This is a genomic window from Corynebacterium sp. HMSC073H12, assembly GCF_001837775.1.
GTDB classification, from domain to species: domain Bacteria; phylum Actinomycetota; class Actinomycetes; order Mycobacteriales; family Mycobacteriaceae; genus Corynebacterium; species Corynebacterium amycolatum.
Window position 1 is genome coordinate 1 of the sequence record NZ_KV834024.1, and the last position, 115,343, is coordinate 115,343.

Consider the following 115,343-nt stretch of genomic DNA (forward strand, 5'->3'; position numbering starts at 1 on the left):
ATGATGCAATGACCGCCTGACCCTACCGGCAGAAAAGTGACATAAACCTAGACACTTTCTCGTCTTCTAACCTTGCAGTGGCCCGAGCTATTCTTCTGGGCTACTTCCTCGAGCCGTCGCCGTCCTTAAACTCCAGCCCGCGATGCGTCTGCTGAGTGATGCGCACATCGGAGTTGCCGTCGCCGTAGGTCACGGAGGTCACAAAGTCGATGTTGCCCTTCACCGGAAGGGGCTTGGTCAGGTCGATGGTGACGCGGTCGGCAAGCATGTCAGTCGTGGCCTCGACAACCTTCAGTGCACCCTCGCCGCCAGTGTCCAACTCCGTAATGGTCGGCACCTGCTTGACATCGACCTTCAAATTAACAATGTCGCCCGCACGGCTGAGCAGGGTATAGGTCACCTTCTGCGTCATCTTGGTCTGGCCTTCGACCTCGCTTTCGACCGTCCAGGTCGCATCCTTTCCGATGTCCTCGGAGGGGAAGACGATAGGTACGGAATGCAGCTGCTGCAGCGCCATCTCCACACCAGCGCGAGCGGTGTCGGTGGCCTTCTCCGGCGCTCCCAGCTTGAGTTCCTTGACCTCACCTGTGGCCGTTGTTGACGAATCAGAGATAAATCCCTGCGCGGTAGCGATATCCTCATTCAGCTCATCGTTGGAGCCGTGGGGTTTACCCACCTCTGACGTCACCGCACGAGTATCGTTATCGCTGGTAACAGTGCTGGTCAGGGGGATTTCCAGGCGGGTGTCTGGGAAAGTCTGGTCGCTATCGGCGTTTCCGCCCCGCTGCGCGAAGCCCTGTGTCACCGCCACGGTCGACTCCTGCTCTGCACCGTCGTCCTTCCAGCGCACACTCGCCAGCTCACCGCTGCCAGCGCTGGTCAATTCGACCTTGGGTTGTGCAACGTCCACGGGTTGTGTTTCCACCGAGCTTTCCGACGAGCACGCGGCCAGTGACACCACAGTAGTAGCGGCAACAACTGCGGTGCCGACCCTCGCCAGCAGGCCACGCTTGGTGTGACCAGCTCGGTCGCTGTGGCTAGGTCCACGGAACCACGAGGAGGTGGTGTCTCCTACACGTCGTAAAGCGGAAGGGGCCGGAACAAACTGAGATTGGAAACGTCGAGTCACACCGGTTAGCGTACCGGTTTCTTGGTGGATCGGAACCACCCGGGCGGTGTCAGTTGGCTGAATATGGGTTTGTTAGGCCATTATGGGACAGTGACTAAGAAGGAAACGAGGACATATTTCCCGCGGCGGGGGATTCTCGCCGCGGTTATTGCGTCAGTTGCGATTATTGATCAGCTGACCAAGATTATCGCTTTGAAGACTCTCGATGGCCGACCTGCGGTGCAGGTGCTTGGCGATCTCTTCGAGTTGCAGCTCGTTTTTAACCCCGGTGCAGCCTTCTCCTTTGGCACGAACGCCACCTGGGTTTTTACCACGTTGCAGCTGGTTTACATCCTGGCTGTGATGTGCTTTTCCCATTGGCTGCGCAGTCCTATATCGGCGACTGCCGCGGGACTTATTGCTGGTGGAGCGCTGGGCAACCTCATCGATAGGCTATTTCGGGAGCCCAGTTTCTATGTCGGCCACGTTGTCGATTTCCTGTCGGTGAAGGGTTTTGCCGTATTTAATATCGCGGACTCCGCGATTACTGTGGGCGTTATTATCCTCGTTATCTGGATGGTTTTTTCCAAGGAACCGGATCTCTTCGCTAATCAGATTGCAGCGGAGAAGAAATCTGCTCAGAAGAATCAGAAGCAGTCGGCGGAGGGAGGACAGCAGTGAACGACAATGCATTAAATCGCGGTGCAGCACTCGGGGGAGCGCACCAGCCCGACCGAGAAACCCGGCAGATGCCCGTTCCACCGGGCTTGGCCGGAATGCGGGTAGATGCCGGTGTGGCTAAGTTGCTGGGGCTCTCGCGCACAGCGGTGGCTGATTTGGCAGCGGCTGGGGACATCACGGTTGATGGTGTGAGCGTTGGCAAGTCTGACCGCCTGGAAGAAAACGCTTTCCTCTCCGTGTTGTTACCGCCGGTGGAAAAGCCATTGGTTCCCAAAGAGGAACTCGTCGAGGGCATGGACGTGCTCTACCACGACTCCGATTTGGTGGCTGTTCACAAGCCTGTTGGCGTGGCTGCGCATCCGTCGGTCGGTTGGGAAGGTCCAACGGTTATCGGTGGGCTGGCGGCTGCTGGTTTCCGCATTTCTACCTCCGGTCCGCCCGAGCGAAAAGGCATCGTGCATCGTCTGGATGTTGGCACCTCTGGCGTGATGGTTGTCGCCTGCTCAGAGCGGGGCTACTCCGTGCTCAAGCGGGCGTTCAAAAACCGTGAGGTGTCGAAGACCTATCACGCTCTGGTTCAGGGGCATCCGGATCCGCTGTCGGGGACAATTGATGCTCCGATTGGCCGTCATCCTTCGGCGGGGTGGCGCTTTGCCGTCCGTCAGGATGGCAAACATGCTGTGACGCACTACGAAACGCTTGAGGCCTTCGCCCCAGCGACGCTGTTGAAGGTGAATCTAGAGACTGGGCGCACGCACCAGATTCGTGTGCACTTCTCTGCGCTGAATCACCCATGTTGTGGCGATCCCATGTACGGTTCCGATCCGGCATTGGCCCAGCGGCTTGGGCTCAACCGCCAGTGGCTTCATGCTGTTTCGCTTGGTTTCCACCATCCGGCAGATGGTCGCTGGATGGAAATCGAATGTCCATACCCAGATGATTTGAACCACGCATTGGAAGTTTTGAGGCAGGGCGCATGACGCAGACTCCATCGGGATCCAAGAATCGAGCGCGCCCCGAAAATCGTGCGAAAAGCACCGGTGACGGCAGTATTTCGCCAGTGATGGCACTAATCTCAGGTTTCTGTGTTGTCGTATTGGTGATTGTTTTAGCAGTCGCTTCGACATCCGATCGCGTGAGCAAGCCGCAGAATATCAACGGCGATGCGCTCGGCCCAGACTCGTGGGAAGCAACCGAGCAGTACGTAGAGCGTGCCGACGAGTCCCTCGAGAATATGAAGAAGGAAGACTACCAGCTAAAGAACGGCCAGCCAGTTGTGGAGGACCCGAAGTTTTGGGCGATGGTGACTTTTGACCGGCTGCTCGATGCGCAAGAAGCGGCACAGGTCTATGAAAAAGAGCCCTCTCTGCGAGTATCGACTGCAATCATCGGTGGCGTGAGTACCCGGTATTTGCCGCAGCCGAGCAAAACGGCGAGTGAAGAAAAGCTGCTGAAAGATCAACTGGAGTTAGCGGCTGCCTACGCAGACGTCGCGATTGACGACGAACGGCTCGGCTTCAACGGTTTACTGGTCTATGGAGACGCTGCGGCGTTGATGAATGTCAAGAAACTGCCTGCTGTTAAAGCAGTCGAGGCGCTGCCATCAGATGCGGCACGCGGCCGTTTTGGTATCCGACCGGTGCTGAGTTCCGGTTTCACGGATAAAGATCCGCTTTTTGCGCCGGGGCTGAGCCAGAACTAATAGAAGCCAGAACTAAGTGCCCAAATCCAAACGACTAGGATGAAGCGGCTAGAACTCTGCCATCAGTAAGCCGCCAGTACGCAGTCAGTTTCAACGAGAACGAAAAGGAGTCAGTCAACAGTGATTCAGGCATTCGGTGCGTACCTTTTGTGGGCGCTGTTTCCGCTCTACTTTCCGCTGCTGGAGCCGGCGGGGGCCGTGGAGATTTTGGCGCATCGATTCGTCTGGACGCTTGTCTTTATGGTCATTGCCCTCAGCTTCATGCGCGCATGGCCAGAGCTGAAGGCCGCGAGCGCCAAGACCTGGGGCACTATTTTTATTGCTGCACTGTTGATCTCCGTCAACTGGGGTGTGTACGTCTACCTGGTCAACAATGGGCAGGTGGCGGAGGCCGCACTCGGTTACTTCATTAATCCGCTGGTCAGCGTTTTGTTGGCGATGATTTTCTTCCGTGAAAGCATCTCGCGGTTGCAGCTCGGCAGTGTCATCCTGGCAACCATTGCGGTCATTGTTCTCACTATCGGTGTGGGACATCCGCCGTTGGGTGCGCTGGCACTGGCATTCAGTTTCGGTTTTTACGGACTAATGAAGAAGCGAGTATCGCTTTCCTCCGCAGCGTCGCTGACAGCCGAGTCCGCCGTAATCACACCGATTGCGCTGGCCTACATCCTCTGGTTGACCTACAACGGGCAGAGCACCTTTACCTCCGAAGGAACTGGTCACACGCTGCTCATGATGAGCGCCGGCGTCGCTACCGCCATTCCGTTGCTGCTCTTCGGCGAAGGTGCCAAACGCCTGCCGTTGGCCACCTTGGGTCTGATGCAGTACCTCACTCCGGTTCTCCAAATCACTTTGGCAGTCACCGTGCTCGGCGAGGAGCTCGAACCGGAGCGTTGGATCGGGTTCTTCATCATCTGGGGTGCCGTCGCGCTGTTCATCTGTGACCTCATCCTGAAGATGCTCCGGCAGCGTCGGGTGCGCCGGGAACTCCACAAGGCCGGCATTGAACCGGCCACGGTTTCCGACGATGCCGCCGACCAGACGGATGGGACGGTTCCCCGGGACGTCGTAAAGCCGGCAGATAGTTAGCAGAAAAGATCGCGCAGGTGCTCGTTGAGGAAGATTCCCTGCGGGTCGACCTTTTCCCGTAGTGCCTGGACCTCACCGAACAGTGGATAGCGTTCTGCGAAATCCTCCGCGCGGAGCGTGTGCAATTTCCCCCAGTGCGGGCGTCCTCCATGGGCCTTGAAGATCGGCTCGATGAGGTTGAAGTACTCCCGGTAATCCTCTTTCCAATAGCGGTGGATGGCGATGTAGGCGCTGTCGCGACCGTACGCCGTGGACAGGGCGACATCGTCGGCTTTTGCGGAGCGCACCTCGATGGGGAAGGAGATTTTCATCCGCTTGCGGGCAATTGCGTCGCGGATTTCCCCGAGGACATCGGAAGCGGCTTCGAGCGGGACGGAGTACTCCATCTCGGAAAAACGCACTCGGCGCGGCGAGACAAAGACCTTGTGCGCCTCGTTGGAGTAGCGGCGCTCTGGCACGGTGTTGGTGGCAATGCGGTTGATCGTATTCGTCGTGGCGGGAATGGCCTTGGCAATTTCGCAGCACGCCAAAAGCCCCATGTTGTTGACGACTTCGTCATTGAGATACGTGCGCGCGCTGCCCAGGCGCTGCTTCAGGCTATTGCGACTCGGGCGGCGGTGGCGCTGCGGTTCGATGCGAGTATTGTGCTTGACCAGCGTCTCGCGCTGTCCCGGGAACCAGAAAAACTCCAGGTGGTCAGCTTCTTTGCAGCGCTCAGCGAAACTCTTGCGCAGGGAATCAAACTCTTCGCGGTGTTCGTCGGCGTGCAGATCAAACGCTGGTACGACGGACATCGTGACCTCCGTAAGCACGCCGAAGACACCCAGCCCCAGCCGTCCGAGGCGGTAGAGCTCGCCGTCGATTCCCTCGGCGTCCGGATGGCAGTGCCTGACGACGCCATCCGCGGTGACAATCTTGAATCCCTTAACGGTGCCTGCAAAGCCGGTGAACCCAAGCCCGGTGCCGTGCGTGCCAGTAGAGATAGCGCCGGCCAGCGACTGCGGATCGACATCGCCCTGGTTGGGAAGTGCCCAACCGAGCGGGCGCAGAATACCTGGAGTATCGCGCAGACGAGTGCCGGCACGCAGCGTGGCGGTCTGGTTGGCCGCATCCAGCTCGACCAGACCAGAGCAGCGGTCGAGTTGAATGCGGTGCCCATCGGTGGTGGCCACGGAAGTAAAAGAATGACCGGCCCCCAGCGGGCGCACCGTAGTTCCTTCGGTCTTCGCCGCTTTAATTACCGAGATGACGCCCTCATCATCGTGTGGCTGATGAGTATAGGACGGGGTGCACGATTGCGTGTGAGCCCAATTGTTCCAATGAGAGTTGGCGATGGCTTTCGCCTGTGCACGCCGACGTACGCGTGGTACGCGGGACTCAACTGTAGAGACTGTGAAGCGGGCGTTGTTCCGTGAATTGCTCATGTGAAGATCAATCCCTTTCCTCGGTACGTGGGCCAGTGGGCGATGATGGCGCCATCTTGAACTGCAATGACTTCTTGTGTGTGCTCGGCTATTTCGCCGGCCTTGGCGTGGCGGAACCACACGGGATCTCCCAGCGAAATTGCATCGGCGCTCTTGCCGAGCAACGGAGTTTGCACCTCACCTGGGCCTTCCTCTGCCGCGTAGCGCAAGCCAGTGGGGTACCAGGGGGTTGGCAGCCGGTCATCTCCCGCCGGCCCAGAGGCAATTCGGCCACCGCCGGACACCGTGACCACGCCCTTCTTAGGGCGTCGCGTCGCCGGCAACACAAACCAGGACGCCGGGCGCAGATTGAATGCGCGATAGTTATCGAACAGTGTTGGTGCCAGGAATCCCGACCCCGCCGCTGCCTCGGTTACTGCGGCTTCGGCGCACGTCGACTCCAACGACCCCGTGCCACCGCCGTTGACAAACTCCAGTGGTCCCGCCACTTTCTCGACTGCAGCGACAACCTTTGCGCGGCGCTTCGCCAACTCCTTCTTTGAGACGGCCTGCATCACTCGAATTGCGCGCGCACGCGGGGAGTTTCCGGCATCGCCTACCCCGGCAATGTGCCCTTCATACATCATGATTCCCGCCAGCTGCAGCTCCGGGCGGGCAATAATCTGCTTGGCAAACACCGCTGCCTGCTTCGGCGAGAACAGGCTGGAGCGCAGCGTACCGATATGCACGCCGGGCAGAGGGCGAAAGGACGCATCGACGTCCATACACACGCGGATTGGCGCATTTTCGCTTGCCGACGACGCCAGCGCCTCCAGATGCTCGGGACGGTCAACCATTACACAGATGGCGGCGCGCGCTGCATCATCGTCGGCAAGCTCTGAGATAGCGCGGGCGTCAAGTGTTGGGTAGGCGACGACTATGTCGTCGCTAATGCCTTCTCGGAATAGGTACAGCGCCTCTACCAGCGAATATGCAAGCACGCCCTGGAAACCGGGGAAGGCCAGGACGTGCGAAATAAGCTGTGGAATGCGGATGGACTTCGAGGCCACGCGAATAGGCATACCGTTTGCACGGCGGAGCATGTCGCGGGCATTGGATTCGACCGCCGCGAGGTCGACGACGACTGCAGGAAGGGAAGTGCAGTTAAGCAGCGTGTCGGTAGCTAGTGGCGGGCGGGCTGTCTGGGGCATCTGCGGCGGCAGCGCCTCAGGCAGGTGAGACATCGATGTCGGAGCCGGGCGGGATGTGCCCGAGGACTCCGGGGCAGAAGCTCGAGAAAGTTTCATGCCCTAAAACGTAATCATTGGAAACCTGTACTGTCTTTGATTTTGAAAAGAAAGTCAGAATTTCCCAGGTCTGTGCCTTATTAGACCAGCCAGCTGTAGCGGGCGGCATCCATGTTGGAGGTGATGACATCGCCATCGACGAGGTAGCCGGCAGCAACGGGGCGGCGGTCAATGGTTGCAAGAACCTCGTCAAGCTCGGGCTTGGGGAAGTAGGTGAAGTGGCCATCGGAAAGTGGTGCGAACACTGTATTGCTCCTTTGGTTCTTTGCTCGAGGGCAGTGCGTTTCTCTATGGCCGCGAGGAAATATGAGGACTTCCTCACGAACCGTGGTGTTGAGTATTGTCAACTGGTTTTGAAAAGTAAAGGATAGGAAGGGGTGATGTTAAACACATCTTTAGCCATAACTGTGCAGACATAAGGGGCTGCTTCATTTTGAGTGTTCGAAGGAATCGTGTTCAGTCCGGGCGATTGTCTACAATCTGGACTCATGGCTAACTCCTCCTTCGTGCACCTCCACAATCACACCGAGTACTCCATGCTCGACGGTATGGCGAAGATTGATTTGCTTGCCGACGAGGTTGCGCGACAGGGAATGCCTGCGGTCGGTGTCACCGACCACGGCAATATGTTTGGCTCAAATGCTTTCTATCGGCAGATGAAGTCCAAGGGTGTCAAACCGATTATCGGTATTGAGGCCTATATGGCGCCGGAGAGTCGTTTTAATAAAAAGCGCATTCAGTGGGGTGAACCGCATCAGCGTCGAGATGACGTCTCGGGTCGCGGTTCCTACTTGCACCAGACCATGTTGGCCGCGAATGCGCAGGGTCTGCGGAACCTGTTCTACCTGTCGTCGATGGCGTCGTATGAGGGGCAAATTAGTAAGTACCCGCGTATGGATGCCGAGTTAGTGGCGGAACGCGCCGAGGGCATTATCGCAACCACTGGTTGCCCGTCGGGTGATGTGCAGACTCGTCTGCGCCTGGGGCAGTTCGACGAGGCTCTGCAGGCCGCCGGTATGTGGCAGGACATCTACGGCAAGGAAAACTACTTCCTTGAGCTGATGGATCACGGGCTGGATATTGAGACCCGTGTGCGCAGTGAGCTGCTGGAGATTGGGCGGAAGCTGAACCTGCCGCCGTTGGTTACGAATGACTGCCACTATGTCACCCGTGACCAGGCCAAGGCTCACGAGGCTATGCTCTGCGTGCAGACGGGTAAGACGCTCAATGACCCGGACCGTTTTAAGTTCGACGGTGATGGCTACTTTATTAAGTCCGCTGAAGAAATGCGCGCGACCTGGGATCATCTAGTCCCGGGTGCCTGTGATAACACGCTGCTTATCGCGGAGCGCGTCGAGGATTACGACGAGCTGTGGGAGGAACACCCGCACGACCGTATGCCGAAAGCTGATGTGCCGGAGGGTGAGACTCCGACGACATGGCTGCATCACAACGTGATGGAGGGTCTGCGCAAGCGCTTTGAGGGGCGCGAGGTACCGGAGGAGTACATCCGGCGCGCGGAGTATGAAATTGAGGTTATTGACGGTAAGGGCTACCCGTCGTACTTCCTTATCGTGGCGGAGCTTATTCGCCATGCCCGCGAGGTGGGCATCAAGGTCGGTCCGGGGCGTGGTTCCGCTGCCGGTTCCCTGGTTGCATACGCGACGTGGATTACCAATATCGACCCGATTGAGCACGGTCTTCTCTTCGAGCGATTCCTGAACCCAGAGCGTCCGTCCGCACCGGATATTGATATCGACTTCGACGACCGCCGCCGCGATGAAATGATTCGCTACGCCGCTGACCGCTGGGGCGAAGACAAGGTGGCACAGGTGGTCACCTTCGGTACGGTGAAAACCAAGCAGGCTCTGAAGGACTCGGCTCGTGTGCAGTTCGGTCAGCCGGGCTACCAGATCGCAGACCGTATTACTAAGGCTCTGCCACCTGCGATTATGGCTAAAGATATTCCGCTGGGCGGCATCGTCGACCCGGAGCACCCACGCTACGGCGAGGCCGCTGAGGTTCGCCAGCTCATTGAGACCGACCCCGATGTGGCCCGTATTTACGAAACCGCTCGCGGCCTCGAGGGCGTGGTCAGGCAGACTGGCGTGCACGCCTGTGCCGTGGTGATGGCGTCGGTGCCGCTCATGGACCACATTCCGATGTGGAAGCGCCAGGCTGACGGTGCGATCATCACCGGCTGGGACTACCCGGCATGTGAGGCCATTGGTCTATTGAAGATGGACTTCCTGGGCCTTCGAAACCTGACGGTGATTGGTGACTGCATCGAGCACATCAAGTCCAACCGAAGCGAGACAGTTCTGCTCGATGATCTTCAGACCGATGATCCGAAGGTCTATGAGCTGCTGTCGCGCGGTGACACTCTCGGTGTGTTCCAGCTCGATGGTGGCGGCATGCGTGAGCTGCTTAAACGAATGCAGCCAACGGGCTTCGACGACATCGTGGCATCGCTGGCGCTGTACCGTCCGGGTCCGATGGGTGTTAACGCGCACTTTGACTACGCAGATATTAAGAATGGTCGCAAGCCTTATAACGCCATCCATCCGGAGCTGGATGAGCAGCTGAAGGAAATCCTGGAAGAAACGCACGGCCTGATCGTGTACCAGGAGCAGATTATGAAGATCTCGCAAAAGCTGGCTAACTACACCGCAGGTCAAGCAGATGGTTTCCGTAAAGCCATGGGTAAGAAGAAGCCCGAGGTGCTGGCTAAGGAGTTCGTGAACTTCGAAGGCGGCATGCTGGAAAACGGCTACTCCAAGGACGCTGTCCAAAAACTGTGGGACATTATTCTGCCGTTCGCCTCCTATGCGTTTAACAAGTCTCATGCGGCGGGCTACGGTCTGGTGTCCTATTGGACCGCGTATCTGAAGGCTAACTACACCGCTGAGTACATGGCGGCGCTGTTGACCTCGGTGGCGGATGATAAGAACAAGCTGGCTATTTATCTGTCGGACTGTCGCCACCTTGGCATTAAGGTGCTGCCGCCGGATGTCAATGAGTCGGGTATGGATTTCGAGCCGGTCGGTGAAGATATTCGCTTCGGCCTCGGCGCTATCCGTAACGTCGGCCATGATGTGGTCGCGTCGATTGTGAAGACGCGCGAGGAGAAGGGCAAGTTCACGTCGTTCTCGGACTACCTGGACAAGATTGAAACGCTGCCATGTAACAAGCGCATCACCGAGTCGCTGATTAAGGCTGGCGCTTTCGACTCGCTTGGGCACCCACGAAAGGGCCTTGCGCTCATTCACGAAGAAGCCATTGACTCGGTGCTGTCGACCAAGAAGGCTGCAGATAAGGGACAGTTCGACCTGTTTGCGGGCTTCGGTGGGGAAGAGGACACCGGTTCGGAGAGTATCTTTGAAATCCGTGTGCCGGATGAAAAGTGGGATCGCAAGCACGAGCTGACCCTGGAACGAGAAATGCTGGGCCTCTATGTCTCCGGCCATCCACTCGATGGGTTCGAAGAATCGCTGGCCGCGCAGACCGATACCGCTTTGACCACGGTCGTTGGTGGGGAGGTCGCTAACAACACCGAAATCACTATTGGTGGCATTGTCTCCAGTGTTGACCGTCGCGTGAATAAGAACGGTCAGCCCTGGGCGATTATCGGTATTGAGGACCACAACGGCGCGCGCGTGGAGGTTATGGCTTTTGCGAGAACCTACGCGATGATTGCCACCAGCATTGCTGAAGATGCCATCGTGCTTATTCGTGCTCGCGTTCAGTACCGCGATGACCGCATGAGTGTGGTCTGTGATGACCTGAAGCTGCCGGATCTTGGCCGAAATGGCTCCACTTCGGCGCCGCTGCGTCTGACCATGCGCACTGATCAGTGCACACCGGAGATGATTGCCAAGCTGAAGTCAGTCCTGTTGGATAACCCCGGCGACTCGGACGTTTACCTCAAACTCGTCGACGGTGATTCCCACACCACTTTGGTTCTCGGCGAGCACTTGCGGGTCGACCGTGATGCCAGCCTAATCGGTGACTTGAAAGCGACAATCGGTGCCAGCATTTTGGGGTAGCTCATCGCGGCCCTGATTGTCGCAACCGATTGTATGACCGAGTAGAGTCATAGCTCATGAGTGAGAATTCTGTGCCTGCTTCCCAGCCCGAACGCCGACTTGTCCACGCGGCCGATATTCAGATTGCGCAGGCACGAATTTCTTCGGTTATTGCGGCCACTCCGCTGCAGTTCAGCCCACGTCTTTCCGAAATCACCGGCGCTAAGGTATTCCTCAAGCGGGAAGACCTCCAGGACGTGCGCTCGTACAAGATTCGCGGTGCCTACAACGCGATGGTTCAGCTCACTGATGAAGAGCGAGCCGCAGGCGTCGTTGCGGCATCTGCAGGAAACCACGCTCAAGGCGTGGCCTACGCATGCCGTCAGCTGGGTATTAAGGGGCGCATCTATGTGCCCAATGCCACGCCGAAGCAGAAGCGCGACCGTATCGCATACCACGGCCGCGATGCCGTTGAGATTGTCGTTGTCGGAGACTCCTTCGATGAGGCCGCCGCTGCTGCTCGTGCCGATGCACAGCGCACTGGTGCCACCATGGTGGAGCCATTCGACTCCTTCAACACCATCGTTGGACAAGGCACTGTCGCAGCTGAAATCATTGCGCAGCTCTCCGGTCAGGGGTTGACTCTGGATACCATCTGCGTACCGGTCGGTGGCGGTGGCCTGCTCAGCGGTGTCACCTCCTACCTGTCGGATATGTCGCCGAACACCCAGGTCATGGGCGTGGAACCTGCGGGTGCGGCCTGCATGCGCGCAGCCTTGGAGAACAACGGCCCGATTACGTTGGGGCACACCGACCCGTTCGTCGACGGCGCCGCGGTGGCCCGCTTTGGTGACCTGCCATGGCACATCCTGGAGGCCAACCGCAACCGCGTTCATCCGATGATTGCGCCAGAGGGCGCGGTCTGTGAGGCGCAGCTGGATCTCTACCAGAACGAAGGTATTATCGCTGAGCCGGCCGGTGCGCTGTCTGTGGCAGCTCTGGAGCAGATGCAGTTTGAGCCGGACGAGGTTGTTGTCTGCATCATCTCGGGTGGTAATAACGACGTGCTGCGCTATGCCGAGATCATGGAGCGCTCGCTGGTCTACCGCGGCCTCAAGCACTACTTCCTGGTGAACTTCCCGCAGAAGCCCGGCCAGCTGCGTATGTTCCTCAGCGATGTTCTCGGCCCGGATGACGACATCTCGCAGTTCGAGTACCTCAAGCGTAACAACCGCGAAACTGGTGCGGCCCTCGTCGGTATTGAGCTGCGTCATGCTTCTGACCTCGAGGAATTGCTGGCACGCATGGATGCCTCGCCGCTGAAGTGCCGCCGACTGGTGCCCGGCACACCAGAGTATGACTTTTTGACCTAGACTTGCTGGGTCCAGCTGGGAAACTTCCGAGGGAGTCCTCCCAGGTCCATTAATTAAATGAATCTTTTCGAACAAGCTTTGTAGCGAAGGGGAGCGTCCACCCACTATGACTGGGGCAAGCAGTGTCGACCAGGGTGTCCGAGTGGAAAATACCGTGATTGTCGAAATGTGGCTGGCTGCCGCAGAGCAGGATTTGGCCACCCGGATTCCGGGACTGCTGGAATCTGCCGCACAGGCCAAAGTTGAGCCATTGTTTGTCTGGTCAGGGCTGTCGATGGACGAGGTTGAGCGTATCGACCGCTTCCTGGGAACGCTCCTGGCCCATCATCTGGCTGGTGGTACCGCTGCCGATATTGATGCTGCGAAGAGCGTCGTTGACAATCACCCGTTGGTCACCCTTGCCTCGCTGGTAGGGCGCGCCGCGCGTGTTGCGTCGGCAAGCGAAATGTGGCTGGACTGGCCGGCCGCTTTGCAGCTGAATCCAGACGCTGACACTACCGGCGCGCTTATTGCCCACCTCGCCGCCGCAGTGCCGACAATGCTAGCCAATGCCGGTTTGCCTAACGACGTCGACAGCAACCAGGCCGACACGGATGAGCTGCAGCGAGCAGCGCAGGTGCTTTTGCTGCACGCGGGAGTTCAGCTGTCAGTGATGCCACTGATTATCGAGCGTTGTGAGGAGCTTGCGGGCGTATCGGAGCTATCCAACCCTTCGGCCAATGACCTGGTGCAGGCGCTGTCGAAGGTTCATCCGTTGCTCGAGGGGCTGCTGACCGAAATTGCGGAGGCGGAAGACGGTGTCTACCCGCTGGCTCTGCGGCAGTTGGCTAGGACGGCACCTCGCCAGGCACACAAGTTGTTTAAGGCAACCCTCGGTTACGCCATTGCCACCGCCGCTGATCCGGCCAACTGGGAGGCTCGGGAAGAACTCGGTCAGCTCGACGCGGGGCTGCCGCCCATTCTGGTGGCCGCTGCGCGTGAAGAGCTGCGTATGCGTCCGGCGGGTACTGCGAACCGTCGTGAAGCCGTGGGCGTGGTGGCAACGACCGGTCGCCCACAGCTGTACTTCGATGAGCTGACACAGACCGTTGGCGTACAGCTACCGACGCCGCTGGATCCGGCGGGACGGACCTGGCGCGTCACCTTCGGCGGCACGGTAGCAACGACGCCGGTGGTGGGCCTGCAGGATTCGCTGCCACGTCCAGTGGTGACCATTGATGAGCCGGTGCGCGATGTGCTGGTGGAAATCGGTGATGAGAAGCACTGGCGAGTCCCGGCGATTAGCACTGAGGACCCGATTCTCATTTTCGGTGCCGACGGTCAGTCGGTCACGGATAAGGTATCGCTGCACTCGACTTCTGCCACGGTGGTCTACCCGGTTGATGCCACACTCGTTGACCCCGTCACGGGTGCTGAGGTGCCATTGCTATCGGACCCTCGCCCATTCAACTGGGAGCTGTGGCAAGTCGCTGAGATCGATCTTCGCGATGTTCATGCAGTTCAGGTGCGTCGCTCCGGGGCGGCTGGCGAGGTTCGGTCGGCATCACCTCAGCGTCAACCGCGAATGACCATGCCTCACGCGCGTCTCGACGGCGCGGTGTCTTCCTACGGCACCCCGGTTTACGCTGGCGGTCCGGTCGCTGTTTTCCCGCCGACGCTGTCCGGAAAGGACGAGTCCTGGCGTGCCATCGTCACCGAGTTTGGCGGCTATGGTGCGTTTACCACGGATTCCGTCATGGTCTATGACCTCGAGGTACCCGCCGCGGGTGGCGAGGTTGAGATCCTTACCGATGATGATTACCCGTGGGTCGGCGAGTTCGTGGTTCGCCTGGTCAATCCGCGTGGCCGCAGCTTCCAGAAGCACTTCGCCATTGCAGAGCAGGCTGACCTCACTATCACTTACAGCGGTGGTGGTGACGGCTTCCGCATCCCGACCATCGATGGTCTGAGCCCCGCTGACATTCGCGTTGTCTCCGGTGACAAGCCGCTTGACGCCGAGCCCGCTATCGTGCGCCTTGGGGCGGACGAAGTTACAGGTACCGTCGAGCTTTCCACCGAGGAGGGCGCATGGCTGCAGTTGCAGGTCACGCCAGGCACGCTGCAGTTTGAGGTTCCGCTTGCCGACGAGTCCGTCGCCCGCCGCACCACTACATTGGTCACCCGCCCGAAGCGTGTCGATTCCTTCGGCAAGATTGTCGTCAATGCCCCGGGCGAGCTGCGCCATGCGCATGTTGCAGTTTCCAGCGGTGAGCGCGACATCTGTCGCGTCCCCATTAAGCGTTTCGGCGATACTGGCTACGCGGAGTTCGGCAAGTTTGCCGACCGTATCTCTCTGCTGAAGGCCTTGCGTATCAGCTTGGACTGGACTCGTGTGACGGGACGTAAGCGCCTGTCTGTACCGCTGGTGGAGGCTTCCTCCCGCGATGCCATCCGCCAGATTGCCTTCAACGATGAAGCCACTGACATCATCGAGGTTGATGTCGCTGACGATGTTTCGCACTTGCCGATGACCCTATGGCTCTGGGCCGCCGGTCAGCCGTGGCGCGAACCCGTCGCCCTGGAAGTCGTGGAGGGCGAATGCGAGCTTCCCGACGAGCTCCGCGGCCTTGGCCCATTCGTCGCGCAGGTGACTTTCGGTGTGGAGAAGGAACGCCACCCGCAGTGGCCGGCGGCCGGGTCGACCATTTTGCATCATGTTGATGATGCCGAGGCTGTCGACCTTGATGGCGAGGACACCGATTCCGTTGCTCGCGCGCAGGAACTGTGGGGCGAGCTAAATCAGGATCAGCTCGCACGTTTGTGGACGCTACTGGCGACCTTGCGCGCCGGTCGTGCAACCGACATGGCGCAGGCGAATCCGCTGCTGGCCGCACCTAGGTTGGGTGCGATTTTGTGTGCTGAACCACGCGCCGGTCTGGCAGCGTTGAACCGCTCAGTCATCGCGTTGGACGATCAGCCGGGTATGTTTATCGCCTCCGGACTCGTGCTGGGAGACTTCAGCGCTACTAAGCCAGTGCCGGGGCGTCGCCGTGTGCCGTGGCTCGGTGCCTTGGCAGCATTGGCGGATCTCACTGATGAGAGCGTGGACCGTTCTCGTCAGCTGGATTACCTACGTACAACTGGTGGCCAGGGACTGCTGGACATTGCCGCCAGCGGCCAGGACACCACTCTGGAGTCCGCCACTATCGACCAGAGCTCGGTGCAGATTACCTCGCTGCCGGAAGCGCAGGCCAGCGCTATTTTGTCGCAGGTCTTTGATTCCTACCGCATGGTCCCGGGTCCGCTGACCGACGATGACGCTCGCTTCACCGCAATCTACGAAGTGGTACGCAATCGCGCTGAGATTGTGGAATCCGGTGTAATGACCCAGCTTGCCGCTGCCTCTCGGGTGTTGTTTAAGACGGTGTCTAAGGCGTCTCCACGACTGCGCAAGGCGGTCAATGTGCGCTTCCACAAGCTCGATGGCATCGATGCGGATGATCCTTCGCTGCACTGGACTCTGGTGCCGGGAACGTCACTGCTTATTGCAGTGGCTGCCCGCGTATTGGCCCGCACTCAGGCTGAGAACTCTGATGCCAGTGTCGCCGCTGTCCGCCAGCTGATTCCGATGTGGGCCCAGCTGGCGGACCTGGTGCCGACGTTGGTGATGAGCGATATTCTCATCGCAGACGCGTTGGTGGCTCACGCCCTCCACGGCGATGTCACCGAGCTGCCGTGGCCAGCACCCGAGTCGGGTGCTGATGTCAAAGCTGATGCTGACGCTGCGGCCGACGCGGATCCTGAAGGCACGGCTGACGCGGAGGACTAGCCTGTCTGACTAGCTGAGCGAGACGACAGCGTAGCCCCACGCTGGAAGCGAGATTTCGGGACCAGCAGCTTCGTCATTGACGATGCTGGCTGCTGCGTCTTCAAAAGTGTGCAGCAGGTGGGCGGAACCGAACTCGGAATCCAGGCTGACGCTGGTTTCGGCGTCGGAGAAATTCGCCACCAAAGCGACAGTTTCAAAGGCATCCGAGCCTCGAGCGCCTATTTCGCGCTCATCCTGGCTGCGCACAACGACAAGGCACCGATTGTCCTCGTCATACTCAGTCACTACAGATGCTGACCACGGAGTGCGAAGCGACGGGTGAGACTTCCGCAGCGCGAAGAGATCGCGGTAGGCCGACAGAATAGTGGCGTGCGAGCCCTCCGAGGTCTCCTGCCAATTGAGCTTCGAGCGATTAAAGGTCTCTGGATCCGATGGGTCGGATACCTCCTTCGGATCCCACCCGGCACGGGCAAACTCACGTAGGCGTCCCTCGCGCGTGAGCCGTTGCAGCTCCGGATCTTCATGGGAGCAGAAGAAAGCAAATGGGGTAGAGGCACCCCACTCCTCACCTTGGAAGAGCATCGGGGTGAAAGGACTGCATGCGATAACTGCTGCCTTTAAAACCTGCTGCGCTGGGGTGAGGTTCATCGACGGACGGTCACCGACAGCGCGGTTACCCGTTTGATCATGTGTGGTCGTGTACGTCACAAAAGCATGCATAGGCTGGACAGACAGGTCAAAGGGGCGGCCGTGAGTACGACCGCGGAATGTCGACATTGTGCCCGTATGCCAGAAGCCGGTTTCCAAAGCGCTAGCTAGCGCTTCCACCGAACCAAAGTCCGAGTAGTAGGCGTGGTCCTCGCCAGAGACCAGCGTGTGCAGTGCATGGTGGACGTCATCATCCCACTGAGCGTTGAGGCCAAAGCCACCGGCAGCGCGCGGGCGGACCAAACGCGGATCATTCTGGTCGGACTCTGCAATCAAGGAACGCGGAATACCAGTCTCGGCTGCGACAGTGTCTGCGACAACCTGCATCTGCTCCAGAATGTGGAATGCCCCCTCGTCATGCAGGGCATGGACTGCATCCAGACGAAGACCGTCGACATGGTAATCCACCAACCATTGGCGCACTGCATCCAAAATGTAGGCACGCACCTCATCAGAGTTGTCGCCGGTGAGATTGACAACCTCACCCCACCCCGTCGAACCACCAGAGGTGTAGGGGCCGAAAAATCCCACATAGTTGCCGTCCGGACCGAAGTGGTTATAGACCACATCAAGAATGACGGCCAAACCCTTGCGGTGGCAGGCATCAATCAGCTTCTGCAGACCGTGCGGGCCACCGTAGCCCTCGTGCACGCTGTGCCAGGACACACCGTCATAGCCCCAATTACGGTCACCGCCGAAAGGCTGCACTGGCATCAGCTCAATGTGTGTTACCCCCAGCTCAATCAGGTGGTCTAGATGTTCCACCAAACCTTCGAAATCGCCAGAATCGCTGAAGGTACCCACATGCAACTCATAAATCAGACCTCCTGGCAGAATCCGTCCTGACCAGGCCGAGTCCTTCCACTTATAGGCACCCAGGTTAACGACCTCGGAGAAACCATGCGGACCATCCGGCTGGGACTGGGAACGCGGATCTGGCAGCGGTATTGTCCAGTCACCGACAGCGGGGGAGGAGCCATCCCCCGATTCGCCGTCAGGCGCGCCGTATCCCGCATGTGCCCGCAGCGAAAAGGCGTAGCGATCCCCCGGTGTGCGAGCCACATCTGCTTCGAACCAACCAGAGTTGGCGCCGTAGCCATGGGTGGCGTCGGAGATTGGACGCATATCAAAAATCGCTGGTGCGTCAGGATTGCCCAACAGCAGACGGACTTCGGAAGCGTACGGGGCCCAGACTCGGTAGTTGCTCATGGGCACCATGGTAGGTCAGTCGGCGGATTGGCACAGTGAAACTTTTTCGAACACCGCGGATTTGAGGTGAGCCCAAGGTGAGGTCGAGATAGTAGCGAGCGACGGTGATTGGGTGTGCACGAAGCCCATACGCAACAATGGACACTATGACCACCGAGCCATCCACTTCGACAGCGGCGACGCAGAATCAGCGTGACATCGAGCTGATTGTCCCCGCCGACGGTGACATCGTCACGAATGAAATCGAGATTAAGAAATCGCGCTTCATTACGTGGATCGCGCGTGCCGACGACGAAGACAGCGCCCGAGCGGTGATTAATTTGGCTAAGGCGGAGTACCCGGACGCTCGCCACCACTGCAGCGCATACATTCATGAGGTGGTCGGCGGGAATCGTGTGGAGCGATCCTCAGATGACGGTGAACCTAGTGGCACGGCAGGTCGCCCTATGCTCGATGTACTGCAGGGCTCTGGAATGACAAATGTCACCGCCGTAGTAATCCGCTATTTTGGCGGCATCAAGTTGGGTACGGGTGGGCTTGTGAGGGCCTATTCGGATTCGGTCTCAGAGTGTCTAGAAAAAGTCACGCGCATGCGGCGCGTGCAAAGAGCTTTGAGAGTAGTCAGTGTTTCCGCCGCAGATGCCGGTCGCATCGAGGCGGAATTGCGTGCCCGTGGCTATGACATTGTGGAAACGCGGTGGGGGCAGAGCGTGGAGTTTTCCATTGCGGTGACCGCCGATGGGGTTGCCCAGCTTGACGGTGAAATGCAGGCGTTGACCAAGGGCGCTAGTGAGCCGTCTAAGGACGGCGGCGAAATCTGGTGGGAGCTGCGCGCCTAACAGCCACTAACCCTGGTTCGGGGACTCCTCGCCATTGTGTGCGCCGCGATGGCGTTTGAGGATTTCCACCAGTTCGTCCTTGTTTTCCGCAATCTTTTCCGGCCGACCGAAAACGCAGACTGCCGCGACAGTAGCACCGTCTTCCTCCACTGCGATAGAGACACCATCGACGCCACCGCCTTCGGCAATACCCGGGGCAGCACAGACGCCCGTCTCTGCGATTTCCCCAGCCTGGCGGAGGAAATCATCCACATAAACCTGGTCTTCCGGTCGCGCGGAGTTCAGGTAGGACCACAGTTCGCGCTTTTCAAACCGACTCATCAAAACCCAACCTGCAGAGGTGCGCAGCAGCGAGCGTGGCAGGAAGTTCTCCGTCAGGTACTGGTAGCGCATGGATTCACCGACGGTTTTGAGGTAGAAAAGCTTGCCACCAACCGGCAGTGCCAGCACGGTAATCAAGCCAGTTTCGTTGTGAATCGCCTCAAGCTCGGCCGTCGGAACGTGGACCATGCGACGACCAGCCATGACATTGAGCAGAAACGGCGCCATGCCGAGCGTGTAACGCTTGTGGGACTCGTCAAGGTAACCTGTCACAGTCAGACCGTTGACAAGGCCCTGCGTGGTACTGAGCGGATAGTTCAGCGTGTGGGCGATGTCTGTAAGGGTTAGACCTTCGTTAGAGCGCGCAACGAGTTCGAGAATCGCCGCAACGCGGTCGACCATACGGTGGCGGGGGCGGACAGTTTCTGTCATAGCGCTAACTCTAGCAACCTAGCTACGCCATTGTATTAATTACCTACCCAAATAGGAATATTTAGCAGGCTTGCTATATCTGTCGGGATTTTTCCCGAATTGTACGTCCTATCGACCTATGCGATGCGTCAGGGCGACCAGAACGCTCTAATATGTACTCCATGAGCTATCTTCAGCCCCAACCTCAGAACCCCATTGAGCTCCGCAAGAACGCGGTGCGAAAGTACTCTCGCAATGCCGTTGTATGGGCAGGCAGCGGTGTCGTCGGCGGTGCAGTGCTCGGACTTCTAGCCGGAAGCATGTCGCTATTCCTCATCCTGGCAGTAGTCGGCCTGGTCGGTGGTTTTCTCAATTGGCAAAAGGTTCAGCGGATCGTCAACTACAAGGATCCACAGTAAATGCCTGCTCAGCAGCAATTGTCTACCGAACCAGTGCGTATCGATGCCTGGATTTGGGCGGTCAGGTTGCTGAAAACTCGCTCATTGGCCGCAGATGCGTGCCGTGGCGGCCACGTCAAAGTCAACGGCGAGGCCGTGAAACCCTCAGTTCTAGTCGTCCCAGGGGACAGAGTGCGATTGTGGGCAAACCACCGCGAACACATTGTTGAGGTCACCAAGACTGTGAAGAAGCGGGTCGGAGCTCCGGTGGCCAGGCAGTGCTATATCGACCACTCTCCGCCACCGCCTCCGAGGGAGATTCTCGCATCGATGCCGATGCGCGACCGCGGTGCCGGGCGGCCTACGAAGCGCGATCGCCGTCAGCTCGATCGTCTTCGGGGACGTCGCTCATAGGCATCCCGGCCTCAGCTAGTTGCTGCAATCGTGCGCGCAAACGAGCTGGTCGGCGCTTCGGGTTATGGCTGGTATCCGCAGTGGCCTTGATGTGCTCGTCGCCGCGAGCCGCTAGTAGTAGGTCATCGATAACACGCACATGGCCTGGGTTAAAGCGGTACTTCATGGCCTTGCTTACCGCGCTGAGACGCTGCGGATTAAGTAGCTCCCGCAGCTGCCCGACAGTGCGAATGCCATTGCGCTCCAGCAGCTCTTCCGCCCAGCCGTAATGCTCTGATTTCGAGCGGGGTGCATCGGGAAGCAACATCGTCAGCACTCCGGGTAGGGTTTCCTCAGTCACCACAATGTCATCGGCTGCGGTCTTTGCCGGAACTGAGGGCTGTTCGCCCTCTCCTTGCGCGGAATCGTCTGGCGTAGATTCCTCAAGCACGGCAACGACTTGATCGAACTGCTGATCCGCGAGCTCAATAAGGCCAGCGGCCAGCGCAAAAGCTCTATCAATCCGCGGGTCTGTCGCTCCCTCAGGGGCCTTGTAACGAATATCGTGCTCAAACTCCGCCCACGCATGCTGCAGCACAGTGCGCAGTTGCACCTCAAACTGCATATCCGCATATGGAGCTAGCTCTGACGGCGCCGCCGTCGACACCTTGCAGATCAAGTGCTGGGAGCCGTATCCCAACCGGCCGCTGATTCGTGTCTCCGCGGTCTTGTCAATCGTGCGCAGCACAGTCAGCGAATCTCCCAGCGCATCCATAATCGCGGGAATCTCCGTTGAATGGTACGTGGTTACACGCACACCGATGATGTCGTGGATACCGTGCCACGGGTCAGGGTAGACGTAGCTGCCGTCCGCTTCACGACGCAGGGCCTTCTGCCGCAATGAGCGGAAAGACTTCACCCGCGCCGTGACATTGTCAAAGGCCAAACCGGCATCGGAGAGAATCTCTTTAATCGCATCGACAAAGTCCTGCGCGGCGGTGGGGTGTCGAGTTACCCACGAGTCGTACTTCGACTGCAGCGCACGGGTAACCTCTCGATCCTCCGCCAACTGAGCCTTGCGGGTCTGCTCGCGGGAATCGTCGGTAAGCGAATTCTTCATCCGATTAGTCGTCATCGTCCTCGCGTACCAGCAGTGCTACTGGGAAGGAGCTGAACAGAGAAGCGACGGCGATGGTGCCCGACCAGGTATGGCCGGTGAAACGGTCGGTCCAGAATCCCTTGGGAAGTGTCACTGTAGTGTCGCCCCAACCGCCTTCGCGCTGCAGCCCCAGCGGACGGCGCGTCACCAGCGCGATAACATCTTCCGGCTCGCCCTTCGGTCCACGCGCTGCACCGACCAAATGGCGCTCACCCACACCGACGGAGAATACTGGCTGGTAGGCACCGCCGACGAAGGACTCCGGGCGCTCCGCACGCAGCTTCACGCCGTGGTGAGTCACCATCAGCTTTGCGACGTCCGCATCGGCATCCGTAAAGTCCTCCGGCAGCTCAGCTGGGTGCTCCGGACTCTTAGTCACCGACGTGACCTCATCGCGGGCAACCTTATCCAGCGCCGCGACGCGCGCATCGTAGTCGACGAAGCGGCGGTTGTCGGGATCAACCAGGGAGTCCTCTGTGAACTCCGTCCCCTGGTAAGTATCGGGGATGCCGGGGCCGACAAGCTGGAGGAGCTTGCGCGACAGAGACGTGGTCAGGGCAGCTGGCGCAATGGAGCGGACGAATTCTGTGATGGAGTCGGTCAGAGGGCCGTCGAGAAGCGCGTCGATCCAGCTGCGGATGCCGAGTTCGAACTCCTCGACCGGCTCCGTCCAGGAGGTGTGAACATCTGCCTCGCGGATGGCCTTAATGGCGTAATTGTGGAGGCGTTCGCGCAGTTCACCGGTAATTACGCCGTCAGTCGGCCAGACTCCGATGATGTTCTGCAGCAGGAAGTAGCCGGTGGCATCGTCCGGGGCGGGGGTGATGGCCATCCAGTTGCGGACATTTTCGGCCCAGTCTCCGGAGACATCGGAGAGCTGGAGAATGCGGGCTCGGACATCTTCGCCGCGCTTGGTGTCATGAGTAGACAGCGTGGTCATCGTTCGTGGCCAGAGGCGAGCACGTTCCGACTGCAACAGGTGGAATTCCGCTGCCGACATGCCGTAGCGACCGAGATCACCGCCGACTTCGTTTAGGCTGATCAGGCGGCAGGCGCGGTAGAAGGTGGTGTCTTCGACCCCCTTTGCCATGACCGCACCACAGACCTGCGCGAACCGCGTGGCGGCCTCACCACCGGCTACCAAACCTGCCGAAATGAGGTCGAGAGCAAAGACGCGCGAGGGGAAACGCGCTGCCATTTCACCAATGACCGTGGAAGCCACTCGCGACAGGGAGACATAGTCCGAACGGTAGACAGGCATGGCCGCGACCAGCTTGCAGATGGTGTCGATAAGCACTTCATCGCTGACGCTGGTGCCGCTGATAGACCAGTTGTCCTGGCGTAGAGCCCGCGCTAGACGACGGACCTCCGCAGCCAGCTCGTGAGCCGCGACATCGTGCTTGAGGGCCTGCGCAGTCGCCTGCACTGCGGTCTTGTCCCAGGTTGAGCCGGACTGCTGCAGAGCCAACATGCTCATGGCGTCTCGGGAGTCGCGGTTGACGAAGACATTGTCGAACTCACGCAGGGCGTCGTAACCCGTGGTGCCGTCAACCTGGAGCCTCGGATCCAGTGGCTCTTCCGCGCCCAGAATCTTCTCGATGACCAGCCACTTGTCATCGCCGAGTAGACGGCGCAGCTCACTGAGGTAGCCGAACGGGTCACTGAGACCATCCGGGTGGTCAATGCGGACACCGTCAATGATGTCTGCAGCCAGCAGCTCGCGGATGATGCGGTGTGTGTGCTCGAATACCACCGGGTTTTCCTGGCGGATGCCGGCCAGACCGTTGACGCTGAAGAATCGACGGTAGCCAATGACCCCGTCCTTCCAGTACATCAGGCGATAGGCCTGGCGATCATGTACTTCCTGCGGGGTGCCGTCCTCGGTGCCAGGGCGCACCGGGAATGCATTGTCGTAGTAGCGCAGAAGTGGCTCGTCGCCAGAGGTGTCGAGCTCCAGCTTGTCGATATCCTCCGGGGAGCCCAGAATCGGCAACCCCATCTTGCCGTTGGCACCGTTGTCCTCGTGCCAGTCGATGTCGAAGTATGGCTCGAACTGAGAATCCTTGCCATAGGTCAGAACGTCCCACCACCAGGCATTGAGCTTGGGCTCCTCAACACCGAGGTGGTTCGGTACCAGGTCGATAATGATGCCCAGACCGGCCTTGTGCGCCACCTGCGCGAGCTTCTGCAGCTCTTCCATGCCGCCGAGCTCCGGGTTCACCGTCGTCGGATCGATGACATCGTAGCCATGGTTCGACTCCGGTACGGAAGTGAGGATAGGCGACAGATACAGGTGTGAAATTCCGAGGTCTGCCAAGTAGCCGACCTGTTCAGCCGCGTCAGCGAACGTGAAAGCGCGTCCGTTTGGGTCGGCCTTGGGGCCACGGAGTTGGAGACGGTAGGTGGACGTAATTGGTCGGCGACTCATGTTCCCCTTTATACCGCCCACCAGGAAAAGCTGCTGCCTGACCGCTGTGGCAGCAGCTAGACCCAGAGCCTGCGCCCGCCGTCCGAATGCGAATTTCTTTCCGTGAACGTGGCCTAGAAAGGTGGCATTCCGTCATCGCCGGGCAGGGAAGTGGAACCAAACAACGGAACGGACTCACTGGAGTTTTTTCCGTCGCTGGCGCTTGGTGTCCCTTCCGCAGTGTCTCCTGCTTCGGACGCGCCATCCTCTTCCGGATTCAGCCCGAGTGCAGTGAAGAGCTCCTTCTCGCTCCAAATCTGGATTTCCTGGCCTTCGGCCTGCAGCTGTCGAGCCCTCTTCTCCTTCGACGTCACCGAATCCCACGGACCGGCGACCAATATGGTCGTCTTTTTCGTGACGCCCTTATTGATATTCGCGCCTGCAAAGGCGATTTTGTCCCACAAAAAGCCCTTATCATACGGCGTAAAATCCCCAGTCAACGTCACGCGCTGTTGGTACAAAAGGCCGCTGGGATCCGCGTCCGGATTCGGTTCGGGAATAGTATCCGGCGTCTTGGCCGCATCCCATTTCGCATTGCGACGTGGACGACGCGCCGGAGCCGAACCACCAGTCTTTGCACCAGCACTGGCGCCAGTTCCGGCGTTAGTCCCTGCGCCTGTGCTGGCGACACCAGACGGATCGTAGCGCACCATCCGCACTCGTCCACTGCCAATCTGGCCCAAGCTCAGCGAGACCTTCTGACTCAAATCCTTAACAGAGGTCGCACGCTGCTGCTCCATCAACCACAGCGCCACCTCAGCACACGCGACCGCATCCGCCGTCGCATCATGATGATTCTCCAGCGACGTTCCCGCGGCCTCCGCCAATGTTGGCAGCTTCAAATTGGACAGGCCCAACTGCATCTGACGAGCCCACATGTAGGTACACGCAAAATTCAACCTCGGTGCCGCGACGCCCTCAGCCCGGCACGCCCGCGACAGAGCCGTGAAATCAAACCGCGCATTGTGAGCAACTACGTCCAAATCCCCGACGACGTCAGCAAACTTCGCCAGCTGCTCCGGAAATGACGGCTCACCGGCCACATTTGCCGCCGTGATGCCATGAATCGCGACATTGGCTTCATCAAAATACTCCAACCCCTTTGGCGGACGGCACATCCAGGAATAACGCTCCGTCACCTTCCCGCCACGCACGACCGCAACGCCAAGCTGAATAATCGAACCGGTGTCTTCGTTCGCTGTCTCTACATCGAACGCCGCAAACGGTGCGATGTCCGACACCGCAACCTCATCCCCCGAAGGAAGCGGCGCAAAAGGCACAGAGTGCTTTACGACGTCGCCCGCGCCCTCGACCACACTCACGCCTTCGGTGACCGCCGCGCGCTGTGCGACCCACGGCATCAACGTGGAAGTAAAAGCATCAGCTGAGCTGTAGAACTCCGGATTCTTGGCCATCTCCGCCATGAGGTCTGCCAGCAACTGCGCTGCTGCTTGGCGATGAGACATTACACGAGCTTTTGGCAAAGCTGCTCCGAGGTCTACCGTGCCGGGGAAGAAGCGGTTGGCCGGAGTGTAGACACCGTTTTTACTCGCTGATGCGACCTCGGCAACGTCGGCAAGCGGGAGGGGCTTCGCGGGGGCGGTGCTAGCCGTGTTGATGGTGTGGGTAAGGCGGAGCCCATCTGCGGTAATAGTCACCGTGTCGCCGGTGAGCTCGAAGACGACAGCGGGCTCGGAGGATGGCGTGGTCGTAGTCATGCACTAGATGGTAGCGCCGATGGCGGATTGAGCCCCATAGACGCTGCGGTACCTGCGGTTCTCGCCGAGTACATGTGGCTTCCGGCAATGTGGAAATGTCCACAGAAATAGGAATATTTATGGAGCGTTCGGACAGTGGGGGGTGTCTGTACCCCTGAAAACCACATGTTTTGGGAGGTTAAATGTCCGGATGCATTTTGAGCGGGCGCTCCTTATACTTTTCGACGAACGGCGGTAACTGGTCGTTCGAGCTTTCGAGCTCAAGCGAAGGGCAAAGCGGAAACAACGTATGCCAGTGAAGCGATGAAATAAGGAGTAAACATTTTGAGCACGCATCCTGTGCACCCTGGTTCTATCTTGAACGATAATTTCCTCGAGCCGCGACACCTCTCTATCTACCGACTGGCTCTTGCCATCGGCGTGCCAAGCTCAACTCTGGAGCGCTTTCGCACCGGCCGCACTGCGGTCACCACTGACCTCGCAAATCGACTGTCCGACTACTTTGACACCGAGCCGGAGTACTGGTTGAACTCTCAGGCGGAGTTCAATATGCGCGCATCTGCGTAAGAAGACTTCACGCCAGCTCGGCTTCCGCGGTGCTGTGTTGACCCAAACCCTGTTTTGAGTTGAACTCAGAGCCGAAAATCCCCTGTCAGTGGAAGAAAAGTCTTCCGCCGACAGGGGATTTTTGTGTAGGACCCAACGCGGACGCGGCTAGTGCCGCTCGATCAGCACGATGGTCGAACGGGCTGGTACGCGGAGTTCGCCTTCTGGCTCAACGATGCGCTCGCGAGTCGGTCGACCCGTGATCTCTGCGGTGTCGATGATGACTTCCCAGCTGTGTGCGTATTCGGTGCCCGGAATTTGGAACATGATGTCCTCGTGGTGGGCGTTGAAACACAGCAGGAAGGAGTCATCTTCAATCCGGTGGCCTCGGCGATCAGGCTCGGTGATGGCATCGCCGTTGAGCCAGACCATCAACGACTTGCCGAAGTCGAAGTTCCAGTCATCGGTAGTCATGACACGACCCTCATAGGTCAGCCAGGCAATGTCACGATCATCGGTTTCCGCACCGAGCGGGCCACCGCGCAGGAAGCGGCGGCGCCGGAAGACTGGGTGTTCCGCACGCAGTTCAGTCAGGAATTGGGTGTATTCGACCAGTTCAGAGTTGGTACGAGTCTGATTCCAGTCCACCCATGACAAACGGTTGTCCTGACAGTAGACGTTGTTGTTGCCCTTCTGGCCACGTCCCATTTCGTCGCCATGGCTAATCATCGGAGTGCCCTGGGACAGTAGGAGAGTGGTCAGGAAGTTACGATGCTGACGGGAGCGCAGAGAAAGAATGCGCTCGTCGTCGGTCGGGCCTTCCACACCGCAGTTCCACGAACGGTTGTGGGACTCGCCATCGCGGTTGTCCTCGCCGTTGGCCATATTGTGCTTTTCGTTGTAGCTGACCAAGTCATTGAGGGTAAAACCGTCGTGCGCGGTCACGAAGTTAATCGATGCAGTTGGGCGGCGGTCATTGTTTGCATACAGGTCCGAGGAACCGGTGATACGCGAAGCGAACTCGCCGAGCGTGGATGGCTCGCCGCGCCAGAAGTCACGGATAGTGTCGCGGTACTTACCGTTCCATTCAGTCCACTGTGGTGGGAAGTTACCGACCTGGTAACCGCCCTCACCGACATCCCACGGCTCTGCGATGAGCTTGACCTGGCTGACAATCGGATCCTGCTGCACCAAGTCAAAGAAGGCGGAGAGGCGATCCACATCGTGGAATTCTCGAGCCAGGGTGGAGGCCAAATCGAAGCGGAAGCCGTCGACATGCATCTCGGAGACCCAGTAGCGAAGTGAATCCATAATCAGCTGCAGGGAGTGTGGGTGGCGCACGTTCAGGGAGTTACCGGTTCCGGTGTAGTCCATGTAGTGCTGGCGATCGCCTTCGACCAAGCGGTAGTAGGCCTCGTTGTCGATGCCTCGGAAACAGATGGTCGGGCCCATGTGGTTACCCTCTGCGGTGTGGTTGTAGACCACGTCGAGGATGACCTCAATGCCCGCATCGTGGAACGCACGCACCATGCCCTTGAACTCGCTGACTGCGCCGCCTGGCTTTTGGGAAGCCGAGTAGTCCTGGTGTGGTGCCAGGAAGCCAAAGGTGTTGTAGCCCCAGTAGTTGCTCAGCCCCTTTTCACGCAGGTGGTCGTCCTGGAGGAACTGGTGGACAGGCATCAGTTCGATAGCCGTGACACCAAGGTCCTTGAGGTAGTCAATAATCGCCGGATGAGCGAGACCGGCATAGGTACCGCGTAGCTCCTCCGGAATATCCGGGTGAGTCATGGTCATGCCCTTGACGTGGGCCTCGTAAATCACGGTCTCGTTGTACGGCGTGCGCGGTGCGCGGTCAGCGCCCCAGTCGAAAAACGGGTTGATGACCACCGAGGTCATGGTGTGTCCCAGGCTGTCCTCGGTGTTGCGCTTCGAGTGGTCATGAATGTCATAGTTGAACAGCGAAGGATGACCGTCGAATTCGCCGTCGAAGGCCTTGGCGTATGGGTCGACCAGCAGCTTGTTGGGGTCACAACGCTTACCGTTTGCCGGATCGAATGGGCCGTGTACACGGTAGGCGTAGCGCTGGCCCGGCATGATGGACGGGATGTAGCAGTGCCAGATATGCGCATCGACTTCTTCCAGCGCAATGCGTGTTTCTTCGCCTTCGGCGCTAATCAGACAAAGCTCCACCTTTTCCGCGACATCGGAAAAGAGCGCAAAGTTGGTGCCAGCGCCGTCGTAGGTAGATCCGAGCGGGTAAGGCTCACCCGGCCATACTTGATAATCGCCGACTGTATTTGCTTGGTTCATGTGACTACCTTAACCGTTTTGTAAAAAACATGAGCCATTTTCAGTCCCGTGTGGGCTCGCAAACCGCCCCATTCGTCGAGCGCACTTCGCAAAAACGACCCCCAGACAAAAAGTCGAGTTGAACGGTTAAGCGCGTAAACTTCGCGCGAAAATAAGTATTTAACCCTGCAAGTGGGCAATTTGACACTCTAAGCGCACCTTGGTGGGCGCCGAATCCCCAATATTCGCGGTCACCAACGCGCGAAGATTCCCAAAGGCCTTTACTTTTGGAATTATGAGTCCACGAACCATTGGTGTAACGGAAGTAGCGTTCCGAGACGCTCATCAGAGCCTCATGGCAACGCGAATGGCTATGGAAGACATGGTCGATGTCTGTGAAGAAATGGACAAGGCCGGTTTTTGGAGTGTGGAGTGCTGGGGTGGCGCAACCTTTGATGCCTGCATCCGCTTCCTTAATGAAGACCCCTGGGAGCGACTGCGGACATTCCGCAAACTGATGCCGAACAGCCGCCTGCAGATGCTGCTGCGCGGTCAGAATCTCCTCGGCTACCGCCACTACGAGGACATGGTGGTTGACAAGTTCGTCGAAAAGTCCGCTGAAAACGGCATGGACGTATTCCGTGTTTTCGACGCCCTCAACGATCCACGCAATCTCGAGCACGCCATGCGCGCGGTCAAGAACGTCGACAAGCACGCGCAGGGCACGATCTGCTACACGACGTCTCCGCTTCACGACGTCGACGGGTACGTTAAACTCGCTGGTCGTCTACTGGATATGGGGGCGGACTCCATTGCGTTGAAGGACATGGCAGCGCTGCTGAAACCCCAGCCGGCTTACGACATCATCCGCGGCATCAAGGAAACTTATGGCGAGGACACCCAGATTAATGTCCACTGTCACTCGACTACCGGTGTCACCATGGTGACTTTGATGAAGGCCATCGAAGCTGGTGCGGATGTCGTGGACACGGCAATTTCGTCGATGTCGCTGGGACCGGGGCACAACCCGACCGAGTCGCTGGTGGAAATGTTGGAGGGAACCGACTGCACCACCGACCTGAACATGGATAATCTGATCACCATTCGTGACCACTTCCGCAAGGTGCGTCCGAAGTACGCAGAGTTCGAGTCGAAAACCCTGGTCAATACCGACATTTTCATGTCGCAGATTCCTGGCGGCATGTTGTCGAACATGGAAAACCAGCTCAAGGCCCAGGGTGCGGGCGACCGCGTCGAAGAGGTCATGCGTGAAGTACCGATTGTCCGAAAGGACGCCGGTTACCCGCCGCTGGTGACTCCGAGCTCGCAGATCGTCGGCACGCAAGCTGTGTTTAACGTGCTGATGGGACGCTACAAGGTTATGACGGCTGAGTTCGCCGACCTCATGCTCGGCTATTACGGGCAGTGCCCGGGTGAGCGCAACCCAGAGCTGATTAAGCAGGCAGCGGAGCAGACCAAGAAGGAAGAAATCACGGTTCGTCCGGCTGATCTCCTCGAGCCAGAGTGGGACGACCTGGTCGAGCAGGCCAAGGAGCTCGACGGTTACAACGGCACCGCGGAAGATGTCCTGACCAACGCACTGTTCCCATCTGTCGCACCGGGATTCTTCACCGCGCGCGGCGAAGGGCCGAAGAACGTCGGTAAGACTGTCGAACAGCTCAAGCGCGAGGCAGAGCAGGCCTCTGGTGCTGCCAATGCCATCCGCGAGCCAATTCGCTACAAGGTCACCGTCGGCGGTCGCTCGCAGACCGTCCAGGTGGAACCCGCCTAGGAACATCGGGAGAAGAGATAGCAATGTCGCAAAGTTCAGCAAACCAGCCGACTTCGGCGGATGCCGTCGCGCCGGGCGCCGATGCCTCGATGGCGGAGCGCCTGGATTATTTGGATGCTCAGCGTCGCCGTGTTGAGGCCGGTGGCGGTGAAGCCCGCCAGGCCAAGCAGCACGAACGTGGGAAGATGACTGCCCGCGAGCGTATCGACACCTTCGTCGACGAGGGCACTTTCCGTGAAACCGGCATGTTCATGACTCACCGCACCACCGACTTCGGCATGGATACCGCCGATGCGCCTGCCGACGGTGTGGTCACCGGCACTGCCGCGGTTCTCGGCCGGGCAGTGCACGTGGCCTCCCAGGACTTCACAGTCATGGGTGGCTCCGCTGGTGAAACGCAGTCCCGCAAGGTTGCAGCCACTATGCGTGCCGCTGCCGACAACGGCACTCCGTTCGTGTTTATCAACGACTCCGGTGGTGCTCGCATTCAAGAGGGGATTGACTCTCTGTCGGGCTACGGCCAGGTCTTTTACAACAACGTGTGGCTCTCCGGTCTGGTGCCGCAGATTTCCATCATTGCAGGTCCATGTGCTGGTGGCGCTGCCTACTCGCCAGCGCTGACCGACTTCATCATTCAGACTCGCAAGGCACAGATGTTCATCACCGGTCCGGGCGTTATTAAGTCTGTGACCGGCGAGGAAGTCACCTCCGAGCAGCTCGGTGGCGCTGATGCACACATGGCTAAGGCCGGTAATATCGACTTCGTTGCCGACGATGACGAGCAAGCCATCCTGATTGCGCAGAAGCTCTTAAGCTTCCTGCCACAGAACAACACAGAAGAGCCGCCAATCGTCGATCCGGTATTCGAGGCCGAGCCGGATCCAGAGCTCCGCGACATCGTCCCCGTGGACGGCAAAAAGGGCTACGACGTTCGCGAGGTCATCATCCGTATCGCCGACAATGGCGACTTCCTCGAGTGCCAGGCGGGTTTCGCCACCAACCTGGTCGTCGGCTTTGGTCGAGTTCTGGGCCGTACCGTGGGCTTTGTCGCCAACCAGCCGAACGTGATGTCCGGTGTGCTGGACATCAATTCCTCGGACAAGGGCGCAAAGTTCATCCGCTTCTGCAACGCCTTTAATATCCCGCTGGTCACCCTGGTTGACGTTCCTGGCTTCATGCCGGGCGTCACCCAGGAACACGGCGGCATCATCCGCCACGGCGCAAAGATGCTCTACGCATACTCCGCAGCGTCTGTGCCCAAGGTGACCGTCGTCATGCGTAAGGCCTACGGCGGTGCGTACCTGGCGATGTGCTCGAAGGACCTCGGCGCGGACTACGTATTCGCATGGCCGACCGCAGAAATTGCGGTGATGGGCGCAGAAGGCGCGGTCAACGTGGTCTTCCGCAAGGAAATTGCGGCCGCGGGCGACGAGGAAGAGCAGGCGCGCGTGCGCGACGAGCGTATCGCCGATTACAAGACACGCTTCTCGACGCCGTATGTCGCTGCCTCGCGAGGACTGGTCGACGACGTGATTGACCCGGCGGAAACTCGCCTGCGTGTGGCTGACGCACTGTCGGTTCTGCGTAACAAGCGCGAGGTTCGCCCGGCCAAGAAGCACGGATTGGGGCCACAGTAATGTCGGACAGCATCGGTGAGATTAAGGAGCTGCGAGCGCTCGTCGCTGAACTGACCGACCGGTTGGATGCGACCTCGACAAGCTTGCAGAAGGCCACGGCACGCCTGAATCAGGCAGAAAGCGAGTTGGTTGAGCTGCGCAAACGCGTGGACGCAGATATCCCCGAGGACACTGTCATCGCCATTTCGGCAGCGGTGTCTGCCTACCTAGGCAATCGCGGCAAGGTGAAGGCAATTCGTTACAACCGCCACAAGACCTGGGCTGCGCAGGGCCGACAGATCCAGCAGCAGCGCAACCTGCGTTAGTTGGAAATTTTCGATAACCGACTTATTTGAGCCTGACTCATTGACTTTTGCTACGTGAGGATTGTTGAGCCATGAAATTGAAAGTGACTGTCGGCGGCATTGCCTACGATGTCGACGTTGAAGTAGTTGAGGAGCCCAAGCGTCTTTCGCCCATCGTTTTGGGTGGGTCGTCTAGCGCTTCCGTTGAGCCGGCCACCGCTAGTGTCTCGGGTGTCTCCGCCAATTCGGTGGTGGCGCCACTGGCAGGTTCGGTCAGCAAGATTTTGGTCGAGGAGGGCCAGAAGATTGAGGCCGGGGAGGTGCTGCTCATTCTCGAGGCAATGAAGATGGAAACCGAGATTACGGCCCCAGCTGCAGGCACCGTCGGCTCTATTCATGTCGAGGTCGGCGACGCAGTGCAGGGCGGCCAGGGACTCGTCTCGATTGATTAGCCGCATTAGCCGGGGTGTAAAGATTTTGGGGTGAAATCTTTCTAGCCCCGGTTGCTGGAAATACTTAAGGTTGCCTTAATATTTTCCTTATGAATGCCGTTCTTCTCGCCGTTTTGGTGATGCTAATCCTGGCGGTCTGCCGGGTACACGTTGTGCTAGCGCTGTTTATTGGCGCCTTGGTCGGTGGTCTTTCCGCCGGTATGGGGCTCGATGCCACAATGGTTGCCTTCCAGGAAGGCCTCTCTGGTGGTGCGAAGATTGCCCTGAGTTACGCCATGCTGGGTGCCTTTGCCATGGCAGTGGCGTCCTCTGGGCTGCCCAAATTGCTAGCCGATTGGCTGATTGCCAAGATTGGCACCGAGAATGAGGGCACCAAATCTAAAGCGGAGGCATGGACTAAGTGGGGTATGGTCGCCGGTATTTTGGCCATGGCGATTATGTCGCAGAATCTCATCCCAGTTCACATCGCGTTTATCCCGCTGATTATTCCGCCGCTGTTGCCGGTGTTTAACCGGCTCAACATCGACCGCCGAATGATCACCAGTGTGATGACCTTCGGTTTGATCACCACCTACATGTGGGTTCCGGTCGGATTCGGTTCTATCTTCCTGAACGACATTCTGCTGGGGAATATCGAGAATGCTGGTCTTGATGTTTCCAATATCAACATCATGACGACGATGGGCATCCCGGCTCTCGGTATGTTGTCGGGTCTGGCCATTGCTGTGTTTTTCTCCTACCGGAAGCCACGCCATTACGAAGATCTGCCAATCACCGAGTCCTCGCGCGCGGAATCCCAGTCTGACGAACCGGTGTCGAAGTACCGAGTCATCGTTGCTCTCGTTGCGATTGTGGTGACCTTCGTCGTCCAGATTGTAATGAACTCTATGGAGACCGATGCCGATCCATTGTTGATTGGTGCGCTCACTGGTCTGGCAATCTTCATGCTTACCGGTGCCGTGCGCTGGCGTGAGGCGGACGACGTATTCACTGCCGGTATGAAGATGATGGCCCTGATTGGTTTCATCATGATCTCCGCACAGGGCTTCGCCTCGGTGATGTCGGAGTCCGGCCAGGTCGAGCCGCTGGTGACCGCCACTGCAGACCTGTTTGCGGGCAACAAGCCTGCCGCTGCATTCGCCATGCTGGTCGTTGGTCTGGTGGTCACGATGGGTATTGGTTCATCCTTCTCGACGCTGCCGATTATCTCCATCATCTACGTGCCGTTGTGTTTGTCGCTGGGCTTCTCGCCGATGGCTACCGTCGCCATCATTGGTACTGCAGGTGCTCTGGGTGACGCTGGTTCGCCAGCATCGGACTCGACGCTCGGCCCGACGATGGGTCTCAATGCCGATGGGCAGCACGACCACATTCGCGATTCGGTTATTCCGACCTTCCTGCACTTCAACCTGCCGCTGCTGGCAGCTGGTTGGGTAGCAGCTCTGGTGCTCTAATGCCAGGGTTTGGCTATGACCGCGAATGCTTCAGTGGGGCTTACTGACCTGCGGTTCCCTTAATCCCGGCAACCCCCGCAATTCCGGCGATAAAGAGCTCGGTTCCCAGTGCAATGCGCTGGCGACCGAGCTCTTTTGCCTGTTCAGCGGCATCTTCAGAGGAAGCCTCGGCCGCAGCGCCCGTACTAACGTTGTTCTCGCCATTAGTGTCACCCTTGTCAGATGCAGACTTGGCGCCGTTCAGATTAAGCGCGATGGCTGTCTGCTGGTCGACTGTCGCGCCGAGAATGAAATACACGAGGACGGACGCGGTATCAGTCGCTGATGGGGTGCTGATGGAGGTTTCGGGTGCGTTCTCCAGAACGTCGGCAAGCAATTGCTCGGGGCGAATCGTGGCGGTGCCCGTAGCCAGCGCGGCCGAGACGACCTCGGCGCCATCCCGATGAGCGGTGAGGCAGGAGTAGAGCAGCTCGGCGATGGCTTCGGTGTCGGCGCGCCAATCGCCTGTGGCGGAAAAATCTGTGCAGGGAGTCAAGATGCGGTCAGCGACGGCGCCCAGCAGAGCCTGCTTGGAAGGGTAGTGCCAGTACATTGCGCCAGCGGCGGTACCCAAGTGGCGAGTCAGGCGGCGGATTGTGAGATCGCCGAGTCCGTACTCGTTGAGAATGGTAAGAGCTGCGTCGACAATGATGTCCTTGGTCAATTGCACACTGCCTACCGTAGACGAAAGAAGAATTATCTGGAAGATGTCTCAAGGCTGAAATGCGGAGCGTAAAACCGCGACACGACGGGAATTGAACCCTGTTCGACATTCTGTAGGTGCGGTATTAAGTTTGATAACTGAACAACTTCTGAAACAGTGTTCAAGTTTTATCCCCAGCCTCAAGGAGTGTCGCCCCCATGACTCAACAGCAGCAGGACATTTTGGAACTCGCCCGCGAAAAGGTGCTCGTCCGCGGAGAGGGGCTGAACTACGAGGAGACCCTGGCGGTTCTCAACCTGGACGACGACAGTATCGAGGATCTGCTGGCGCTGGCTCATGAGGTGCGCTTGAAGTGGTGCGGCGAAGAGGTCGAGGTTGAAGGCATTATCTCGTTGAAGACTGGCGGCTGCCCAGAGGATTGCCACTTCTGTTCGCAGTCGGGTCTGTTCGAGTCTCCGGTGCGTTCGGCATGGCTGGATATCCCGGCTCTGGTGGACGCCGCCAAGCAGACCGCAAAGTCGGGTGCGACTGAGTTCTGCATCGTTGCTGCAGTAAAGGGGCCGGATGAGCGACTGCTCAGCCAGATGGAACAGGCCGTCGCCGCCATTCAGGCAGAGGTTGACATTAATGTGGCCGCATCGATGGGCATTCTGACGCAGGAACAGGTGGATCGCCTGGCCAAGGCTGGTATTCACCGCTACAACCACAACCTTGAGACCGCCAAGAGCTACTTCCCGCAGGTCGTGACCACCCACACTTGGGAAGAGCGCCATGACACCCTGCGCATGGTCGGCGAAGCTGGCATGGAAGTCTGCTGTGGCGGCATCCTGGGTATGGGCGAGACCCTTGAGCAGCGTGCTGAGTTTGCTCAGGACCTGGCGGCGCTTAACCCGACCGAGGTGCCGATGAACTTCCTCGACCCGCGCCCGGGCACTCCGTTCGCCGGTCGCGAGCCGATGCCGGCCAAGGATGCACTGCGTGCCATCGGTGCCTTCCGTTTGGCGCTGCCGAAGACCATCCTGCGTTTTGCTGGTGGTCGTGAGCTCACCCTGGGAGACCTGGGTGCAGAAAAGGGTCTGCTCGGCGGTATCAACGCTGTCATTGTCGGTAATTACCTGACCACGCTGGGTCGTCCGGCGGAGCAGGACCTGGACATGCTTGGCAAGGTACGACTTCCAATTAAGGCCCTCAATGCAACTGTCTAAGCCTCGGACATCTAGCCCGCGCGGGACGCGGAGTAGGAAAGTCGACTCCACAGAGCTGCTCCAGGCCATGGTGCTGGGAGACGAGCCCAAGTTCGATCCTTTTACCGGCGCCGACCTCGAAGCTGGTGAAGTGCGCGAACGCTCTTATGGTGCAAAAGCTGGATTGGAGGCACCTCGGTTCTGCCAACTCTGTGGACGTCGGATGGTGGTGCAGGTGCGTCCGGACGGCTGGACTGCAAAGTGCTCGCGCCACGGCGAAGTAGACTCCGTTATGTTGGAGCAGCGATAAAAGGTGCTGGTTGTGCAAGTGCGCCGTTCAGGCGCGCTAGTACTGGATGCGCGCCGTGAGGTAAGTTTGTCAACTATGACTATGAAAAATACCCGAGTCCCACACGTTGAAAAGCAGAGCGTGGCAATGGCCTCGGGTATTGTTCTCTTCTCCGTTGTAACGGGAGCGGTAACGGGAGTGGCCTGGGCATTCCTGCGACCCAAGCAGCAAGTGCAAATGCTCCCAGATAACCAACTAGCGATTATTCAGGAAACCGTTGACGCTGGTTTTATCGGGCTGCTCTGGTTTGTTGCTGTCACTGCTATCAGCGGGCTGGTGCTGGGAATTACTACCTTCCGAAACCGTGCCATCACGACCCCTGTACAGATGCTCACGGCAATTGGGTGGGCAGGTTTCTCCGCTTTGATGAGTGCAGCAGTGACGTACCTCGTCGGTCAGTCGGTTGCGGCATTGCTCCAGCCGGATCTGGCGGGAATGCAGCCGGGCGATAAGTTCTCGGTGATTCCGGACTTCAAAACCTATGTAGCACTGCTGGTCGCGCCACTGGTTGCCATGCTCGCACTGTGGTCCCGGGTGTTGTTCCAAACGGACTTCACGGAAGGCAACGAGAGCGCTGCGGACAATGCTACGGACGCAGATTCGGTCACTAAGTGAGACAGTGAGGTTCTGCGCGGGGCCGTCGTAAAGCACTATTTCCTACTGAACAGGGGTAGTTATTGGGAAATAGGCTTATACAAGCCTTACAATTTTGGGAAATAGGTTCGTCCTCGATGCCGGTATCCGCCCCGATTTAGGGGCTTTTTCGATATTGTGTGGCGAGCTTAGGTCTCTTGCACTTGCCCGTTTGAGTCCGCTGCGAATGCCTCCGGGAACCGTTGCCGGTAACGGTGACGGCGTTTTCTCCGGTCGTAGCCACAGCCCATTGAAGTAAGGACGTAGTTTTCCGTGAATACCAGCCTTGCGGCCAATGCTTCCAGCCTGCCGCGCCTTGAATCGGATCTGTACGAATCGGTAGTCGATAAAGATGGCCGCTATGGTGGCCTAGTTGCAGATGAGCGCTGGGTTCAGGAGATTAAGCGCCTCGCCCGCGAACGCAATGCCGTAATTCTTGCGCACAACTACCAGCTGCCGGAGATTCAGGATATTGCCGATTACACCGGCGATTCCCTCGGGCTTTCCCGCATCGCTGCGGAAACCGATGCCGATGTCATCGTTTTCTGTGGTGTCCACTTCATGGCGGAAACCGCCAAAATTCTGAGCCCTGAGAAGACTGTCCTTATTCCGGACGAGCGCGCCGGCTGCTCCCTGGCGGACTCCATCACTGCAGACGAACTGGCCGAGTGGAAGGCTGAGAATCCCGGCGCGCTGGTGGTCAGCTACGTCAACACCACGGCAGACGTAAAGGCTCTGACCGACATCTGCTGTACTTCCTCCAACGCCGTCGACGTGGTCAAGTCCATCCCGGAAGACCAGGAGATCCTGTTCAACCCGGATCAGTTCCTCGGCGCACACGTCCGCCGTGAGACCGGCCGCGACAACATCAAGGTATGGGCTGGTGAGTGCCACGTCCACGCCAACATCAACGGTGAGGAACTCGCACACCGCGCGGAAGAGAACGCCGATTCGCAGCTGTTCATTCACCCGGAGTGCGGTTGCGCGAACTCTGCGATTTACCTCGCGGGTGAAGGCACCATTGAGCCGGAGCGCGTGCAGATGCTCTCCACCGGCGAGATGCTGACCGAGGCGCAGAAGTTGAAGGAGAACAAGCCCAACGGCAAGGTGCTCGTGGCCACTGAGGTGGGCATGCTCCACCAGCTGCGCAAGGCCGCACCGGATGTCGACTTTGAACCGGTCAACGACCGCGCTTCCTGCTCGTATATGAAGCTCATCACTCCGGCGGCTCTGCTGCGCTGCCTCGTTGAGGGCGCCGATGAGGTCGACGTCGACCCTGAGGTCGCCGACAAGGCGCGCGCCTCGGTCGAGCGCATGATCGCCATCGGTAATCCAGGCGGGGGCGAGTAACACGTTTGGTCTGCGCCCATCATTCGACAGTTGGACACTGACGTGTGACTTCCTCGTCATCGGCGGGGGAGTCGCAGGGCTCAGTGCTGCGCGTAGGGCCCTTGAGCTCGGCCTCGACGTGCTGGTTATCGACAGCGTCGAGTGGCGCGTCGGTGCCCGCAAACAGCTGCGTTTCGCCGATGCCGCCACGAATCTCGCACAGGGCGGGCTCGCGGTCGTCGGGCTTGACGACGACCCCAGCGGCCATGTGGCCAATGGGTTCGACGACACCACTGATTCCCACATCGCGGACACCCTCGATGCCGGTGCCGGCCACTGCGATGAAGGGGCCGTGGCTTCTATCATCCGTGCCGGTGCCGCTACGACCGAGTGGCTGATTGGGCTAGGCGCCACTTTCGACCCGGCGCCGGATAACCCGGCCGTCTATTCCCGTACCAAAGAGGGCGGACACCACGCGCGACGCATCATTCATGCCGGTGGTGACGCCACTGGTGCTGAAATTGAGCGCGCCCTAGAAGCCTCAGTTACCGGCGTGCGAGTACTGCAAAACGCCACAGCGCGCCAGCTCATCGTTGGCAAAGACGGCCGCGTGCTGGGGGCGCTGGTAGCAGATCCCCGCGGCGGCGGTGCTATTCGCGCAGGTGCAACTCTGCTGGCTACCGGTGGCGTGGGGCATATTTACCGCGCGACTACGGCGCCCTCGGGCGCCCGCGGCGAAGCTATTGGCATGGCCTCCGATGCCGGTGCGGAGATTCGGGACATGGAGTTTATCCAGTTCCACCCGACAGTGCTCTATGACGAGCGCTCGGCATCAGACGGCACCGGTCGACGGCATCTCATCAGCGAGGCTGTCCGTGGTGAAGGAGCCATTCTCGTCGATTCCCGGGGAAACAGTGTGACCGCCGGCATTGACCCTCGCGGAGACCTGGCTCCGCGCGATATCGTCTCGCGCGCTATCGCGACTCGCATGCGCGAGCTCGGCGACGACCACGTCTTCCTCGACGCACGTCACATCGACAACTTCGCCGCCCGCTTTCCGACGATCACAGCGGGCCTGACCGCAGCGGAGATTGATCCGACCAAGGACCTCATTCCCGTGGCCCCGGCGGTCCACTACACCTGTGGTGGCATTGCCGTCGACCCATTCGGTGTAACTAGCGTGCCGGGTCTCTTTGCGGCCGGCGAATGCTCCGCGACGGGGCTGCACGGTGCCAACAGGTTGGCTTCCAATTCGTTGCTGGAGGGACTGGTCGTCGGCAAGCGGGTGGCCGAAAAAGTCGCTGAAACACACGCTGTGCCGGTCGGGGACGAGGAATTCGCAGCGGCGGTTGAAGGCCTGCCGCAGCCACGGCCGGAACTGGAACCGCGCCAGCTTTTCCGGTTACAGACTGCGATGCAGGAAGGCGCTGGTGTAACGCGCAATGAGCAGAGTTTGCGGCAGGCGTTGGCGGTTATCGATCGGCTCCCGCAATCGGTTCAGGTCGTAGCCGCAAGGAAAGTCGTCGAAGCGGCATTGGCACGACCATATACTTTGGGGTGCCACACTTGGTTTGAAAAGGACGGGGATTAGCTAGCCATGACTCTTGAGAAGGACACTCTGCGCGGGGTGCTGAACGAAAGCACCACCCGCGGACTCATTCGGACGGCGCTGCAGGAAGACATGAGCTTCGGGCCGGATGTGACCTCGCTGTCGACAGTCTCGGCAGCTGCGCAGGCACGCGCTCGTCTGGTGGCCCGGCAAGAGGGCGTTATCGCGGCTATCGATGCGGTGGAGTGGACGCTGCAGGAGGTCATCTCGGGGGAGTTCACCGTCGAAAAGCACGTTGAAGATGGCACCCTGGTGCGTCCTGGCACAGTGCTGGCAACAATTTCTGCGCCGACTCGGGGGTTGCTGACTGCTGAGCGAACAATGCTGAATATCCTCACGCACGCCAGTGGGGTAGCTACTGTGACGCGCCAGTGGGCTGACGCAATTGTTGGCACCGGTGCGCGGGTGCGCGATTCCCGAAAGACACTGCCGGGTCTGCGCAATCTGGAAAAGTATGCGGTGACCTGCGGTGGTGGAATTAACCACCGCTACGCATTGGGCGATGAGGCACTGATTAAGGACAACCACGTGGTGGCCGTCGGTTCCGTGTCCGGTGCGTTGAAGAGGGTGCGGGCTCAGTATCCGGAGCTGCCGTGCGAGGTGGAAGTCGATACCCTCGCACAGCTCGATGAAATCCTGCCGATGAAGCCGGACATCGTCATGTTGGACAACTTCGAAGTTTGGGAGACTCAGATTGCGGTACAGCGCCGCTCGCAGGTTTCGCCGGCCACGCAGTTGGAGTCTTCCGGTGGACTGACCATCGATGTGGCTCGTGAGTACGCGTCCTGTGGTGTCGATTACCTGGCTGTGGGCGCGCTAACCCACTCGGCCAAGGTGTTCGATGTCGGACTCGACTTCGACGAGCAGTAGCTGAATCAGCCCCCGGTATCGCTTCGCAGCTTCGCCTACAGGCGACGGGCGATCTCTGCCCCAATCTCGCTTAGTGCCGACCCCCAGCGCTCCCGCGATTGCTCATCACAGGTTTCCTGTGCGCGGTAAAGCGCCTTCTCCGCAGCACCGACATCGCCCAAATGCAGGTGGCACTGTGCAATTTGTGCAAGCAGAGGCACGGCCTGGATATTGAGCTTGTCGGACTGGAAAAGTCCCGCCGCCAACTCCAGGTGATCAATGGCGCGCCCCTGATGTCCTCGACGAATCTCTGCTTGGCCGTTCAAAGTGTGCCACATCGCCCAGCGCAAGTGGCGCGGTGGGGTGTCCGCGGTCGGCTCGAAGCCGTCTTTCTCCAGGTTATCCAGCAGATCCAACCAGTCTGCGGCCTTGTCCATCAGCTTTGGTGCAGAGCCACGGATGGGGCGCCCCAGACTGTCGGTCTGCGGGGCATCAGCCTTGTCGCCGAGCTCCTCGAACCCCTGCATCAGAGTTAGGGCTGCTTCCCAGAGGTTGTTTTCCTCAGCCAATGCCGTGGCGGCATCGAAAAGCTGCTGCGGGCTAGAAGTCGCGGAATCACCAGAAGTAGTCATGACCTAACACTCTACTTTGTGCCACCGCCAGCACTGAAGTGGGCGGGGCGCTAGTATTCGTCGTCAAGCGACTGAATGATGATGACGTCAAGGGCATCGAGAACAGGATGGCCTTCCCACACGTCGCGGGGCAGAAGCTCTTCGACGCGCCGCGCATAGGCGGCGGCACCGTCGGAATCGCCCGCGTCGAGACGGTAGCGAACCCCCGCCAGCAGCGCGCGGGCGGCTTCCTCGCCATCGCCGGACTGCAGGTAGCCCTTCGCGGCGGCTTCCACATGGTTGATGGCCAAAGTGTCGCGGCCAGCGGAGTAGAAGACGTAAGCGGCATCGTCATGCCAGTCGGCGAGTGACCAGTCGTCGGAGATGAGCTTCTGAGAACGCAGCAGAAGGTCCTCAGCCTCGTTGAGCGTGTGGTCAATGGCGGCGGAAGCGTCCTCAGAGACGATCTCGGCGGTGAATTCGGAGCCCTCTTCGGAAATGACCAGGTCAATGACATGAATGATGGAACGCGCAGCCTGGCGGTAGGCCTTGGCAGCGCCCTTGGTATCGCCGTTGCGTTCAAGGTGCTCGCCGTGTTCGATGAGCAGCTTTGCCGCCTGGCGGGGATTATTGCCGAGCCCCGCGGCTGTGGAGGCAATAGAAAACGCCGCGTCGGTGCGTTCTTCATCGGCGGTAAATGCTGACCAGTGCGCAACTGGTTCGGCAAAGCGCAGCGCCTCGTCAACCTCGTCGGCGTCGAGGAGACTGCGGGCCAAAACGAGCTGGATATCCATGGTGATGGGGTTGACCGGCATGCCCTCGGCGCTGGCGAGCGCGCGGCGGGCAAATTCGGCGGATTCCGCGAAATCGCCGTGGGCGTTGAGAAGCGCACAGAGCAGACGCACGCTGCGAAGCACCGCGACCGTGAGTCCTGCATCGAGACCAGCCTGCACGATTGGACGTAGCTGGCGGATTGCCTCCGCTTCCTCACCAGCTTCCAGAGAAAGAAAAGCCAGAAATTGGCGCGCTTCAATCGTCGTGGTGACGGGTTCCGACTGAGGAGCCGCTGCGACGCTGGCAGCGATGCGGGCGGCCCTGCGCAGCTCACCACGGCTGTGCGCGAGCTGCGCCTCCAACAGCTTGCGGTCGTCGAAACTGCTTCGCTTTGGTGCCCAGCGTGCGGACCATTCAGAGAGCTGACCGGCGATTTCCGCCCGGCGCGCCAGCGATGCTGCGGCGCCGGCAACAGCCGCGCTGACCAGGTAGTAATAGGCCTCGCCGGGCTGTGGAGTGGTGGCGACGATGTCCTTAGTAAGACTGATTAGCTCGGGGATTTCGGAGTCTTCGGGGCGTCGGCCGGTGATGGCATCACCTGGGTTGGCGTCGATGAAGGCCTCAGCCTCGGCGAATGCTCCGTAGGAGCGTGCGTGCAAGATCGCGGGACGGATGTTGGCCTCAGTTGCCCAGCGCAGCCACTCGGCGCGTGCAGCAGCGGCTTCTTCTACTAATTCCAGTTGGTCGGCAACTGCATGCCTGAGTGCGTGGAATTCGCCAATGACATCGGGGGAGTTGGTTGGCGCGTCGGCCAACCAGTGCGTGTGGGCAAACTTGGTGACAGCGCGCCAACTGGTGACGTGGTCGAGCGTGGCACCGGCCTTGCGGGAAATAACCAGCAGCTCCGGGAGGGAGTCCGGCAATGCCTTTAGCGGATTGGGCAGGGGAGGAAAGTCCAAGGGGTCGGACGAGTTCTCCGTTGCTGATGCGTTTTCCGAATTCACTGACACGTGGTCGGCAACGATGCCGGCATCCCAATCGCCAACTTGAATTTCAGACTCAGAGTTATCTTCTTCCCACCAGACCATTGGACTATCTTCGCCCGTGGCATCGGGAAGATGCAAAACTGCTTTGCTTTTCAGACCTGTGCAGCCGGATGCGCTGTTAATCGGGGGTTGAAAAGCTACGCATTAGTTCACGAACTTCATCGCGCACCGGGTGACCCGGGCCAACTAGGTCGTCGATGCGCGTCGCGAACCGGCGGGCGCGATCCTCATTGTTATCACTTACAGCAGCGCGCACTGCGATAGTCAGAGTGCGGGCGGCGTCGGCTGGGGCATGGGCTTCTAAGAAAAGCTCGGCAGCTTCATCGGCGTACTTGTACACGCCGTCGTTGTCCCAGACCGACCAGCACAGCAGCGCCTGGGCTTCGTGCCACTTGGCCGATTCCCAGGATCCTACGACGTAACCGCGCGAGCGATCCATCAGGTGGTCAGTCAATTCGCTCTCTGCGCCGACGTTACTGAGGGATAGCGCGGCATCCATCAGAGTTTCCGCAGGCGAAATCGGTGAAGAATATCCGGCGCGAATATCGGCCAGGGCATCGAAGAGCACTGCTGCATGCTCAACATTTCCCTCTTGGACTGCTGATTCCGCCGCAATGGCGCAGGAAAAATCAGTGCGTGCGGAATCCTCGGTAGGCTCAGACCACTTTGCGACCGACTCCGCCTCCTGACCAGCATTACGGAAATCGCCAAGCTCGTACAGGGCCGTTGCCTTCAGCAGCGCGATCTCCATGGTGACTTCACAGTCTGGGTAGTCCGCTGACACCTCTTGTGCGCGCTGAGTCAGCTTCAGCATTTCATCGGCGTCGGGCTTGTTGTGTGCCACCTCGAAATTGATATCGGCCATCTCACGAACGGCGAGAATATGGTCAGTGTCCAGTCGGTGCTGGTCGGCGACTGCGATATTGTTCGACAGCATTCGGAACGCGGTATCGCTATTGCCGGTCTCTATCGAGTACCGTGCCAAATTCTGACGCAGCTCAAGGCCTGCGATTACGGAGCGGCTACCGATTACATTGAGCTGTGAGGCGCAAAGTCGCGCTGCATCGACAACTTTCCCGGCCCGATGCAGCAGTGATGCCTCCGTCAGAGTCTTCGCCAGCGCAATCGACTCAAACTTATCCTCATTCGGCAGTGCACGAATCATCTCGTGCAGCTCCCGTGCCAAGTCCTCGCGGTTGACCTTTCGCAAGGCGCTCGCAATCCGAATCAGCGCGTCAGTCAGTGCCGCCCGCTTCTTCCACTGGCGGGGGCTAAATTCGCTTGCCGACGTTTCCTGCGGCCGCAGCCCATCCGCATCCGGGGTCACCGCGCTGTGACTGCTGGTTGGGGCATCCAGATCGTCGGCAAGCACGAGTGCCCGGTATGAGGTGATTTCCCTGCTCATGCGTGCGATGAGGGGGATTTCGGTCTCTGCGGCAGCAGAGGTTGGGCCATCGGCGATAAAGGTGGTGTAGCGGCGGGCTTCGTCTGCTGCCAGCCGTGCCCGGGCGCGCCAGTACTCCGGCACGTTGTCGTTATCGGATGCCCATACCATCCAGTTCAGGGCGGCATCGTGCGCAGCTGTCATCATGCCGAGCGATTCGGTGACCTCGCGGACTATGCGGTAAAACGCGCCGACGTGTTCGGTAACGCCGTGGGCTTCCGGGGCAGAAAAGAGTTGTGGGTTGTAGAAATGATGCGCGAAAACTGATTCCAGTTGGCGCGTGGCCAGGGAATTGTCGGCTGCGGTCGCGTCTGCGTAGGCTGCGACGAGCTCCGGCAAATCCGGACTGTTTCCTTCCTGGTTCAACAGCTGACCTTTCTACGACTGGTTACTACTTTCCTTAACACTGTAATGGGTCACTGTGGCGGAGCTAACTTGCGCCACAGTATGAGGGGTTAAATGGGGCAATCGGTATGAACCGGGCGTGAGAAAGATATGCTTAGTTCATACTCAAGGGTGCCTTTAAGGGCGAATAGTAGCGAAAACCGTGGATAAAGTCTTTGGCTTTGACCCAGATTTTCAATACTTTGTTGTCATTTCTTTGTCACTCTGAAGTGCTCACGTATGAATCCATCGTGCGAATAGGCGGTTACTAATTAATTATGTTGTCCACTATTGATCTTCGCGGTCAGACTCCCACCACCGCCACTCTGCGTCGAGTGTTGCCGCGCGGTGCGGCAGACGTTGATTCCATGATTCCCACGGTCAAGCCCGTTGTCGATGACGTGGCAGCCCGTGGTGTGGAAGCGGCGATGGAGTACTCCGAGAAGTTCGACCGTATTCGTCCGGCATCCATGCGCGTTCCAGCGGAGGTTATCGATGCCGCGGAAGCCGCGCTGGAAGACGACGTCCGCTCTGCTCTGCAGGAGTCCATCGGGCGCGTGCGCGCGTTCCACGCTGCTCAGAAGCCGAATGACAAGACTGTTGAAATTCTTCCCGGCGGCATTGTGCGCGAGAAGTGGATTCCGGTTTCGCGCGTCGGTCTTTACGTCCCCGGGGGCAACGCCGTCTACCCGTCGTCTGTATTGATGAACGTCATCCCAGCTCAGGAAGCTGGTGTGGAGTCCCTCGTCGTCGCCTCTCCGCCACAGGCCGACAACGACGGCTGGCCGCACCCGACCATCCTGGCTGCCTGCAAGCTGCTTGGCGTGACCGAGGTGTGGGCCGTCGGCGGTGCACAGGCCGTCGCACTGCTCGCATACGGTGATGAAAATGAGAGCCTCGAGCCGGTCGACATGGTCACCGGTCCGGGCAACATCTTCGTTACCGCCGCTAAACGCCTGTGCCGCTCGGTCGTCGGTATCGACGCCGAAGCTGGCCCGACCGAAATCGCCATTCTTGCAGATAACGCCGCTGATCCTGTCTCCGTCGCCTACGACCTGATTTCCCAGGCAGAGCACGACGTCATGGCCGCCAGCGTACTTATCACCGACGACGCCGATTTCGCCGCCGCTGTCGACCGAGAGGTCGAAAACCGCTACGAGGTCACCATGAACGCCGACCGCGTGCGCGAGGCGCTCACCGGCAAGCAGTCTGGCATCGTGCTTGTCGACGACATGAATATCGGCATCCAGGTTGCAGATGCCTACGCCGCTGAGCACCTGGAGATCCACACCGAAAACGCGCAGGCCGTTGCCGAACGCATTACGAACGCTGGCGCAATCTTCATCGGTCGCTTTTCGCCGGTGCCGCTGGGCGATTACTCGGCTGGCTCCAACCACGTGTTGCCGACCTCCGGTACCGCCCGTCACGCCTCGGGTCTGTCAACGCATACCTTCCTCAAGTCGGTCCACATGATTGACTACAGCGAGGCCGCGTTGAAGGAAGTTGCCGACAGTGTAGTAGTCCTGGCCAACGAAGAACGACTGCCAGCGCACGGCGAGGCCATCCGAGCCCGCTTTGAGACGCTTCTCGGCGCTGAGGGCAATGGCGCAGACAAGGGGAACGACTAATGAGCAACCAGCCTGAGAACCAGTCACAGCCGGCGGTAGCCAAGTTGGCGCTGGCAGATTTGCCACTGCGCGACGAACTGCGCGGCGAGGAAGCCTACGGTGCTCCGCAGCTCGACGTCGATGTTCGCCTGAACACCAACGAAAACCCGTACCCGCCATCCGATGACCTCATCGCCGACCTGGTGGCGCAAGTGGAGAAGGTCGCCTCTGACCTCAACCGCTACCCGGACCGTGACGCAGTAGCACTGCGCAGCGCACTCGCCGACTATGTCACCCGCCAGACCGGCGTGGACATCACCGTTGACCAGGTATGGGCTGCCAACGGCTCCAACGAGATTCTCCAGCAGCTGCTGCAGGCATTCGGCGGGCCAGGGCGCAGCGCAATGGGGTTTGTGCCCAGTTACTCGATGCACCCAATCCTCTCGTCCGGCACGCAGACGGAGTTTATCGGCGTCGACCGTGACCCGGAGACCTTCGACATCGACATGGATAGTGCGCTCGCGGCAATTGCCGAGCACCGTCCTGACGTCATCTTCATCACGACGCCGAACAACCCGACTGGCAACCTGACTACGCTCGCTGACTTGCGCCGCATTATTGAAGCCGCGCCGGGCATCGTCATTGTCGATGAGGCCTACGCCGAGTTCACTGAGGAGCCGTCGGCGACAACGCTGCTGGCTGAGTTCCCGTCGAAGCTGGTTGTCTCCCGCACGATGAGCAAGGCTTTCGACTTCGCAGGAGGCCGCCTCGGCTACTTCGTTGCTAACCCGGCATTTATTGATGCTGTGATGCTCGTACGTCTGCCATACCACCTGTCGACGTTGACGCAGGCCGCAGCCACAGTTGCACTTCGCCACTCGGATGCGACGCTGTCGACCGTCGCAAAGCTTGCCGACGAGCGTGACCGCGTCGTAGCCGCCCTGAACAGCTATGGCTACGACGTGATTGACTCGTACTCGAACTTCGTCTTCTTCGGTCGTTTCGCAGATGCCTCGACGGCATGGCAGAGCTTCTTGGGCGAGGGAGTACTCATCCGCGATGTTGGCGTGCCCGGTCGTTTGCGTGCCACTATTGGTCTGCCCAGCGAAAATGATGCGCTGCTGGCGGCGGCCAAGAAATTGGCAGCGACCGCGCTGGCTTAAGCGAAATGCTGCTGGTACATCCCACTATAAGGAGAAATCTGACTTATGCACGCCAGTGATAAGGACCATCTGAAGGCAGAGCGCACTGAGCGCGTTGGCCGTATCGAGCGCGCCACCCGCGAATCGAGCATCGTCTGCTCGGTGAATCTCGATGGCACCGGCAAGGCCGATATTTCGACCGGTCTGCCGTTCTTCGACCACATGTTGACCGCTTTCGGCTCCCACGGCAGCTTCGACCTGACTGTGCACGCCAACGGCGACACCGAGGTCGATGCGCATCACACGGTGGAGGACACCGGCATCGTAATGGGGCAGGCCTTCGCTCAGGCGCTGGGGGATAAGTCCGGTATTCGCCGCTTTGGCGACTGCTATATTCCGATGGATGAAACCCTGGCACACGCAGTGGTTGACGTGTCAGGTCGTCCGTATTTTGTTGGCACCGGCGAGCCGGAGCAGATGTTGACGGCCGTCATCGGCGGGCACTACGCGACTGTTATCAACGAGCACTTTTTCGAGTCCTTCGCCCTAAATGCCCGTATTGCGCTGCATGTTCGCTGCCTCTACGGGCGCGATCCGCACCACATCACCGAGGCTGAGTACAAGGCCGTGGCTCGTGCCCTGCGGGCTGCCGTCGAGGACGACCCGCGCGTCCACGGTGTGCCGTCGACCAAGGGCACTCTGTAGGGCGCAGCTGTAGTAAACAGCCGCCGTAGGCAACAGGAAAATCCGCCTTAGCTGGCATTTTAGGGGAATCGATGGTAACAACGTCTGTAGACGTGCTTTTAGCTCAGGTGTCTACCACATCGACGCTAAGCACTTATTTTTTGTTCATTGTCGCTGGCCTGCTGGTGGGCGGAACATGGTCACTCTATAAGTCCGGATCGAGGGTCGGAACAATTGTCCTTGGTCTCTTATCTGTGATCGCGCTCGCCGGCGCAATTTTGTGGTTGATAGGAGTGATGGAGTAAATGGCGTCCCGGGTGATGGACCGCAGGCAGTTAGACGAACTGGACAGCATGTGGAAAGCGCCCGGACTAGTACCTACGCTAGTCGCCGTGATGGCCGCCTTCGGTGGCTGGTCACTCCTCATGCCTGTCATTCCGCAGGCAATTCTTGACGATGGCGGTGGAACCTCGCTCGCCGGTGCCTACACCGGTGTTTTTATGGCCGCCACAGTTCTCACGCAGACGCAGACTCCACGTATGTGTCGCCGTCTTGGCTACGGCATGACCATGCTGATTTCAGGTCTGTTTCTGGGCTTGCCGACGATTTTGCACATCTTCGGCACCGATGCTGCTTTGGTGCTCATCATTGCGGTTCTCCGCGGTATGGGCTTCGGTGCGTTGACTGTCGCTGAGTCCGCATTGATTGCAGAGCTTGTGCCACTGAAGTTCCTGGGGAAGGCCTCCGGTGCGCTTGGTGTGGCCGTTGGTTTGTCCGAGCTCATTTTCCTGCCACTTGGTCTCATCATTGCAGATAAGACTGGCTCCTACACTCCGGTTTATATTCTGGGTGCCGTCATTTCGCTCGTTGGCTCGGTGATGTCCCTATTCATTCCGAAGATTAAGCCAGCGCCGAAGGAGGGCAAGGGAGGCAAGGAAGATGTCGGTGAGCCCGTTCCTGGCACTGCGGCCACCCAGCCGAGCCCAGTTGAGCATGTTGCTACCTGGAAGCTGGTGGCCATTCCTGCCCTTGCAATCAGCACAATCGCCATGGGCTTCGGTGGTATTTCCGCTTTCCTTGCACCGGCAGCTCGAGAGGTTGATGCTGTTTCTGGTGCAATTGTCGCTGGTCTGGCGCTATCGGTTCTCGGTGGCGCGCAAATGGTGTTCCGCTACTTCGCAGGCATCTATGCGGATCGTAAGTCCGAGGCTGGAATTCTGCTGATTCCGGCATTGATTAGCGGTTTTATTGGCCTGCTGATGATGTCCGGCGTTGTCTTTTTCGATTTGTCGGCCTGGCTGCTGCTGATCGCGGCAATCTTCTACGGCGCGGGCTTCGGCATCGTGCAAAATGAGGCCCTACTGCTGATGTTCGCCCGCCTGCCGCGTGACCGTACGGCCGAGGCCAGCGCCTTCTGGAACATGTCGTTCGACTCGGGTACAGGTATTGGTTCGTTCGTGTTGGGCGCAGTTGCCGCGGCCGCACTCCGTCCGTACCCTGCCGTGTTCGCCTTTGCCGCAGCACTGCTGGCGGTGGGCCTCATTGGTGCGGTGCTCGATCGAGTCATCGGAAAGCACCGCGTTGCGGAGTACCAGAACACCCGCGCTACGTTGCGTCGTCTGGGAGATGCCGTGAAGCGTCATACGCCGGAGGCAGCCGTGCGTGTTGCCCGCCCGGCAAAGAACGCAGTGACGCGCTTGACGGTTCGGGACCGCAAGAAGAAGTAACTACATAAAAAGAGACGTTAGAAAAAGAGTGGCTGCGCTAGTCCTAGCGCAGCCACTCTTTTTTGCAGCCACTCTTTTTGGTTAATAAATGCAACCCCCGGTGTGTAATCAGCCGTGCCTGTTTACGCGACGGCGACGTCCATCTCGGTGAAGAGAGACCGCAGGCGGGTTTCGATATCGTCGATAAGCGACTGGAGCTCGTCGTTTGTGAGATGGTCCGGATCCGCGATATCCCATTCCACGTAGCGGTCGCCGGGGACTGCTGGTGTCTCGTCGATGCCCATGAGTACGACAACATCAGCGCGGTGGGAAACACGGGGAGTAATCGCCTTTTGGGTAAGGCGTGAGGTGTCCACGCCGCGGTCGCGAAGTGCCGTGACGACGCGCGGGTTCAGGCCATCCTCTGGGGTGAGGCCGATAGTGCGGATAAAGACTTCGTCACCAACCAGGTGGTAGGCCAGGGCAGTGGCAATCTGGCTGCGGCCGGAACCATGGCTATCGGCAAAGAGAATCTCTTGGCGCGGGGCGAAGTCCTTGCATCCGCTCTCGGCCTTGATGCGCTCGGTGGCCTCGCGTTCGGCGAGGACGGGGAGGAAGTTAGTCACCTTCGCAGAGCCGGACAGCTCTGCAATGACATCGTCGAGGATGGAATCGATGGTCGCGGCATCGCAGGCTGCATCATAGCGACGGTGAAGGTCCTCGCGGACAATGGCAAATGATTTACTGAGAACGGATGCGGCAGTCATAGCGTCTGAGCCTCTCTGTGAAAAGTAATCAGGGGTATTAGGGATAATTCAATAACTTAGTTAACCTGTTGTTAACCTAAAGTTTACCAAAGTATTTTGCGGTTGTATACCAGCACTTTTTCCTGTCCGTCCAGCTTTCTTGGGGTAAATAGCAAAGGCCGCCCCTTAGCGCCTTAAAATGACCAACTATGGAACAAGTCTCACCATCGACAAAGACCCCGACCGTTGCCATTCTCGATTACGGCTCCGGTAATTTGCGTTCGGCTGAGCGCGCTGTGGCCACCACGGGCGCCGAGGTTATTGTGACCGCTGACCCGAAGATCGTGATGGAGGCCGATGGTCTCCTCGTACCCGGCGTCGGTGCCTATGCCGCATGCATGGAGGGTCTGCATCGAGTTCAGGGGCCGCGTTTGATTGGCTCTCGACTCGCAGGTGGTCGGCCGGTGATGGGAATCTGTGTTGGTATGCAGGTGCTCTTTGACCGTGGCGTCGAGTACGCCGACGGCATCCATGCAGCGGAGACCGGCGCATCCGCAGCTGTCACCGGCACCCCAGGTTGTGGTGAATGGCCGGGTACTGTCGAGCGTCTCGAAGCATCAATCCTGCCGCACATGGGCTGGAACACGGTCGATGTGCCGGAAGGCTCGAAGATGTTTAAGGGGCTGGAAGATCAGCGTTTTTACTTCGTCCACTCCTACGGTGTGCGCAAGTGGGACCTTGATACGGATTCTCGCATCGCTCCGCCATTGGTGACCTGGTCTGCCCACGAATCCGATCGGTTCATCGCGGCAATCGAAAATGGCCCGCTGTGGGCTACACAGTTCCACCCGGAGAAGTCCGGCGAAGCAGGGCTGAAGCTGCTGCAGAACTGGGTGGACACGCTGTAGTTGCCCAATCGGTAGTATCTGCCCTAACCGCACTACCTGGTAGGTGACGGAATTTCGCCACCTAGACCACCTATACTGAGATAACTAGCAACAAGCGTCGTGGCGACTATGGCCACAACGCCCAAAAGTCGAAGAGAGTAGAGCCCCCATGAGTTTGACCCTGCTGCCCGCTGTAGACCTAGCCGATGGCCAGGCTGTGCGCCTTGTTCAGGGTGCTGCTGGAACCGAGACTTCCTACGGTGCACCGCTGGAAGCTGCCATGAATTGGCAGAATGCAGGCGCTGAGTGGATCCATCTGGTCGACCTCGACGCCGCGTTCGGTCGCGGTTCGAACTACGACCTGCTTGCCGACGTTGTGGGCAAGCTCGACGTGAAGGTGGAGCTCTCCGGCGGTATCCGTGACAACGCTTCGCTCGAGGCTGCGCTGGCCACCGGCTGTGCCCGCGTCAATATTGGCACCGCCGCACTGGAGAACCCGGAGTGGTGCCGCGAGGTTATCGCCAACTACGGCGACCGTGTGGCCATTGGACTGGACGTTCTCAACGAAGAGGGGCAGTGGCGCCTGCGCGGTCGCGGCTGGGTCTCCGACGGTGGTGACCTCTGGGAGGTGCTGGAGCGCCTGGATGCCCAGGGTGCATCCCGTTTCGTGGTGACTGACGTCTCCAAGGACGGCACCCTGCAGGGGCCGAATGTGGAACTGCTGCGCGAGGTCGCCGCTGCCACCGATGCTCCAATCGTCGCTTCCGGCGGTGTCAGTAGCCTGGACGACATTGCAGCTATCGCCAAGCTCGTCGATGAGGGCGTTGACTCCGCAATTGTGGGTAAGGCGCTCTACGCAGGGCGTTTCACCCTTGAAGAGGCCCTGGCAGTAGCCCGCGGCTAAAGAGAACACTTTCGTGGCCGGGCCGGGGAGACGTCGTCAAGCGAAAGCGTTAACGAGCGAACGGCACCCCGGCTGTGACGGCGGATGAAGGACTTAGAAAGTATGGATGCCCTGGAACCGCGGGCGATGCTCGCTATTGCTGAAGCGGCGCTCGATGAGGTTGAAGGCCTGTTCACACAGCAGGTGGGCGCGGACCCGGTTGTCATGAAGCCGCGCGGAGATTTCGCGACGGAGACCGACCTGGAAATTGAGCGTCGTCTGCGCCAGCTCCTCACGCAGTATTCCGGACTGCCCGTCTACGGCGAGGAATTCGGTGGCAAAGTTCCCGAGGAACATACCGCCTGGGTCATCGATCCGATTGACGGCACCACGAACTATTCCAACGGCTTTCCGCTGTGTGCCATGCTGCTCACACTCATGCACGAGGGGGAGCCGGTGGTCGGCATCACCTCCATGCCTCTGCTGCGCCGTCGTATCACCGCAGCTAGAGGCAGCGGCACGTTTGTCAACGGCCGTCGCGTCAACATCGATGCCGAGGCCGGTCGCCCGGTTTCGATTGCCTTCGGGTCCGTCATCGCGAGTACCGACGGCACACTCCCGCGCAAGTGGCGCCAACTGCTGCTGTCAAAGGTGGGCGAGCGCTATCCGACGATCCGAATTACCGGCTCTGTCGGGGTGGACTTAGGCTCCACCGCGATGGGGGCATTCGGCGGCACCGTGACTTTCTCACCGCATGTGTGGGATAACGCAGCTGGTGTACTGCAGATTTCCGAAGCTGGTGGCGTGGTCACAGACTTGGCCGGCAATCCCTGGCGACATGATTCGGTAGGCGTGCTGGCGGGAACTCGAGATGTTCATGCCACGCTGCGGTCGATTATTGACCAACTGGGTCGTCCGGAGGCTTTCCGGAGCTAAAACGTGGGCAATGCCCCGAGCTGGGTGGTTGCGCAAACCGTCGAGCCACAATTTTGAGCTAACACGAGGAGAACTTAAAAACTATGTCTCTGGCAGTACGCGTGATTCCTTGCCTGGATGTCAACAATGGGCGGGTCGTCAAGGGGGTTAACTTTGAGAATCTCCGCGATGCCGGCGATCCGGTGGAGCTGGCCCGCCGCTATGGCGAGGAGGGTGCTGATGAGCTGACCTTCCTGGACGTCACGGCTTCCAAGGATGGCCGTGGCACCATGCTCGACGTGGTGCGCCGCACCGCGAGTGAGGTCTTCATTCCGCTGACGGTCGGCGGTGGCGTGCGCAGCGTTGAGGATGTCGATCAGCTGCTCCGCGCCGGAGCTGACAAGGTCAGTGTCAATACCGCTGCGATTGCACGCCCGGAACTGCTCAGCGAGCTGTCGCGTCGTTTCGGCGCGCAGTGCGTCGTCCTGTCGGTGGATGCCCGCCGTGTTCCCGAGGGAGGCACGCCCCAGCCGTCGGGCTTCGAGGTCACCACGCATGGTGGTTCACGCTCGGCCGGGATTGACGCCGTCGAGTGGGCACGCCGCGGCGAGGAACTCGGTGTCGGCGAGATTCTTCTGAACTCCATGGACGGTGACGGCACCAAGGACGGCTTCGACCTGGAGCTGCTGGAGAAAGTCCGTGCTGCCGTCGACGTCCCGGTGATCGCCTCTGGCGGTGCGGGTAAGGCCGAGCACTTTCCGCCAGCAGTGCGCGCCGGTGCCAACGCGGTTTTGGCCGCGTCCATTTTCCACTTCGGCGAGGTCAGCATTGCTGAGGTTAAGGAAGAGATGGCCCGCGAGGGAATCGAGGTGCGCCAGTGACTGGTCTAGCCCCGGGCGCGGCAGCTCACGGCGCCGGAGACGATCCGCGGGAGTACACGCTCCCGGCGGACATCGCGAACATCGCCAAGTTCAACGCTGACGGCTTGATTCCCGCCATCGTGCAGGAAGAATCCACTGGCCGCGTGCTCATGATGGCCTGGATGGATTCCCACGCGCTGGCATACACCATCGCTACCAAACGCGGCACCTACTGGTCGCGCTCCCGATCGGAGTACTGGATTAAGGGTCTGACCAGTGGTCATTTCCAGACGGTGACATCGCTGGCGTTGGACTGCGATGGCGATACCGTACTGATGCAGGTAGTGCAGGACGGCGCGGCATGCCACACTGGCTCGCACAGCTGCTTTGACGTGCATCCCGTGTTCGAGGACTAGGCGGTTAACCTTGGCCGCCGAGGTGGGGATTTCGTCGTCAAGCGCGCCCACCTCCGGTGAAGTCCGGGGTTAAATGATGTGCAATCCGGGGTGCGTGGCACAATAGCGGCTATGACTCGTATCACCATGACCACGCGTGAGCGCTTCCGCGAACTGGCTGCACATCATCGGGTCGTACCCGTGGTTCGCAAGGTTTTGGCGGACGGCGAAACGGCGCTGTCGGCCTACCGCAAGCTCGCGGCCGATCGTCCCGGCACCTTCTTGCTGGAGTCCTCCGATGTGGGGCAGTCGTGGTCGCGCTGGTCGTTTATCGGTTGCGGCAGTCGCGCCGCGCTGACGGTGGATGACGCGGGGGAGGCAACTTGGATTGGCAATGCGCCGTCGGGTGCGCCAGAGGGCGGAAATCCGTTGGATGCTCTGCGTCGCACACTGGAGCTGCTGCACACGGAACTCCCGCTTGCCGACGATGCCTCGGTGCCCAAGCTCACCTCTGGTCTCGTCGGCTACTTCGGGCATGACATTGTCCGCTACATCGAGCCACAGCTGCCGGATACCACTGACAATGATTTGCAGATTCCGGAGCTCATGCAGCTGCTGGTGGAGGACCTGGCTGCTTTTGACCACCACGAGGGTGTGCTGTGGCTGATTTCCAATGCAGTCAACTGGGATGGCTCGGACGAGCGGATTGATCAGGCGTATGACACCGCCTGTAATCGTGTCAATGCGATGGTGGAGCGGTTGTCGGAGCCCTCGGATCTGCGTCCGGCGGAAGTTAGCTTCCCAGAGCCAGTGATTCGTCGCCAGCGCGCCGCCGAGGACCACATGGATCGTATTGAGCGTTGCAAGGATCACATCCGCGCCGGTGATGCTTTCCAGATTGTGCTCTCGCAGCGGTTCGAGATGGACACGCAGGCATCGGCCTTTGATATCTACCGCATTCTGCGAGTTTCCAATCCGTCGCCCTACATGTTCCTGGTCAACGTTCCAACCAAGGACTTCTCCGATACTGCTTTCCAAATTGTCGGTTCCTCTCCGGAATCACTCGTGGCAGTCCAGGGCAGTGAGGTCATCACCAACCCCATCGCGGGTACACGCCCGCGCGGTGCCACGGTGGAGCAGGACAATGCGCTGGAAGCTGATTTGCTGGCAGACGAGAAGGAAAATAGTGAGCATTTGATGCTCGTCGACCTTGGTCGCAATGACCTCGGACGTGTCTGCCGCCCGGGCAGTGTTGTTGTGCACGACTTCCGTCATATTGAGCGCTACAGTCACGTTATGCATCTGGTCTCTACGGTCACTGGCGAGCTTTCCAGCGACGCCACGGCTGTCGACGCATTCGCGGCCACCTTCCCAGCGGGAACGCTCTCAGGTGCGCCGAAGCCTTCCGCGCTAAGCATTATCGACAAGTTCGAGGACACGCGCCGGGGTGTTTACGGCGGCACCGTTGGATACTTTGACTTCCGGGGCAATACCGATCAGGCAATTGCCATCCGCACAGGTGTGAAGAAGGGCGATACGGTCTACGTTCAGGCTGGCGGCGGAATTGTCAGTGACTCTGACCCAGTGGCAGAGGATGAAGAGACCCGCAACAAGGCTGCGGCCGTGCTGCGAGCTGTCGCAGCAGCTGAGACACTAGTCCCAGCGGAAAGGAGCTAGGTTTTCGATGAAGTCGACAACGATGCTCTCCGGTGGCCTCATTGGTGCGGCCGCGGCGGGAATGTGGTTGTGCAGCCGAAGTGCGTGGCTGACCGTCGATACTGTTGATGACAAGTCTGGTCCGGCGACCACTGATTTGGTGGGCGCTGTCTGGGCTCCAGAGTTGACGTCGATTGCACTGGCAATGGTGGCTGCGCTGTTTGCCACCACCATTTTGGGCGCACTCGGCCGCCGTATCGTCGGTGGTCTCGCGGCGTTGCTCGCAATTGCGGCGTCGTGGACTCCGATGACTTTGCTTGCCACCGGAGAAGACGGTGTGGACTCCCAACGGGCACTGGATTTGTTGACATCGGGAAGCGCCTCACAGCGCGCCAGTGATGCGGTGACTGTGGCAGACTGGGCGCAGGTCGATAACATTCAGGTACACGCGATGGGGCCAGCTCTAGCCTTGCTGTGCTGCGCATTGGCGCTGGTCGGGGCGGTGTTGCTGGTACGCCGACCGGGTGCTGTGAAGAAACAGAAGTCCAGCGCGTATGAGACCCCGGAGGTACGCCGTCAGCGTATCGCCGAGGATCTGGAGGAAGACCCGCAGTCGGGTCGAGTTCTGTGGGATGCTTTGGATGCCGGTGTAGATCCTACGGATCTGGATAAGGAGTAAGGCCGTGGCTAACGTTCTGGACAAGATTATTGAGGGCGTGCGGGAAGATCTCGCTGCTCGGGAAGCCAAGATTTCCTACCGTGAAATCAAGGAGCTCTCGCTGAAGGCACCGTCGCCGATTGATGCCGTGGCGGCACTGGCAAAGCCTGGGGTGCAGGTGATTGCAGAGGTCAAGCGTGCCTCTCCGTCAAAGGGAGAGCTGGCTGACATCCCCTCGCCGGAAGTTTTGGCGGCAGAGTACGAGCAGGGTGGCGCGGCTGTCATTTCCTGTCTGACTGAGGAGCGCCGCTTCCGCGGTTCGCTCGCTGACCTCGATGCCGTGCGCCGCTCGGTGAACATTCCGGTGCTCCGCAAGGATTTCATCGTCACTCCGTACCAGGTCCATGAGGCCCGCGCGCATGGTGCTGACTTGGTGCTGCTGATGTGCTCCGCTTTGGATCAGCCGACGCTGGAGTCGCTGTTGGATCGCACCGAGTCGCTCGGTATGAACGCTCTGGTTGAGGCGCACACCGCCGAAGAGGTTGAGCGTGCCGAGGCCGCTGGTGCCAAGATTCTCGGCATCAACGCCCGCAATCTGAAGACCCTCGACGTGGACCTCTCCGTGTACGAACGCCTTGCACCGATGCTGCCGGATCACGTTGTGAAGGTGGCAGAGTCCGGGGTCAAGGGGCCGGAGGAACTGCGCTACTACGCCTCCCACGGCGCCGACGCGGTGCTGGTGGGAGAGGGGCTGGTCACCGCGGGCAAGCCGGGTGAGGCTTGCCGACGTCTCGTTGCCGCCGGTGTCCACCCGACACTCCGCAGCGAGTAGTGATAGTCCACGGTTGCGATAATCAGCTGCATCGCACCGCGAATTCCGCCTCATTTGGTTGCGTGTCATACCTGTTGTGGTGGCACACCACAGTTTCTTAGGCCTTATGTCCCCGCAATGGGTGGAGATAGTCCACAATAGATAACTGTGAGTGACCAAGATTTCAAGAATCATGATGCCCGCGGTGACCGCTTGCCTACGATGGGTGAGGTTATCGCGGAGACAACGAACCACGAGTCAGATGCCATTGGGCACTGGGGTAAGTGGGGCGGCCAGTTCGTGCCAGAGGCGCTGATGGCCGTCATCGGTGAGGTCACCGATGGCTACGCGAAGGCCCGCGTTGACCAGGATTTTCTCGATGAGCTCGACCGGCTACAGCGTACGTATGTCGGCCGTCCCTCGCCGCTGTACTACGCGGAGAAGTTCTCCGCTGACATCGGCGCTGACGTCTGGCTCAAGCGCGAGGATCTGAACCATACTGGCAGCCACAAGATTAATAACGTCTTGGGCCAAGTCCTGCTTGCCAAGCGCATGGGTAAGAAGAACATCATTGCCGAGACCGGTGCCGGACAGCACGGTGTTGCAACCGCCACCGCTTGTGCGCTGCTCGGCCTTAACTGCCGTATTTACATGGGTAAGGTCGACGCGATTCGCCAGCGTCTCAATATCGCCCGCATGCGCCTGCTTGGCGCCGAGGTTATCGAGGTCGAGATTGGCTCGAAGACTCTCAAGGACGCAATCAATGAGGCCATGCGTTTTTGGGTTTCACACGCCGATGACACCTACTACTGCTTCGGCACTGCAGCCGGTCCGCACCCGTTCCCAACAATGGTGCGCGACTTCCAGCGCATCATCAGCGCCGAGGCACGCCAGCAGATTCTCGCGGAGACCGGCTCGCTTCCCGACGCTGTCGTGGCCTGTGTTGGCGGCGGTTCTAATGCAATCGGCGCGTTCCACCACTTCATCGATGATGAATCGGTTCGCTTGATTGGCGCTGAAGCTGGCGGCGATGGTGTTGAGACCGGTCGCCACGCAGCCCCTATTTCGGCCGCCGGTAATCCGGGTGTGTTCCAGGGCTCGTTCGCCGCCCTGATGCAGAACGAGGACGGCCAGATTACAGAGTCGCATTCGATCTCTGCGGGGCTGGATTACCCGGGTGTGGGCCCGGAGCACTCTTATCTGGCTGATATTGATCGCGCGTCCTACCTGCCGGTGACCGATACCCAGGCGATGCAGGCATTCCAGGACCTGACTCGGATGGAGGGCATCCTGCCCGCTATCGAGTCCGCACACGCGGTGGCTGCCGCCCGACTCATCAGCGGTGATCTGAATGAAGAGCTGGGCCGTAAGCCGCTGATCATTGTCAATGTTTCCGGTCGCGGTGACAAGGATGTCGACACCGCTGCTAAGTGGTTTGATCTGATGGAGGAGTCCTAAATGAGTCTGAGTGACGTCTTTGACAAAGTCCGTGAGGAAAACCGCGCAGCATTTATCGGCTACTACCCAGCGGGTTTCCCGACCACCGATAAGTCGATTGAGAACATCAAGGCGATTGTCGACGCTGGCGCCGACATCATCGAGGTTGGTCTGCCTTTCTCCGACCCGATGATGGATGGTCCAACCATTCAGGATGCCGCCAACGTGGCTCTGGATGCGGGCTTCCGCACCCGTGAGATTATGCGTGTGGTCCGCGAAGTCACCGAGCACGGCGGTACCTGTGTGGTCATGAGCTACTGGAATCCGATTCTTCAGTATGGTCCGGAGCGTTTCGCTGAGGACTTGGCCGCCGCTGGTGGTCGTGGCACCATCATCCCGGATCTCATCCCCGAGGAGGCCGGCCAATGGCAGCGTGCAACTGAGGCCAATGGTCTGTCCAACATCATGTTGGTTGCTCCGTCATCGACCAACGAGCGTCTGCAGCTAACTGCCACTGCGTCGACCGGCTTCGTCTACGCCACTAGCCACATGGGTGTCACAGGGGCTCAGGCCAGCGTCGACTCGGCTGCCGGCAAGTTGGTTGCCCGCACACGTGAGGTTACCGATACACCGGTGTGCGTCGGTTTGGGTGTCTCCAATGGGGAACAGGCCGCGGAGATTGCCGAGTTTGCAGATGGCGTAATCGTTGGCTCGGCATTGATCAAGGCCGCGATGAAGAGCACCGATGACCTGGTAACGCTCGCCCGTGAACTCGCCGCGGGCGTACGAGGAGAGAGCTAGCGCATTTATGAGTTCCACCCTTGTTCTCGCTGAGACTGCAACCACGTATCTGGCCAACATTCCCTCTCCGCCGCAGGGGGTGTGGCAGTTAGGGCCGCTACCACTGCGCGGTTACGCGATTTCCATCTTGGTTGGCGTACTCGTCGGCATTTACTGGATGCAGCGCCGCTACGCGGCCAGGGGCGGAGACCCGGAGTTGGTCCTCGACATTGCCATTGCGGTTATTCCTGCGGGCATTATCGGCGGCCGTCTCTATCACGTCGCCACCGACTGGGAGAAGTACTTTGGCCCCGGCGCCAATCCCGCTGATGCACTGAAAATCACCAATGGCGGTCTCGGTATCTGGGGAGCTGTGGCGCTGGGGGTGCTGGCCGCGTGGGCGGTCGCTAAGTGGCGGAAGGTGCCGTTTGCGCCAGTTCTTGACGCGGCCGCACCCGCAATCATCCTTGGTCAGGCCATTGGGCGTCTGGGCAATTGGTTCAACCAGGAACTCTACGGTGGCCCAACGTCGCTTCCGTGGGGTCTGGAAATTTACCAACGAGTTGATGAGTTTGGCCGGGTTGCCCCTGTTACCGGAACGTCGACAGGCGAAGTGCTGGCCGTGGTGCATCCGACGTTCCTCTACGAGATGGTCTGGAACGTCCTCGCCTGTCTGGTCATTGTTTGGGCGGACCGAAAGTTCAAGATGGGCGGCGGCCGGGTCTTTGCTCTGTATGTCGCAGCCTACACTTTGGGGCGTTTCTTCATTGAACTCATGCGCGTCGATGACGCAACGCTGATATTCGGTGTGCGTATCAATAACATCACGTCGCTCGTGGTTTTTTTCTGCGCTGTAATTGGAATGTGGATTCTGCGAGCGAAGAGCCGCGAAACCGCAGCTGAAGTCAGGGGAGAGCGCGAGGCTGCCGAAGCTCACAGTGTTTCCAACTGACGCATAGGCCGTTAAGGGACTAGGCTGGAGGCCGTGCTTAGACGAACGAAGATTGTATGTACCCTCGGTCCAGCAGTTGCTTCGCTGGAGGGGATTACCGGGCTGGTCAACGCCGGCATGGATGTTGCCCGGCTGAATTTCTCTCACGGTGAGCATGAGGATCACGCTCAGAACTACCGCTGGGTGCGTGAAGCATCCGATGCTACGGGACGTGCGGTTGGTATTCTCGCCGATTTGCAGGGGCCAAAGATTCGCCTCGGTCGTTTTAAGGAAGGCTCGACGTATTGGGCTGACGGCGAGATTGTGCGCATCACCGTCGACGATGTCGAAGGCACGCACGACCGCGTTTCCACCACGTACAAGAACCTCGCTGATGATGCCCGTCCGGGCGATCGCCTGCTTGTCGACGACGGTAAGGTGGGCCTGGAGTGCATCGAGGTAGATGGCAATGATGTGGTGTGCCGTGTCATCGAGGGCGGTCCGGTCTCTAACAACAAGGGTGTTTCCCTGCCGGGGATGAACATCTCGGTGCCGGCACTGTCGGAGAAGGATATCGCTGACCTGCGCTTTGCCCTCAAGCTAGGGGTGGACTTCATTGCGCTGTCCTTCGTCCGTTCGCCTTCCGACGTCGAACTGGTCCATGCAGTCATGGATGAGGTTGGCCGTCGTGTCCCGATTATCGCCAAGCTGGAGAAGCCAGAGGCAGTCGAGTCTCTTGAGGCCATTATCCTGGCCTTCGATGCCGTGATGGTTGCCCGTGGCGACCTCGGTGTTGAGGTGCCGCTGGAAGATGTTCCGCTGGTTCAAAAGCGCGCTATTCAGATTGCCCGCGAGAACGCTAAGCCGGTCATCGTGGCCACCCAGATGCTTGATTCCATGATTGCGAACTCGCGCCCGACTCGTGCGGAGGCCTCCGACGTGGCCAATGCTGTGCTCGATGGCGCAGATGCCGTGATGCTTTCGGGTGAGACCTCGATTGGTAAGTACCCGCAGGCCACGGTGAAGACCATGGCTCGCATCGTTACCGCCGCTGAGCGCGAGGGCGAAGTTCCTGCGCTGACTCACATGCCGCGCACGAAGCGTGGTGTTATTTCCTACGCAGCTCGCGATATCGGTGAGCGCTTGAATGCCCGCGCTATGGTTGCTTTCACCACCTCGGGTGATACCGCTCGCCGTGTGGCACGTTTGCACTCTCGCCTGCCGCTGCTGGTATTCACTCCGAATCAGCAGGTTCGTTCGCAGCTTGCGCTGACGTGGGGCGCGGAGACCTTCTTGGTGCGCGAGGTTAACAGCACGGATGAGATCATGCAGGTCATCGATGAGCAGCTCTTGACCATGGAAAACTACAACGCTGGTGACACGCTGGTCGTTGTTGCTGGTACCCCTCCAGGAAATGAGGGCAATACCAACATGATTCACGTCCACGTTATTGGCGAGGACGCACGCTAGCTCTTTGGCACGTTTGAAAAGCCGGTAAGCCCTTTTGGGGCTTACCGGCTTTTTGCTAGAGCCTTTCGACCTGGGCTGTCTTTTTTGGCCCGGTGCGCGGTGGCAAGTGGCCGGCAAACAACCTTTATTTTGCCAGGTAGGACAGCACGGCGGCAGCGGCGGCAGAAGTTGCGGAGGTAGCCGTTGGCTTGAAGTCCGGCAGGAAGGTCGGCATGTGGTTTGACGGCACGTCTTCGACCACGCGATCGGCAGCAACGGCGGCTTCCCACGTATCTCGAGGTGTGGCGCCAACTGTCCAGTAGACATACGGGCAGTTCAGGCCACGGGGAAGGTCTGAGAAGTCCTCCGACGCCGTCCACGGCACAGCATCGGCGGAATCTTCGCCGAGAACAGCGTCCATGACCGGGCGAATCGTGGCAAACGCCTCCGAATCATTGTCAGTGACTTCGCCGTGATCCGAGTAGTCAATCACAGGTTCAACCTCAGTGCCGGAAGCCAGGCACTCGCCACGAACAACGCGCTCAATGCCCGCAATGAGCTTGGCGCGGACCTCGTTGGAGTAGTAGCGAATGTTCAGCACAATCTTGGCCTGACCTGGGATTGTGTTATTCGAATTGCCAGACTGCAGCGTGCCGACGGACAAAACACCAAACTCGTGGGGAGGAATCTCGCGCCCCACAATTCCTTGCAAGCGCAAAACGATTGCGGCCGCCAAGTACGTCGGGTCAATGGCGTTGTGCGGCATAGACCCATGTGCGGAGCGACCGGTCAGCATGATGCTGATGGTGTCACAGCCAGCAAGTGCCGGGCCGGGCATGGTCATAACCTGACCTGCGGGGCCGGGAACAATGTGCTGGCCGAAGCACACATCTGGCGTCGGGATGAGGTCTGCCAGGCCGTCGTCAATCATGGCCTGTGCACCGCAGGCCAGCTCCTCGGCGGGCTGGAACAGGGCAATGAAAGTACCCGACCACTCAGACTTAGTTGCTGCCATCAGGCTAGCCAGACCAAGACCGGCCGTCATGTGCATGTCATGGCCACAGGCGTGCATGACGGCGGTGGCGGAACCATCGCGGGCGGTACCGGTGGCAGAGGAAGCGAAGTCCACACCTGTTTCCTCGAAAACTGGAAGCGCATCGATATCAGCGCGGAATAGCACGGTGGGGCCGGGGCCATTTTCCATGACGCCAACGAGGCCGTGGCCACCGATTCCCTCGTGCACTGTGTAAGTGCCCAGGTCACGAAGAGCTCCGGCGAGATAAGCGGCAGTTTTCTCCTCTGCTTGAGACAGCTCCGGGTGCTGGTGCAGGTAGCGGTAGATTTCCCACTGCCTGTCCAACGGCACCCGGTGGGTAGAGATGAGGTCGCGAATGCGGCTCAGTCGTGCTTCATTGTTGCTCACCTGGATTAAGACTCCTAACTTCTATCTCTACTCCGTGCCAGAGACCTACAGCCGCGACCCGTCTTCGACGAGAGGGTTGTATTTCAGCGAATTGGGCTGGCACTGGCACTCGGTCGCAATGTGAATGCTGTCCGAGATCTTTCCGGTCTCCCGTAAACGGTACATCTCTGGGACGACGCGGTCGCGCAGATCCCATGGGGAGATCGTGTTCAGGTAAATCTTGGTGCCACCTTCAAAACCGGCCAAGTTTGAGGTGCGCCACTTAATCATTACGCGCCACGGCATGCGGGCATCCAAATCCACAGGACGGTGATGCCATTCCTCATTGCATGGAATGGTGGGGCCGGCAGCGGCATGACAGGCGTGAATCAGGTCCGACATCGCGTCAATCTCAGCCCGGGTTTGCAGCCACGGTTCACAGACATCCGACTTCGAGAAAATCTCGAGTGTGGGGTAGCGGTGTCCGAATCCTGCGAAAGCCACCGCGTGCTCGTTTTCCGCGATAACCAGGTTGTGGCGGGCCGCATAGTCCACTGCGTATTCGTTGTAGATATTCGGGTTCTTGCGCACCGCCTGCACTTCGCGCTTGAGCTGCTCGCCGTGCTCATCGATGGCCACAAGCTGCTTGTGCAAGTGATCGAAGCTCGCGCCTGCCGGCTTCAGCCAGTTTTGGAAAGCGGCCACATAACGCACGTAGCGGTTACGTCGGTACAGGTCAGCAATCGACTCGACGGTAAACGCAATGAGTGCGCGGTGCTCGGCAACGCTCAACGTGCCAGAAGAAGCCAGCTGGTTATCGTGAGTAGCGCCGTCGACAAAGTGGCGACGGGCAACAATCACATCGTGGCCGCCGGCGAAATAGCTTGGGGCGCGGCGCAGCAATTCCTCGTCGGAAAGCGCGCTGATTTCCTCTTCGCTGCGTCCAGCGGCGCGGTAGCGCGTGCGAATGATGTTGAGCACGTGCTCGCGGCCCTTCGGGTCGTCGAGGTAGGCCTCCATACGCTGCTGAGTCTCGCGGTCGGGCTCGAATCCGTAGTTTTCCGCCCAATAGTCATAGGAGACGATCTCGAACAGGTTGGGCACGCGGCGGAACTCCGCAGTGGTGTCGAAGAGCTGGTCGGGCAGTACCCCGGTTACCGTGCTGTAGCCGCCGAATACCGATTCGTCGAGAACGACACGGGCCTTCTCCGGTGGGGTTTGCAGCAGGTTGTTCCAGCCGAAGGCGTCGCGGGAGCCAAAATCCTCCTCACTCAGTGGCTGTGGATCCGTGTGCTTAATTCCCAATGGTCGATTGCCACGACCTGGGACTGTCCACACCTGAGTACCGGAAAAAGGATTGACTTGCTTCACCGTGCCGTCGGCAAGCGTGATGAGAGGATCGCTGAAAGCCTGCATAAGTTCAACACTACGTCGTTGCTGGCGGTCGGCGCGTCAACGTAGGGGGGGATAGGAGCTTGACGACGGTTAGCTATTGTCTGGCCGTCTCGCGTGACTTAGCCTGTGAAGTTATGTCGAAGATTGTTTTTCACTGCCTGGTGAAGCCGGCCGAATCGGAGGCGCTGGCCGAGGCATTTCGTACCAAGTTGAGTGAGTTTGACCGCGCCGGGCGAGTCAGTGATGTGGCTGTGTCGGTGGCGTCGGCGGACACTGACGCACAGTTGGTGGAGCAGTGGGAGCGCGAGAACCCGAAGGAGCCGCTCGGAGAGAGGAAGGTATTCCGTTATCTCTTGAGCTTCGATCAGCACGGTGGTTCTCTCAATGAACTCGCTATGGACCTCTCGGAGCTACTGACTCCGCGTGCAGAATTGCCCCCGGACCCGGTGCTGCGTGAGTTCGACGAATTACTCGAATCTGTTGCGACGTATCCCTGGAATGTTGCCGTATTTAGGTAATTTCCTACCTAATCGGTGAAAAGTGTAACCGGTCACAGTGGCGGTGCTTGGCTCGGAGAGCGGGTGTAGTGCGAAACACTACGAGTTTTCCCAGCAATATGCCGTTGTATAATTATGTCCGCTTCAATATCAACAGTTGCCCAGTCCTTGTGCACATAACCTGTGCCACCGAGATACGGCAACCGAGAAGTGGTTTACAACCGCGGACTGGTTGTTCTTCGTGGGCGCCATAATGGTTACGCAGAGAGGTTTATTTTGAATATCGAGCAGAAGGTTTCGGGACTCTATGACCAGATTCTTACCCGAAACGCCGGTGAGCCGGAGTTCCACCAGGCAGTGGCAGAAGTTCTGGAGTCCCTGAAGGTCGTCCTGGAAAAGGATCCACACTACGGTGACTTCGGCTTGGTTCAGCGTCTGTGTGAACCGGAGCGCCAGATTATTTTCCGCGTGCCGTGGGTCGATGACCAGGGCCAGGTCCAGGTCAACCGTGGCTTCCGCGTTCAGTTCAACTCTGTGCTGGGCCCGTACAAGGGCGGTCTGCGCTTCCACCCGAGTGTGAACCTCGGCATCATCAAGTTCCTGGGCTTCGAGCAGATTTTCAAGAACTCCCTGACCGGCCTGCCAATCGGCGGAGGCAAGGGCGGCTCCGACTTTGATCCGAAGGGCAAGTCTGAGCTGGAGATTATGCGCTTCTGCCAGTCGTTCATGACTGAGCTGCACCGCCACATCGGTGAGTACCGTGACGTCCCGGCCGGTGACATCGGCGTCGGCGGCCGCGAGATCGGCTACCTGTTCGGTCAGTACCGCCGTATGGCCAACCAGCACGAGTCCGGCGTTCTTACCGGTAAGGGGCTTACTTGGGGCGGTTCCCTGGTTCGTACCGAGGCCACCGGTTACGGCTGCGTCTACTTCACTGAAGAGATGATGAAGGCCAACGGTGCTGACATCAACGGTGCCAAGGTCATCGTTTCCGGTTCCGGTAACGTCGCCATCTACGCCATTAAGAAGGCTCAGGAGCTCGGCGCTACCGTCATCGGTTTCTCTGACTCCTCCGGTTACGTCTCCACTCCGAACGGTGTCGACGTCGAGCTGCTGAAGGAGATCAAGGAAGTTCGTCGTGCTCGCGTCTCCGAGTACGTGGCCGAGGCTGAGGGCGCTGAGTTCCACGAGGGTGGCAACATCTGGGAGCTCAAGGCCGATGTTGCACTGCCGTGTGCAACTCAGAATGAGCTGAGTGGCGAGTCCGCCAAGCTGCTGGTCGAAAACGGCTGCCGCTTCGTTGCCGAGGGCGCAAACATGCCGTCCACCCCGGAGGCCATCGAGGTCTTTAAGTCCAACGGTGTCCACTTCGCACCGGGCAAGGCTGCCAACGCTGGCGGTGTTGCTACCTCCGCTCTGGAGATGCAGCAGAACGCGACCCGCGATTCCTGGTCCTTCTCCTACACCGATGAGCGCCTGAAGCGCATCATGACCAACATCTTTAAAAACTGCGAGACCACCGCAGCTGAGTACGATCACGAGGGTAACTACGTGCTCGGTGCCAATATCGCAGGTTTTAAGAAGGTCGCTAACGCAATGCTGGCTCAGGGCGTCATCTAGTTCGCATCGAGTCCGCTAACGTCTCCGCTTTACGACGGGTTCCCGGAGACCCCGCCCGTGGAGTAGCCAAAAAGCCCACGCTGTAAACTCCCTCCCATGGAGTTATCAGTGTGGGCTTTTGTCTTTATCGTGGCAACGATTTTCATCGGGGCACTGATGCAGCGAGTAGCTGGCATGGGACTCGGCCTGCTGGGAGGGCCAGTCCTCTCACTGATTGCAGGCCCAGTAGCAGGTATTTTGATTATCAACGTGCTCGCCACCGTCAATGCGGTCATGCAGACTATCTCGGTGCGAGAAAACGTCGACTGGAAGAAGTTCTGGCTAATTGGTCCGGTGATGGCTTTTGGGGCGTTGCCAGGCGCCTGGGTGGTTCACAACACACCCAGCGGGCCACTCCAGGTTCTGGTCGGTGGGCTAGTGCTGCTTGCGCTGCTGGTGACATCCTTTATGCCTCACCGCATGCGTGTTGACGGCCCACAGTACGCCGTTGCCTCTGGCGTTGCCGGCGGCTTTATGAATACCTTGGCCGGCATCGCGGGCCCGGCCATTACCGTTTACGCACAGGCTTCCCGTTGGCCGGCGCAGACTTTTGCAGCCACGCTGCAGCCGCTTTTCTTTGTCTCCGGTGCGCTGTCTTTGGCATTCAAGGAGCTCAGCGCTGACGTCTCTGTCTTCGCCACCACGCCGGCATTGCTCTGGCCGCTGTGCTTGGCCGCCCTGGTGGTAGGTATATTTTTGGGCACTCGCATTTCTCGGCGAGTGCCCATTATGCAAGCCCGAAAGCTCGCGGTCATTCTGGCGACTACCGGCGCGGCAGTAACCCTGATTCGCGGTATTTCCGCAACTTTTGGCGCTTAGGTTTGCTGTTCCGCCTGCCAGCCTCCCCTGGCTGTTACTTTAACGGCTGTTACTTTAACAGCGAAGACAGGAAGTTGCGGGTGCGTTCGTGCTGTGGATTACCCAGCACCTCATCCGGGGTGCCCTTTTCTACGACCACGCCGTCAGCCATGAACACGACCTGGTCGGCGACTTCGCGGGCAAAGCCCATCTCGTGCGTCACGACGACCATGGTCATGCCCTTATCGGCCAAACCACGCATGACATTGAGAACCTCACCGACGAGCTCCGGGTCCAGAGCGGAAGTCGGCTCGTCGAAGAGCATGAGCTTCGGCTCCATGGCCAGAGCTCGAGCAATGGCAACACGCTGCTGCTGACCACCCGAGAGCTGAACAGGGTAAGCATCGGCCTTGTGCGCTAGACCAACAATGTCCAGCAGCTCCATGGCGCGCTTTTCAGCCTTCTCATGGGAGACACCCTTTACCAGCACTGGTGCCTCGGTGATATTCCCCAGCACGGTGCGGTGCGGGAACAGGTTGAAGTTCTGGAACACCATGCCGATATCGCGGCGCTGACGCGCAGCTTCGGCCGCAGAAATCTCGTAGAGGCGGCCGTTCTTCTCGCGGTAGCCAATCAGTGAACCGTCGACGTAGAGACGCCCAGCGTTGACCTTTTCCAGGTGGTTGATGCAGCGCAGCAGCGTGGACTTACCGGAGCCCGAAGGGCCAATGAGACAGGTAACCGTACCGCGTGGAACCTCCAGGTCGATGCCCTTGAGGACCTCGAGCCGGCCGAAGTTCTTACGAACCTTTTGCGCCTCAACCATCAAATCTTTGGTAGTCATTTACTGCGGATCCTCTCGGTAGAAGTGCTCTTCGTCCTTATCGACAACGCGAGTATTAGCAAGCGGCACACCTTCGGCGTCGGCAAGCGCGGCCAGCTGGCGGGCGGTGAGCTGGCGTGTAGCGCCGCGGGCGAAGTAGCGCTCAAGGTAGAACTGGCCGACCATCAGAATCGATGTGATGACCAAGTACCAGGTGGCGGCGACCAGCAGCATCGGCACCGGCAGGAACAGCGCGTTGGCGATGTCGGTGGAGCGACCGTAGAGTTCCAGCGAGAACGGCACTGCGATGACCAGCGAAGTGGTCTTCAGCAGGGAGATGAACTCGTTGCCCGTTGGCGGGATGATGATGCGCATAGCCTGCGGCAGGATGGTGCGGCGGACGGTCTGCCACCAGCTCATACCCAATGCCTTCGATGCCTCGGTCTGACCCTCTGGGACAGCCTGAATGCCGGCACGGACAATTTCAGCCATGTATGCGGACTCGTTCAAGCCGAGACCGACGAATGCCAGCACGAAGGTATTGGAGAGAATGGTGCTTAAATCAACCTCGGTAACGCCCAGGTCAATCGTCGAGTAGATAGTGCCGAGGAGACCCCAAAAGACCAGCTGCACGTAGACCGGCGTTCCTCGGAAAACCCACAGGTAGAACCAAGCAACTGTGGACAGCACGGGGTTTTCCGACATGCGGAGCACGGCGACGATGGCACCGCCGATGATGCCGATAAGCATGGCCAGGACCGTAAGAGCAATGGTCCAGCCAGCGGCAGCGGCGATTCGTGTGTCGAACAGGTACTGGAAGTAAACATCCCAGTGGTAGGCCTCGTTGCGGGCGGCACCGATGATGAACCACAGGAAGAGCACCAGCAGCACTGCTGCGGTAATCCAGCGACCCGGGTGTGGCAGCGGTTTGGCCTTAATTTCTTCGTTGAGTTCCGCCTGTGTGGCCTCGTAGCGGGCGCCAGACGCAGATGAGTCGCTCACTTAAAGTTCCTCTCCGTTAATAGTGGCGCGTTCCAAAGCACCGTCTTCCAAACCCCATGTGGTCAGGATTTGCTTGTACTGGCCGTTGTCGATGAGGTACTGCAGTGCCTGCTGCAGCACAGGGCCGAGTTCTGAATCCTTCGGAATAGCGAAGCCGAACGGGGCACCATCGTAGATATCTCCGGCAAGTTCGAGTTTGCCCTCAGAGCGATTGACCGCGTAGGCACTGACTGGTGAGTCAGCGGCCAATGCATCAGCACGCCCCAGCACCACGGTAGTAGCGGCGGTACCAGCATCCTGGTAGGCCAACTTATCGATTGGCGGCAAACCGCGATCCAGGCAGTCCTGGTTCTTTACCGGCAGGTCCTCCATGTCCGCGACAGTATTGCGCTGAACGGCAACGGTTTTGCCACAGTAGTTATCAGAGCTGGCGTCGCTGCCTGGGCGACGTGCCCACTGCAGGCCGGTATCCAGGTAGTCGACGAAGTCGTAAGTCTTGCGGCGCTCCTCGTTTGAGGTGAATCCGGATGCACCAACATCGACTGCGCCGGCCGACAGGGCCGGCAGAATCAGTGCGAAATCCTGTTCTTGGATTTCAATCTTCAGGTCCAAGACACTGGCCATGGCTCGGATGAGATCGATGTCGAAGCCGATGATGGAACCGGCGGAATCCTTAAACTCTGCCGGGGCGAATGTTGGGTTGGTGCCGATGCGTAACACTTCGCGCTTACGAAGATCTGCTGGGACCTGTTTCGCCAGTTCGGGGACCGCTGCCGGTTTGATTTCTGACCAGCCCTCGGGGTTACCGCTTTCGTCATTGGTGACGCAGCCTGTAAGCCCTAAGAACAAGGTCGCAGTCAGCGTGGCAGCCGCCAATGCGATGGGTCTTTTCATATCTGAATATGTTACCTAGGCGCAGTAATACCTTAAATTCCGGTACCCCTATTCAGCTGCGTCTTAGACTGGTGCAGGAGAACCACACACTTTTCAGGCTTCTGGGAGTGGGGAACTGCGGGCGTTGGTGCGAAGTATCTAACAAAAATCGGGCCTGAGCTAAGGAACAAAACATTATCCAGACCCGATTTACACGGGGGCTAAGCAGCGCCGGTTGCTAGTTTGCTTCAGCTACATTCGCGTCAGCAGCAGCAAACCCAGAGCCGGTGACATCGAGCGGCTCGACCGCGCCGGATGCCGGGTCGCTCAGCGCAGCATCGCGGACTGCCTTCGCCACAGCCGGCATGACGCGCGGGTCCAGCGCTGACGGAATAATACGGTCGGCACTCAGGTCTTCTACGCCGACACTTGCAATGGCTTGGGTAGCAGCCAGCTTCATGGCCTCGGTGATGCGCTTGGCGCCCGCCTCCAGCGCGCCACGGAACAACCCCGGGAAGGCCAGCACATTATTAATCTGGTTCGGGTGATCCGAGCGGCCAGTGGCCACGACGGCTCCGTACTTGCGGGCGACTTCCATCGGAATCTCCGGAATCGGATTGGCCAGCGAGAACAGAATCGGGTCAGCGGCCATCTGGCTAATCGCATCCTCGCCGATACGGCCGGCAGAGACGCCGATGAAAACGTTAGCGTCGACAAGCGCATCGTTGATCGAACCGGTGATACCGCGCGGGTTGGTCATGCCGGCGACCCACTGCTTGATGTCGCTAAGTGGCTCGCGGTTCGGGTGGATGATGCCGCGCGAATCGACGACGATGATGTCGGACACGCCAGCGGACAGCAGCATCTTTGTCGCAGCGACACCAGCGGCACCAGCGCCGGAGATGACCACGCGGAGATCCTGGAAGCTGCGGCCGGTCAGCTTGCAGGCGTTGATTAGGCCGGCTGCGATGACGATGGCGGTACCGTGCTGGTCGTCGTGGAAGATTGGGATGTCGAGCTCTTGGTCGAGACGCTGCTCAATCTCGAAGCAGCGAGGCGCGGAGATGTCTTCGAGATTCACACCGCCAAACGACGGTGCCAGCGCCTTGACCGTCTTGATGATTTCCTCCGTGTCGAGGGTATCCAGGACGATTGGCACTGCGGAGATACCGGCGAACTGCTCGAAGAGCTGGGCCTTTCCTTCCATAACTGGCAGTGCAGCTTTGGGGCCGATGTCGCCGAGGCCAAGGACTGCGGTGCCGTCGGAGATCACCGCGACGTTCTGGCCGGTCCAGGTGTAGGTGCGGGCCAGGGCCGGATCTTCGTGGATGGCCTCACAGACGCGGGCGACACCTGGGGTGTAGCTGATGGAGAGGTCGCGAATCGTCTCGAGCTTCATGGTCGAGTGCGAGCGGAGCTTACCGCCGCGGTGTGCCTCGAAGATTTCCGCATCTGTGATGGACGACGGATCCGTGGGGGCGGTGTCCTCCGGTACTGCGTGAAGCGGCGTCTTAGCGGAGTTCGCGTTCGCAGTGTGGTCGGAGGAGCTAGAGGAAGAATTCGCAGCAGGCATGATGACAGTCCAAAACGTGTTGAGTACTGAGTACTTTGTACTTTGAGAAAACTCGACCGCGGCGTGAGCTGCTGGTGGGCAGTGCGTAAAGCCGGGAGCAAGGCTGGCCGCTGATACGTAGTGGTGTGCGTAAAAACCAAACCAGTCTTGCTATACGGGATTGGTATCTCATTATATGGACGGTGGGGTGGAAAATAAAATCTTTGCGGTTGGGGGAGCGGGGGCGGAACCTTTCTGCTGAAGCTCAGTTTGCGTCACCACGCGCCCTATAATCAGAATTCAATCGATTGAAAGGCTCATTTCGTCCCATGCAAGATCAGACCAAGCTCATCCACGCCGGCTACGTACCAGGTAATAAAGACCCACGTCAGGTGCCGATTATCCAGTCGACGACCTACACGTTCGACTCCTCCGACGACATTGCTGCCGTCTTTGACGAACCAACTCACGCACTGATTTACTCCCGCTTCGCGAACCCAACGGTTATGGCCGTCGAAGAGAAAATCGCCGACCTTGAGGGAGGCGCCGCAGCAATGGCCACCACGTCCGGCCAGGCCGCAACTGCACTCGCAATCATGAACCTCTGCTCCGCGGGCGACTCGTTTGTCACCTCGTCGGAAATCTACGGTGGTACCTCGAACCTCTTCGCTACCACGCTGAAGCGCTTCGGTATCGAGGCAATCTTCGTCAATCAGAATGCCTCCGAGGAGGAAATCGCCGCAGCATTCAAACCGAACACCAAGGCGCTATTTGGTGAAATCATTGCCAACCCGGCGATGAGTGTGCTCGATGTCGAGAAGTTCGCCCGCATCGCCCACGGCCAGGGTGTACCGCTGATTGTCGACAGCACCTTCGCCACCCCGATTCTGTGTAAGCCCATCGAGCACGGCGCAGACATCGTCGTCCACTCCACTTCTAAGTACATGGACGGCCACGCGATCCAGGTCGGCGGCGTCATCGTCGACTCTGGCAAGTTCGATTTCACCAACGGCAAGTTCCCCGACTTTACCGAGCCCGACGAGTCCTACCACGGCGTCGTGTACACCAAGGACTACGCCGTCGCGCCGTTCGTCATTAAGGCGCGCATGCAGCTACAGCGCGACTTCGGCGCATACCCAGCAGCTCACTCCGCCTTCATGCTGAACCAGTCGCTCGAAAGTCTCGACGTTCGCATGCGTCGTCACTGCGAGAACGCACTGAAGGTCGCCGAATACCTCGAATCGCGCACGGATTTGCTTAACGACGTTCGTTACCCCGGCCTGAAATCTTCCCCATACTACGAGCTTGCTCAGAAGTACCTCGACGGAGCTTCCGGTGTGGTCACGATTGATCTCAAGGGTGGCCGTGAAGCTGGCACGACCTTCATGGATGCGCTGAAACTGGTGACCCGTCAGGTGCACGTGGCCGACTCCCGTTCCTGCGTGCTGCACCCGGCTTCCACCACACATCGCCAGGTTCCGGATGAGCAGCTGCCGTCGGTGGGGATTACCCCTGGTCTTGTTCGACTGTCCATTGGTTTGGAAAATGTTGACGATATTATTGCCGATATTGAGCAAGCGCTGGCCAAGGTTGAAGGCTAGTTTGTCGAGAGTTTAGCCAGGTCCAATCCCCGTTTGGCGGGGTAGGGCCTGGTTTTTTCTTACCTCCAGCGGGGGTATGGTTCGTGAATCGAAAATGTTTTTGTAGTGCGGAGAATCGAATCCGGGATTGCTGAGATAGTTCCAACTGACGACAGAGAGCTGTTCGTTTATTGCAACTTCTACGTAGGAGGCTTCTTACGATGTCCGATTCCACTTTCCCTCAGAACCCGCAGAGCCCACAGAACCCGTATGGCTCCCAGAATCCGTATGACTCCCAGAATCCGCAGGCTTCGCTGGGGCAGCAGCCCTACCAGCACAACCCGCAGGATCCGCTCGGTCAGCAGCTCTACCCGCAGGGTCAGTCGGCAGCTGGGCAGGTGCCTCCGGCTCCGAAAGAAAAGAAGAAGGGCGGCTGCTTCAAGTGGGGCGGTATCGCCGCGGGTGCTGTCGTGGTCCTAGCCGTGGCGGCCACCTTGACCGGTGGCGGCGATGCTGATTCGGGCTCCGATTCTGAAGCTGCGTCTCTCTTTGATTCGGACACTGCAGTTGCGGATGATTCTGGCTCTGTTGAGAATGCCGATTTCGCTGAGAATCCTGAGGCGGCTGTAGAGGGGCAGCAGGGCCAGGCGGAGAAGCAGGAAAAACAGGAAGAGAAGGTTCCGACCGAGCACAAGAATGCTCTCCGCAAGGCCAAGAGTTACTCGGATTTGATGCACATGTCGAAGGCCGGCATCTATGACCAGCTGACCTCGGAGTATGGCGAGAAGTTCTCGCCGGAGGCTGCCCAGTATGCAATGGACAACCTTGAAGTGGACTGGAATAAGAATGCACTGGAAAAGGCGCGCTCTTACCAGGATTCGATGGCAATGTCCCCGGATGCGATTTACGATCAGCTGACGTCGGAATATGGCGAGCAGTTTACCCCGGAGGAAGCTCAGTACGCGGTGGATAATCTGTAGCAGCGGGTTTTGTTTGTTGATGACGCCAATTGGCCAGAGCCCCAGTTGGATGCATGCTGCAAAAGGACGGTTTCCGCTTCACCAGAATGCATTTGCTGCACACTTAACGGCTCCTGGTGAAGCGGAAACCGTCTTAGCTGTTTTATGGCGTGCTCTGGCAGTTGAGCGACTGTCGGCAGCAAAACTTCGGCGCGGTGCAGATTGTGCCGAGAAAAATGTGGATTAGATGGCTGATTATGCATATTTCTCTAATGGCTCGTGGATGATAGGTGCTGCTGAAGGCGAGCCTGAAGGTAGTCCAGCTTATTTATTAACTGTTGGAGGAAAATGCATTAAGAAGACACACCAAGATTCACCAGAGATTGATGAGTTCATATCTCGTGCAGTCAAAGTGACCAAATGAGTAGTCGTAAACGAAAATAACTGTGAAAATGCTGCAGTATGGGCTGGATAATGCCTTTACTAAAATGTGTCGTACGGAGTTTGACTACCCGCTAAAACCTCCAGGTAGCGGCACATCCGAGGTAAGAAAGAGAGGGAAATCGTATGGCACTAGATGATGTTATGCCGGCGAAGGTGACATATATTGACCCTAGCCGAGTTCTCCCTGTTGACAATGAAATTGAATATGAGGCGTTTGATGCGGTAGCCGACAAACTCCTTCTGTTGCTTGGAAATACAGCACGACGGCACACGATGGAAGACTATGAGGACGGCGGATATCCTGCGGAGGCGCTCAATTCAGCGCTTTGTGCTATCCAAGTACCGATACCCCGAAGTGCTGTTGACATCATTCGGTCATACATCCCGAAGCTGAATGAGTTCAACGATGATTGGTTTGGTGTTGAGGAAGCGCTTGACAACGCGATTGAGCGCTGCGGAATTGATGAGTCCGCATAGTTGGCAAAACAGTTGATGCCCCGTTCCACTTGAACTGCTCCCCACTAGTCGGTAACTGATTTCTCAGTCCAACTAATGGGGAGCAGTTCATCGGTGGTGGCGGGGTTTTCTTATGCCCGAAAACAGAATTCGCCAGGAGGTAACCGCAGGACTCAGCAAGCAATACGTGGCTCATTTTTGGCTCACTTTTGGCTCAAAATACCCGTGAAAGTGCGTGAAAAAGAGTGAAAGATAGTGAATAATAACCCAAGCAAAAACCCGCCCCCACCAGGCTAAACGCCAGGTGAAAGCGGGTTTTAAAATCGTGCCCCCGGTGAGACTCGAACTCACACTGGACGGGTTTTGAATCCGTTGCCTCTGCCAATTGGGCTACAGGGGCGCAAAGCCGTCGATAAGCGAAAATGCTCTGTCGAAGCGACCTTGTCTAGTTTAGTCCATCGACCCCGAATTAGAAAAACGGCGCTGCGCATAAGCGACGACGCTGACGATTGCGGCGCCGAGAATGAACAGTCCGAGGGCGAGTCCCCAGTCGGAGCCGATGCCCTGGAGCTCGTTGTTTTTGGTCTGCCACGGCCAGAGAGCGCGCAGCGAACCGAGCATGAGTCCGGACATGGCGACCAGCGTGAGCGCCTGGTGTGTACTCAACAGCCATTCGAGGAGGCGGATGAACAGGACGATGCCGATCAGTGCGCCGACGAAGAAAGTGCCGATGTAGGCGACGTCACGGTCATGAATTGCGCCCATGGTCGGTGCGTAGAGTCCGATGACCAACAGGAAGAAGGAACCGGAAACGCCCGGCAGCACTAGTGCGCACACGGCAATCGAAGCGGCGATGAGCACGAGCCACAGAGGCGGCTGTGTCGGTGCGGCCTGCGGTAGCGATGTGAGCGTGAACAGGGCGACGCTGAAAAACAGGAAGACGGCGATGGCCTTGCCGCGCATGCCCGGCTGACGCAGAGCACCCGGCTGTAGCTCGTTCAGCGGCATGGTGATTGAGGCGGCAATCATGCCCATGAACAGTGCTCGGGAAGCGACCGGCTGGTTGGTGACGAAGTTCTCCATGACTCCTGCCATGGAGAAGACCACGGCAGCCATGCCGATAGCTACCGGGATGAGCAGCCACCAGTCAATCCTGCGTAGGTCCTCCTTGAAGGTGCCCTTGGAGATCGCCCGCGGCAGGTCGGTGATGCGCTTTGCCGATTCAATCAGGCGTCCGTAGATGCCCGTAATCAGCGCAAGGGTGCCGCCGGAGACACCCGGAATCGTCTCGGCGAGACCAATGAGGCCACCACGAACTGCGTTGGCGATGACACCCAGCGGGGTCGGCTTCGGGATTTCAGAGTAGGGGCTCGTGGTCGGCAGCGTAGTCGACTCTGCACCAGGAGCGCTCATATTTTCAGTAGACATCGCAGGCCATTGTATGTCTTCCATCTGAGAAGAACCGTATTTCCGTGTGTGTATTAGCAGCTTCGGAGTGCGATTAAGAACACAAAACAAAAAAGCAGCGACTGGGGTGGCGCTGCTGATTCAGTGAGTTACGCAGGAGTAGGCGGTGGGTGGTGGGTGGTGGGTGGTAGGTGATGGGCGGTGGAGCTGCTTCCTGAGCTGTGCTCGGACCTTAGCCGTGCTCGATAATCTGCTGCAGGCAGCTACCCATGGCCTCCACCGAGATCTTCGGCGCGTTGGCCTCGTCAATCAAACCGGTATCGGAAAGAACTAGGTATCCGACGCAGAGGGAAACAACCATCTGGCTGCGGTACACGGCAGTTTCGTGGCTGATGTCCTCTGGGCCGTCTTCTTCGACGCGGTGAATCAAGTCGTCGGCGATAGCTTCATTGAACCGTTCGGCGATGACTTTTGCAGTTTCCTCGGAGTCAAGGGATCCGACAATCAGCGGAATCATGGACTGTCCGGCCATTCCTTGACCAGTCAAAATAGCGCTGGCCATCCGCTGGCCAAGTTCATTGAAGGGAGCTCGGCTGAGCGTGCCTTTGAACTGGCTAAAGTCAATCAGTTCGGCCATGAGACCTTCTTTGGAGCCGAAGTACTTGATGATGAGCGGCGCGCTAACGCCCGCATCGCTGGCAATCTCCTTCAGTGGCACGCTTCGCAAAGGCTTGCGTGCGAAGTGCCGAGCTGCAGCCGCGATAATGCGCTCGCGGGTGGAATGGGCACTCCGTTGGAAATTGGTCGAATCGAACTCACTCATGCTGACGAGTCTAAAGCCATGAAAGCGTAACTTCGCCAATTGCTTTCAAGTGCACGCGCAGGACGTGGCGATATGTTTTCGCGGCCACCTCAAAGAGGGGGTAATTTCTAGACGCCTCATTTGGGGCAGGTTCTATGCATGTTGTTGAACAATCGTTGGAAAATATGGAAAAACTCCAGGAAAATAAGGCGAATATTAAAGTTGGATTACAGCATTTCGGAAACTGAAACCAAGTGCCAAGCGACGCTCGGGAGGCTTACTCTTGCGAATCACTGTTCACGTGGACTAAGGGGCTGCTGAACCCGTTTCAAAATACCGCTTGATTACCGTAATTATTGTTCACTGAAGCAGGCCGACCAACAACTCATCCTCCGTAGCCGCGAGTCCCCAGCGCGAATCTCAGTTTTCCTACGCTGTTCAATATTTTCCTACACTGGGTTGTCATGAAGAAGACCCTCATGCTTATCGACGGTCATTCCATGGCCTTCCGCGCGTTCTTTGCCCTTCCGGTGGATAATTTCTCAACCACCGGCGGTCAGACAACGAACGCGGTGTACGGCTTCCTTTCTATGCTGTCCAATATCCTCAGCGAGGAAAAGCCCACGCACGTGGCGGTCGCCTTCGATGTCGCCCGCGAGACCTTCCGCAACGAGATTTTCCCGGAGTATAAGGCCCAGCGTGAGAAGACTCCTGAGGAATTCCGTGGTCAGGTGCCGCTTATTCAACAGGTGCTGAAAGAGATGGGCATCGTCACGCTGGAAAAGGACAACTACGAGGCCGACGACATTATCGCGACGTTGGCTACCCAGGCCAAGCCTGAGGGCTTCGAAACGCTCATCGTCACCGGCGACCGCGACTCGTTCCAGTTGGTCAATGACACCACTACGGTGCTCTATCCAATGCGCGGTGTCACTACGCTTCATCGCTTCACGCCTGCGGCTATTGAGAAGAAGTACGGTCTAACGCCGACTCAGTACCCGGACTTCGCGGCCCTCCGTGGCGATCCCTCCGACAATCTCCCGGGCATTCCAGGGGTCGGCGAGAAAACCGCGACGAAGTGGATCGTTCAGTACGGCACACTGGAAAACCTCATCGATCACGCCGACGAAATCCGCGGCAAAGTCGGCGACAACTTTCGCGAGCGCGTCGCAAACGTCCAGCTGAACCGTGACATCACCGAAATGGTCAAGGACCTGCCCTTGCCATACGGTCCGAACGAGCTCGAGCTCCGGCCCGCTGATGCCCAGGGAATCATCGACTTCTTCGACCGCCTCGAATTCGGCGATAACCTCCGCGAGCGCGTGTTCCGCACCCTTTCCATCGAAGGTGCGGGCGTCACCGCCTCCACCAGCGACAGCGCGACAAAGCTCGAGGCGGTCTCGCTTGACGACGGCGCCCTGGCTGCCTGGCTGGGTGAACTGCACGAGCCGGCCGCGTTGCAGGTCGTGGAGCACACCCTGATGATTGGCTCCGCCGATGAGAAGGGCAAGGCTAGCGGTCAGGCCGTTTCTCTCGACCTCGGCGAGCTATCCGCAGAAGATGCCGACACACTGCGCGAGTGGCTCGCAGGCGACCACCCGAAGCTGGTGCATGACTGTAAATCGGCCATGCATGCGCTCTGGAATTACGACTTCGAGCTGGCAGGGGTCATCCACGACACTTTCTTGGCCGCGTACCTGCTGCGCCCAAGTCAGCGCAGTTACAGCTTGGACAACGTCGTCCAGCGTCACCTTGGCCAGACTCTTTCGCAGACCGATGGTCAGATGACCCTGCTCGATGGCCCGGCCGAAGATGCTTCCCATGTCGCCGCCGTCATCGACCTGGCGGAGCGGTTGGCTCTCGAACTCGATGAGGCCGGACTCTACAGTGTGTACGCCGACCTGGAAGTTCCGCTCGCTCCAGTGCTTGGCCGGATGGAGCGCGCCGGTATCGCTGTGGATGTCGATGCACTCGAGGAGCTTCGCAAGCAGGCGCAGGCGGCTACCGATGAGGCGGAGAGTGAGGCTCGCAACCTCGTCGATAAGCCTGAGCTGAATCTCGGATCGCCGAAACAATTGCAAGAAGTCCTGTTTGACCAGCTGGGAATGCCCAAGACGAAGAAGACGAAGACTGGCTATTCCACGGCGGCGAAGGAAATTGAGGGGTTGGCGAAGGTCAACCCACATCCGTTCCTGGATTACCTGCTGAAGTTCCGCGAGTCGCAAAAGATGAAGTCAACCGTCGAGGGGCTGATTAAGGCCGTCGCCGATGATGGCCGTATTCATACGACCTTTAATCAGACGGTCGCGGCGACGGGGCGCCTGTCGTCGACGGAGCCGAATCTGCAGAATATTCCGGTGCGCACGGAGTTCGGGCGACGGATTCGTGAGGCGTTTGTGGTGGGCGATGGCTATGCGCAGCTGATTACCGCGGACTACTCGCAGATTGAGATGCGTGTGATGGCGCACCTGTCGCAGGATCCGGGGCTGATTGAGGCCTACCGACAGGGCGAGGACCTGCATAACTACGTCGGCTCGAAGGTCTTCGGCGTCGGTATTGATGAGGTCACGCCTGAGCTGCGTCGTCGTGTCAAGGCGATGAGCTACGGTCTGGCTTACGGTCTGAGCGCTTTTGGTCTGGCTCAGCAGCTCGACATTCCGCAGCGCGAGGCGAAGAAGCTCATGGAGGACTACTTCGAGCGCTTCGGCGGCGTGCGCGATTACCTGCACAAGGTTGTTGAGCAGGCGCGCAAGGATGGCTTTACGGCCACGATGTTCGATCGGCGCCGCTACCTGCCGGAACTCAACGCCGACAACCGCATCGCTCGCGATAACGCGGAACGCGCGGCTTTGAACTCGCCAATCCAAGGGTCGGCGGCGGACATTATTAAGATTGCAATGCTCCGGGTCGACGATGCTTTACGACGAGGCGGGTTGCGCTCGCGTGTCCTCCTGCAGGTTCACGACGAACTGGTCGTTGAAGTTGCAGATGGGGAAGAGGCGGCCATCAAGGAGCTGTTGCATCGTGAGATGGACTTGGCGGCTGAATTGCTGGTACCGCTGGATGTTTCCATTGGTGCTGGTGTGAACTGGGATGCTGCTGCGCATTAGTGGTGCGAAGGAGAGGTGGCGGTCGCGGCCGGCGGACCTTTTGCGGACTCGCCGAGAGCGTGTTGCGGACTTGAATGTCGCAGCTCAAATCGGTATTGTTCGCTAGGTATGCATTAGCATGCCGACTTTGCAGCCTCGAGTTCCAGGGACATCGGGTTAACTAATTGCCAATGGCGAGATTCGCCGAAAGCGGATTTGGCCCGGCTGTCCAGGAGTTTCTTTGAGGGGTAAGGCCGAAATTGTCCGTTTTTCGATTTCTATCCGCTTCGGAGCACATCTTATATGTCCACTTCTAACGTCCCTCAGGTTGCCATCAACGACATTGGCACCGCTGAGGATTTCCTGGCCGCTGTCGACTCGACGATGAAGTACTTCAACGATGGTGACATCGTTGAGGGTACCGTCGTTAAGGTTGACCGCGACGAGGTTCTTCTCGACATCGGCTACAAGACTGAAGGTGTCATTCCTTCCCGCGAACTGTCCATCAAGCACGATGTCGACCCTGATGAAGTGGTCGAAGTTGGCGATGAGATCGACGCGCTGGTCCTGACCAAGGAAGACAAGGAAGGCCGCCTCATCCTGTCCAAGAAGCGCGCTCAGTACGAGCGTGCTTGGGGCACCATCGAGCAGCTCAAGGAGAACGACGAGCCGGTTACCGGTACCGTCATCGAGGTCGTCAAGGGCGGCCTGATTCTCGACATCGGCCTGCGTGGCTTCCTGCCGGCTTCCCTCGTTGAGATGCGTCGTGTCCGCGACCTCCAGCCGTACATCGGCCAGGAGATTGAGGCCAAGATCATCGAGCTCGACAAGAACCGCAACAACGTTGTTCTGTCCCGCCGTGCATGGCTCGAGCAGACCCAGTCTGAGGTCCGCTCTGAGTTCCTGCACCAGCTGCAGAAGGGCCAGGTCCGCAAGGGTGTCGTTTCCTCCATCGTCAACTTCGGCGCATTCGTCGATCTCGGCGGTGTTGACGGCCTGGTTCACGTTTCCGAGCTGTCCTGGAAGCACATCGACCACCCGTCCGAGGTTGTCCAGGTTGGCGACGAGGTCACCGTCGAGGTTCTCGAGGTCGACCTGAACCGCGAGCGCGTTTCCCTGTCCCTGAAGGCTACTCAGGAAGATCCGTGGCGCGTCTTTGCCCGCACTCACGCAATCGGCCAGATTGTTCCGGGCAAGGTCACCAAGCTGGTTCCGTTCGGTGCGTTCGTCCGCGTCGAGGAAGGCATCGAGGGCCTGGTTCACATCTCCGAGCTGGCTTCCCGCCACATCGATGTTCCGGACCAGATCGTCTCCGTCGACGAGCAGGTCATGGTCAAGGTCATCGACATCGATCTCGAGCGTCGTCGTATCTCCCTGTCCCTCAAGCAGGCTGACGAGGACTTCACCGAAGAGTTCGACCCAACCAAGTACGGCATGGGCGACTCCTACGACGAGCAGGGCAACTACATCTTCCCGGAGGGCTTCGACCCGGAGACCAACGAGTGGATGGAGGGCTTCGAGACCCAGCGCGCAGAGTGGGAGGCTCGCTACGCAGAGGCAGAGCGTCACCACCAGCTGCACGCTGCCCAGATTGAGCGTCACCGTGCTGCAGCTGCCGAGGCTGCAGAGACCGCTTCGAACTACTCCTCCGAGTCCGGCGAGGCAGCACCGGCTGCTCCGGCCGCACCGGCTGCAGACAACGCAGGCGGCACCCTGGCTTCCGACGAGCAGCTCGCTGCACTGCGCGAGAAGCTGGCTGGCAACTAAGCTAGACCGCTAAGGGGCTTACACGTCCCTTTGAGAAGTCACCCCGGCGAGGTTTTCCTCGCTGGGGCTTTTTCGTGCTTTCTTTGCTTTACGACGGGCACCTGTTCGGCCTTGTTTTTCTAGAGGCGGCTTGGGTGCTTGCTGCATTTTTGGTCCTGGTGTTGGGATTTCGGACGATGAAGGTGACACCGCTGCTGCCTAAGGCGGGCTTGCGCTTCACCAGAAGTGGCTTGCTGCACAGTAGCCGGCTGCTGGCGAAGCGCAAGCCGCCCTAATGGTTCTAATGGTCCTAATGGCCCTGGCGCCCCTGTCGATTCTGGTGGCTCTGGCTGTCCTGACCGCCGTTGACAGCCTGTCTGCCTACCCATATGGTTGATGACATGACAACAAAGAATAAGGCTAGCCAGGTAGAGGACTCCTCGCACTCCACCGGTGGGGTGTACTCCCAGGAGGGCAAGGACTTTAATCGCGACACCCGCTATATCGGTGACCGCATTGTTAGGGGCGGTCGCGAAGTAGGACAGGGGATTAAGACGTGGCCTGTTGAAGCCGGTCGATACCGCCTTATTGCTGCTCGTGCCTGTCCGTGGGCACACCGCACGCTCATCGTTCGCAGGCTGCTCGGCTTGGAAGATGCAATTTCGGTCGGAATTCCAGGGCCGGTTCACGATGCCCGCTCCTGGACATTCGATAAGGGACCAGGTGGCCGGGAGGAAATACTCGGCTACGAGCGCCTGCAGGAGGCATTCCTAAAGCGCTTCCCGGACTACCAACAAGGCATTACCGTCCCCGCCATCGTTGAGATTGAGTCGGGTGAGGTCGTCACCAATGACTTCCCCTGGATTACCTTGGACTTCATTACCGAGTGGGCCGAGTTCCACCGCGAAGGTGCCCCGGATCTCTACCCGGTGGAGATGCGCGAGGACATGGATGAGCTCATGCAGTTCATCTACACCGAAATCAATAACGGCGTCTACCGCTGTGGCTTCGCGGGCTCACAGGACTCCTACGACAAAGCTTACGACCGACTGTTCAGTGCCCTAGACAAGGTATCTGAGCGCTTAGAGACCCGCCGCTACCTCATGGGCGACCACATCACTGAGGCCGACATTCGACTTTACACGACCCTCATCCGCTTCGATGGGGTCTACCACGGCCACTTCAAGTGCAATCGGAATAAGATCTCCGAGATGCCGGTTCTATACAACTACCTGCGTGATCTCTTCCAGACTCCGGGCTTCGGCGACACCACTGACTTTGTCGATATCAAGCGCCACTACTACGAGGTCCACCGCGACCTCAATCCTTTAGGTATTGTCCCGAAGGGCCCGGAGCTCTCCGACCTGCTCCAGCCGCACGGCCGTGAAGCCCTTGGTGGCAGCCCATTCGGTAATGGCACTGCTCCGGCCACAGTCAACCCGGATCCCGTTGAAGAGGGCCACCGCATCGAGGATCTCGTCGTAAAGCACTAACGTGCCGGGGCGTGTCCACGTACCCTTAGAGACATGCTCAAAGTAGGACTAACCGGTGGCATGGGCAGCGGAAAATCTACGGTCGCCCGTAGGTTCGCCGAGCTCGGTGCCGTCATCATCGACGCTGATCAGATTGCTCGTGACGTCGTCGAACCCGGCGAACCGGCGCTGGCCGAACTCGCCGAAGCTTTCGGCGAGGGCATTGTGCTTGACGACGGCTCCCTCAACCGCGGCGAGCTTGCGAAGCGGGCCTTCGTATCCGCGGAGAAGACGGAGCTGCTGAACTCCATCACCCACCCGCGTATTGAGCAGCGCACCGAAGAGCAGTTCAACGCGGCAGGTGACGCCATCATTGTTTTTGACTCTCCGCTGCTGATTGAAATGGGGCAGTCGGAAGCGCAGGACCTCGTCGTGGTTGTGCATACCCCGGTGGAGGTCCGTCTCGACCGTCTGGTGGAAAGTCGCGGTGTAGACCGAGAGGATGCGAAGCAGCGCATCGCTAAGCAAATTAGCGATGACAAGCGTCTGCAGTTCGCCGATGTGGTCCTGGAAAACTCAGGCACCGAGGAGGATCTCGTGCGCCAGGTCGACCGGATTTGGGAGCGGATTATCCAGCCGCTGAATCAGATTCGTCAGCTACAGGCCAGGCAATAGCAGTCCGACCAATAGCGGGCCGGGCAATAGCAGTCCGATCAGTAACGGGCAGATCAGCTGCAGGCCGATCAGCAAGATAATCCCGCAGCCGCGCGATTGCCTCCTTAATCACCTCGGCGCGCTTGCAGAAAGCGAATCGCACCAGGTAGCGGTATTTTTCTGACTCCGGGTCATCCACAAAGGCGGTGACGGGGATAGCTGCGACTCGGCATTCCTTGACCAGGCGGGTGCAGGTCTCCAGTGCGTCGCCAAGCCCCCAGCTCGAGACATCGGCGACGACAAAATACCCTGCCTGCGGCGTGAAGACGTCGGCGCCAAGGCCCTCCAGCCCATCGGCGAGGAGCCGCATGTTGCCCTCGAGCTGCCTCGCTAGCTCGTCCACCCATGGAGCACATTCTTTCAGGCCACGAGCGACTGCGGGCTGAAGAGGAGTGGCACCGACATAGCTCAAGAACTGCTTGGCCTTGACCACGCCATCGAGCAACTCGGCCGGAGCGAGCGCCCAGCCAATCTTCCAACCGGTGACGTTGAAGGTCTTTGCGGCGCTGGACACGACAATGGTGCGCTCACGCATGCCGGGCAGAGCGCTGATGGAAGAGTGTGACAATCCGTTGAAGTACAGGCGTTCGTAGACTTCGTCGGCAAGCACAAGCAGATTGTTTGCGATGACGACATCGGCGATGGCCTGCAAGTCCTCGTTTTTGAGGACAGTGCCGGTGGGATTGTGCGGCGAATTGATGATGATCATGGCCGTGTCATCGGTGACGGCATCGGCAAGTGCACTGCGGTCAAGCGACCAGAAGTGTTCCGTGTCCGAGACCGTGGGAATGAGCGGCACCGCGGTATATGTGCAGTTAGCCAGTGCGATGGCGGCTTTGTACGAGTCGTAGTACGGCTCGATGACGATGACGTGGCCGCCGGGTTCGAGATGCCCCAAGGCGGTGGCGGCAATCGCCTCCGTGGCACCGACGGTGACCAGGCATTCGGCGTCGGCATCGTAGACCTGCCCCGTACGGCGGGCGCGATCGGCGACGATGGCCTCGCGGAGCACCTTCATACCGCGGCCGGGGCCGTACTGGTTATTTCCGCCAGCTATTTGATGCTGCGCCTCCGCGAGCACCTCCTCCGGCCCGTCCCAATCGGGGAAGCCCTGCCCAAGATTGATTGCCTCGTGCTCAGTGGCGAGGCGGGACATGGTGGCGAAAATGGTCTCGCCGAAAGGACGCAAGCGGGAAACGGTCATGGTTTTACTGTAGGCGGGAGATTGTGCGCTTGTTGCAGTTTCTTTCGGGGGATTGCAGCCGGCGGCCAGCAGTTGCACCGACTGTCGACCGCCACCTGGTGCGCTAGAGCATGTAAATCTTTGCGTTGTTGCCGCCGGTGCACACGACAACGTCGTCCTGTGTGTTGCAGCGGAGGTCGTAGGTCTTTCCGGTCGCGGGGCTCTTGGCCTTGATATTGGGCTGCAAGTGGTCGCGGATGTTGTCCTCCGTCGCGTTCAGCCCCTTGGTCTGCTCGTTGAATACCGCTTTGGCAAAGCCGCAGCTGGTACTTGGGCCCGCCGCGACGAGGTTGACGGCGTATCCATCGCCATAGATGCAGGTAGTCACCTGTTCTCCATCCGCCGTGAAGGTGGATCCCGGGGCGGGGTTGTTGTAGATTTCAGCGGTCATGTCCTGACGAAGTCCGCTGCCTTCGCCGTTGTCACCGCTTTCGCTTGACGACGTCGACGTGCCACCAGTCTCCGCCGTCGTTGTATCGTCTCCCTGATCCGGTGCAGAACCGGTTGGGTTGGGCGTGTTGCCTGAACTCTTGTCAGACACGCCATTCTCGGTCTGCGTAATGGTGGTGGTCTCTGCAGCGGTTGCGTCAGCAGCGGTGCCCTCGGCATTAGCATTCTCAGCGCTAGCCGGGTCAGTCGCCGCTTCATTTCCTTGTGAGGAACAGGCGGTGAAAGCCAATGCGGTGGTAGCGAGGATACCGGCCACAAGGGCTCGGTGTGAGGTTGCTTTTCGAGTGGTGGAACCTGGGCGAGTCCTAGCGGGCGTGTGGACTAGTGCGCGGCGCGAGGTGTTCATAGGCGCCAGGCTAGTTGCTGTTCGGTCAGTTTTCATTACAAAATAAATAACAATTCGGCAAATGGATGGCTGTTTATCTCGTGATATCGGCTGTTTATCGCGGCTTATTGGCGTAGCCAACCGTTGGATTCCACTCCCAGACTTTCTGGCAGGCAGGCCATCCTGGTTTATAGTCCACGCGGGGACGGCGCTTTTGTACCCATCGGATTGCCTGCTCGATTTCGTCGAGGACGCTGTCGAGATTCCAATTGATGCATGAGTCTGTGAACCGCAGGACTATCCAGCCGTGCAGCGTGCCGGAGTTGGTCTTCCAACGATCTGAGATGAATGAGTCCTCGTTCGCGTGGTACTTCTCGGAGTCGACTTCGATGGCTATTTTCCACTGGTCAAGCAGGATATCGAAGCAGTAGGGGCCGATGAATTGGTTCATTCGGATCCGGTACCCGCGCTTAATCAATGGGCGAGCTAGCTTGCGCTCGAGTTCGCTGCATGCGCCGATCGGCGTGGTGGTGATGGTTTCACGCAGCCATGCGGGGACTTTCCGCATCCGGCTGAGGTCGTGGTTGAGTCGCTTCTCGCCGTCCCGGCCGGCGTAGTGTGTTTCCAGGATTCTGCGTGCATAGTCTTTTGAAGCTCGTGCTGCCCAGAGTGCTTCGACGACTGGGAGGCCATTGATGCTGGTGCAGGCCGGCAGGCGGCTATGCCTAATGGAGAAGGTCTCGGCCTGAACTGATCCCGCGCCTTCTGCCTGGATAGGAAATGTCAGAGGAAGTCTCAAGTGGATTTGGCATGCGCTTTTACCGCTTAGAGCAATCTTTTTGTAATGCCCTGTGATTGCTCGGGCGACTGAGGCGGGAGAGTGGTCGTCAATGTAGAGGCCACGTACTAATTTAGTTAGCCTGCCTTGTTGTAGGAGGGCTCGGGTCTTTTTCTCTCCGATGCCGAGTGCACGTAACTCGGCCGTGGTGAAACTTCCCATGGTCGGGACTCTAAGCCTTTTCGATCCAGGGGCTTTTCTTTGAGAGAGGCTCCGCGTCCAATCTGTGGACAACTTTCAAGGTGTGGATAACCCCGGCCGCCCGCAGCCGGCAGCTGTGCAGCCGCAGCCTCAACCTGGCAGCCTCGCAGCGACGGACCATCGATAAGACGGCTTGCGCTTCACCAGGAGCCAGTCGCTGCGTACTAAGGGCCAGCTGGTGAAGCGGAACCCCGCCTGCGGTGCCAGCGGTGCCTGTGCCGGCCCCCAAATTCCTTCAGCCACCCCAAAGCCCAGGGAAGCGAGCATAACCAGCCCATATAAAGCAGCCTTCGCTACGCTGGGAACTATGGCATTTGCAGCAGAGCAACCCGTCCTCGCACACTCGGAGTTCCGTCCCGTCGGTGAAGTCGAGCGCGCTGAGGGAACCTTCGAGGTCATCAGCGAGTTCGAGCCCTCGGGCGACCAGCCGCAGGCAATCGCGGAACTGTCGGAGCGCCTAGATAGAGGCGAGCGCGAGGTTGTCCTGATGGGTGCCACGGGCACCGGTAAGTCAGCCACCGCAGCGTGGTTGATCGAAAAGGTGCAGCGCCCAACCCTCGTCATGGCGCCGAACAAGACTCTGGCGGCCCAGCTGGCCAATGAGCTCCGCAGCCTGCTGCCAAACAACGCGGTCGAGTACTTCGTTTCCTACTACGATTACTACCAACCTGAGGCCTACATCGCGCAGACCGATACCTATATTGAAAAGGATTCCTCCATCAACGAGGATGTGGAGCGCCTGCGCCACTCGGCTACTTCAGCGCTGCTGTCGCGTCGCGACGTAGTCGTCGTCAGCTCTGTTTCTTGCATCTATGGCCTGGGTACCCCTCAGTCTTACCTCGACCGTTCGGTGTGGCTGAAGGAGGGCGAGGAAGTCGATCGCGACCAGTTCCTGCGCCTTTTGGTGGACATTCAGTATGCCCGCAATGACATCGCCTTTACCCGCGGCACCTTCCGAGTAAAAGGCGACGTGGTCGACATCATCCCGGCCTACGAAGAAAAGGCCGTCCGTGTGGAGTTCTTCGGCGACGAGATTGATTCGCTGTACTACCTCAATCCAGTCACAGGCGACGTCATCGACCAAGTCCCTGAGCTGCGCATTTTCCCTGCTACGCACTACGTCGCCGGCCCGGAGCGCATGGAACGCGCCGTCGCGGACATCAAGGCCGAGCTCGCCGAACGCCTGGCAGATCTAGAAAACCGCGGCAAGCTGCTGGAAGCACAGCGTCTGCGCATGCGCACGGAGTACGACCTCGAAATGATCGAGCAGGTCGGCTTCTGCTCCGGTATTGAGAACTACTCGCGCCACATCGATGGTCGCGCGCCGGGCTCGGCCCCCGCGACGCTCATCGACTATTTCCCGGAGGACTTCCTCACCATCATCGATGAGTCACACGTCACCGTGCCGCAGATTGGCGGCATGTTCGAGGGCGATGCCTCCCGTAAACGCAACCTCGTCGACTTCGGTTTCCGCCTCCCATCGGCGTTGGATAACCGCCCGCTGACGTTCGATGAATTCGATGCCCGAGTGGGCCAGGTCGTGTTCATGTCCGCAACGCCGGGTGACTATGAGCTCGAGAAGACCGGTGGCGAGTATGTGGAGCAGGTTATTCGTCCGACGGGGCTGGTGGATCCCAAGATCGTCGTTAAGCCTACGGAGGGACAGATCGATGATCTCATCGGCGAGATCCGTAAGCGCACCGAGCGTGACGAGCGCGTGCTCGTGACCACCCTGACTAAGAAGATGGCGGAGGACCTGACCGACTACCTGCTCGAAAATGGCGTGCAGGTGCGGTATATGCACTCGGATGTGGATACGCTCAAGCGCGTTGAGCTGCTGCGACAGTTGCGTCTCGGTGAGTACGACGTGCTGGTCGGCATTAACCTGCTGCGCGAGGGCCTCGACTTGCCCGAGGTTTCGCTGGTGTCAATCCTCGACGCCGACAAGGAGGGGTTCCTGCGTTCGGAGCGCTCGTTGATTCAGACGATTGGTCGTGCCGCGCGAAACGTTTCCGGCGAGGTGCACATGTACGCCGACAAGATCACCGATTCCATGCGGTTCGCCATCGACGAGACGGAGCGCCGCCGTGAAAAGCAGATCGCGTACAACACCGAGCATGGTATCGATCCGCAGCCGCTGCGCAAGAAGATTGCGGACATTCTGGATCAGGTTTACGACAACGCCGACGCTGATTACAAAGGCAAGACCGGTGCGGCCGCCGATGCGCTGCTCTCGCGTGCCGACGGTTCGGGCGCAGCCGAAGGTGCCAGCGGTAAGCAAATGCCGCGGGCTGAGCTTGAGGCGCTTATCGCGGATTTGTCGGAGCAGATGGCTGCGGCTGCGCGTGAGTTGAAGTTCGAGCTCGCGGGGCGCTTGCGCGATGAGATTTTCGACCTCAAGAAGGAACTTAAGGGGATGATTGAGGCCGGTGTCGAGTAGTTTTTTGCTACTGTTGTGGGAAGTAAAACAGTGTATTCGCGAAAGTGCCTCTGGCCAGTGGGTTCGGGGCAACGTCGGCGTTACGCACGATGAACTGTTTTAATGCAACTTCCACAGTGAGGGATAGTTTTCATGAGTGATTACAAGACCATTGTTGTCGGCACGGATGGTTCTAAGTCGTCGCTGCTCGCAGTAGAGCGCGCTGCCTCGATTGCTGCCGCTTTCGATGCCACCCTGGTTATCGGCTGCGCTTACTACGAGACCCAAGAGGATGCGTCCAAGACCCTGCGCCAGGATTCGGTCCAGGTCCTCGGTGATGACCCGGCTCAGAAGAACCTGGCTGCTGCCAAGGAGGCCGCAGAGGCTGTCGGCGCGACCAAGGTTGAGACCGAGGTTCGCTCCGGCTCCCCGGTTGAGGCTCTGATGTCCCTGGTCACTGACCGCCGCGCGGATCTGCTGGTGGTTGGTAACCGCGGTATTAACTCGCTGACTGGTCGTCTGCTGGGCTCCGTGCCGGCGGATGTTGCTCGTCAGTCGGACTGTGACGTCATGATCGTTCACACTGTGAGCTAATAAAACCGTGAGCTAACAAAACGGTGAGCTAATAATTTAGCTTTCGCTTTAAACCGGCGCCTCTGAGTTGAGGTGCCGGTTTTTGTTTTGTGCGGGTTGGGAGGGGGGGAGCGACGTAGGGGGGGGTAGTCGCTGAGGCGGCCAGCGGTGGGGGGCCGCTGGGGCACGGCTAGACCCACTTCAGCTCGGGGAGGTGCTCAGGGCTTTGCTTATCGACGACCACGAGTCCCTGGGTCGCACGAGTCAGTGCGACATACAGGTCCTGTAGCCCCTGCGGAGATTGCGCCACAATCTGGTCGGGCGCGACGACGATGACCTCGTCGAATTCCAGGCCCTTTGAGGTCGTGATGTCATAGACCGCGCAGTTGGTGAGTTTGTTGGGGCGAGTAGCAGGTGCGTCATCGGCGCTAGTCGCGTCGGCAGCATTAGAGCCACCAGCCCCGCCAGCGCCACCAGCCCCGCCATCTTCACCATCTCCACCAGTTCGACCAGCGAGAAAATACCGCACCTCCGCGCGCGTGGCTTCGAGCAACTCTGCCGGGGCGATGACCGCGACCAGGCGGTCCGGCTGCGCAACCTGCTCCACATGCGTCAGCGCCTCCGTCACGGTGTGCGCCAGAACAGGCTTACGGCCGGTCGCGCGAATCGACTGCGGCGCCTCCAGCTCCGAATCAATCTCCGCCAGGACGCTGGCGGCAACCTCCATCACCTCAGCTGGGGTGCGGTAGTTGACGGTCAGCTCGTGGAGATGCCACCTCGAGCCGATTATGGGTTCTAGTACATCGTCCCAGGTCGCGGCACCTGCGGGGGAGCCCGTCTGGGCCACGTCGCCGACGAGGGTCATCCAACCATTGGGGCTGCGGCGGCGCAGCATTCGCCAGGCCATCGCGGAGAGTTCCTGAGCCTCGTCGACGATGACATGGCCGTAGGCCCACAGGCGATCCGCCGCCGCCCGCTCGGCGGTGGATCGCAGGTCGCGCTCACGGTGGCGTTCGGCCAGTGCCTCGGCATCGATGACGTCATACGCTGACAAGATCTCGGCCTCGAAGCCGTCGTCAAGATCCTGGGACGCAGAGCTGGACAGGGTATCCAACGCGCCCTGCGCCTCCTCGACGCGGGCCTGCCAATTCTCGTCATCGGCCTCCGCTTCACCAATCGGGCCGAGGAGCTCCGCCAGCTCGTCGAGAAGCGGGGCGTCGGAAGGCATCCAGTCGGTGCCTTCCGGCCGGTAGAGAGCCTCGCGCGTCAGCTCGTCGTAATCGCTGGCGGCGTAGTCGATGGCCTCGCGGGAACTCAGCAGTTCCGACAGCACCTGCTCGGGCGTGAGTGCGGGCCACAGTTCGTCGAGGATGTCAGCGACTGCTCCGGATTCGTCAATTTCGTCGCGCAGGTCGGCAACGTCGGTCACGGACAGCAGGTTCTCGCCGCCCAGCGGGTCGGCGCCAATAACTTCGGCCATCTGTGCGGCGAGGAGTTCCACCACGTGATCCCGGAAGATTGGACGTGCCAGATTGTGTGGTTTACGAGTCCGCCGCGCACGCGTTCGCGCGGCTTTCACCATCTCTGGCGTGATGGTCAGGGTGATGTTGTCGTTCCGGACTTCAAGCGGCTCCGCAGGGAGCTCCTGGTAGGCCCGCACGGCTTCGCGAAGGATAGTGAGCATCTCAATCGAGCCCTTAACTTCCTGCGCAACCAGGGGTTCGGGGTTGTGTCCGTCGATAAGCGCCTCGGAAGCGCGCACGCCGGGGTAGAGATCGGCGATGGTGGTCAGCACCACGCCTGTTTCGCCGAGGCTCGGCAGCACGCGCGAGATGTAGTCGAGGAAGGTTGTGTTCGGGCCGATGATGAGGACACCGGTTTTCGCCAGCTGATCGCGGAAGGTGTAGAGAAGCCACGCGACGCGATGCAGCGCCACCGCCGTCTTGCCCGTGCCGGGACCGCCCTGGACGACCAGGGTGCCGCGGGTGGTGTCGCGGATGATGAGGTCCTGCTCGCGCTGAATGGTCTCGACAATGCCGCGCATATGGCCGGTGCGCGCTTGATTCATGACCTCGCGCAGCACCGATTCGCCACCGACACCAGCCTCGACTTCGGTCTCGTGTGCGGTGTCGGCTTCCTCGCCGGAGAGCCATTCGTCGTCAATGCTGCGGACCTTCCGCCCGTGCGTGCGCAGGTGGCGACGCAGGCTGACTCCCTCGGGATGCGCGGTCGTGGCCAGGTAAAACGGGCGCGCACCATCGGCACGCCAATCCATGATGACCGTGCGGTAGTCGTCGTTTTCATCGGACAGGCCGATTCGCCCGATGTATCGCTTATCGACGGTCGCCCCCGGCCCTTCCTCTGCCAAAGGATTGTCGGGGTCTGTGTCATCGATATCGATTCGACCAAAGACCAGGCCAATCTCGGCTGAGCGGTAGCGGTCCAGATTAGCCTGTAGTCGGTGGTATTCCACCTCGCGTTCAAGGCGGGCTTGCGGGTCTGGGTCGTCGATGAGCATGACCTGGCGCAGGTACTCTTGGTCGCGCTCGCGTGTTCGGTCGAGGAAGCTGAACGCACGATCGACGTAGGCCTGTTCTGCAGCGAGGGTACTCTCTTCTTCTCGCTGTGGTGCTGAACTTGCCTGGTCCGGCAGACCTGCCTGGCCAGTGCGGCCAATGCGGCCTGTCTGGTCCTGCCCGGGCTCGGATGCGCGCGACGCCAACCTGGTCTCCTCAACAGTTCGTTAAAACTAGTGCTAATTGATGTGCTGAATGAATATAAAAATATGAAAACGCCCCCGCACGCGTAGTGGCGTGGGGAGCGTTTAAGTATACCGCTTTAACTGCGGCAGCAAACTTACTGCAGGCGCTTCTGCGCCTTCTTTGCAGACTTCTTGGCCTCCTTGGAAGCCTTGGCTGCGCGCTTGCGCAGTTCCTTGCGCTGCTTGCGAGTGTCCTTCTTGAGATCCTTGCTCAGGTCTTCGGCGTAGTCGCGAGCGTCCTCAGCGAGCTCGCTAGCCTTGGCAATCCAGTCGTCCTTGTTGTCCTCGACGTAGCTCTTAGCGGTGTCGAAGGCGCCGGTGAGCTGCTCGCGCCAGCCGTCCTTGTTGTCCTCGACGTATTCACGAGCCCCATCGGTGGCCTCAGAAGCACGGTCGCGGAGCAGGCCGGCCTTTTCGCGGACGTTCTCGCCGGCGGAAGCGAAGGCTGCGCTGATTTCCTCAGTGCGCTGCTCGGTTTCAGACTTGGTCGGCAGCGCAGCCTGAACCTTCTTGTTCAGCTGCTTGCCAGCCTTCTCAGCGCGCCAAGCAACACCCGGCTTGCCGTCGGTGTCAGCAGTAGCCAGGAAGAGTCCACCCAGCAGACCAATGTCGGTCAGGAAACCAGTGCGGCGAGCCGCCTTCTCCTTCGAATCCTGGGTCTCCCAGAATGCGTGGCGAGCCAGCATCGTTGGAATCTGTGCAGCGACCAGAGCCGTGGCGGACAGGCGTGGGGCCTTACCCAGAGCGTAGAGGGAACCTGCGGCGACCTTGGTGCCAGCGACGGCCTGGACAACCAGCTTCTCGCTATTTGGCACGTACTTGTTGTACTGGTTCGGGGTTACGGAGCGGACGCGGGCAATCAGGTCGCGTGCGCCCTCTTCATGATCCTTCTGGTTCATCAGCGTGTCGACACCGTCGGCAACGAAAACCGAGGCCAGCATTGGTCGGGCAAACTTGCGAATCATCTAAATTCTATCTCCTTTGTCGTCCAGGTGAAACCGTGTTTTTGGCCATCTGGTCGCTGTAATTCACTATTAATCCTACGCAGCCTGGCCTATTTATGTCGTGGGAATGACGAGTTTTTCAGACGCTGCGACTGCATCCAGCGCTACGAACCACGCTCATCCAGCGCTACCAACCACGCTCATCCAGCACTACCAGCCGCGCTGGCGCCAGTTATCCACCTCGGGGCTCTCGACGCCAACTGTGGTGTCCTTACCGTGACCGGGGTGAATCACCGAGTCGGCGGGGTAGACGTGGAAGACACGGCTCTCGACATCGTCGATAAGCTGCGAAAAATCCTCGGGCGAGTACGTTTTTCCGACACCGCCTGGGAAGATGCTGTCACCGACGAAGAGGTGGTGTGACGGGGTGTCGTCGGAAAGCGCGCCGGCTTCCTTGGCGGACAGGTCGAGGCAGAGACCGCCTTTGGTGTGCCCGCGCAGGATGAACGTGGGAAGCGTGATGCCCTGGCCGAAAGTAATGGTCTCGCCGCCGTCGAGTTGCTGGTCGGCGGGTTCGGGAATGTCTGCAGCGTCGAGGCTGGAGGTGATGTGGCGGGCGGGGAAGACCTGCAAAAGCTCGCCGAGGGCCTGGACGTGATCGCCGTGGGAGTGCGTGGTGACAATCGTACGGACCTGCGCGCCGACGTGCTCAACCAGGCGGATTAAGTGGTCGGCGTCGGTGGCGGCATCGATAAGTAGGGAATTGTCGGGCTCGCGGGAGTCGACCAAAAGGTAGACGTTGTTTTCCATCGGTCCGACGGAGGTCTTATAAATAGTGACATTGCCGTAGTCAATGCGCTCAACGCCGCGCGTGCTCGGCGAGTTGGAGTAGGGGCTGATTGTAATGACGTCGTTCATGCGCCCCAGGGTAATGAGGTGTCTGTCGGTGCGCTAGGAACGCGACTTAACTGCGAGTCTCTGAACACATGTGCGAAAAAATGGTTATGGACTGTAGACTGGTCGGCAGTGAATCGTCGACGAATTGAGGTTTCCCACTGTGGCTGAACGTCTAGTGGTCAGAGGCGCCCGCGAGCATAACCTGCAGGGTGTTGACATCGATTTGCCCAGAGACAAGATGGTGGTTTTCACCGGTCTGTCGGGGTCGGGTAAATCGTCACTGGCATTTGACACAATCTTCGCCGAGGGCCAGCGCCGTTACGTGGAGTCGCTGAGCTCCTATGCGCGCATGTTCCTGGGGCAGATGGAAAAACCCGATGTAGAGATGATTGAGGGGCTTTCGCCGGCGGTGTCGATCGACCAGAAGTCGACGAACCGCAACCCGCGCTCGACCGTCGGAACCATCACAGAAGTGTATGACTACCTGCGTCTGCTCTACGCGCGCACCGGTACTCCGCACTGTCCGACCTGTGGGGAAGTAATCTCCTCACAGACTCCACAGCAGATTGTCGATCAGGTCATGGAGATGCCGGAGGGCACCAAATTCCAGGTCCTCGCACCCGTCGTGCGTACGCGCAAGGGCGAATTCGTCGACCTGTTTGAACGCCTCGCATCCGAGGGCTACGCGCGTGTCATCGTCGACGGCGAAATGCATCGTCTGACGGATCCGCCGAAGCTGAAGAAGCAGGTCAAGCATGACATTGACGTGGTTATTGACCGTCTCCAGGTGAAGGAGTCGCAGCAGCGCAGGCTCACCGATTCTGTCGAAACGGCGCTTCTGCTTGCCGACGGCGTCGTGGTCATCGACGCTGTCGGGCTAGAGGCGGACGACCCGCGTCGTACCCAGCGTTTCTCGGAGAAAATGGCCTGCCCGAATGGGCACCGCATTGCTATAGATGAGCTGGAACCACGGTCGTTTTCCTTTAACTCGCCGTATGGTGCCTGCCCGGAGTGCGACGGCATCGGCACCAAGCTGGAGGTGGACACGGACCTGGTCATTCCAGATCCGTCGCTGCCGACGATTGAGGCGATTGCGCCGTGGCGGCAGACGCTGAACAAGAAGTACTTTGAAAAGCTGGTCGAGGGGCTCGCCGCCGAGATGAGCTTCGACCCGACCACGCCTTTCGAGGATCTCACAGCGCCGCAGCGTAAGGCCCTGCTGCATGGTTCCAGCCACAAGGTCACGGTGCGTTACCGCAATAGGTACGGCCGTACTCGCCAGTACACCGCGCCGTTTGAAGGCGTGATGCCGTACCTGCACCGCAAGCTGTCGCAGGCAGAGAGTGACTCTCAGAAGGATCGCTTCCAGGGGTACATGCGTGAAGTGCCGTGCCCGGCATGTAGCGGTACTCGTCTGCGTCCGGAAATTCTTTCGGTGACGCTGGATTCAGCGGAGTTCGGGCAGAAGAATATTGCTGAGCTCACAGAGCTGTCGGTCCACGATGGCTCGGCATTCCTGAATTCGCTGACTTTGGGCAAGCGCGAGGAAATGATTGCCGGTCGCGTTCTGCGTGAGGTGCAGGCTCGTCTGAAGTTCCTGCTGGATGTGGGGCTGGACTATCTGTCCCTGTCGCGTTCGGCGGGCACGCTGTCCGGTGGCGAAGCGCAGCGAATTCGTCTGGCCACTCAGATTGGTTCGGGGCTCGCCGGCGTGCTCTATGTCTTGGATGAGCCGTCGATTGGTCTTCACCAGCGCGATAACAATCGTCTAATCAAAACTCTGAAAAATCTGCGCGACCTGGGCAATACCCTGATTGTGGTCGAGCATGATGAGGACACGATTCGCGAGGCCGATTGGCTGGTCGACATTGGGCCAAAGGCCGGTGAATACGGTGGGCAGATTGTCTACCAGGGTGACCCGTCGGGCATTGTTGACTGCGAGGAATCACTGACAGGTGCGTATCTCTCGGGTCGTCGGGTATTGGCAGTGCCGGAGAACCGGCGTGCGATTGATAAGTCGCGCATGGTGACGGTCAAGGGGGCTCGCGAAAACAACCTGAAGAAGATCGACGTGGAGTTCCCTCTCGGTGTGCTGACCTGTGTCACGGGTGTTTCCGGATCAGGCAAGTCGACCTTGGTCAACGAAATTCTGGCCAAGGTGATGAGCAACGAGCTCAACGGTGCTCGTCAGGTGCCGGGTCGACACAGCCGCGTGGAGGGGCTGGATCACCTGGACAAGCTGGTGCAGGTTGACCAGTCGCCGATTGGTCGCACTCCACGTTCCAACCCAGCGACGTACACCGGTGTGTTCGACAAGATCCGCAACCTCTTCGCAGAGACACAAGAAGCAAAGGTTCGCGGTTATAAGCCGGGGCGTTTCAGCTTCAACGTCAAGGGCGGTCGCTGTGAGGCGTGTAAGGGCGACGGCACCATCAAGATTGAGATGAACTTTCTGCCGGACGTCTATGTGCCTTGCGAGGTTTGCCATGGCGCGCGCTACAACCGCGAAACGCTGGAGGTTCGCTACAAGGGCAAGACCATCGCTGAGGTGCTGGACATGCCCATCTCCGAGGCAGCGGAGTTCTTTGAGCCGATTCAGTCGATTGCGCGTTATCTCAATACGCTTGTCGACGTCGGCCTGGGCTATGTCCGTCTCGGGCAGGCGGCAACCACGCTCTCGGGTGGTGAGGCTCAGCGCGTGAAGCTGGCCAGTGAACTGCAGAAGCGCTCTAAGGGCCGCACCGTTTACATCCTGGATGAGCCGACCACGGGTCTGCATTTTGAGGACATCCGCAAGCTCATGCTGGTGTTGCAGGGTCTGGTGGACAAGGGCAACACCGTCATTGTCATTGAGCACAACTTGGATGTCATCAAGTCTGCGGATTGGATCATCGACATGGGGCCGGAGGGCGGCTCCGGCGGTGGCACCGTGGTTGTAGAGGGCACCCCGGAGGATGTCGCGAACTGTTCCGGCTCCCACACCGGGCAGTACCTGAAGCCGCTGCTTAAGTAGCTTAGGTAGTCGGCTCGTTTCCGTCGGAAATTCCTGGACTGTCGGTGCGGGTGATGCCTTCCATTCTGTCAGCAGCGGGGTCGGCATCGGCGGCATCTGCGGCAGCGGCAGCGCCGGCAGTGTCAGAATCGCTGGCGGTGCCGTCACGGTCCGGTGTCGTCGGCTCCTCGGCATTTTTCTGTTTCGCCCCGGAGACCGCCATGGCCAGTAGAATCAGACCACAGCCGAGGAACGCCAGGGCGCGGATAACGCCATCGAGTGTTGCCATGTCGTAGAAGATCAGCTTGACGATAGACAGCGCCGCAATGGTCAAACCCGCTGCAAGTCGCGCCGGAATGTGGTGGAACCTCTTCGATAGCACCAGCATGCCGGCAATCGTGGCCCAGAAAATACTCAGCAACATGTGTGCAGCGTTGAAGCTCACGCCAATAGTTGTGAGCAGCACGATAAATGGCATACCCAGCGCAGCCAGGCCAATCAGTGCAAAAGCTGGCGGCAGCTGCGACCTCGCCGCTGTCACGGCCAGGCCGACGTCGGCGCACAGCAGGAACAACAGCGAAAGCATTTCTGCCCACGTTGCCGAGTAGTCAGCCGCAGCACCGGCATTCAGCGCTGCGGGCAGGATGTAGAGGTGTACTACCGTTGCGCCGAGCAACCAGGTCAGTGCCGCAATCTTTGTATAGGGTGCAACGGCATCCCGCGTTGGCTCAGGAGCTTGTAGTCGTGCGCCAATCGCGCCGTGCTTCGGTGCTGTGGCCAGCGCCCAGACAAAGAGCGCGGCACCGATGGAGATTGGGATGAGACCCCAGGTGTGTGTACCAGTACCGGCTCCTGCGTCCCCTTCTGGGCCCGCCACCGCGAGTGCAAGCCAGGGCAGAATTGCCGTGGCCAAGGCCATTGGGGCGAGATAGCGGAAGATGGCACGGTTCCAAAGGAATACCGCAGCAATTGCGATGAACAGCACGAATCCGCCGTAGAACAGCAACCAGAGGCTGGAGGTGGACTGTGTGGCGTTGACCGTTGGGACTGCAGCTACAACCGGAGTCGAGAAGGCAACTACTGACGTGATGGTGACCAGATCGTCTTCCCAAGTGCTGGTCTCCGAAGGCTCGTCGTCAAGCTCGGGAGTGAGTTGGCGAGCCAACGCCAGCGGGCCGAACTGGGCAAACACGAAAAGGGCAATGGTGAGTGCGGCGATTGCAGGCATCACCAGTGCATTGTTGGTCGTGATTACGCCGATGAGAACGTTTGCGCCGAGCAGGAATGCGACTACGTACTTCCGGAAGGGGATGTTCAAGAAGCAGACGATAGCGGCGATGACCATCAGTTGAAGGGTGATTTGCGCGAGCGAAGAGCTCAGCGGGCGGGCGTGGAAGTTGAGGCCGATCGTCGCCCACAGCATTAATCCGGTGTTGATTGTGATGGCCCACGCGGCGGTTGCGCTCGACTTTGTCCATCGCGCGCCGTATAGGCCGACGGCGGCGAAAGGCAGCATGATGACCAGCGTCGCCGCCACCGGAATCCAGTCGAGGAGGTAGGACATCGACATCGTTGTCAGGTGCGCAGCGGCTAGCGACGTCGCAATCAATGCCGTTACGCCAGCAGGCGGTGCTTGACGACGGTGCGCTCGCACAGCCGCGACCGCGAGCACGGCGGCCAACAAGTAAGCCAGGACCACACGCCCGGCCGGTCCAATCAGGCCGGATTGGATTGCAACCGCGACGAAGAACGCGATACCGGCAGCGGTGATGAGACCACCAAAGATCGCAATGATCTTGATGATTGCCTTCTCGTTGCGCCACCAGGGCTCGCGAGGTTCACGCGGTGCCTCCGGCAGCTTCGGCGGCGGGGCGGAGCCGGTTGGGGAAGACTGCGGCGAGGGAGAAGACTGCGGCGACTTCGAATCCCGCCGCCACTGGTGGGCAGAGGGGAAGCCGAACACCGGCTGCGTAGTTGCGTCGCTCTGTGGGAGGGGAGCCGGTTGATTCCGCCAGTCCGCTTGTGTTGACGGTGGTGGCACCTGCATCTGTTGAGGCTGCTGGGGATACTGCGGTGCGGTCGGTGCCTGTTCAGCCTGCGGTTCCCAGCGAGGAGGAGGTGCTTGCTCTAGCGGTGGACTAGACGCCGGCGGTTGTGGATTGTGTTGAGGCACCCCTGGAGGCGCCGGTTTAGGTACCGCTTGAGGTACCGGCGCAAATTCCGTTCCCGTAGTTTGAGGCGCGCTCGGTACAGTCGGCGTCGGCTCGCTTGCCTGCGAAAGGCGCACCTGCCAGGTACGGGTGAGCCGAGCCAGCCGAAGCGAGCTGGCCTCCAAATCTGCCAGAGCATGGGAAAGCTCTGAGACAGAGTCGCCGGTCAGGACAAAATCGCCGGTCGGAGGCTTGCCGTATCGGGCGGAATGCTGATTAGGATTGGTGTTCTCGGCTTTAGGGCCAAAGCCGTTGGAGCCAGTATTCATGGTGACGACTTTAATCGTGTTTGGCCTAAAAACTATGGAGAGAATCTACCAATCTGGTTACAATTCTGATTGCGCTTTTTAACACTCGGCAGTGCGCCGGGGGAGCTGATGGTGAATAACCTGGTGTAAGAGTCGGTTTTGGTATGCGAGAACGCTTGTGTTAACATCTCGTCTACGACCGCCAGAATGTGACGCTTCTTGCTGCCTTCGGGGAGCATTTAGTTGCATTCGGCAGCGAAGAGGATTTAAGTCCCACCCTAGGTGCGCCAAAGAATTACGGTAGCGCCGGGGTCCACCCTAATCGGTGATGTCACATCGCACGATTGGAAGGCGTCCTTATACAGTGTGTAGTAATCCGCTGTAGACGCGTGGCTTTTCTTCCTTTCCCGCTTGCTATCGCGGTTTGAAACGAAGATTGTTCAGGTTCAACCTAGGAGGCCACATCAGCGCTGAAGCTCGTATTAACGAGGATATTCGAGTACCGGAAGTCCGCCTTGTAGGACCGAATGGTGAGCAGGTGGGCGTTGTCCGCACCGGTGACGCACTCAAGCTCGCTTACGAAGCAGACCTTGACCTGGTTGAGGTTGCTCCGCGAGCAAAGCCGCCGGTCGCCAAGATTATGGACTACGGCAAGTTCAAGTACGAACAAGCCCAGAAGGCACGCGAGGCTCGAAAGAACCAGCAGCAGACTGTGGTCAAGGAGCAGAAGTTCCGTCCGAAGATTGATGACCACGACTACGAAACCAAGAAGAACAACGTTGTTCGTTTCTTGGAGAAGGGTTCGAAGGTCAAGGTCACGATTATGTTCCGTGGCCGTGAACAGTCTCGTCCAGAACTGGGATTCCGCCTGTTGGAGCGTCTGGCCGCCGATGTCGAAGAGTACGGCACCGTCGAGTCTCGCCCGAAGCAGGACGGTCGCAACATGACTATGGTCCTGGGGCCGGTTCGGAATAAGGGTAAGAAGTAACCGACCTGACCAGAAATGGTTGTAAACGAGATTTTTGCGCCACGAGCGTCAAAGATCGGTAGGGGAGAGTTTTAACATGAAGCAGAAGACCCACAAGGGCACCGCAAAGCGCATCAAGGTTACCGGTTCCGGCAAGCTGCGCCGCGAGCAGGCTAACCGCCGCCACCTCCTGGAGGGCAAGCCGTCCACTCGTACCCGTCGCCTGAAGGGCACTACGGACGTTGCTAAGTCGGACGTCAAGCGCGTCAAGCGTCTGCTGGGCAAGGCTTAATTTTTCAAGTCTCGTCCCAGGGCAATCGCCCTCTTAATTTCACTAGTTCTTAAAGACAACGAAAAGGAAGTATCACCGTGGCACGTGTGAAGCGGTCTGTTAACGCTAAGAAGAAGCGTCGCGAAGTTCTCGATTCCGCAAAGGGCTACCGTGGTCAGCGCTCTCGCCTGTACCGCAAGGCCAAGGAGCAGATGCTCCACTCCAAGACTTACGAGTTCCGCGATCGCCGCCACCGTAAGGGTCAGTTCCGTCGTCTGTGGATTCAGCGCATCAACGCTGCTGCTCGCGCTAACGACATCACCTACAACCGCTTCGTCCAGGGCCTGAACCTGGCTGGCGTTGAGGTTGACCGTAAGAACCTGGCTGAGATGGCTGTCAACGACCCGCAGGCATTCGCTGCTCTGGTCAAGGTCGCTAAGGACGCTCTGCCGGAGGACGTCAACGCTCCTGCTGCTAAGTAAAGCAGCTACGAGGTAACTCGTACGTAGCGTCGGCAAGCGCCTGCGACTGGCAGTGCGGTCTTGCCAACATCTTTGAAAAACCACCGTCGATTGGGTTAACGAATAGCCTCGACGGTGGTTTTTCGTATCCGCACTGGCAGTTATGAATCCCGAGCCGCATCACTAGGATTAATCACTATGAACTCTGCGCTGTACTTCAACGACGAGCCGTTTACTCCTCGCACTCCGCGCGTCTCGGCGGCTATTCAGCTCCACCGTGCGGCCAAGCGGAAGAAGGCCGGGCGCTTCCTCGTCGAGGGCTTCAATTCCGTCGATGCGGCTATCCGCGCAGAGGCTGTCGTGGAAATCTTCGTCACGGCAGCCGCCGCCGAGCAGTTCTGTGAGCTACTCACGGGGTATCTCGAATCTGGGACGCAGCGCAAGTCTGTTTCGCTTATCGACGACTCCGCCGCCCGCTCATTAACCGAAACCGTCACCACTACCGGGCTTTTCGCCGTCTGCGACACAGGTGCGGTGTCCACTTCGCTGGAGGAGGCCATTGAGGTTGGAAAGCAGTCCGGTTGTCTGGTGATTCCGGTGGAGTGCAATGACCCGGGCAATGTTGGCACGATTGTGCGCATGACTGATGCCCTCGGTGCTGGTGCGGTGATCCTTGCTGGCGATTCGGTTGACCCTTTGAACTCGAAGGCCGTGCGTTCCTCTGCAGGGTCTGTTTTCCATACACCCGTCGCACGCGAGCGCGATATCGATGTCGTTGTGGAGAGAGTCAGGGAAGCGGGCTTTACCACCCTCGCTACGGCGATGGATGGCGCTCTCACGCTCGGTGTTGATGCGCTTCCCGACGGTCCCGTCGCCTGGCTTTTCGGTAACGAGGCACATGGCCTGTCGGAGGAGATTACGGCCTCGGCGGGGGCGAGTGTGGCCATCCCGATTAAGGGCGAGGCGGAGTCGTTGAACCTCGCCACCGCAGCGGCTATGTGCCTGTGGGAGACAGTTCGGGGTGACTAGGAAACCTCGATGGTGAGGTGCGTGCACGTGTGCAGTTATCCTCGACTATGATTGTTCCATCACAAGAACTGATAGTCCTATATAGAAGTGGTTGACACGTGAGCGATTCGCCAAATCCTATCGATCTTTCCGAGGACGCCCTCCAGACGGCTGCGCAGAAGGCCACGGATGCCTTTGACACTGCCGGCAACCTGGATGAGCTTTCTGCCGCCCGTCGTGAGCACTTGGGGGATGAAGGTTACATTCCGCAGGCTCGCCGCGCGTTGGGCTCCATTCCGAAGGCTGAGCGCAAGGATGCTGGTCGTCGCGTGAATGTTGTTCGCGGAGCCGTCGAGAAGCACTATGCAGAGCGTCTTGCAGTGCTGGAGGAAGAGGAAAACGCGCGCCGTCTGGTCGCTGAGCGTATCGACGTGTCGGTGGACACCACGCGAGGCCAGCGTGGTGGTATGCACCCAATTACCATCCTGTCCGAGCAGATTGGTGACATCTTCGTGGGCATGGGCTGGGAAGTTGCCGAGGGGCCGGAGGTCGAAGCCGAGTACTTCAACTTTGACGCGCTGAACTTCCTGCCGGATCACCCGGCTCGTACCCTGCAGGATACTTTCCACATTGCGCCGGAAGGATCCAAGCAGGTGCTGCGTACGCACACCTCTCCGGTTCAGGTTCGTACTCTGCAGTCGCGTGACCTGCCAATTTACGTTATCTGCCCGGGGCGTACCTTCCGTACCGATGAGCTCGATGCCACCCACACCCCCGTCTTCCACCAGGTCGAGGGGCTTGCTGTGGACAAGGGTCTGACCATGGGCCACCTGCGCGGAACGTTGGATCACATGGCTAAGGCCCTGTTCGGTCCGGAGACCAAAACCCGCATGCGCACTAACTACTTCCCGTTCACGGAGCCGTCCGCTGAGGTTGACGTCTGGTTCCCGAATAAGAAAGGTGGCGCTGGCTGGATCGAGTGGGGCGGCTGCGGCATGGTGAACCCGAACGTGCTGCGGGCCTCCGGTATTGACCCGGAGGTGTACTCGGGCTTCGCGTTCGGCATGGGCCTGGAGCGCACCCTGCAGTTCCGCAACGGTCTGACCGACATGCGCGACATGGTCGAAGGCGATGTTCGCTTCACGCAGCCGTTCGGTATCCGCGGCTAATTCACTGACCTACAGATAGGAGTTTTACTTACATGTTCATTCCACAGTCGTGGGTCACTGAAATCGTTCGCGGCCCAGAGAACACCATCAACCCGGACTGGTCCGTCACCCCGGACGAGCTGGATGAGGGCTTTGTCCGCGTTGGTTTTGAAACCGAGGGACACGAGCCGCTGGAGAAGATCGAAGGTCCGCTGGTTTTTGGTCGTGTCGACCACATTGAGGAGCTCGAGGGCTTCAAGAAGCCAATTCGCTTCTGTCAGGTCAACGTCGGCGATGCCAATGGCACCGGCGAACTGCAGGAGATTATCTGTGGTGCCCGCAACTTCGAAGAGGGCTCGATTGTCGTCGTCGCACTGCCGGGCTGCGTGCTGCCGGGCGGTTTCGAGATTTCCGCACGGAAGACCTACGGCAAGGTTTCCAACGGCATGCTCTGCTCCGAGGCTGAGCTGGGCATGACCGATTCCTCCGCCGGTATTCTCACGCTCCCGTCGGCCCCGGCTGAGCTGGGGTCGTGCGCCAAGGAGTTCATCGGTCTCGATGACGAGAAGTTCGAGGTCAACATCACTCCGGACCGCGGTTATGCGCTGTCGGCCCGCGGTCTTGGCCGCGAGATCTGCTCCGCATTCAACCTCGACTTCGCCGATCCAGCCAAGGTCAAGGAGCTACCGGTCGAAGGTGAGATTCTGGATGTCACCATCGACGAGGACACCGACACCCGCCGCTTTGGTCTGCGCCGTGTCACCGGCATCAATCCGAACGCCGAGACCCCATGGTGGATGCGCCGCCGCCTGCTGCTGGCTGGTCAGCGTCCGGTCAACGTGGCCACGGACGTCACCAACTACGTGATGCTGCTGCTCGGTCAGCCGATGCACGCCTTCGATGGCTCCAAGATTGCTGGTGGCCTGCACATCCGCAACGCTAAGGCCGGCGAGACTCTGACGACTCTCGACCACGTGGACCGCAAGCTCGACCCGGCGGACGTCGTCATCTGCGACGACAACGGTATTCAGTCGCTGGCCGGCATCATGGGCGGACTTACCTCCGAGATTGCCGACGACACTACCGATGTGGTCTTCGAGGCCGCCAACTGGTCGCCGCTGCACGTCTTCCGCAGTGGTCGCCGCCACAAGCTGAGCTCCGAGGCGTCACGACGTTTCGAGCGCGGCGTGGACACCGCTCTTGTCGAGCCGGCTCTGGACTTGGCCTGCCAGCTGCTCGCTGACATCGCCGGCGGCACTATCGACACTGGTCGCACCCTGCTCGGCGAGGTTGCCACCATGCCGACTATTGACTTTGCCGTCAACCGCGCCAGCGAAGTTGCGGGCGTTGATTACCCGCGTGAAACCGTCATTGGTCGCCTGCGCGAGGTCGGTTGCGAGGTCGTTGACAACGGTGACCGCCTGGCTGTCACTCCGCCAACCTGGCGCTCGGACCTGACCATGTCCGCTGACCTGGTTGAGGAAATCCTGCGACTGGAGGGTCTGGAAGACATTCCGGTTATCCTTCCAATCGCTCCGGCCGGCCGCGGTCTGACCGAGCGCCAGCTGCGCCGTCGCTTCGTCGGTCACGCGCTGGCTCACAATGGCTACCTGGAGATTCTGCCGACACCGTTCATTGCCAACGATGTATTCGACGTCTGGGGCCTGGACGCTGATGACCCGCGTCGTAACACCGTCAAGGTCATCAACCCGTTGGAGTCCGACCACGCTCAGCTGGGCACGACTCTGCTGCCGTCCATGCTGGAGTCGCTGAAGCGCAATGTTGCTCGCGGCCAGGTCGACCTGTCGCTCTACGGTGTGGAGCAGGTATCCATCGAACGCGGTAACGGTGTCTCGCCGATGCCGTCGACTGCCGACTTGCCGAGCGAGACCGAGCGCGCTGAGCTTTTGGACTCGCTGCCGGAGCAGCCACTGCACGTCGCCACTGTCGCTTGTGGGCGTATCCGCCTGGATAGCCCGTGGGGTGATGAGGCCGCGTACACCGTCGCCGATGCCATCGAAGCCGCGCGCATTGTTGCCCGCGCCGCCAACGTCGAGCTGGAGATTCGTAACTCTGAGGTGCTGCCGTGGCACCCGGGCCGCTGCGCTGAGCTGCTTGTCGACGGTCACGTCGTCGGCCACGCCGGTGAGCTGCACCCGAAGGTGTGCAAGGATGCTGGTCTGCCGGAGCGCACCTGCGCTATGGAGATCAATCTCGATGCACTGCCAGTGACGGAGCACCTGCCGGCGCCGGTACTCAGCCCGTTCCCGGCTGTCCACCAGGACGTCGCGCTTGTTGTCAGCGATGAGGTCTCTGCCGCAGAGGTGGAGAAGACTCTGGTGGAAGGTGCCGGTGAGCTCCTCGAATCCATCCGTGTCTTCGATGTTTACCGTTCCGAGCAGATGGGCGAAGGCGTTCGCTCACTGGCGTACTCCCTGCGTTTCCGCGCACCGGACCGTACGCTGAAGGAAGAGGAAGCTTCCGCAGCTCGAGAGGCGGCCATTGAGCTGGCCACTACCCGTCACGGCGCTCAGCTGCGCGGCTAAAAGGGGAGGCCCCAGGGAGAGATACCCATGATTGGCATCGTGCGGCACCGCGACAACAGGCTGAATAGCGCAGAGGCACGAGAGCAGCGCGTCGGAGTGCGCGCTGTGAGCAGTGCGAAGCCTGCGGCGACTGTGGCCGCAGCTGCTGTTACAGCAGGTCTATTGCTCACCGGCGCGCCGAGTGCGGCTGCGCTGGTTGGCGGGGAGGCTGCTGCGCCTAGTGTGGCGGCGGACTCCGTGGTGTCGGTCATGGTCCGGACCAGTCCCCATACCGGAAACTTTTGCACGGGAACTGCAATCGCCCCACAGTGGGTAATGACCGCAGCTCACTGCGTGCGTGATGTCCCGCAGCAGGTTGGGGAAGTCGAGGTCGGTTTCGGCCCGGATGCCCGGCGTGTACCGATTGATCGCTGGGAAATTTCGCCCACCGGTGACATAGCGCTTGTTCACCTTGCGGACGACGCAGCTCTTCCGGAGTATCCCGCAATGGAACGTCGTCAAGCGTTTTCGGAGCAAGAAACGGCGGGCACGGTCTATGGGCGATCGCTGCTCGGCGATGTTGCGGATGGTGCGCTGCCGATGGCGACCGTGTTTGCTTCGATGTGCCCGGTGAAGTATCAACAGTGCGTGCGGGAAGACTCCGTGTTGGCGCACATGGAGCGGCCCGCGGCGTTGCAGGTGGGCGATTCGGGCGGACCGCTCTTTATCGACGGCCAGCTGGCCGCGGTGTTCTCGGGTGCGGTGGCTTTTGATGGCAGTGTGACACCGGAGGAGTCGGGTTACTATCTCTACACTACGACGTCATCGGTGGCGCAGTGGGCAGATGGTGTGATGCGCCAGGAGTCAAGCGTCGTAGTTGAGTAGTCCGGCGTTGCGTAGTCCGGCGTTGAGTAGTCCGGCGTGCTGGTTGAACGAAGTGTCTGTACCGACGACGGCGTTATATTCATAATTCACTCACGTCACATTGGTAGAATTCCAGCACTTTGACAACGAATTCTATGAATATCTTGCAACGCAGTGAATAAAAGTGTTGAATGTTTGACATGAGTATTTCCGTTGCCATTGCCGGTGCGACCGGTTACGCAGGAGGAGAGATCCTCCGCCTCCTGTTGTCGCACCCGGCGTATCTTTCCGGCGAACTAACCATCGGCGCACTGACGGGAGCATCCAATGCGGGTGCTCGTGTGGGCGACATTATGCCTCATGTGGCACCTTTGGCTGACCGTCGTATTGAGCCGACTAATGGTGACACACTCGCTGGACATGACGTGGTGTTCCTCGGTCTGCCCCACGGTCATTCGGCTGCGATTGCAGAGCAGTTGGGGGATGACACGGTGATTATTGACTGCGGCGCGGATTTCCGCCTGCAGAATGCCGCTGAGTGGGAGCACTACTACGGCTCGGAGCACGCCGGTACCTGGACTTACGGTATTCCAGAGCTGCCGGGCAACAGGGAAGTAGTGGCTGCTTCGAAGCGCATTGCTGTGCCGGGTTGTTTCCCCACTGGGGGTACAATTACGGCGCTGCCGGCAGTTGCAAAGAAACTGGTTAAGCCGGACCTGTCCGTTGTTTCCATCACCGGTACCTCCGGTGCGGGCAAGAAGGCGGCTGTGCCCCTGCTCGGGTCCGAGGTTATGGGCAATCTCCGCGCCTACAACACTGCGGGCAAGCACCGCCACACCGCAGAGTTCCTGCAGAACCTCAAGCCGTACGCAGAGGATCTCACCGTCAGCTTCACGCCCGTGCTCGCCCCGACGTCGCGCGGCATTCTCACCACTATTACCGCTCCGCTTGTTGACGGGGTTACGGAGGCAGCCGCACGGGAAGCCTACCTCGAGTTCTACAAGGATGAGCCGTTTGTGCAGGTGTTGGCCGAAGGGCTGCAGCCGCAGACACAGTCGGTCATTGGCTCTAACTTGGTTCAGATTCAGGTCGAGGTAGATGAACGCGCCAAGCGCCTGGTGCTGACCTCGGCGATTGACAATCTGACAAAGGGCACCGGTGGTGCCGCAGTTCAGTGCATGAATTTGGTTACTGGACAGAATGAAACTGCAGGACTTCCACTGGTAGGAGTTGCCCCATGATGAAGGAAGAAAAAGAAGGTCTCGTCAACGTCGCTGGTGACGAAGGCGGCGTATGTGCACCTCAGGGGTTCGTGGCCAGCGGTGTCATCGCAGGCATCAAGGTCAGCGGAAACCCGGACATGGCGCTCATCGTAAACCAGGGGCCGGAGAAGACCGCGGCGGCTGTCTTTACCACCAACCGTGTCCAGGCTGCGCCGGTGACGGTATCCAAGAAGCACATCGCTGACGGCAAGCTGTCGGCAGTGGTGCTGAACTCCGGCAATGCCAACGCCTGCAATGGTCAGCCGGGTATTGCCGACGCCCTCGAAGTCTGCCAAAAGGTCGCAGATGGGCTCGGCGTCGACGTTACCGAGATTGGTGCCTGTTCCACCGGCTTGATTGGTGACCGGTTGCCGATGGACATTGTGCTGGCAGGTGTGCCGAAGCTGATTGAGAAACTCGGCGGCGATGCCGCCGCAGGCACGGCTGCAGCAGAGGCCATCTTGACCACTGACTTGGTGGCAAAGCAGGCCGTTGCGCATGGTGACGGATTCACTGTCGGTGCTATGGGCAAGGGTGTTGGCATGATTAGCCCGTCGATGGCCACGATGCTCGGTGTGATTACGACGGATGCGTCGGTAAGCGCAGAAATGGCGCACGAGGCTATTGCCAAGGCGAGCGAGGTTACGTTTAACCGCCTAGATATTGACGGCTCCACGTCCACCAATGACACCGTCATCATTCTGGCCAACGGTGCTTCTGGCGTGAAGCCCTCGCAGGAGGAGCTCGACCAGGCAGTGCTCAGCGTGTGTGATTCCATCGCACGCCAGATGCAGTCGGACGCCGAAGGCGTGACCAAACGTGTGTCCGTGACCGTGCGTGGCACCGGTGGCGCTGAAGATGCCCTGGTAGCTGCTCGCATTATCGGCCGCGACAACCTCTTCAAGTGTGCGATGTTCGGTTCGGACCCGAACTGGGGTCGTGTGTTGGCGGCTGTCGGCACCGCGCCGGTGGATATGGATCCGGAGCACATCACGGTTTCCTTCAACGGTCACGTGGTCTGTCGCGATACCGGTGGCACGCCTGATGCTCGCGAAGTGGATCTGTCCGGCAAGGACATCGCCGTTGAGGTTGACCTCGGTACTGGTAATCCGGAAGAGGCCACGATTCGTACGACGGACCTTTCCCACGACTACGTTCACATCAACTCGGCATATTCGTCGTAGAAGGTTTTGAGGAGACTCTGCAATGGTTCACCAGTTGACCGAAGGGCTGTCCTTCGAACAGCGGGCACATGTGCTGGCGGAAGCCCTGCCGTGGCTGCAGCACCACCGTGACAAGATTGTGGTGGTCAAGTACGGCGGTAACGCGATGACCGACCTGAAACTGAAGAAGGCCTTCGCGCAGGACATGGTTTTCCTGCGTACCGTGGGTGTGAAGCCGGTGGTTGTCCATGGCGGTGGCCCCCAGATTTCGTCGATGCTCAAGCGCCTGGGGCTGGAGGGAGAGTTCCGAGGCGGTTTCCGTGTCACGACTCCGGAGGTCATGGAAATTGTCCGCATGGTTCTCTTCGGGCAGGTCGGCCGCGAACTGGTGAACCTCATCAACGCCTACGGACCGTATGCGGTAGGTACCTCTGGTGAGGACGGCGGTTTGTTCACCGGTGCTCGACGCACGGTAAACGTCGGCGGCAAGGAGACCGATATCGGGCTGGTTGGCAATATCACCGAGGTGCACTCGGAAACGCTATTGGACCTGATCGATGCCGGCCGTATTCCGGTGGTCTCCACGATTGCGCCGTCCGCTGACGGCAAAGAGGTCTACAACATCAACGCCGACACGGCAGCAGGTGCACTGGCATCGGCAATTAACGCGAACCGTCTGGTGATTCTGACTAATGTCGAGGGTCTCTACACGGATTGGCCGAACCGCGATTCGCTGGTGTCCAAGATTTCCACTTCGCACCTGCGAGAAATCCTTCCGACGCTGGACTCGGGCATGATTCCGAAGATGGAGTCCTGCCTGAACGCAGTGGATCGGGGAGTGCCTGCGGCTCACGTTATCGATGGCCGCCAGCCACACTCGGTGCTGCTGGAGCTGATGACTTCCGGCGGTATCGGCACAATGGTAGAGCCAGGATAAGGCAGAAAAGACGGACAAGAATTTACCTACACACACGTTAGGCAGGTCGAAAGACGACATGAGCGACTTCAAGCAGCAGTGGCAACACACGATGATGAACAATTACGGCACGCCGCGCATTGAGCTTGTGCAGGGTAAGGGCGCTATTGTCACGGATTCCGAGGGCAAGGAATACCTGGACCTGCTCGCCGGTATTGCAGTCAACGCGTTGGGTCACGCGCATCCGGCGATCGTGGAAGCCGTGTCCAAGCAGATTTCCACGATGGGGCACGTGTCCAACATCTTCGCCTCTGAGCCGCCACTGGCACTGGGCGAGAAGCTCATTGAGCTCACTGGTTGGGACACTGATTCCACCCGGGTTATGTTCTGCAACTCCGGTACCGAGGCCAATGAGGCTGCATTCAAGCTGGCGCGTTTGACGGGTCGAAACCGCATTATCGCTACCCACCACGGTTTCCACGGCCGCACCATGGGCGCACTTGCCATGACCGGTCAGCCGGACAAGCGCACGCCGTTTGAGCCGATGCCCGGTGGAGTCGAGTTCGTGCCCTACGGTGACATCGACTTCCTCACCAAGACCATTGAGTCTGATCCACTGGGGGTCGCCGCGGTAATCCTGGAACCAATTCAGGGTGAGACCGGCGTGGTCGCACCGCCAGAGGGATACCTCGCCGACGTCCGCGAACTGACCAAGCGCTTCGACGTCCTCATGATCGTCGACGAAGTGCAGACCGGCATTGGCCGTACCGGACAGTGGTTTGCCCACCAGCACGACGGCATCGTCCCGGATGTCATGACCCTGGCCAAGGGCCTCGGCGGCGGCCTGCCGCTGGGTGCTGTCATCGCCAACGGTCGCGCAGCGGAACTGTTCACTCCCGGTGCGCACGGCACCACTTTTGGTGGCAACCCGGTCTGTGCCGCTGCCGGCCTGGCCGTCATCGAGACGCTGGAAGAAGAAAAGCTGCTCGATCGAGTCACCGAGAAGGGCAAGGTCCTGGCTCGCAAGCTTGCGTCGTTAAACCATGTTGATCACGTGCGCGGCCGCGGCTTCATGCTAGGGCTGGTGCTGTGCGAGAACCTGGCGAAGGAAGCAGTTAACGCCGGTTATGAGCGCGGTGTCATTCTGAACGCGCCGCAGGCGAATGTGCTGCGAATTGTGCCGCCGCTGAACCTCAGTGATGAGGAAATCAACCGCGCCGTCGAGTTGATTGATGCCTGCCTGAACGACGCCGCCGAGGCTGTCGCCAACAATGGAAGGAATTAGGAACTGATGCTCCGTCATTTTCTCGCCGATGATGACCTGACTCCACAGGAGCAGGCTGAGGTGCTGCAGTTGGCTGCAGAGCTGAAGGCAGCGCCGTACTCCCGCCGGCCGTTTGAGGGGCCGCAGTCGGTTGCGGTGCTGTTCGACAAGACATCGACTCGTACCCGTTTCTCCTTCGACGCCGGTATTGCGGCTCTGGGTGGCAACGCAATTGTTGTCGAAACCGGGAACTCGCAGATGGGCAAGGGTGAGACCTACCAGGACACCGCTGCCGTGCTCAGCCGCTTTGTCTCAGCAATCGTCTGGCGTACCTACGCACAGTCAGGGCTGGAGGCCATGTCTGAGACAGCGACGGTGCCGATTGTCAACGCGCTTTCCGACGAGTTCCACCCGTGCCAGATTCTCGCTGACCTGCAGACCATCATCGAGCACAAGTGCCCGGAAGAAGGCCAGGCGGGACTGCGTGGCAAGAAGGCTGTCTACTTCGGCGATGGTGCCAACAACATGGCCAACTCCTACCTAGTAGGCTTCGCCACCGCAGGGCTGGACGTCACCATCTGTGCACCGGAGAACTTCCAGCCGGAGCAGGTCTACGTCGACCGCGCCAAGAAGGTCGCGGAGCAGACCGGTGCGGCCGTGGCCGTGACCGCAGACGTCGATGAGGCCATTGCCGGTGCCGACGTTGTCATCACCGATACCTGGGTCAGCATGGGGCAGGAGAACGACGGCCTGGATCGTCGCACTCCGTTTCTGCCGTACCAGGTCAACGCTGAGCTGATGGCGAAGGCAAAAGAGGATGCCATCTTCCTGCACTGCCTGCCGGCATACCGCGGCAACGAAGTTACTGCCGAGGTCATCGATGGCCCGCAGTCGGTAGTCTTCGACGAGGCGGAAAACCGCATGCACGCTCAGAAGGCGTTGCTGACCTGGCTGGTGGAGAGGCAGTAAGGTCATGACCGCAGCACAACCAGGTTCTCGCACAGCTCGGCAGACGCGCATCGCTGACCTGTTGGCGCAGCATCACGTGTCCAGTCAGGTTCAGCTCGTCGAGCTGCTTGCCGACGAAGGCATTGAGATTGCGCAGGCGACGTTGTCCAGAGACCTCGATGAGCTGGGCGCCCGAAAGATTCGCGATGGAGCCAACGGTTCGCGTTATTCCATCGTCGAAGATGCACTCGCTGTCTCCAGCGGGGCAGTGGCCAGGATGCGGCGCGTTTTAGACGAGCTGCTGGTCTCCATTGATCATTCGGGCACCATCGCGGTTGTGCGTACACCACCGGGAGCCGCACAGTATCTAGCCAGTGTGATTGACCGTGCGGGACTCAAAGAAATCGTTGGCACAATTGCGGGAGATGACACCGTAATGTGCCTGGCTAGAGAACCACTTTCCGGCGCAGACCTAGCCCAGCGTCTAGCCGCCGGAACGAACCAGTAAACTATTCCACGAAATGCTTTAAAGCACCGATTAAAGGAGCGCTTACCCTATGACCAACCGGGTTATTCTTGCTTACTCTGGTGGCCTCGATACCACCGTTGCTATTCCGTACCTCAAGGAAATGACCGACGGCGAGGTCGTCGCAGTTTCTATCGATGTCGGACAGGGCGGCGAGGACATGGAGTCCGTGCGTCAGCGCGCTCTGGACGCCGGCGCTGTCGAAGCTGTCGTT

The 115,343-nt window shown here is 59.3% G+C and carries 97 protein-coding genes and 1 tRNA gene (1 of these 98 running past the window's edge); 67 read left to right on the forward strand and 31 right to left on the reverse strand.

Features of this window, described 5'->3' with window-relative positions:
* Positions 1-100: 100 nt before the first annotated feature.
* Entirely contained in the window at positions 101-1,129 is a 1,029-nt protein-coding gene (locus tag HMPREF2708_RS01625) for a hypothetical protein (RefSeq protein WP_246840296.1), read from the reverse strand.
* Positions 1,130-1,219: 90 nt separating this feature from the next.
* On the opposite strand from HMPREF2708_RS01625, the gene lspA reads away from it, so the two are divergent.
* From lspA to rarD, 4 genes are all read left to right on the forward strand, one after another.
* Positions 1,220-1,789: a signal peptidase II gene (gene lspA, locus HMPREF2708_RS01630; protein ID WP_070831734.1), complete on the forward strand. Its 570-nt coding sequence runs from the start codon at positions 1,220-1,222 to the stop codon at positions 1,787-1,789.
* Between the two features lie 68 nt (positions 1,790-1,857).
* A complete protein-coding gene (locus tag HMPREF2708_RS01635; protein WP_070831731.1) occupies positions 1,858-2,769 on the forward strand; it encodes an RluA family pseudouridine synthase in 912 nt (303 codons plus the stop codon).
* Positions 2,766-3,491, forward strand: coding sequence for a hypothetical protein (locus HMPREF2708_RS01640; RefSeq protein ID WP_070831487.1), 726 nt, complete (start codon positions 2,766-2,768; stop codon positions 3,489-3,491). The genes HMPREF2708_RS01635 and HMPREF2708_RS01640 overlap by 4 nt, the downstream gene beginning before the upstream one ends.
* Positions 3,492-3,611: 120 nt before the next feature.
* Positions 3,612-4,580 carry an EamA family transporter RarD gene (gene rarD, locus HMPREF2708_RS01645; RefSeq protein WP_070831490.1) on the forward strand — a complete coding sequence of 323 codons (969 nt, stop codon included), beginning with the start codon at positions 3,612-3,614 and terminating at the stop codon, positions 4,578-4,580.
* Here the strand turns inward: rarD and HMPREF2708_RS01650 are convergent.
* The 3 genes from HMPREF2708_RS01650 to HMPREF2708_RS11080 all read right to left on the reverse strand — a co-directional run bounded on the left by HMPREF2708_RS01650 (position 4,577) and on the right by HMPREF2708_RS11080 (position 7,535).
* Positions 4,577-6,004, reverse strand: a complete 1,428-nt coding sequence (locus HMPREF2708_RS01650; protein WP_070831493.1) for a D-arabinono-1,4-lactone oxidase — start codon at positions 6,002-6,004, stop codon at positions 4,577-4,579. The genes rarD and HMPREF2708_RS01650 overlap by 4 nt on opposite strands.
* Positions 6,001-7,290, reverse strand: coding sequence for an alanine racemase (locus HMPREF2708_RS01655; protein WP_070831496.1), 1,290 nt, complete (start codon positions 7,288-7,290; stop codon positions 6,001-6,003). The genes HMPREF2708_RS01650 and HMPREF2708_RS01655 overlap by 4 nt, the downstream gene beginning before the upstream one ends.
* Before the next feature lie 80 nt (positions 7,291-7,370).
* Positions 7,371-7,535, reverse strand: a complete 165-nt coding sequence (locus HMPREF2708_RS11080) for a hypothetical protein (RefSeq protein ID WP_005510327.1) — start codon at positions 7,533-7,535, stop codon at positions 7,371-7,373.
* Between the two features lie 243 nt (positions 7,536-7,778).
* Between HMPREF2708_RS11080 and dnaE the strand changes: the two genes are divergently transcribed.
* From dnaE to HMPREF2708_RS01670, 3 genes are all read left to right on the forward strand, one after another.
* Entirely contained in the window at positions 7,779-11,336 is a 3,558-nt protein-coding gene (dnaE, locus tag HMPREF2708_RS01660; RefSeq protein WP_070831499.1) for a DNA polymerase III subunit alpha, read from the forward strand.
* A 56-nt stretch (positions 11,337-11,392) separates the two neighbouring features.
* Complete coding sequence (ilvA, locus tag HMPREF2708_RS01665) at positions 11,393-12,688, forward strand: threonine ammonia-lyase IlvA (RefSeq protein WP_070831502.1); 1,296 nt, start codon at positions 11,393-11,395, stop codon at positions 12,686-12,688.
* A 106-nt stretch (positions 12,689-12,794) separates the two neighbouring features.
* Complete coding sequence (locus HMPREF2708_RS01670) at positions 12,795-16,496, forward strand: hypothetical protein (RefSeq protein ID WP_070831505.1); 3,702 nt, start codon at positions 12,795-12,797, stop codon at positions 16,494-16,496.
* A gap of 9 nt (positions 16,497-16,505) precedes the next feature.
* Here HMPREF2708_RS01670 and treZ read toward each other — a convergent pair whose 3' ends face one another.
* Positions 16,506-18,422, reverse strand: a complete 1,917-nt coding sequence (gene treZ, locus HMPREF2708_RS01675; RefSeq protein ID WP_070831511.1) for a malto-oligosyltrehalose trehalohydrolase — start codon at positions 18,420-18,422, stop codon at positions 16,506-16,508.
* A 128-nt stretch (positions 18,423-18,550) separates the two neighbouring features.
* Here treZ and HMPREF2708_RS01680 point away from each other — a divergent pair, with 128 nt between their 5' ends.
* Positions 18,551-19,252 carry a YigZ family protein gene (locus HMPREF2708_RS01680; RefSeq protein WP_210400298.1) on the forward strand — a complete coding sequence of 234 codons (702 nt, stop codon included), beginning with the start codon at positions 18,551-18,553 and terminating at the stop codon, positions 19,250-19,252.
* A 6-nt stretch (positions 19,253-19,258) separates the two neighbouring features.
* Here the strand turns inward: HMPREF2708_RS01680 and HMPREF2708_RS01685 are convergent, their stop codons facing one another.
* Entirely contained in the window at positions 19,259-20,005 is a 747-nt protein-coding gene (locus HMPREF2708_RS01685; RefSeq protein WP_070831514.1) for a helix-turn-helix domain-containing protein, read from the reverse strand.
* A 152-nt stretch (positions 20,006-20,157) separates the two neighbouring features.
* Here HMPREF2708_RS01685 and HMPREF2708_RS01690 point away from each other — a divergent pair, with 152 nt between their 5' ends.
* The gene (locus tag HMPREF2708_RS01690) at positions 20,158-20,403 is read left to right on the forward strand and encodes a hypothetical protein (RefSeq protein WP_005510313.1); all 246 of its coding nucleotides are present in this window, start codon (positions 20,158-20,160) and stop codon (positions 20,401-20,403) included.
* Complete coding sequence (locus tag HMPREF2708_RS10825; RefSeq protein WP_016422972.1) at positions 20,404-20,796, forward strand: RNA-binding S4 domain-containing protein; 393 nt, start codon at positions 20,404-20,406, stop codon at positions 20,794-20,796.
* Here the strand turns inward: HMPREF2708_RS10825 and HMPREF2708_RS01695 are convergent.
* From HMPREF2708_RS01695 to HMPREF2708_RS01705, 3 genes are all read right to left on the reverse strand, one after another.
* Positions 20,744-21,910 (reverse strand): GTP pyrophosphokinase, encoded by a 1,167-nt coding sequence (locus HMPREF2708_RS01695; RefSeq protein ID WP_070831517.1) that lies wholly within the window; start codon positions 21,908-21,910, stop codon positions 20,744-20,746. The genes HMPREF2708_RS10825 and HMPREF2708_RS01695 overlap by 53 nt on opposite strands.
* Positions 21,900-24,362: a malto-oligosyltrehalose synthase gene (gene treY, locus HMPREF2708_RS01700; RefSeq protein WP_070831521.1), complete on the reverse strand. Its 2,463-nt coding sequence runs from the start codon at positions 24,360-24,362 to the stop codon at positions 21,900-21,902. Before treY ends, HMPREF2708_RS01695 begins: the two co-directional genes overlap by 11 nt.
* 113 nt (positions 24,363-24,475) lie before the next feature.
* Complete coding sequence (locus tag HMPREF2708_RS01705; protein WP_070831524.1) at positions 24,476-26,119, reverse strand: exonuclease domain-containing protein; 1,644 nt, start codon at positions 26,117-26,119, stop codon at positions 24,476-24,478.
* A 324-nt stretch (positions 26,120-26,443) separates the two neighbouring features.
* Between HMPREF2708_RS01705 and HMPREF2708_RS01710 the strand changes: the two genes are divergently transcribed.
* Entirely contained in the window at positions 26,444-26,686 is a 243-nt protein-coding gene (locus HMPREF2708_RS01710; protein ID WP_005510305.1) for a HigA family addiction module antitoxin, read from the forward strand.
* A 147-nt stretch (positions 26,687-26,833) separates the two neighbouring features.
* On the opposite strand, the gene glgX is transcribed toward HMPREF2708_RS01710, so the two are convergent.
* Positions 26,834-28,975, reverse strand: coding sequence for a glycogen debranching protein GlgX (gene glgX, locus HMPREF2708_RS01715; protein ID WP_070831527.1), 2,142 nt, complete (start codon positions 28,973-28,975; stop codon positions 26,834-26,836).
* Between the two features lie 274 nt (positions 28,976-29,249).
* Between glgX and HMPREF2708_RS01720 the strand changes: the two genes are divergently transcribed.
* The 5 genes from HMPREF2708_RS01720 (at position 29,250) to HMPREF2708_RS01740 (ending at position 34,573) form a co-directional block, all read left to right on the forward strand.
* Positions 29,250-30,746, forward strand: a complete 1,497-nt coding sequence (locus tag HMPREF2708_RS01720; protein WP_070831531.1) for a methylmalonyl-CoA carboxytransferase subunit 5S — start codon at positions 29,250-29,252, stop codon at positions 30,744-30,746.
* 23 nt (positions 30,747-30,769) lie between these two features.
* Positions 30,770-32,383, forward strand: coding sequence for an acyl-CoA carboxylase subunit beta (locus HMPREF2708_RS01725; RefSeq protein WP_070831535.1), 1,614 nt, complete (start codon positions 30,770-30,772; stop codon positions 32,381-32,383).
* Positions 32,383-32,688, forward strand: a complete 306-nt coding sequence (locus HMPREF2708_RS01730) for a hypothetical protein (protein ID WP_070831538.1) — start codon at positions 32,383-32,385, stop codon at positions 32,686-32,688. The genes HMPREF2708_RS01725 and HMPREF2708_RS01730 overlap by 1 nt, the downstream gene beginning before the upstream one ends.
* A gap of 71 nt (positions 32,689-32,759) precedes the next feature.
* Positions 32,760-33,119: a biotin/lipoyl-containing protein gene (locus HMPREF2708_RS01735; protein ID WP_016422964.1), complete on the forward strand. Its 360-nt coding sequence runs from the start codon at positions 32,760-32,762 to the stop codon at positions 33,117-33,119.
* 89 nt (positions 33,120-33,208) lie between these two features.
* A complete protein-coding gene (locus HMPREF2708_RS01740) occupies positions 33,209-34,573 on the forward strand; it encodes a Na+/H+ antiporter family protein (RefSeq protein WP_070831542.1) in 1,365 nt (454 codons plus the stop codon).
* A 40-nt stretch (positions 34,574-34,613) separates the two neighbouring features.
* On the opposite strand, the gene HMPREF2708_RS01745 is transcribed toward HMPREF2708_RS01740, so the two are convergent.
* Positions 34,614-35,282, reverse strand: coding sequence for a TetR family transcriptional regulator (locus tag HMPREF2708_RS01745; protein ID WP_246840298.1), 669 nt, complete (start codon positions 35,280-35,282; stop codon positions 34,614-34,616).
* A 191-nt stretch (positions 35,283-35,473) separates the two neighbouring features.
* Here HMPREF2708_RS01745 and bioB point away from each other — a divergent pair, with 191 nt between their 5' ends.
* The 6 genes from bioB to nadC all read left to right on the forward strand — a co-directional run bounded on the left by bioB (position 35,474) and on the right by nadC (position 41,250).
* A complete protein-coding gene (gene bioB / locus HMPREF2708_RS01750; RefSeq protein WP_070831546.1) occupies positions 35,474-36,481 on the forward strand; it encodes a biotin synthase BioB in 1,008 nt (335 codons plus the stop codon).
* Positions 36,468-36,770 carry a biotin synthase auxiliary protein BsaP gene (locus HMPREF2708_RS01755; RefSeq protein ID WP_070831549.1) on the forward strand — a complete coding sequence of 101 codons (303 nt, stop codon included), beginning with the start codon at positions 36,468-36,470 and terminating at the stop codon, positions 36,768-36,770. Before bioB ends, HMPREF2708_RS01755 begins: the two co-directional genes overlap by 14 nt.
* A gap of 81 nt (positions 36,771-36,851) precedes the next feature.
* Positions 36,852-37,424, forward strand: a complete 573-nt coding sequence (locus tag HMPREF2708_RS01760; protein WP_246840299.1) for a hypothetical protein — start codon at positions 36,852-36,854, stop codon at positions 37,422-37,424.
* Positions 37,425-37,715: 291 nt separating this feature from the next.
* Positions 37,716-38,792 (forward strand): quinolinate synthase NadA, encoded by a 1,077-nt coding sequence (nadA, locus tag HMPREF2708_RS01765; RefSeq protein ID WP_070831552.1) that lies wholly within the window; start codon positions 37,716-37,718, stop codon positions 38,790-38,792.
* A 58-nt stretch (positions 38,793-38,850) separates the two neighbouring features.
* Entirely contained in the window at positions 38,851-40,362 is a 1,512-nt protein-coding gene (locus HMPREF2708_RS01770) for an L-aspartate oxidase (protein WP_246840302.1), read from the forward strand.
* Positions 40,363-40,368: 6 nt separating this feature from the next.
* A complete protein-coding gene (gene nadC, locus HMPREF2708_RS01775) occupies positions 40,369-41,250 on the forward strand; it encodes a carboxylating nicotinate-nucleotide diphosphorylase (protein ID WP_070831558.1) in 882 nt (293 codons plus the stop codon).
* Positions 41,251-41,285: 35 nt separating this feature from the next.
* Here nadC and HMPREF2708_RS01780 read toward each other — a convergent pair whose 3' ends face one another.
* The 3 genes from HMPREF2708_RS01780 to HMPREF2708_RS01790 form a co-directional block, all read right to left on the reverse strand.
* On the reverse strand, positions 41,286-41,861 hold the full coding sequence (locus tag HMPREF2708_RS01780) for a hypothetical protein (RefSeq protein ID WP_048734664.1): 576 nt from the start codon (positions 41,859-41,861) through the stop codon (positions 41,286-41,288).
* A 50-nt stretch (positions 41,862-41,911) separates the two neighbouring features.
* Positions 41,912-43,702, reverse strand: coding sequence for a hypothetical protein (locus tag HMPREF2708_RS01785; protein WP_070831559.1), 1,791 nt, complete (start codon positions 43,700-43,702; stop codon positions 41,912-41,914).
* 76 nt (positions 43,703-43,778) lie between these two features.
* Positions 43,779-45,470 carry a hypothetical protein gene (locus HMPREF2708_RS01790; protein ID WP_070831560.1) on the reverse strand — a complete coding sequence of 564 codons (1,692 nt, stop codon included), beginning with the start codon at positions 45,468-45,470 and terminating at the stop codon, positions 43,779-43,781.
* A 296-nt stretch (positions 45,471-45,766) separates the two neighbouring features.
* On the opposite strand from HMPREF2708_RS01790, the gene hisD reads away from it, so the two are divergent.
* The 4 genes from hisD to HMPREF2708_RS01815 all read left to right on the forward strand — a co-directional run bounded on the left by hisD (position 45,767) and on the right by HMPREF2708_RS01815 (position 50,648).
* The gene (gene hisD, locus HMPREF2708_RS01795) at positions 45,767-47,116 is read left to right on the forward strand and encodes a histidinol dehydrogenase (protein WP_070831561.1); all 1,350 of its coding nucleotides are present in this window, start codon (positions 45,767-45,769) and stop codon (positions 47,114-47,116) included.
* Complete coding sequence (locus HMPREF2708_RS01800; RefSeq protein ID WP_070831562.1) at positions 47,116-48,258, forward strand: histidinol-phosphate transaminase; 1,143 nt, start codon at positions 47,116-47,118, stop codon at positions 48,256-48,258. Before hisD ends, HMPREF2708_RS01800 begins: the two co-directional genes overlap by 1 nt.
* Positions 48,259-48,303: 45 nt before the next feature.
* Positions 48,304-48,942, forward strand: a complete 639-nt coding sequence (hisB, locus tag HMPREF2708_RS01805; RefSeq protein WP_070438967.1) for an imidazoleglycerol-phosphate dehydratase HisB — start codon at positions 48,304-48,306, stop codon at positions 48,940-48,942.
* Positions 48,943-49,226: 284 nt separating this feature from the next.
* Positions 49,227-50,648: an MFS transporter gene (locus tag HMPREF2708_RS01815; protein WP_070831571.1), complete on the forward strand. Its 1,422-nt coding sequence runs from the start codon at positions 49,227-49,229 to the stop codon at positions 50,646-50,648.
* Between the two features lie 122 nt (positions 50,649-50,770).
* Here HMPREF2708_RS01815 and HMPREF2708_RS01820 read toward each other — a convergent pair whose 3' ends face one another.
* A complete protein-coding gene (locus tag HMPREF2708_RS01820) occupies positions 50,771-51,394 on the reverse strand; it encodes an arsenate-mycothiol transferase ArsC (protein ID WP_070831574.1) in 624 nt (207 codons plus the stop codon).
* Positions 51,395-51,582: 188 nt separating this feature from the next.
* Between HMPREF2708_RS01820 and hisH the strand changes: the two genes are divergently transcribed.
* The 12 genes from hisH (at position 51,583) to pyk (ending at position 63,056) form a co-directional block, all read left to right on the forward strand.
* The gene (hisH, locus tag HMPREF2708_RS01825; RefSeq protein ID WP_070831577.1) at positions 51,583-52,281 is read left to right on the forward strand and encodes an imidazole glycerol phosphate synthase subunit HisH; all 699 of its coding nucleotides are present in this window, start codon (positions 51,583-51,585) and stop codon (positions 52,279-52,281) included.
* Between the two features lie 148 nt (positions 52,282-52,429).
* On the forward strand, positions 52,430-53,164 hold the full coding sequence (priA, locus tag HMPREF2708_RS01830) for a bifunctional 1-(5-phosphoribosyl)-5-((5-phosphoribosylamino)methylideneamino)imidazole-4-carboxamide isomerase/phosphoribosylanthranilate isomerase PriA (RefSeq protein WP_070831580.1): 735 nt from the start codon (positions 52,430-52,432) through the stop codon (positions 53,162-53,164).
* Positions 53,165-53,266: 102 nt separating this feature from the next.
* Positions 53,267-54,079 (forward strand): inositol monophosphatase family protein, encoded by an 813-nt coding sequence (locus tag HMPREF2708_RS01835; RefSeq protein WP_070831583.1) that lies wholly within the window; start codon positions 53,267-53,269, stop codon positions 54,077-54,079.
* Between the two features lie 83 nt (positions 54,080-54,162).
* Positions 54,163-54,939, forward strand: a complete 777-nt coding sequence (hisF, locus tag HMPREF2708_RS01840; protein ID WP_005510401.1) for an imidazole glycerol phosphate synthase subunit HisF — start codon at positions 54,163-54,165, stop codon at positions 54,937-54,939.
* Positions 54,936-55,334, forward strand: coding sequence for a phosphoribosyl-AMP cyclohydrolase (gene hisI / locus HMPREF2708_RS01845; protein ID WP_005510296.1), 399 nt, complete (start codon positions 54,936-54,938; stop codon positions 55,332-55,334). The genes hisF and hisI overlap by 4 nt, the downstream gene beginning before the upstream one ends.
* A gap of 111 nt (positions 55,335-55,445) precedes the next feature.
* Entirely contained in the window at positions 55,446-56,990 is a 1,545-nt protein-coding gene (locus HMPREF2708_RS01850; RefSeq protein ID WP_070831586.1) for an anthranilate synthase component I, read from the forward strand.
* A gap of 7 nt (positions 56,991-56,997) precedes the next feature.
* Positions 56,998-57,648, forward strand: a complete 651-nt coding sequence (locus HMPREF2708_RS01855; protein WP_070831588.1) for a TIGR02234 family membrane protein — start codon at positions 56,998-57,000, stop codon at positions 57,646-57,648.
* Positions 57,649-57,652: 4 nt separating this feature from the next.
* On the forward strand, positions 57,653-58,459 hold the full coding sequence (trpC, locus tag HMPREF2708_RS01860) for an indole-3-glycerol phosphate synthase TrpC (RefSeq protein WP_070831590.1): 807 nt from the start codon (positions 57,653-57,655) through the stop codon (positions 58,457-58,459).
* A gap of 147 nt (positions 58,460-58,606) precedes the next feature.
* Positions 58,607-59,896, forward strand: coding sequence for a tryptophan synthase subunit beta (gene trpB, locus HMPREF2708_RS01865; protein WP_005510336.1), 1,290 nt, complete (start codon positions 58,607-58,609; stop codon positions 59,894-59,896).
* The gene (gene trpA, locus HMPREF2708_RS01870; RefSeq protein ID WP_070831592.1) at positions 59,897-60,676 is read left to right on the forward strand and encodes a tryptophan synthase subunit alpha; all 780 of its coding nucleotides are present in this window, start codon (positions 59,897-59,899) and stop codon (positions 60,674-60,676) included.
* A 7-nt stretch (positions 60,677-60,683) separates the two neighbouring features.
* Positions 60,684-61,607, forward strand: coding sequence for a prolipoprotein diacylglyceryl transferase (gene lgt / locus HMPREF2708_RS01875; protein ID WP_070831594.1), 924 nt, complete (start codon positions 60,684-60,686; stop codon positions 61,605-61,607).
* 33 nt (positions 61,608-61,640) lie between these two features.
* Positions 61,641-63,056 carry a pyruvate kinase gene (gene pyk / locus HMPREF2708_RS01880; protein ID WP_070831597.1) on the forward strand — a complete coding sequence of 472 codons (1,416 nt, stop codon included), beginning with the start codon at positions 61,641-61,643 and terminating at the stop codon, positions 63,054-63,056.
* Positions 63,057-63,180: 124 nt separating this feature from the next.
* On the opposite strand, the gene HMPREF2708_RS01885 is transcribed toward pyk, so the two are convergent.
* A complete protein-coding gene (locus tag HMPREF2708_RS01885; protein WP_070831600.1) occupies positions 63,181-64,458 on the reverse strand; it encodes an amidohydrolase in 1,278 nt (425 codons plus the stop codon).
* 45 nt (positions 64,459-64,503) lie between these two features.
* Positions 64,504-65,853: a DUF4921 family protein gene (locus HMPREF2708_RS01890; protein WP_070831603.1), complete on the reverse strand. Its 1,350-nt coding sequence runs from the start codon at positions 65,851-65,853 to the stop codon at positions 64,504-64,506.
* 113 nt (positions 65,854-65,966) lie between these two features.
* On the opposite strand from HMPREF2708_RS01890, the gene HMPREF2708_RS01895 reads away from it, so the two are divergent.
* The 3 genes from HMPREF2708_RS01895 (at position 65,967) to HMPREF2708_RS01905 (ending at position 68,807) form a co-directional block, all read left to right on the forward strand.
* Entirely contained in the window at positions 65,967-66,350 is a 384-nt protein-coding gene (locus HMPREF2708_RS01895) for a hypothetical protein (protein ID WP_070831606.1), read from the forward strand.
* A gap of 255 nt (positions 66,351-66,605) precedes the next feature.
* Positions 66,606-67,949 (forward strand): NADP-specific glutamate dehydrogenase, encoded by a 1,344-nt coding sequence (gene gdhA, locus HMPREF2708_RS01900; RefSeq protein WP_070831747.1) that lies wholly within the window; start codon positions 66,606-66,608, stop codon positions 67,947-67,949.
* Between the two features lie 96 nt (positions 67,950-68,045).
* Positions 68,046-68,807, forward strand: coding sequence for a sulfite exporter TauE/SafE family protein (locus HMPREF2708_RS01905; RefSeq protein WP_070831609.1), 762 nt, complete (start codon positions 68,046-68,048; stop codon positions 68,805-68,807).
* Between the two features lie 49 nt (positions 68,808-68,856).
* On the opposite strand, the gene ehuA is transcribed toward HMPREF2708_RS01905, so the two are convergent.
* The 4 genes from ehuA to HMPREF2708_RS01925 form a co-directional block, all read right to left on the reverse strand.
* Positions 68,857-69,630, reverse strand: coding sequence for an ectoine/hydroxyectoine ABC transporter ATP-binding protein EhuA (gene ehuA, locus HMPREF2708_RS01910; RefSeq protein ID WP_070831612.1), 774 nt, complete (start codon positions 69,628-69,630; stop codon positions 68,857-68,859).
* A complete protein-coding gene (locus HMPREF2708_RS01915; RefSeq protein WP_371326288.1) occupies positions 69,631-70,548 on the reverse strand; it encodes an amino acid ABC transporter permease in 918 nt (305 codons plus the stop codon).
* A gap of 63 nt (positions 70,549-70,611) precedes the next feature.
* Positions 70,612-71,505, reverse strand: a complete 894-nt coding sequence (locus tag HMPREF2708_RS01920) for an ABC transporter substrate-binding protein (protein ID WP_070831620.1) — start codon at positions 71,503-71,505, stop codon at positions 70,612-70,614.
* Between the two features lie 217 nt (positions 71,506-71,722).
* Positions 71,723-73,057: an NAD(P)-dependent malic enzyme gene (locus HMPREF2708_RS01925; protein WP_070831622.1), complete on the reverse strand. Its 1,335-nt coding sequence runs from the start codon at positions 73,055-73,057 to the stop codon at positions 71,723-71,725.
* Between the two features lie 308 nt (positions 73,058-73,365).
* Between HMPREF2708_RS01925 and HMPREF2708_RS01930 the strand changes: the two genes are divergently transcribed.
* From HMPREF2708_RS01930 to HMPREF2708_RS01940, 4 genes are all read left to right on the forward strand, one after another.
* Entirely contained in the window at positions 73,366-74,637 is a 1,272-nt protein-coding gene (locus HMPREF2708_RS01930; RefSeq protein ID WP_070831625.1) for an O-acetylhomoserine aminocarboxypropyltransferase/cysteine synthase family protein, read from the forward strand.
* Positions 74,638-74,837: 200 nt separating this feature from the next.
* Entirely contained in the window at positions 74,838-75,596 is a 759-nt protein-coding gene (locus HMPREF2708_RS01935; RefSeq protein ID WP_083321838.1) for an Ltp family lipoprotein, read from the forward strand.
* A 226-nt stretch (positions 75,597-75,822) separates the two neighbouring features.
* Positions 75,823-75,999: a hypothetical protein gene (locus HMPREF2708_RS11085; protein ID WP_168168089.1), complete on the forward strand. Its 177-nt coding sequence runs from the start codon at positions 75,823-75,825 to the stop codon at positions 75,997-75,999.
* 143 nt (positions 76,000-76,142) lie between these two features.
* A complete protein-coding gene (locus HMPREF2708_RS01940) occupies positions 76,143-76,496 on the forward strand; it encodes a hypothetical protein (protein ID WP_070831628.1) in 354 nt (117 codons plus the stop codon).
* Positions 76,497-76,801: 305 nt separating this feature from the next.
* Here HMPREF2708_RS01940 and HMPREF2708_RS01945 read toward each other — a convergent pair.
* From HMPREF2708_RS01945 to HMPREF2708_RS01955, 3 genes are all read right to left on the reverse strand, one after another.
* Positions 76,802-76,875: transfer RNA gene (locus HMPREF2708_RS01945), tRNA-Leu, on the reverse strand.
* Positions 76,876-76,925: 50 nt separating this feature from the next.
* Positions 76,926-77,903, reverse strand: a complete 978-nt coding sequence (locus HMPREF2708_RS01950) for a DUF368 domain-containing protein (RefSeq protein WP_070831631.1) — start codon at positions 77,901-77,903, stop codon at positions 76,926-76,928.
* A gap of 211 nt (positions 77,904-78,114) precedes the next feature.
* Positions 78,115-78,705, reverse strand: a complete 591-nt coding sequence (locus tag HMPREF2708_RS01955; RefSeq protein WP_070831634.1) for a TetR/AcrR family transcriptional regulator — start codon at positions 78,703-78,705, stop codon at positions 78,115-78,117.
* A gap of 458 nt (positions 78,706-79,163) precedes the next feature.
* On the opposite strand from HMPREF2708_RS01955, the gene polA reads away from it, so the two are divergent.
* The 5 genes from polA to coaE all read left to right on the forward strand — a co-directional run bounded on the left by polA (position 79,164) and on the right by coaE (position 85,666).
* Complete coding sequence (polA, locus tag HMPREF2708_RS01960) at positions 79,164-81,794, forward strand: DNA polymerase I (RefSeq protein WP_070831637.1); 2,631 nt, start codon at positions 79,164-79,166, stop codon at positions 81,792-81,794.
* A gap of 282 nt (positions 81,795-82,076) precedes the next feature.
* Entirely contained in the window at positions 82,077-83,540 is a 1,464-nt protein-coding gene (rpsA, locus tag HMPREF2708_RS01965; protein WP_005510285.1) for a 30S ribosomal protein S1, read from the forward strand.
* A 74-nt stretch (positions 83,541-83,614) separates the two neighbouring features.
* Positions 83,615-83,815, forward strand: coding sequence for a hypothetical protein (locus tag HMPREF2708_RS01970; protein ID WP_070831648.1), 201 nt, complete (start codon positions 83,615-83,617; stop codon positions 83,813-83,815).
* 105 nt (positions 83,816-83,920) lie between these two features.
* Complete coding sequence (locus tag HMPREF2708_RS01975) at positions 83,921-85,012, forward strand: glutathione S-transferase family protein (RefSeq protein ID WP_246840300.1); 1,092 nt, start codon at positions 83,921-83,923, stop codon at positions 85,010-85,012.
* Positions 85,013-85,045: 33 nt separating this feature from the next.
* The gene (coaE, locus tag HMPREF2708_RS01980; protein WP_070831655.1) at positions 85,046-85,666 is read left to right on the forward strand and encodes a dephospho-CoA kinase; all 621 of its coding nucleotides are present in this window, start codon (positions 85,046-85,048) and stop codon (positions 85,664-85,666) included.
* Here the strand turns inward: coaE and HMPREF2708_RS01985 are convergent.
* The 3 genes from HMPREF2708_RS01985 to HMPREF2708_RS01995 all read right to left on the reverse strand — a co-directional run bounded on the left by HMPREF2708_RS01985 (position 85,620) and on the right by HMPREF2708_RS01995 (position 88,723).
* A complete protein-coding gene (locus HMPREF2708_RS01985) occupies positions 85,620-86,909 on the reverse strand; it encodes an aminotransferase class I/II-fold pyridoxal phosphate-dependent enzyme (protein WP_168168090.1) in 1,290 nt (429 codons plus the stop codon). The genes coaE and HMPREF2708_RS01985 overlap by 47 nt on opposite strands.
* Before the next feature lie 103 nt (positions 86,910-87,012).
* Positions 87,013-87,744, reverse strand: a complete 732-nt coding sequence (locus HMPREF2708_RS01990; RefSeq protein ID WP_246840301.1) for a hypothetical protein — start codon at positions 87,742-87,744, stop codon at positions 87,013-87,015.
* A 94-nt stretch (positions 87,745-87,838) separates the two neighbouring features.
* Positions 87,839-88,723: a DUF559 domain-containing protein gene (locus tag HMPREF2708_RS01995; RefSeq protein ID WP_070831661.1), complete on the reverse strand. Its 885-nt coding sequence runs from the start codon at positions 88,721-88,723 to the stop codon at positions 87,839-87,841.
* Between the two features lie 346 nt (positions 88,724-89,069).
* Here HMPREF2708_RS01995 and uvrB point away from each other — a divergent pair, with 346 nt between their 5' ends.
* Together uvrB and HMPREF2708_RS02005 are read left to right on the forward strand one after the other, a co-directional pair.
* Positions 89,070-91,202, forward strand: a complete 2,133-nt coding sequence (gene uvrB / locus HMPREF2708_RS02000) for an excinuclease ABC subunit UvrB (protein WP_070831664.1) — start codon at positions 89,070-89,072, stop codon at positions 91,200-91,202.
* A 132-nt stretch (positions 91,203-91,334) separates the two neighbouring features.
* Positions 91,335-91,775 carry a universal stress protein gene (locus HMPREF2708_RS02005; protein WP_070831667.1) on the forward strand — a complete coding sequence of 147 codons (441 nt, stop codon included), beginning with the start codon at positions 91,335-91,337 and terminating at the stop codon, positions 91,773-91,775.
* A gap of 169 nt (positions 91,776-91,944) precedes the next feature.
* On the opposite strand, the gene HMPREF2708_RS02010 is transcribed toward HMPREF2708_RS02005, so the two are convergent.
* The 3 genes from HMPREF2708_RS02010 to HMPREF2708_RS02020 all read right to left on the reverse strand — a co-directional run bounded on the left by HMPREF2708_RS02010 (position 91,945) and on the right by HMPREF2708_RS02020 (position 96,377).
* Positions 91,945-94,476: a HelD family protein gene (locus HMPREF2708_RS02010; protein ID WP_070831669.1), complete on the reverse strand. Its 2,532-nt coding sequence runs from the start codon at positions 94,474-94,476 to the stop codon at positions 91,945-91,947.
* Between the two features lie 134 nt (positions 94,477-94,610).
* A complete protein-coding gene (locus HMPREF2708_RS02015) occupies positions 94,611-95,480 on the reverse strand; it encodes a DoxX family protein (RefSeq protein ID WP_070831671.1) in 870 nt (289 codons plus the stop codon).
* Positions 95,481-95,669: 189 nt separating this feature from the next.
* Positions 95,670-96,377 (reverse strand): MBL fold metallo-hydrolase, encoded by a 708-nt coding sequence (locus HMPREF2708_RS02020; RefSeq protein WP_070831673.1) that lies wholly within the window; start codon positions 96,375-96,377, stop codon positions 95,670-95,672.
* A gap of 139 nt (positions 96,378-96,516) precedes the next feature.
* On the opposite strand from HMPREF2708_RS02020, the gene uvrA reads away from it, so the two are divergent.
* Complete coding sequence (gene uvrA / locus HMPREF2708_RS02025) at positions 96,517-99,369, forward strand: excinuclease ABC subunit UvrA (protein WP_070831675.1); 2,853 nt, start codon at positions 96,517-96,519, stop codon at positions 99,367-99,369.
* Position 99,370: 1 nt separating this feature from the next.
* On the opposite strand, the gene HMPREF2708_RS02030 is transcribed toward uvrA, so the two are convergent.
* A complete protein-coding gene (locus HMPREF2708_RS02030; RefSeq protein ID WP_070831677.1) occupies positions 99,371-101,827 on the reverse strand; it encodes a DUF2339 domain-containing protein in 2,457 nt (818 codons plus the stop codon).
* A 415-nt stretch (positions 101,828-102,242) separates the two neighbouring features.
* Here HMPREF2708_RS02030 and infC point away from each other — a divergent pair, with 415 nt between their 5' ends.
* The 14 genes from infC to HMPREF2708_RS02100 all read left to right on the forward strand — a co-directional run.
* Positions 102,243-102,794, forward strand: coding sequence for a translation initiation factor IF-3 (gene infC / locus HMPREF2708_RS02035; protein ID WP_005511730.1), 552 nt, complete (start codon positions 102,243-102,245; stop codon positions 102,792-102,794).
* A 76-nt stretch (positions 102,795-102,870) separates the two neighbouring features.
* Entirely contained in the window at positions 102,871-103,065 is a 195-nt protein-coding gene (rpmI, locus tag HMPREF2708_RS02040) for a 50S ribosomal protein L35 (protein ID WP_005511726.1), read from the forward strand.
* A 77-nt stretch (positions 103,066-103,142) separates the two neighbouring features.
* Complete coding sequence (rplT, locus tag HMPREF2708_RS02045) at positions 103,143-103,526, forward strand: 50S ribosomal protein L20 (RefSeq protein ID WP_016422904.1); 384 nt, start codon at positions 103,143-103,145, stop codon at positions 103,524-103,526.
* A 177-nt stretch (positions 103,527-103,703) separates the two neighbouring features.
* On the forward strand, positions 103,704-104,534 hold the full coding sequence (locus HMPREF2708_RS02050; RefSeq protein WP_070831679.1) for a TrmH family RNA methyltransferase: 831 nt from the start codon (positions 103,704-103,706) through the stop codon (positions 104,532-104,534).
* A 98-nt stretch (positions 104,535-104,632) separates the two neighbouring features.
* Positions 104,633-105,682, forward strand: a complete 1,050-nt coding sequence (pheS, locus tag HMPREF2708_RS02055; protein ID WP_070831682.1) for a phenylalanine--tRNA ligase subunit alpha — start codon at positions 104,633-104,635, stop codon at positions 105,680-105,682.
* 32 nt (positions 105,683-105,714) lie between these two features.
* Positions 105,715-108,207, forward strand: coding sequence for a phenylalanine--tRNA ligase subunit beta (gene pheT / locus HMPREF2708_RS02060; RefSeq protein ID WP_070831685.1), 2,493 nt, complete (start codon positions 105,715-105,717; stop codon positions 108,205-108,207).
* Positions 108,208-108,234: 27 nt separating this feature from the next.
* Positions 108,235-109,071, forward strand: coding sequence for a trypsin-like serine protease (locus HMPREF2708_RS02065; protein WP_070831689.1), 837 nt, complete (start codon positions 108,235-108,237; stop codon positions 109,069-109,071).
* A 179-nt stretch (positions 109,072-109,250) separates the two neighbouring features.
* The gene (gene argC / locus HMPREF2708_RS02070) at positions 109,251-110,291 is read left to right on the forward strand and encodes an N-acetyl-gamma-glutamyl-phosphate reductase (protein WP_210400299.1); all 1,041 of its coding nucleotides are present in this window, start codon (positions 109,251-109,253) and stop codon (positions 110,289-110,291) included.
* Positions 110,288-111,496, forward strand: a complete 1,209-nt coding sequence (gene argJ / locus HMPREF2708_RS02075; RefSeq protein WP_070831696.1) for a bifunctional glutamate N-acetyltransferase/amino-acid acetyltransferase ArgJ — start codon at positions 110,288-110,290, stop codon at positions 111,494-111,496. The genes argC and argJ overlap by 4 nt, the downstream gene beginning before the upstream one ends.
* A gap of 22 nt (positions 111,497-111,518) precedes the next feature.
* Positions 111,519-112,412: an acetylglutamate kinase gene (gene argB / locus HMPREF2708_RS02080; protein WP_070831699.1), complete on the forward strand. Its 894-nt coding sequence runs from the start codon at positions 111,519-111,521 to the stop codon at positions 112,410-112,412.
* Positions 112,413-112,470: 58 nt separating this feature from the next.
* Positions 112,471-113,676 (forward strand): acetylornithine transaminase, encoded by a 1,206-nt coding sequence (locus HMPREF2708_RS02085; protein ID WP_070831702.1) that lies wholly within the window; start codon positions 112,471-112,473, stop codon positions 113,674-113,676.
* 6 nt (positions 113,677-113,682) lie between these two features.
* Complete coding sequence (gene argF / locus HMPREF2708_RS02090) at positions 113,683-114,624, forward strand: ornithine carbamoyltransferase (protein ID WP_070831705.1); 942 nt, start codon at positions 113,683-113,685, stop codon at positions 114,622-114,624.
* A gap of 4 nt (positions 114,625-114,628) precedes the next feature.
* Positions 114,629-115,111: an arginine repressor gene (locus HMPREF2708_RS02095; RefSeq protein WP_005511719.1), complete on the forward strand. Its 483-nt coding sequence runs from the start codon at positions 114,629-114,631 to the stop codon at positions 115,109-115,111.
* A 49-nt stretch (positions 115,112-115,160) separates the two neighbouring features.
* Positions 115,161-115,343, forward strand: partial view of an argininosuccinate synthase gene (locus tag HMPREF2708_RS02100; RefSeq protein WP_005511734.1) — the start only. 1,017 nt of this gene lie beyond the right edge of the window; the window shows 183 of its 1,200 coding nt (coding positions 1-183); the start codon lies at positions 115,161-115,163; its stop codon lies off the right edge, out of view.

Coding starts and splice junctions, on each gene's coding strand:
- HMPREF2708_RS11085 (WP_168168089.1), top strand. CDS start 75,823: ATGGCTGATTATGCATATTTCTCTAATGGCTCGTGGATGATAGGTGCT.
- HMPREF2708_RS01725 (WP_070831535.1), top strand. CDS start 30,770: ATGTCGCAAAGTTCAGCAAACCAGCCGACTTCGGCGGATGCCGTCGCG.
- HMPREF2708_RS01685 (WP_070831514.1), bottom strand. CDS start 20,005: ATGACAGAAACTGTCCGCCCCCGCCACCGTATGGTCGACCGCGTTGCG.
- HMPREF2708_RS10825 (WP_016422972.1), top strand. CDS start 20,404: ATGCCTGCTCAGCAGCAATTGTCTACCGAACCAGTGCGTATCGATGCC.
- hisH (WP_070831577.1), top strand. CDS start 51,583: ATGGAACAAGTCTCACCATCGACAAAGACCCCGACCGTTGCCATTCTC.
- treZ (WP_070831511.1), bottom strand. CDS start 18,422: ATGGTGCCCATGAGCAACTACCGAGTCTGGGCCCCGTACGCTTCCGAA.
- HMPREF2708_RS01640 (WP_070831487.1), top strand. CDS start 2,766: ATGACGCAGACTCCATCGGGATCCAAGAATCGAGCGCGCCCCGAAAAT.
- HMPREF2708_RS01990 (WP_246840301.1), bottom strand. CDS start 87,744: ATGAACACCTCGCGCCGCGCACTAGTCCACACGCCCGCTAGGACTCGC.
- HMPREF2708_RS01935 (WP_083321838.1), top strand. CDS start 74,838: ATGTCCGATTCCACTTTCCCTCAGAACCCGCAGAGCCCACAGAACCCG.
- HMPREF2708_RS01905 (WP_070831609.1), top strand. CDS start 68,046: ATGGAGTTATCAGTGTGGGCTTTTGTCTTTATCGTGGCAACGATTTTC.
- HMPREF2708_RS01950 (WP_070831631.1), bottom strand. CDS start 77,903: ATGTCTACTGAAAATATGAGCGCTCCTGGTGCAGAGTCGACTACGCTG.
- glgX (WP_070831527.1), bottom strand. CDS start 28,975: ATGAACCAAGCAAATACAGTCGGCGATTATCAAGTATGGCCGGGTGAG.
- hisF (WP_005510401.1), top strand. CDS start 54,163: ATGTCTCTGGCAGTACGCGTGATTCCTTGCCTGGATGTCAACAATGGG.
- HMPREF2708_RS01955 (WP_070831634.1), bottom strand. CDS start 78,705: ATGAGTGAGTTCGATTCGACCAATTTCCAACGGAGTGCCCATTCCACC.
- HMPREF2708_RS01655 (WP_070831496.1), bottom strand. CDS start 7,290: ATGAAACTTTCTCGAGCTTCTGCCCCGGAGTCCTCGGGCACATCCCGC.
- HMPREF2708_RS01680 (WP_210400298.1), top strand. CDS start 18,551: ATGGACACTATGACCACCGAGCCATCCACTTCGACAGCGGCGACGCAG.
- bioB (WP_070831546.1), top strand. CDS start 35,474: ATGACTCAACAGCAGCAGGACATTTTGGAACTCGCCCGCGAAAAGGTG.
- nadC (WP_070831558.1), top strand. CDS start 40,369: ATGACTCTTGAGAAGGACACTCTGCGCGGGGTGCTGAACGAAAGCACC.
- argB (WP_070831699.1), top strand. CDS start 111,519: ATGGTTCACCAGTTGACCGAAGGGCTGTCCTTCGAACAGCGGGCACAT.
- argJ (WP_070831696.1), top strand. CDS start 110,288: ATGATGAAGGAAGAAAAAGAAGGTCTCGTCAACGTCGCTGGTGACGAA.
- HMPREF2708_RS01850 (WP_070831586.1), top strand. CDS start 55,446: ATGACTCGTATCACCATGACCACGCGTGAGCGCTTCCGCGAACTGGCT.
- trpA (WP_070831592.1), top strand. CDS start 59,897: ATGAGTCTGAGTGACGTCTTTGACAAAGTCCGTGAGGAAAACCGCGCA.
- HMPREF2708_RS01760 (WP_246840299.1), top strand. CDS start 36,852: ATGAAAAATACCCGAGTCCCACACGTTGAAAAGCAGAGCGTGGCAATG.
- lgt (WP_070831594.1), top strand. CDS start 60,684: ATGAGTTCCACCCTTGTTCTCGCTGAGACTGCAACCACGTATCTGGCC.
- HMPREF2708_RS01930 (WP_070831625.1), top strand. CDS start 73,366: ATGCAAGATCAGACCAAGCTCATCCACGCCGGCTACGTACCAGGTAAT.
- HMPREF2708_RS01995 (WP_070831661.1), bottom strand. CDS start 88,723: ATGGGAAGTTTCACCACGGCCGAGTTACGTGCACTCGGCATCGGAGAG.
- HMPREF2708_RS01690 (WP_005510313.1), top strand. CDS start 20,158: ATGTACTCCATGAGCTATCTTCAGCCCCAACCTCAGAACCCCATTGAG.
- HMPREF2708_RS01635 (WP_070831731.1), top strand. CDS start 1,858: ATGCCCGTTCCACCGGGCTTGGCCGGAATGCGGGTAGATGCCGGTGTG.
- HMPREF2708_RS01720 (WP_070831531.1), top strand. CDS start 29,250: ATGAGTCCACGAACCATTGGTGTAACGGAAGTAGCGTTCCGAGACGCT.
- HMPREF2708_RS02065 (WP_070831689.1), top strand. CDS start 108,235: ATGATTGGCATCGTGCGGCACCGCGACAACAGGCTGAATAGCGCAGAG.
- rpsA (WP_005510285.1), top strand. CDS start 82,077: ATGTCCACTTCTAACGTCCCTCAGGTTGCCATCAACGACATTGGCACC.
- priA (WP_070831580.1), top strand. CDS start 52,430: ATGAGTTTGACCCTGCTGCCCGCTGTAGACCTAGCCGATGGCCAGGCT.
- hisD (WP_070831561.1), top strand. CDS start 45,767: ATGTTGTCCACTATTGATCTTCGCGGTCAGACTCCCACCACCGCCACT.
- HMPREF2708_RS01920 (WP_070831620.1), bottom strand. CDS start 71,505: ATGAAAAGACCCATCGCATTGGCGGCTGCCACGCTGACTGCGACCTTG.
- HMPREF2708_RS01705 (WP_070831524.1), bottom strand. CDS start 26,119: ATGACTACGACCACGCCATCCTCCGAGCCCGCTGTCGTCTTCGAGCTC.
- HMPREF2708_RS01785 (WP_070831559.1), bottom strand. CDS start 43,702: ATGGTCTGGTGGGAAGAAGATAACTCTGAGTCTGAAATTCAAGTTGGC.
- rpmI (WP_005511726.1), top strand. CDS start 102,871: ATGAAGCAGAAGACCCACAAGGGCACCGCAAAGCGCATCAAGGTTACC.
- HMPREF2708_RS01835 (WP_070831583.1), top strand. CDS start 53,267: ATGGATGCCCTGGAACCGCGGGCGATGCTCGCTATTGCTGAAGCGGCG.
- coaE (WP_070831655.1), top strand. CDS start 85,046: ATGCTCAAAGTAGGACTAACCGGTGGCATGGGCAGCGGAAAATCTACG.
- HMPREF2708_RS02030 (WP_070831677.1), bottom strand. CDS start 101,827: ATGAATACTGGCTCCAACGGCTTTGGCCCTAAAGCCGAGAACACCAAT.
- HMPREF2708_RS01780 (WP_048734664.1), bottom strand. CDS start 41,861: ATGACTACTTCTGGTGATTCCGCGACTTCTAGCCCGCAGCAGCTTTTC.
- HMPREF2708_RS01925 (WP_070831622.1), bottom strand. CDS start 73,057: ATGCCTGCTGCGAATTCTTCCTCTAGCTCCTCCGACCACACTGCGAAC.
- HMPREF2708_RS01695 (WP_070831517.1), bottom strand. CDS start 21,910: ATGACGACTAATCGGATGAAGAATTCGCTTACCGACGATTCCCGCGAG.
- ehuA (WP_070831612.1), bottom strand. CDS start 69,630: ATGACTACCAAAGATTTGATGGTTGAGGCGCAAAAGGTTCGTAAGAAC.
- hisB (WP_070438967.1), top strand. CDS start 48,304: ATGCACGCCAGTGATAAGGACCATCTGAAGGCAGAGCGCACTGAGCGC.
- pheT (WP_070831685.1), top strand. CDS start 105,715: ATGTTCATTCCACAGTCGTGGGTCACTGAAATCGTTCGCGGCCCAGAG.
- HMPREF2708_RS01820 (WP_070831574.1), bottom strand. CDS start 51,394: ATGACTGCCGCATCCGTTCTCAGTAAATCATTTGCCATTGTCCGCGAG.
- HMPREF2708_RS01650 (WP_070831493.1), bottom strand. CDS start 6,004: ATGAGCAATTCACGGAACAACGCCCGCTTCACAGTCTCTACAGTTGAG.
- HMPREF2708_RS01985 (WP_168168090.1), bottom strand. CDS start 86,909: ATGACCGTTTCCCGCTTGCGTCCTTTCGGCGAGACCATTTTCGCCACC.
- HMPREF2708_RS01730 (WP_070831538.1), top strand. CDS start 32,383: ATGTCGGACAGCATCGGTGAGATTAAGGAGCTGCGAGCGCTCGTCGCT.
- polA (WP_070831637.1), top strand. CDS start 79,164: ATGCTTATCGACGGTCATTCCATGGCCTTCCGCGCGTTCTTTGCCCTT.
- HMPREF2708_RS02005 (WP_070831667.1), top strand. CDS start 91,335: ATGAGTGATTACAAGACCATTGTTGTCGGCACGGATGGTTCTAAGTCG.
- ilvA (WP_070831502.1), top strand. CDS start 11,393: ATGAGTGAGAATTCTGTGCCTGCTTCCCAGCCCGAACGCCGACTTGTC.
- HMPREF2708_RS01895 (WP_070831606.1), top strand. CDS start 65,967: ATGTCGAAGATTGTTTTTCACTGCCTGGTGAAGCCGGCCGAATCGGAG.
- HMPREF2708_RS02095 (WP_005511719.1), top strand. CDS start 114,629: ATGACCGCAGCACAACCAGGTTCTCGCACAGCTCGGCAGACGCGCATC.
- HMPREF2708_RS01755 (WP_070831549.1), top strand. CDS start 36,468: ATGCAACTGTCTAAGCCTCGGACATCTAGCCCGCGCGGGACGCGGAGT.
- dnaE (WP_070831499.1), top strand. CDS start 7,779: ATGGCTAACTCCTCCTTCGTGCACCTCCACAATCACACCGAGTACTCC.
- treY (WP_070831521.1), bottom strand. CDS start 24,362: ATGAGTCGCCGACCAATTACGTCCACCTACCGTCTCCAACTCCGTGGC.
- uvrB (WP_070831664.1), top strand. CDS start 89,070: ATGGCATTTGCAGCAGAGCAACCCGTCCTCGCACACTCGGAGTTCCGT.
- HMPREF2708_RS02085 (WP_070831702.1), top strand. CDS start 112,471: ATGAGCGACTTCAAGCAGCAGTGGCAACACACGATGATGAACAATTAC.
- HMPREF2708_RS01975 (WP_246840300.1), top strand. CDS start 83,921: ATGACAACAAAGAATAAGGCTAGCCAGGTAGAGGACTCCTCGCACTCC.
- argF (WP_070831705.1), top strand. CDS start 113,683: ATGCTCCGTCATTTTCTCGCCGATGATGACCTGACTCCACAGGAGCAG.
- HMPREF2708_RS02015 (WP_070831671.1), bottom strand. CDS start 95,480: ATGATTCGCAAGTTTGCCCGACCAATGCTGGCCTCGGTTTTCGTTGCC.
- HMPREF2708_RS01735 (WP_016422964.1), top strand. CDS start 32,760: ATGAAATTGAAAGTGACTGTCGGCGGCATTGCCTACGATGTCGACGTT.
- HMPREF2708_RS02050 (WP_070831679.1), top strand. CDS start 103,704: ATGAACTCTGCGCTGTACTTCAACGACGAGCCGTTTACTCCTCGCACT.
- argC (WP_210400299.1), top strand. CDS start 109,251: ATGAGTATTTCCGTTGCCATTGCCGGTGCGACCGGTTACGCAGGAGGA.
- HMPREF2708_RS01670 (WP_070831505.1), top strand. CDS start 12,795: ATGACTGGGGCAAGCAGTGTCGACCAGGGTGTCCGAGTGGAAAATACC.
- HMPREF2708_RS02020 (WP_070831673.1), bottom strand. CDS start 96,377: ATGAACGACGTCATTACAATCAGCCCCTACTCCAACTCGCCGAGCACG.
- HMPREF2708_RS01800 (WP_070831562.1), top strand. CDS start 47,116: ATGAGCAACCAGCCTGAGAACCAGTCACAGCCGGCGGTAGCCAAGTTG.
- HMPREF2708_RS01940 (WP_070831628.1), top strand. CDS start 76,143: ATGGCACTAGATGATGTTATGCCGGCGAAGGTGACATATATTGACCCT.
- HMPREF2708_RS01815 (WP_070831571.1), top strand. CDS start 49,227: ATGGCGTCCCGGGTGATGGACCGCAGGCAGTTAGACGAACTGGACAGC.
- HMPREF2708_RS01890 (WP_070831603.1), bottom strand. CDS start 65,853: ATGCAGGCTTTCAGCGATCCTCTCATCACGCTTGCCGACGGCACGGTG.
- HMPREF2708_RS01740 (WP_070831542.1), top strand. CDS start 33,209: ATGAATGCCGTTCTTCTCGCCGTTTTGGTGATGCTAATCCTGGCGGTC.
- HMPREF2708_RS01855 (WP_070831588.1), top strand. CDS start 56,998: ATGAAGTCGACAACGATGCTCTCCGGTGGCCTCATTGGTGCGGCCGCG.